The 115,343-nt window shown below is 34.9% G+C and carries 108 protein-coding genes; 75 read left to right on the top strand and 33 right to left on the bottom strand.

Annotated elements, in window-relative coordinates:
* The first annotated feature begins 87 nt into the window (after positions 1 to 87).
* Complete coding sequence (locus J2Y60_RS08555; protein WP_309923127.1) at positions 88 to 753, top strand: peptidoglycan DD-metalloendopeptidase family protein; 666 nt, start codon at positions 88 to 90, stop codon at positions 751 to 753.
* Between the two features lie 152 nt (positions 754 to 905).
* Positions 906 to 1,691: a diadenylate cyclase CdaA gene (gene cdaA / locus J2Y60_RS08560; protein ID WP_309923125.1), complete on the top strand. Its 786-nt coding sequence runs from the start codon at positions 906 to 908 to the stop codon at positions 1,689 to 1,691.
* Between the two features lie 405 nt (positions 1,692 to 2,096).
* Here cdaA and J2Y60_RS08565 read toward each other — a convergent pair whose 3' ends face one another.
* Positions 2,097 to 3,410 carry a deoxyribodipyrimidine photo-lyase gene (locus J2Y60_RS08565; protein WP_309923122.1) on the bottom strand — a complete coding sequence of 438 codons (1,314 nt, stop codon included), beginning with the start codon at positions 3,408 to 3,410 and terminating at the stop codon, positions 2,097 to 2,099.
* A 505-nt stretch (positions 3,411 to 3,915) separates the two neighbouring features.
* On the opposite strand from J2Y60_RS08565, the gene queA reads away from it, so the two are divergent.
* The 5 genes from queA to J2Y60_RS08590 all read left to right on the top strand — a co-directional run bounded on the left by queA (position 3,916) and on the right by J2Y60_RS08590 (position 10,555).
* Complete coding sequence (gene queA / locus J2Y60_RS08570; protein WP_309923315.1) at positions 3,916 to 4,968, top strand: tRNA preQ1(34) S-adenosylmethionine ribosyltransferase-isomerase QueA; 1,053 nt, start codon at positions 3,916 to 3,918, stop codon at positions 4,966 to 4,968.
* Positions 4,969 to 5,086: 118 nt separating this feature from the next.
* Complete coding sequence (locus tag J2Y60_RS08575) at positions 5,087 to 5,746, top strand: 2-C-methyl-D-erythritol 4-phosphate cytidylyltransferase (RefSeq protein ID WP_309923120.1); 660 nt, start codon at positions 5,087 to 5,089, stop codon at positions 5,744 to 5,746.
* A complete protein-coding gene (gene meaB / locus J2Y60_RS08580; protein ID WP_309923119.1) occupies positions 5,739 to 6,731 on the top strand; it encodes a methylmalonyl Co-A mutase-associated GTPase MeaB in 993 nt (330 codons plus the stop codon). The genes J2Y60_RS08575 and meaB overlap by 8 nt, the downstream gene beginning before the upstream one ends.
* Positions 6,728 to 9,091 carry an MMPL family transporter gene (locus tag J2Y60_RS08585; protein WP_309923116.1) on the top strand — a complete coding sequence of 788 codons (2,364 nt, stop codon included), beginning with the start codon at positions 6,728 to 6,730 and terminating at the stop codon, positions 9,089 to 9,091. The genes meaB and J2Y60_RS08585 overlap by 4 nt, the downstream gene beginning before the upstream one ends.
* Before the next feature lie 279 nt (positions 9,092 to 9,370).
* Complete coding sequence (locus tag J2Y60_RS08590) at positions 9,371 to 10,555, top strand: MFS transporter (protein WP_309923115.1); 1,185 nt, start codon at positions 9,371 to 9,373, stop codon at positions 10,553 to 10,555.
* Positions 10,556 to 10,700: 145 nt separating this feature from the next.
* On the opposite strand, the gene J2Y60_RS08595 is transcribed toward J2Y60_RS08590, so the two are convergent.
* Positions 10,701 to 10,865, bottom strand: coding sequence for a hypothetical protein (locus J2Y60_RS08595; protein ID WP_309994596.1), 165 nt, complete (start codon positions 10,863 to 10,865; stop codon positions 10,701 to 10,703).
* A 172-nt stretch (positions 10,866 to 11,037) separates the two neighbouring features.
* On the opposite strand from J2Y60_RS08595, the gene J2Y60_RS08600 reads away from it, so the two are divergent.
* Entirely contained in the window at positions 11,038 to 11,220 is a 183-nt protein-coding gene (locus tag J2Y60_RS08600) for a hypothetical protein (RefSeq protein WP_309923113.1), read from the top strand.
* A 189-nt stretch (positions 11,221 to 11,409) separates the two neighbouring features.
* Positions 11,410 to 13,035: an NADP-dependent glyceraldehyde-3-phosphate dehydrogenase gene (locus tag J2Y60_RS08605; RefSeq protein ID WP_309923111.1), complete on the top strand. Its 1,626-nt coding sequence runs from the start codon at positions 11,410 to 11,412 to the stop codon at positions 13,033 to 13,035.
* Positions 13,036 to 13,376: 341 nt separating this feature from the next.
* Here J2Y60_RS08605 and J2Y60_RS08610 read toward each other — a convergent pair whose 3' ends face one another.
* From J2Y60_RS08610 to J2Y60_RS08625, 4 genes are all read right to left on the bottom strand, one after another.
* Positions 13,377 to 14,864 (bottom strand): hypothetical protein, encoded by a 1,488-nt coding sequence (locus tag J2Y60_RS08610; protein ID WP_309923108.1) that lies wholly within the window; start codon positions 14,862 to 14,864, stop codon positions 13,377 to 13,379.
* Positions 14,865 to 14,871: 7 nt separating this feature from the next.
* Complete coding sequence (locus tag J2Y60_RS08615; protein WP_309923106.1) at positions 14,872 to 17,475, bottom strand: hypothetical protein; 2,604 nt, start codon at positions 17,473 to 17,475, stop codon at positions 14,872 to 14,874.
* Positions 17,476 to 17,656: 181 nt separating this feature from the next.
* Positions 17,657 to 18,451, bottom strand: coding sequence for a DUF3108 domain-containing protein (locus J2Y60_RS08620; RefSeq protein ID WP_309923104.1), 795 nt, complete (start codon positions 18,449 to 18,451; stop codon positions 17,657 to 17,659).
* Between the two features lie 11 nt (positions 18,452 to 18,462).
* Positions 18,463 to 19,515: an aminopeptidase gene (locus J2Y60_RS08625; RefSeq protein ID WP_309923101.1), complete on the bottom strand. Its 1,053-nt coding sequence runs from the start codon at positions 19,513 to 19,515 to the stop codon at positions 18,463 to 18,465.
* Between the two features lie 185 nt (positions 19,516 to 19,700).
* Here J2Y60_RS08625 and J2Y60_RS08630 point away from each other — a divergent pair, with 185 nt between their 5' ends.
* The 4 genes from J2Y60_RS08630 (at position 19,701) to gatC (ending at position 22,154) form a co-directional block, all read left to right on the top strand.
* A complete protein-coding gene (locus tag J2Y60_RS08630; RefSeq protein ID WP_309923099.1) occupies positions 19,701 to 20,069 on the top strand; it encodes a Rid family detoxifying hydrolase in 369 nt (122 codons plus the stop codon).
* Positions 20,070 to 20,079: 10 nt separating this feature from the next.
* Positions 20,080 to 21,576 (top strand): glutamate--tRNA ligase, encoded by a 1,497-nt coding sequence (gene gltX, locus J2Y60_RS08635; RefSeq protein WP_309923097.1) that lies wholly within the window; start codon positions 20,080 to 20,082, stop codon positions 21,574 to 21,576.
* A gap of 83 nt (positions 21,577 to 21,659) precedes the next feature.
* On the top strand, positions 21,660 to 21,842 hold the full coding sequence (locus J2Y60_RS08640) for a hypothetical protein (RefSeq protein ID WP_309923095.1): 183 nt from the start codon (positions 21,660 to 21,662) through the stop codon (positions 21,840 to 21,842).
* Between the two features lie 24 nt (positions 21,843 to 21,866).
* Positions 21,867 to 22,154: an Asp-tRNA(Asn)/Glu-tRNA(Gln) amidotransferase subunit GatC gene (gatC, locus tag J2Y60_RS08645; protein WP_309923093.1), complete on the top strand. Its 288-nt coding sequence runs from the start codon at positions 21,867 to 21,869 to the stop codon at positions 22,152 to 22,154.
* 93 nt (positions 22,155 to 22,247) lie between these two features.
* On the opposite strand, the gene J2Y60_RS08650 is transcribed toward gatC, so the two are convergent.
* From J2Y60_RS08650 to J2Y60_RS08665, 4 genes are all read right to left on the bottom strand, one after another.
* On the bottom strand, positions 22,248 to 22,811 hold the full coding sequence (locus J2Y60_RS08650; protein WP_309923091.1) for a DNA-3-methyladenine glycosylase: 564 nt from the start codon (positions 22,809 to 22,811) through the stop codon (positions 22,248 to 22,250).
* A gap of 133 nt (positions 22,812 to 22,944) precedes the next feature.
* Positions 22,945 to 24,123, bottom strand: a complete 1,179-nt coding sequence (locus J2Y60_RS08655; protein WP_309923089.1) for an MFS transporter — start codon at positions 24,121 to 24,123, stop codon at positions 22,945 to 22,947.
* Positions 24,124 to 24,134: 11 nt separating this feature from the next.
* Positions 24,135 to 24,800, bottom strand: a complete 666-nt coding sequence (locus J2Y60_RS08660; protein ID WP_309923087.1) for a cyclase family protein — start codon at positions 24,798 to 24,800, stop codon at positions 24,135 to 24,137.
* The gene (locus J2Y60_RS08665) at positions 24,797 to 25,039 is read right to left on the bottom strand and encodes a CBU_0592 family membrane protein (RefSeq protein WP_309923085.1); all 243 of its coding nucleotides are present in this window, start codon (positions 25,037 to 25,039) and stop codon (positions 24,797 to 24,799) included. The genes J2Y60_RS08660 and J2Y60_RS08665 overlap by 4 nt, the downstream gene beginning before the upstream one ends.
* Positions 25,040 to 25,290: 251 nt before the next feature.
* Between J2Y60_RS08665 and J2Y60_RS08670 the strand changes: the two genes are divergently transcribed.
* The 4 genes from J2Y60_RS08670 (at position 25,291) to J2Y60_RS08685 (ending at position 26,692) form a co-directional block, all read left to right on the top strand.
* Positions 25,291 to 25,722, top strand: coding sequence for a peptidylprolyl isomerase (locus tag J2Y60_RS08670; protein WP_309923083.1), 432 nt, complete (start codon positions 25,291 to 25,293; stop codon positions 25,720 to 25,722).
* Between the two features lie 210 nt (positions 25,723 to 25,932).
* Complete coding sequence (locus tag J2Y60_RS08675; RefSeq protein ID WP_309920705.1) at positions 25,933 to 26,298, top strand: hypothetical protein; 366 nt, start codon at positions 25,933 to 25,935, stop codon at positions 26,296 to 26,298.
* A complete protein-coding gene (locus tag J2Y60_RS08680) occupies positions 26,289 to 26,477 on the top strand; it encodes a GxxExxY protein (RefSeq protein WP_309920702.1) in 189 nt (62 codons plus the stop codon). The genes J2Y60_RS08675 and J2Y60_RS08680 overlap by 10 nt, the downstream gene beginning before the upstream one ends.
* 41 nt (positions 26,478 to 26,518) lie before the next feature.
* Positions 26,519 to 26,692 (top strand): GxxExxY protein, encoded by a 174-nt coding sequence (locus J2Y60_RS08685; RefSeq protein WP_309959078.1) that lies wholly within the window; start codon positions 26,519 to 26,521, stop codon positions 26,690 to 26,692.
* Positions 26,693 to 27,009: 317 nt separating this feature from the next.
* On the opposite strand, the gene J2Y60_RS08690 is transcribed toward J2Y60_RS08685, so the two are convergent.
* Together J2Y60_RS08690 and J2Y60_RS08695 are read right to left on the bottom strand one after the other, a co-directional pair.
* Entirely contained in the window at positions 27,010 to 29,511 is a 2,502-nt protein-coding gene (locus tag J2Y60_RS08690; RefSeq protein WP_309920694.1) for a DNA translocase FtsK, read from the bottom strand.
* A 217-nt stretch (positions 29,512 to 29,728) separates the two neighbouring features.
* The gene (locus J2Y60_RS08695; RefSeq protein ID WP_309920691.1) at positions 29,729 to 31,957 is read right to left on the bottom strand and encodes an FG-GAP-like repeat-containing protein; all 2,229 of its coding nucleotides are present in this window, start codon (positions 31,955 to 31,957) and stop codon (positions 29,729 to 29,731) included.
* 61 nt (positions 31,958 to 32,018) lie between these two features.
* Here J2Y60_RS08695 and murF point away from each other — a divergent pair, with 61 nt between their 5' ends.
* Together murF and J2Y60_RS08705 are read left to right on the top strand one after the other, a co-directional pair.
* Entirely contained in the window at positions 32,019 to 33,329 is a 1,311-nt protein-coding gene (murF, locus tag J2Y60_RS08700; protein ID WP_309920687.1) for a UDP-N-acetylmuramoyl-tripeptide--D-alanyl-D-alanine ligase, read from the top strand.
* Positions 33,330 to 33,468: 139 nt separating this feature from the next.
* Complete coding sequence (locus J2Y60_RS08705; RefSeq protein ID WP_309920684.1) at positions 33,469 to 34,428, top strand: hypothetical protein; 960 nt, start codon at positions 33,469 to 33,471, stop codon at positions 34,426 to 34,428.
* A gap of 39 nt (positions 34,429 to 34,467) precedes the next feature.
* Here J2Y60_RS08705 and J2Y60_RS08710 read toward each other — a convergent pair whose 3' ends face one another.
* A complete protein-coding gene (locus J2Y60_RS08710) occupies positions 34,468 to 35,307 on the bottom strand; it encodes a hypothetical protein (protein WP_309920681.1) in 840 nt (279 codons plus the stop codon).
* Positions 35,308 to 35,626: 319 nt separating this feature from the next.
* On the opposite strand from J2Y60_RS08710, the gene ahcY reads away from it, so the two are divergent.
* Positions 35,627 to 36,943, top strand: a complete 1,317-nt coding sequence (gene ahcY / locus J2Y60_RS08715; RefSeq protein WP_309920679.1) for an adenosylhomocysteinase — start codon at positions 35,627 to 35,629, stop codon at positions 36,941 to 36,943.
* 283 nt (positions 36,944 to 37,226) lie between these two features.
* Positions 37,227 to 37,988 (top strand): hypothetical protein, encoded by a 762-nt coding sequence (locus J2Y60_RS08720; protein WP_309920677.1) that lies wholly within the window; start codon positions 37,227 to 37,229, stop codon positions 37,986 to 37,988.
* A gap of 71 nt (positions 37,989 to 38,059) precedes the next feature.
* On the opposite strand, the gene J2Y60_RS08725 is transcribed toward J2Y60_RS08720, so the two are convergent.
* A complete protein-coding gene (locus J2Y60_RS08725; protein WP_309994599.1) occupies positions 38,060 to 38,194 on the bottom strand; it encodes a hypothetical protein in 135 nt (44 codons plus the stop codon).
* A 351-nt stretch (positions 38,195 to 38,545) separates the two neighbouring features.
* Between J2Y60_RS08725 and J2Y60_RS08730 the strand changes: the two genes are divergently transcribed.
* The 4 genes from J2Y60_RS08730 (at position 38,546) to J2Y60_RS08745 (ending at position 40,709) form a co-directional block, all read left to right on the top strand.
* A complete protein-coding gene (locus tag J2Y60_RS08730) occupies positions 38,546 to 39,412 on the top strand; it encodes a hypothetical protein (RefSeq protein WP_309920674.1) in 867 nt (288 codons plus the stop codon).
* 121 nt (positions 39,413 to 39,533) lie between these two features.
* Positions 39,534 to 39,701 (top strand): hypothetical protein, encoded by a 168-nt coding sequence (locus J2Y60_RS08735; RefSeq protein WP_309920672.1) that lies wholly within the window; start codon positions 39,534 to 39,536, stop codon positions 39,699 to 39,701.
* Positions 39,702 to 40,055 carry a hypothetical protein gene (locus J2Y60_RS08740; RefSeq protein WP_309920670.1) on the top strand — a complete coding sequence of 118 codons (354 nt, stop codon included), beginning with the start codon at positions 39,702 to 39,704 and terminating at the stop codon, positions 40,053 to 40,055.
* Between the two features lie 276 nt (positions 40,056 to 40,331).
* Entirely contained in the window at positions 40,332 to 40,709 is a 378-nt protein-coding gene (locus tag J2Y60_RS08745; RefSeq protein ID WP_309920667.1) for a VOC family protein, read from the top strand.
* A gap of 84 nt (positions 40,710 to 40,793) precedes the next feature.
* On the opposite strand, the gene J2Y60_RS08750 is transcribed toward J2Y60_RS08745, so the two are convergent.
* On the bottom strand, positions 40,794 to 42,071 hold the full coding sequence (locus tag J2Y60_RS08750) for a DUF6624 domain-containing protein (RefSeq protein ID WP_309920664.1): 1,278 nt from the start codon (positions 42,069 to 42,071) through the stop codon (positions 40,794 to 40,796).
* A gap of 301 nt (positions 42,072 to 42,372) precedes the next feature.
* Here J2Y60_RS08750 and pnuC point away from each other — a divergent pair, with 301 nt between their 5' ends.
* The 7 genes from pnuC (at position 42,373) to J2Y60_RS08785 (ending at position 47,365) form a co-directional block, all read left to right on the top strand.
* Complete coding sequence (pnuC, locus tag J2Y60_RS08755; RefSeq protein WP_309920661.1) at positions 42,373 to 43,002, top strand: nicotinamide riboside transporter PnuC; 630 nt, start codon at positions 42,373 to 42,375, stop codon at positions 43,000 to 43,002.
* Positions 42,995 to 44,017 carry an AAA family ATPase gene (locus J2Y60_RS08760; protein WP_309920658.1) on the top strand — a complete coding sequence of 341 codons (1,023 nt, stop codon included), beginning with the start codon at positions 42,995 to 42,997 and terminating at the stop codon, positions 44,015 to 44,017. Before pnuC ends, J2Y60_RS08760 begins: the two co-directional genes overlap by 8 nt.
* Before the next feature lie 151 nt (positions 44,018 to 44,168).
* Positions 44,169 to 45,323, top strand: a complete 1,155-nt coding sequence (locus J2Y60_RS08765; protein ID WP_309920656.1) for a T9SS type A sorting domain-containing protein — start codon at positions 44,169 to 44,171, stop codon at positions 45,321 to 45,323.
* Positions 45,324 to 45,409: 86 nt separating this feature from the next.
* On the top strand, positions 45,410 to 45,562 hold the full coding sequence (locus J2Y60_RS08770; RefSeq protein ID WP_309959069.1) for a hypothetical protein: 153 nt from the start codon (positions 45,410 to 45,412) through the stop codon (positions 45,560 to 45,562).
* A 43-nt stretch (positions 45,563 to 45,605) separates the two neighbouring features.
* Positions 45,606 to 46,127: a transposase gene (locus J2Y60_RS08775; protein ID WP_309920653.1), complete on the top strand. Its 522-nt coding sequence runs from the start codon at positions 45,606 to 45,608 to the stop codon at positions 46,125 to 46,127.
* An 85-nt stretch (positions 46,128 to 46,212) separates the two neighbouring features.
* Positions 46,213 to 46,416 (top strand): hypothetical protein, encoded by a 204-nt coding sequence (locus tag J2Y60_RS08780; protein WP_309920651.1) that lies wholly within the window; start codon positions 46,213 to 46,215, stop codon positions 46,414 to 46,416.
* On the top strand, positions 46,403 to 47,365 hold the full coding sequence (locus tag J2Y60_RS08785) for a polysaccharide deacetylase family protein (RefSeq protein ID WP_309920648.1): 963 nt from the start codon (positions 46,403 to 46,405) through the stop codon (positions 47,363 to 47,365). The genes J2Y60_RS08780 and J2Y60_RS08785 overlap by 14 nt, the downstream gene beginning before the upstream one ends.
* Before the next feature lie 93 nt (positions 47,366 to 47,458).
* Here the strand turns inward: J2Y60_RS08785 and J2Y60_RS08790 are convergent, their stop codons facing one another.
* Positions 47,459 to 48,286, bottom strand: coding sequence for an SHOCT domain-containing protein (locus J2Y60_RS08790; protein ID WP_309920645.1), 828 nt, complete (start codon positions 48,284 to 48,286; stop codon positions 47,459 to 47,461).
* Between the two features lie 415 nt (positions 48,287 to 48,701).
* Here J2Y60_RS08790 and J2Y60_RS08795 point away from each other — a divergent pair, with 415 nt between their 5' ends.
* Positions 48,702 to 50,288, top strand: a complete 1,587-nt coding sequence (locus J2Y60_RS08795) for an ABC-F family ATP-binding cassette domain-containing protein (protein ID WP_309920642.1) — start codon at positions 48,702 to 48,704, stop codon at positions 50,286 to 50,288.
* A 52-nt stretch (positions 50,289 to 50,340) separates the two neighbouring features.
* Here J2Y60_RS08795 and J2Y60_RS08800 read toward each other — a convergent pair whose 3' ends face one another.
* The 3 genes from J2Y60_RS08800 to J2Y60_RS08810 all read right to left on the bottom strand — a co-directional run bounded on the left by J2Y60_RS08800 (position 50,341) and on the right by J2Y60_RS08810 (position 53,553).
* On the bottom strand, positions 50,341 to 50,763 hold the full coding sequence (locus J2Y60_RS08800) for a hypothetical protein (protein ID WP_309920639.1): 423 nt from the start codon (positions 50,761 to 50,763) through the stop codon (positions 50,341 to 50,343).
* A gap of 56 nt (positions 50,764 to 50,819) precedes the next feature.
* Positions 50,820 to 51,242 (bottom strand): GNAT family N-acetyltransferase, encoded by a 423-nt coding sequence (locus tag J2Y60_RS08805; protein WP_309920637.1) that lies wholly within the window; start codon positions 51,240 to 51,242, stop codon positions 50,820 to 50,822.
* A gap of 67 nt (positions 51,243 to 51,309) precedes the next feature.
* A complete protein-coding gene (locus tag J2Y60_RS08810) occupies positions 51,310 to 53,553 on the bottom strand; it encodes a family 20 glycosylhydrolase (protein ID WP_309920634.1) in 2,244 nt (747 codons plus the stop codon).
* Positions 53,554 to 53,737: 184 nt separating this feature from the next.
* Here J2Y60_RS08810 and J2Y60_RS08815 point away from each other — a divergent pair, with 184 nt between their 5' ends.
* A complete protein-coding gene (locus J2Y60_RS08815) occupies positions 53,738 to 54,595 on the top strand; it encodes a DUF3822 family protein (RefSeq protein WP_309920630.1) in 858 nt (285 codons plus the stop codon).
* 104 nt (positions 54,596 to 54,699) lie between these two features.
* Positions 54,700 to 55,158 carry a pantetheine-phosphate adenylyltransferase gene (coaD, locus tag J2Y60_RS08820; protein WP_309920629.1) on the top strand — a complete coding sequence of 153 codons (459 nt, stop codon included), beginning with the start codon at positions 54,700 to 54,702 and terminating at the stop codon, positions 55,156 to 55,158.
* Here coaD and J2Y60_RS08825 read toward each other — a convergent pair.
* Entirely contained in the window at positions 55,148 to 55,681 is a 534-nt protein-coding gene (locus J2Y60_RS08825; RefSeq protein WP_309920627.1) for a MarR family transcriptional regulator, read from the bottom strand. The two genes, coaD and J2Y60_RS08825, sit on opposite strands and share 11 nt — an antisense overlap.
* 276 nt (positions 55,682 to 55,957) lie before the next feature.
* Here J2Y60_RS08825 and J2Y60_RS08830 point away from each other — a divergent pair, with 276 nt between their 5' ends.
* The 5 genes from J2Y60_RS08830 to J2Y60_RS08850 all read left to right on the top strand — a co-directional run bounded on the left by J2Y60_RS08830 (position 55,958) and on the right by J2Y60_RS08850 (position 63,643).
* Positions 55,958 to 56,995: an HlyD family secretion protein gene (locus tag J2Y60_RS08830; RefSeq protein WP_309920625.1), complete on the top strand. Its 1,038-nt coding sequence runs from the start codon at positions 55,958 to 55,960 to the stop codon at positions 56,993 to 56,995.
* 141 nt (positions 56,996 to 57,136) lie between these two features.
* A complete protein-coding gene (locus tag J2Y60_RS08835) occupies positions 57,137 to 58,720 on the top strand; it encodes a DHA2 family efflux MFS transporter permease subunit (protein WP_309920623.1) in 1,584 nt (527 codons plus the stop codon).
* Between the two features lie 48 nt (positions 58,721 to 58,768).
* The gene (locus tag J2Y60_RS08840) at positions 58,769 to 60,115 is read left to right on the top strand and encodes a TolC family protein (RefSeq protein ID WP_309920620.1); all 1,347 of its coding nucleotides are present in this window, start codon (positions 58,769 to 58,771) and stop codon (positions 60,113 to 60,115) included.
* Positions 60,116 to 60,158: 43 nt separating this feature from the next.
* Positions 60,159 to 61,289: a BamA/TamA family outer membrane protein gene (locus J2Y60_RS08845; RefSeq protein ID WP_309920617.1), complete on the top strand. Its 1,131-nt coding sequence runs from the start codon at positions 60,159 to 60,161 to the stop codon at positions 61,287 to 61,289.
* Between the two features lie 338 nt (positions 61,290 to 61,627).
* Complete coding sequence (locus J2Y60_RS08850; protein WP_309920614.1) at positions 61,628 to 63,643, top strand: carbohydrate-binding domain-containing protein; 2,016 nt, start codon at positions 61,628 to 61,630, stop codon at positions 63,641 to 63,643.
* Positions 63,644 to 63,872: 229 nt separating this feature from the next.
* Here the strand turns inward: J2Y60_RS08850 and ald are convergent, their stop codons facing one another.
* Complete coding sequence (gene ald / locus J2Y60_RS08855) at positions 63,873 to 64,985, bottom strand: alanine dehydrogenase (protein ID WP_309920612.1); 1,113 nt, start codon at positions 64,983 to 64,985, stop codon at positions 63,873 to 63,875.
* A 223-nt stretch (positions 64,986 to 65,208) separates the two neighbouring features.
* Here ald and J2Y60_RS08860 point away from each other — a divergent pair, with 223 nt between their 5' ends.
* Complete coding sequence (locus J2Y60_RS08860) at positions 65,209 to 65,667, top strand: Lrp/AsnC family transcriptional regulator (protein WP_309920610.1); 459 nt, start codon at positions 65,209 to 65,211, stop codon at positions 65,665 to 65,667.
* A gap of 77 nt (positions 65,668 to 65,744) precedes the next feature.
* Here the strand turns inward: J2Y60_RS08860 and J2Y60_RS08865 are convergent, their stop codons facing one another.
* Positions 65,745 to 66,668 carry an ROK family protein gene (locus J2Y60_RS08865; protein ID WP_309920607.1) on the bottom strand — a complete coding sequence of 308 codons (924 nt, stop codon included), beginning with the start codon at positions 66,666 to 66,668 and terminating at the stop codon, positions 65,745 to 65,747.
* Between the two features lie 269 nt (positions 66,669 to 66,937).
* On the opposite strand from J2Y60_RS08865, the gene J2Y60_RS08870 reads away from it, so the two are divergent.
* Positions 66,938 to 67,099, top strand: a complete 162-nt coding sequence (locus J2Y60_RS08870) for a DUF1328 domain-containing protein (protein ID WP_309920606.1) — start codon at positions 66,938 to 66,940, stop codon at positions 67,097 to 67,099.
* A gap of 85 nt (positions 67,100 to 67,184) precedes the next feature.
* Positions 67,185 to 67,985, top strand: coding sequence for a transglutaminase family protein (locus tag J2Y60_RS08875; RefSeq protein ID WP_309920603.1), 801 nt, complete (start codon positions 67,185 to 67,187; stop codon positions 67,983 to 67,985).
* A gap of 4 nt (positions 67,986 to 67,989) precedes the next feature.
* Here J2Y60_RS08875 and rsgA read toward each other — a convergent pair whose 3' ends face one another.
* Together rsgA and J2Y60_RS08885 are read right to left on the bottom strand one after the other, a co-directional pair.
* Positions 67,990 to 68,913: a ribosome small subunit-dependent GTPase A gene (gene rsgA, locus J2Y60_RS08880; protein WP_309920600.1), complete on the bottom strand. Its 924-nt coding sequence runs from the start codon at positions 68,911 to 68,913 to the stop codon at positions 67,990 to 67,992.
* Between the two features lie 7 nt (positions 68,914 to 68,920).
* Entirely contained in the window at positions 68,921 to 70,195 is a 1,275-nt protein-coding gene (locus tag J2Y60_RS08885) for a glycosyltransferase N-terminal domain-containing protein (protein ID WP_309920597.1), read from the bottom strand.
* Between the two features lie 111 nt (positions 70,196 to 70,306).
* On the opposite strand from J2Y60_RS08885, the gene ytxJ reads away from it, so the two are divergent.
* The gene (gene ytxJ / locus J2Y60_RS08890; protein ID WP_309920595.1) at positions 70,307 to 70,645 is read left to right on the top strand and encodes a bacillithiol system redox-active protein YtxJ; all 339 of its coding nucleotides are present in this window, start codon (positions 70,307 to 70,309) and stop codon (positions 70,643 to 70,645) included.
* 227 nt (positions 70,646 to 70,872) lie between these two features.
* On the opposite strand, the gene J2Y60_RS08895 is transcribed toward ytxJ, so the two are convergent.
* Positions 70,873 to 71,286: an OsmC family protein gene (locus tag J2Y60_RS08895; RefSeq protein WP_309920592.1), complete on the bottom strand. Its 414-nt coding sequence runs from the start codon at positions 71,284 to 71,286 to the stop codon at positions 70,873 to 70,875.
* Between the two features lie 205 nt (positions 71,287 to 71,491).
* On the opposite strand from J2Y60_RS08895, the gene J2Y60_RS08900 reads away from it, so the two are divergent.
* The 3 genes from J2Y60_RS08900 to J2Y60_RS08910 all read left to right on the top strand — a co-directional run bounded on the left by J2Y60_RS08900 (position 71,492) and on the right by J2Y60_RS08910 (position 74,861).
* Positions 71,492 to 72,304 (top strand): hypothetical protein, encoded by an 813-nt coding sequence (locus J2Y60_RS08900; protein WP_309920589.1) that lies wholly within the window; start codon positions 71,492 to 71,494, stop codon positions 72,302 to 72,304.
* A 180-nt stretch (positions 72,305 to 72,484) separates the two neighbouring features.
* Entirely contained in the window at positions 72,485 to 73,369 is an 885-nt protein-coding gene (gene lipA, locus J2Y60_RS08905; RefSeq protein WP_309920586.1) for a lipoyl synthase, read from the top strand.
* A 217-nt stretch (positions 73,370 to 73,586) separates the two neighbouring features.
* Positions 73,587 to 74,861 carry an ATP-binding protein gene (locus J2Y60_RS08910; RefSeq protein ID WP_309920583.1) on the top strand — a complete coding sequence of 425 codons (1,275 nt, stop codon included), beginning with the start codon at positions 73,587 to 73,589 and terminating at the stop codon, positions 74,859 to 74,861.
* Positions 74,862 to 74,998: 137 nt separating this feature from the next.
* Here J2Y60_RS08910 and J2Y60_RS08915 read toward each other — a convergent pair whose 3' ends face one another.
* Positions 74,999 to 75,916: an alpha/beta hydrolase gene (locus J2Y60_RS08915; RefSeq protein ID WP_309920580.1), complete on the bottom strand. Its 918-nt coding sequence runs from the start codon at positions 75,914 to 75,916 to the stop codon at positions 74,999 to 75,001.
* A 238-nt stretch (positions 75,917 to 76,154) separates the two neighbouring features.
* Here J2Y60_RS08915 and J2Y60_RS08920 point away from each other — a divergent pair, with 238 nt between their 5' ends.
* The 5 genes from J2Y60_RS08920 to J2Y60_RS08940 all read left to right on the top strand — a co-directional run bounded on the left by J2Y60_RS08920 (position 76,155) and on the right by J2Y60_RS08940 (position 80,818).
* Positions 76,155 to 77,036 (top strand): pirin family protein, encoded by an 882-nt coding sequence (locus J2Y60_RS08920; protein WP_309920576.1) that lies wholly within the window; start codon positions 76,155 to 76,157, stop codon positions 77,034 to 77,036.
* Positions 77,036 to 77,440 (top strand): OsmC family protein, encoded by a 405-nt coding sequence (locus J2Y60_RS08925; RefSeq protein WP_309920574.1) that lies wholly within the window; start codon positions 77,036 to 77,038, stop codon positions 77,438 to 77,440. Before J2Y60_RS08920 ends, J2Y60_RS08925 begins: the two co-directional genes overlap by 1 nt.
* Before the next feature lie 263 nt (positions 77,441 to 77,703).
* A complete protein-coding gene (locus J2Y60_RS08930; protein WP_309920571.1) occupies positions 77,704 to 78,987 on the top strand; it encodes an amidohydrolase family protein in 1,284 nt (427 codons plus the stop codon).
* An 83-nt stretch (positions 78,988 to 79,070) separates the two neighbouring features.
* Complete coding sequence (locus J2Y60_RS08935; RefSeq protein WP_309920568.1) at positions 79,071 to 79,796, top strand: DUF1080 domain-containing protein; 726 nt, start codon at positions 79,071 to 79,073, stop codon at positions 79,794 to 79,796.
* Between the two features lie 143 nt (positions 79,797 to 79,939).
* On the top strand, positions 79,940 to 80,818 hold the full coding sequence (locus tag J2Y60_RS08940) for a YicC/YloC family endoribonuclease (protein ID WP_309920567.1): 879 nt from the start codon (positions 79,940 to 79,942) through the stop codon (positions 80,816 to 80,818).
* 76 nt (positions 80,819 to 80,894) lie between these two features.
* Here the strand turns inward: J2Y60_RS08940 and J2Y60_RS08945 are convergent, their stop codons facing one another.
* Complete coding sequence (locus J2Y60_RS08945; protein WP_309920563.1) at positions 80,895 to 83,333, bottom strand: endonuclease MutS2; 2,439 nt, start codon at positions 83,331 to 83,333, stop codon at positions 80,895 to 80,897.
* A gap of 181 nt (positions 83,334 to 83,514) precedes the next feature.
* The gene (locus tag J2Y60_RS08950) at positions 83,515 to 83,853 is read right to left on the bottom strand and encodes a DUF952 domain-containing protein (protein ID WP_309920560.1); all 339 of its coding nucleotides are present in this window, start codon (positions 83,851 to 83,853) and stop codon (positions 83,515 to 83,517) included.
* A gap of 50 nt (positions 83,854 to 83,903) precedes the next feature.
* Between J2Y60_RS08950 and J2Y60_RS08955 the strand changes: the two genes are divergently transcribed.
* Positions 83,904 to 85,004 carry an NAD(P)/FAD-dependent oxidoreductase gene (locus J2Y60_RS08955; RefSeq protein ID WP_309920558.1) on the top strand — a complete coding sequence of 367 codons (1,101 nt, stop codon included), beginning with the start codon at positions 83,904 to 83,906 and terminating at the stop codon, positions 85,002 to 85,004.
* A 23-nt stretch (positions 85,005 to 85,027) separates the two neighbouring features.
* On the opposite strand, the gene J2Y60_RS08960 is transcribed toward J2Y60_RS08955, so the two are convergent.
* Positions 85,028 to 86,248, bottom strand: coding sequence for an FtsX-like permease family protein (locus J2Y60_RS08960; RefSeq protein WP_309920554.1), 1,221 nt, complete (start codon positions 86,246 to 86,248; stop codon positions 85,028 to 85,030).
* A gap of 341 nt (positions 86,249 to 86,589) precedes the next feature.
* Here J2Y60_RS08960 and J2Y60_RS08965 point away from each other — a divergent pair, with 341 nt between their 5' ends.
* From J2Y60_RS08965 to J2Y60_RS09015, 11 genes are all read left to right on the top strand, one after another.
* Positions 86,590 to 87,768: a DUF1343 domain-containing protein gene (locus tag J2Y60_RS08965; RefSeq protein WP_309920550.1), complete on the top strand. Its 1,179-nt coding sequence runs from the start codon at positions 86,590 to 86,592 to the stop codon at positions 87,766 to 87,768.
* 48 nt (positions 87,769 to 87,816) lie between these two features.
* Complete coding sequence (locus J2Y60_RS08970) at positions 87,817 to 88,845, top strand: hypothetical protein (RefSeq protein ID WP_309920547.1); 1,029 nt, start codon at positions 87,817 to 87,819, stop codon at positions 88,843 to 88,845.
* A 61-nt stretch (positions 88,846 to 88,906) separates the two neighbouring features.
* Entirely contained in the window at positions 88,907 to 90,382 is a 1,476-nt protein-coding gene (locus tag J2Y60_RS08975) for an MBOAT family O-acyltransferase (RefSeq protein WP_309920544.1), read from the top strand.
* Positions 90,383 to 90,526: 144 nt separating this feature from the next.
* Positions 90,527 to 92,053, top strand: a complete 1,527-nt coding sequence (gene guaA, locus J2Y60_RS08980) for a glutamine-hydrolyzing GMP synthase (RefSeq protein ID WP_309920541.1) — start codon at positions 90,527 to 90,529, stop codon at positions 92,051 to 92,053.
* 141 nt (positions 92,054 to 92,194) lie between these two features.
* Positions 92,195 to 92,764: a hypothetical protein gene (locus tag J2Y60_RS08985; protein ID WP_309920536.1), complete on the top strand. Its 570-nt coding sequence runs from the start codon at positions 92,195 to 92,197 to the stop codon at positions 92,762 to 92,764.
* 121 nt (positions 92,765 to 92,885) lie between these two features.
* A complete protein-coding gene (locus tag J2Y60_RS08990) occupies positions 92,886 to 94,760 on the top strand; it encodes a peptidase M61 (RefSeq protein WP_309920534.1) in 1,875 nt (624 codons plus the stop codon).
* Between the two features lie 186 nt (positions 94,761 to 94,946).
* Positions 94,947 to 96,575: a S8 family serine peptidase gene (locus tag J2Y60_RS08995; protein WP_309994602.1), complete on the top strand. Its 1,629-nt coding sequence runs from the start codon at positions 94,947 to 94,949 to the stop codon at positions 96,573 to 96,575.
* Positions 96,576 to 96,752: 177 nt separating this feature from the next.
* Complete coding sequence (locus J2Y60_RS09000; RefSeq protein ID WP_309920527.1) at positions 96,753 to 98,123, top strand: M1 family aminopeptidase; 1,371 nt, start codon at positions 96,753 to 96,755, stop codon at positions 98,121 to 98,123.
* A 155-nt stretch (positions 98,124 to 98,278) separates the two neighbouring features.
* The gene (locus J2Y60_RS09005) at positions 98,279 to 98,536 is read left to right on the top strand and encodes a hypothetical protein (RefSeq protein WP_309920524.1); all 258 of its coding nucleotides are present in this window, start codon (positions 98,279 to 98,281) and stop codon (positions 98,534 to 98,536) included.
* Between the two features lie 501 nt (positions 98,537 to 99,037).
* Positions 99,038 to 99,436 (top strand): VOC family protein, encoded by a 399-nt coding sequence (locus J2Y60_RS09010; RefSeq protein WP_309920522.1) that lies wholly within the window; start codon positions 99,038 to 99,040, stop codon positions 99,434 to 99,436.
* A gap of 458 nt (positions 99,437 to 99,894) precedes the next feature.
* Positions 99,895 to 100,986, top strand: coding sequence for a two-component regulator propeller domain-containing protein (locus tag J2Y60_RS09015; protein WP_309920520.1), 1,092 nt, complete (start codon positions 99,895 to 99,897; stop codon positions 100,984 to 100,986).
* A 322-nt stretch (positions 100,987 to 101,308) separates the two neighbouring features.
* Here J2Y60_RS09015 and J2Y60_RS09020 read toward each other — a convergent pair whose 3' ends face one another.
* Complete coding sequence (locus J2Y60_RS09020) at positions 101,309 to 101,500, bottom strand: hypothetical protein (RefSeq protein ID WP_309920517.1); 192 nt, start codon at positions 101,498 to 101,500, stop codon at positions 101,309 to 101,311.
* Positions 101,501 to 101,811: 311 nt separating this feature from the next.
* The gene (locus J2Y60_RS09025) at positions 101,812 to 102,399 is read right to left on the bottom strand and encodes a hypothetical protein (protein ID WP_309920515.1); all 588 of its coding nucleotides are present in this window, start codon (positions 102,397 to 102,399) and stop codon (positions 101,812 to 101,814) included.
* A 279-nt stretch (positions 102,400 to 102,678) separates the two neighbouring features.
* Here J2Y60_RS09025 and J2Y60_RS09030 point away from each other — a divergent pair, with 279 nt between their 5' ends.
* The 5 genes from J2Y60_RS09030 (at position 102,679) to J2Y60_RS09050 (ending at position 107,754) form a co-directional block, all read left to right on the top strand.
* Positions 102,679 to 102,876 (top strand): type II toxin-antitoxin system death-on-curing family toxin, encoded by a 198-nt coding sequence (locus J2Y60_RS09030; RefSeq protein WP_309959083.1) that lies wholly within the window; start codon positions 102,679 to 102,681, stop codon positions 102,874 to 102,876.
* A gap of 170 nt (positions 102,877 to 103,046) precedes the next feature.
* The gene (locus J2Y60_RS09035) at positions 103,047 to 103,190 is read left to right on the top strand and encodes a hypothetical protein (RefSeq protein ID WP_309920513.1); all 144 of its coding nucleotides are present in this window, start codon (positions 103,047 to 103,049) and stop codon (positions 103,188 to 103,190) included.
* A 368-nt stretch (positions 103,191 to 103,558) separates the two neighbouring features.
* Positions 103,559 to 104,509, top strand: a complete 951-nt coding sequence (locus J2Y60_RS09040) for a J domain-containing protein (protein WP_309920512.1) — start codon at positions 103,559 to 103,561, stop codon at positions 104,507 to 104,509.
* Between the two features lie 84 nt (positions 104,510 to 104,593).
* Positions 104,594 to 106,885 carry a Piwi domain-containing protein gene (locus J2Y60_RS09045; RefSeq protein ID WP_309920509.1) on the top strand — a complete coding sequence of 764 codons (2,292 nt, stop codon included), beginning with the start codon at positions 104,594 to 104,596 and terminating at the stop codon, positions 106,883 to 106,885.
* A complete protein-coding gene (locus J2Y60_RS09050) occupies positions 106,873 to 107,754 on the top strand; it encodes a hypothetical protein (protein ID WP_309920506.1) in 882 nt (293 codons plus the stop codon). Before J2Y60_RS09045 ends, J2Y60_RS09050 begins: the two co-directional genes overlap by 13 nt.
* A gap of 381 nt (positions 107,755 to 108,135) precedes the next feature.
* Here J2Y60_RS09050 and J2Y60_RS09055 read toward each other — a convergent pair whose 3' ends face one another.
* Positions 108,136 to 108,330 (bottom strand): hypothetical protein, encoded by a 195-nt coding sequence (locus J2Y60_RS09055; protein ID WP_309920503.1) that lies wholly within the window; start codon positions 108,328 to 108,330, stop codon positions 108,136 to 108,138.
* A 104-nt stretch (positions 108,331 to 108,434) separates the two neighbouring features.
* On the opposite strand from J2Y60_RS09055, the gene clpB reads away from it, so the two are divergent.
* The 4 genes from clpB (at position 108,435) to J2Y60_RS09075 (ending at position 112,980) form a co-directional block, all read left to right on the top strand.
* Positions 108,435 to 111,056: an ATP-dependent chaperone ClpB gene (clpB, locus tag J2Y60_RS09060; RefSeq protein WP_309920500.1), complete on the top strand. Its 2,622-nt coding sequence runs from the start codon at positions 108,435 to 108,437 to the stop codon at positions 111,054 to 111,056.
* Between the two features lie 108 nt (positions 111,057 to 111,164).
* The gene (locus tag J2Y60_RS09065; protein ID WP_309920498.1) at positions 111,165 to 111,749 is read left to right on the top strand and encodes a hypothetical protein; all 585 of its coding nucleotides are present in this window, start codon (positions 111,165 to 111,167) and stop codon (positions 111,747 to 111,749) included.
* Positions 111,750 to 111,774: 25 nt separating this feature from the next.
* Entirely contained in the window at positions 111,775 to 112,527 is a 753-nt protein-coding gene (locus J2Y60_RS09070) for a glycoside hydrolase family 75 protein (protein WP_309920494.1), read from the top strand.
* Between the two features lie 102 nt (positions 112,528 to 112,629).
* On the top strand, positions 112,630 to 112,980 hold the full coding sequence (locus tag J2Y60_RS09075; RefSeq protein ID WP_309920491.1) for a protein-tyrosine-phosphatase: 351 nt from the start codon (positions 112,630 to 112,632) through the stop codon (positions 112,978 to 112,980).
* 185 nt (positions 112,981 to 113,165) lie between these two features.
* On the opposite strand, the gene J2Y60_RS09080 is transcribed toward J2Y60_RS09075, so the two are convergent.
* The gene (locus J2Y60_RS09080; RefSeq protein ID WP_309920489.1) at positions 113,166 to 113,771 is read right to left on the bottom strand and encodes an NAD(P)H-dependent oxidoreductase; all 606 of its coding nucleotides are present in this window, start codon (positions 113,769 to 113,771) and stop codon (positions 113,166 to 113,168) included.
* 190 nt (positions 113,772 to 113,961) lie between these two features.
* On the opposite strand from J2Y60_RS09080, the gene J2Y60_RS09085 reads away from it, so the two are divergent.
* Together J2Y60_RS09085 and J2Y60_RS09090 are read left to right on the top strand one after the other, a co-directional pair.
* The gene (locus J2Y60_RS09085; RefSeq protein ID WP_309920487.1) at positions 113,962 to 114,297 is read left to right on the top strand and encodes a helix-turn-helix domain-containing protein; all 336 of its coding nucleotides are present in this window, start codon (positions 113,962 to 113,964) and stop codon (positions 114,295 to 114,297) included.
* A gap of 166 nt (positions 114,298 to 114,463) precedes the next feature.
* Positions 114,464 to 115,237, top strand: coding sequence for a hypothetical protein (locus J2Y60_RS09090; protein WP_309920484.1), 774 nt, complete (start codon positions 114,464 to 114,466; stop codon positions 115,235 to 115,237).
* Positions 115,238 to 115,343: the final 106 nt, after the last annotated feature.

Genomic DNA, 115,343 nt, shown 5'->3' on the forward strand with positions numbered 1-115,343 from the left:
TGAAAAAACCGACAGTTTTTGTGGAAGTGTTTTTATTTTATCTTGAAGTGAATCTCTAAACTCAGTATACAAATTATCTCTATCCTTATGTTAGCAACCATAAAAAAATATACATTTCATCCAGTAGTACCTTTTGATTTTCAGAGGGATACCATCTATGAAATTGATTTAACAAAAAATAATGCTGATTTAGAGGAATTAAATTTGTCTGATACGGCTTTATTTAATGAGTACGTTACTGAAAAAATTAAGGAAGCAAAGGCCGTATGCGCCGTTGGTGGTTACCTCGAAAATCGTTATATTTATCGTAGAAGCGAACATTTCCAGCAAAGCGGTGAAGGACGTTCTATTCATTTGGGTATTGACATTTGGGCTCCAGCAGGAACACCAGTATTTGCTCCACTAATCGGTAAAGTACATAGCTTTCAAAACAATAAAGGTTTTGGAGATTACGGCCCGACCATCATTCTTGAACATCAATTAGAAGGGAAAACTTTTTATACTTTGTACGGACATTTGAATGAAGAATGTCTTGAAGGTTTGTATGAAGGGAAAAATATTGAAGAGGGTGAACAAATAGCCCTTTTTGGAGATTTCCCGATTAATGGCGATTGGCCTCCTCATTTACACTTTCAAGTAATGACGGATATGCTGGGCTGTAAGGGCGATTTTCCAGGTGTTTGCGAGCCATCCAAAAAGGCTGAATATGCCGAAATTTGTATCGATGGTGCTCACATGTTGGGTATGAAATGATAATTATTTATTCGATAAAGATAACGTGTCATATTTATCTGTTTGATTATCAGTAATATAATGTTATATTATGCTAGTTTTAGTTTATTAAATATCGTCAGCACCAGACAGCATGACATTTACAACCTCTTTTTAAAACAAAAAATTATCTTATGCGCATAGGCTTTTTAACGATTGATTGGATTGATTTTTTAGATATTTTATTGGTAGCATACATGCTGTATCAGATTTATAAACTGATTCAGGGAAGTATTGCTAACAAAATTTTCTTTGGTTATATTCTTATTTATGGTGTTTACTTGGTGTCTAAAGCACTAGGAATGGAGTTCCTGTCTTCTATCTTAGGACAGTTTATGAATATGGGTGTGTTGGCACTATTGATTATTTTCCAACAAGAAATCCGACGCTTTTTGATGATGCTTGGTCGTTCTACCTCATTTCGCGAAAATCCTTTGCTAAAAAGATTTTATACACCGAAAGTATCTAAAGAGAATTTCACTACATTACAGTCGATACTCGATGCGGTAAAAGTAATGGCAACGAATTATACAGGAGCTTTGATTGTGATAGAAAAAGAAGACGATTTGAAAAAATTTATCGAATCGGGCGATGTATTGGATGCGGAAGTATCAAAACGATTATTATTGACTATTTTCCATAAAAACAGTCCTTTACACGATGGTGCCGTCATCATCAAAGGTGGCAGACTAGCTGCGGCTCGTTGTATGTTGCCCGTTTCTGAAAGTGGTACAATTTCTCCAGCCTTAGGATTTAGACACCGTGCTGCCTTTGGAATGAGTGAACAAACGGATGCAGCCATCATTGTAGTATCAGAAGAAAAAGCAGAAGTATCATTCGTGAATCACGGTGGTATCTTTAGAAATATGTCTATTCAGGATTTAGAAATAAAATTGAAGGATTATATTTTGAAGGAGTAGATTATAAGACGCTAGAAGCAAGACACAAGATAAGAGATAAGAATTTCTCAATTCGTGGTCTGTGGCACACAGAACACAAATTAAAATTTTATTCTTATCCCTAGCGAGGGACTTAAGTCCCTCGCTAGGGATATTTATTTTCTATAATCTTTTCTATAAGCCCGAAGGGATGAAAGGATTATAGAAAATATCTAGATTCTAACCCCGATGGGGTGACATAAATTTTTAATCTTATACATTTTCACCCGATTGTATCACCCTTTCAGGGTTCTGACAATATTACATTAATTGTTTGCTATAATCATTCCATCCCTTCGGGATTATGGTCTACAAGATATAAGACACTAGAAGTAAGACAAAAGATTTAGTTTTAATACCTTTCTTTAAGTCTTTAGTCTTGTGTCTTTAGTCTATAAAACCCTTCAAAGCCATTTGATAAACAGGCAACACCCGTTTACGTGCAAAATCATGATTGACGATAGGTGCAGGATAATCGAAAGTATTTAATTCTGGCACCCATTTTTTGATATATTCCAGTTGCTTATCAAACTTTTGTGTTTGTAAAGTCGGATTGAAAACCCTAAAGTAAGGTGCCGCATCGCAACCGCTCCCTGATGCCCATTGCCAACCACCATTGTTGGCTGCAAAATCAAAATCTAATAGCTTTTTAGCAAAATAAGCCTCGCCCCAACGCCAATCGATTAGTAAATGTTTGGTCAAAAAAGAAGCTACAATCATCCTAACACGGTTGTGCATGAAGCCTGTGGTATTCAATTCACGCATACCAGCATCTACGATAGGATAGCCCGTTTTGCCTTCACACCAAAGCTCAAACTCCTTTTCATTATTTCGCCAGATAATTTTGTCATACTCTTTCCTGAAAGCCTGTCCTTGCGAGATATGTGGGAAGTGATAAAGAATATTGAAATAAAAATCTCGCCAGATTAATTCATTCAGCCATGTTTCTGATAACGATTGAGCTTTGCGTGCTAATTCACGGATGCTAACTGTACCAAAGCGTAGATGAACAGATAACTTAGAAGTGCCTTCGATTGCGGGGAAATCTCGGTTGTCGGCATAGCTACGAATAATACCATCTCGCACTTGTTTACTAGGAAATTTTATCTTGACTGCTTGAAATCCCATCATGGCTAAGGTTGGTATTTCAAAAGGCTTTGTTTGAAGAAAATTATCAAAGTACTTTTCAGTAGGATATGATTTCAAATAAAATGCATTTACCTTCTCTTTCCATTTACGGCTATAGGGTGTAAAAACAGTATAAGGCGTTCCTGCACCCGAAAGGACTTCATTTTTCTCAAAAACGACTTGGTCTTTATAAGTACTAAAGCCAACGCCTTCGCTAGTCACAAATTCACGGACGCTCTCATCTCTTTCATGGGCATACTGTTCATAGTCATGATTGGTATAAATCGTATCTATGTCATATTCATCAAGCAATGCCGGAAAAACTTCTTCAGGCGTACCATATTTTACTAAAACAGTACTGCCCATAGCAGTTAAAAATGCTTGGATTTCGGTTAGCGCCTCGTGAATAAATGCTACTCTGCGGTCATGTTTATCGTCGAGTTTATCCAGAATATTTTTGTCAAAAATAAAGATTGGTAATACTGGCACACCTTTTTTAAGGGCATGGTATAATCCTGCATTATCGTGTAAGCGGAGGTCTCGACGAAACCAAAAAATCGAAATTTTAGACATTTTAATAGAGAATAAGGAAAATGAAAATTGGTTACTCTGAACTAACTATTTCAATCTGAATTTGTTCGATAGATTTATTGTATTCAAAACATAAATCAGTGTAAAGTTCTACAGGAAAGCCAGAAAATGGATTGAAAACCAAGTGGTTTTGGGATAATTCAGAAAAATATATTACTTATTAAAAAAAATATTGTCAAATATTATAGGCCAAAAAGAGCTATTGAAGAAGCATATACAGGTTTATTTGAAAAATTAACTAAAAGAATCAACTAAAAGTGTAATTTATTATCATATTGTATTGACAAGCCCTATCTGGAAATTGTATATTTGCAAGAATCGTATTGAAGTCATTTATCTATAGGGTGGGAGACTTTAGTATAAAACCAAGATTTTTGTTTTGATTTTATACGATAAAAGCCCTAGTAGCAATCATGTTATCAAACAAAACCGAAGATTAAAACCGTAAGAAATGACTCCAGGCGAAAAAACCGCAAACATTATTAGAATGAAATTATCTGAGTTCAGATTCGACCTCCCTAATAACCTCATTGCCTTGTACCCACCAGAGAACAGAGGTGAATCACGATTAATGGTGGTAAATAGAAAAACAAAAACTATTGAGCATCGTATGTTCACCGACATTTTGGATTATTTTGATGACGGTGATGTAATGGTTACAAACGACACTAAAGTTTTCCCTGCTCGTTTGTTCGGTCAGAAAGAAAAAACAGGTGCAAAAATTGAAGTATTTTTACTTCGTGAATTAAATAGAGAACACCGTCTTTGGGATGTATTAGTTGATCCTGCTCGTAAAATCAGAGTAGGTAATAAATTATATTTTGGTGATAGTGATTTAGTGGCAGAAGTAATTGATAATACTACTTCACGTGGACGTACTATTCGTTTCTTGTACGATGGTGACCACAAAGCTTTGATGAAAGCGATTCACCAATTAGGCGAAACGCCACTACCAGATGAAATCCGTTTTAAACGTAAAGTAGAAGCGGCTGACGAAGAGCGTTATCAAACAATTTATGCTGAACACGTGGGTGCTGTAGCGGCTCCAACAGCAGGTTTGCACTTCAACAAAATCATCATGAAACGCTTAGAGTTGAAAGGTATCAACTTTACGCCACTTACCTTGCATGTTGGTTTAGGAACTTTCCGTCAGGTAGATGTTGAAGACTTAACAAAGCACAAAACTGATTCTGAAAATTTTAACATCACAGAAAAAACTTGTGAGGTGGTGAATGAAGGAATTGATAACAAAAAGAAAATCTGTGCAATTGGAACAACTGTTTTGAAGGCGTTGGAATCTTCTGTATCTGCGGATGGTCACTTAAAACCTATCGAAGGCTGGACAGATAAATTTATTTTCCCTCCATACGATTTCAGAATCCCGAATGCATTATTAACTAATATGCACTTGCCAGAATCAATTTTATTGATGATGACTTCTGCTTTTGGTGGGTATGATTTGATTAAGGAAGCTTATCAAATTGCTATCAAAGAGAAATATAAATTCTTTAGTTATGGCGATGCCATGTTGATTATCTAAGATGTACTATATATAATCAGCACTTTTCAGGCGAAAGACATTAGGCAATATTCATAGCTTAGGTCTTTCGCCTGATTGTTTTATGGGTTTGTATCAATTTCATTTTTCGTAATTATTCATGAAAAAATATGCCATTATAGTAGCGGGCGGGAGTGGTAGCCGGATGAAAAGTAATTTACCCAAGCAGTTTATAGAAATAGGTGGATTACCCGTATTGATGCATACTTTAATCCGTTTTAGAGAAGCTTATTCAGATATCACCCTCATACTGGTATTGCCAGAAAGTCAGTTTGATTTTTGGCATGAACTATGTCTAAAACACCATTTTGAAGTAGCTCACCAATTAGTAAAAGGCGGACAATCTAGATTTCAATCAGGTAAAAATGGGTTGTCGATAATAGATACAGACGGTATCGTGGCAGTGCATGATGGTGTCCGACCATTTGTAAGTACAGACATCATCCGTGAAAGCTTTGAGGTTGCCCAAGCCAAAAGAACAGCCGTAGTCAGTGTAGCATCTAAAGATTCTGTTCGGGTAAATGGGCAAGCGATAGACCGACAGACTGTTCGATTGATACAGACACCACAAACGTTTCAAGTAGCTATTATCAAAAAGGCTTTTGAAACCGAAGAGTTGAGTACCTTTACTGACGATGCGAGTGTCGTAGAATTTGCAGGCTTTGATATTAATCTCATCGAAGGGTCGTACGAAAATATCAAAATCACCACCCCCGAAGATTTAGAGTGGGCAGAAATTATTTTGAAGCGAAATGCTTAAACGCTTATCCATAAAAGAATATACTGACGGCATTTTGGCTGGAAACAGAATGATTCTCAGCAGAGCAATCACGCTGACAGAAAGCAATTTGCCTACAGATAAAATATTGGCTCAAGAAGTACTAGAAGCTGTGTTACCCCATACGGGAAATTCAATCAGGATTGGTATTACAGGTGTACCTGGCGTGGGCAAAAGTACTTTTATAGAGGCCTTCGGACAGTATTTGACCAAGCTACCCAAAAAAGTAGCTGTATTAGCGATTGACCCAAGTTCGCCCATTAGCAAAGGAAGTATTCTGGGGGATAAAACCCGCATGGAAAAGCTCGTGAATGACCCACTAGCTTATATCCGTCCTACCCCTACCAGTGGAGGTTTGGGGGGCGTAGCCAACAAAACCCGTGAAGCAATGTTACTTTGTGAAGCCGCAGGCTTTGAAGTAATCATTATTGAAACAGTTGGAGTGGGGCAATCAGAAACCATAGTGCATAGTATGGTCGATTTTTTTCTATTACTCATGTTAGCTGGTGCTGGTGACGAACTCCAAGGAATCAAGAAAGGCATTATGGAAATGGCCGATTTGATAGCTATTACTAAAACAGATTCGGGCAATGAAACCCAAGCGGATTTAGCTAAAGTAGCTTATCAAAATGCCCTACATTTGTTCCCACCTAACCAAACAGGCTGGTACCCCGAAGTACTCACCTGTTCGGCTATTACTGAGAAAGGGATTAAGGAAATATGGGAGGCAATTGAAAAGCATCGTGAACTACTTATGGGAAATGGATATTTTCAACAGAAGCGTAGCCAACAGAATTTGGAATGGATGTATAATTTTATAAAGAAGTCGCTAGAAGAGAAATTTTACGAACATCCTAGCGTTGACCTTTATAGGAAAGATATTCAGCAGGAGGTAAGTGAAGGGAAGAAATTGCCCATTAATGCTGCCATGGAATTGCTGAATTTATTTTATCAAAATAAAAAATGAAAAACTTTTGGCATAATTTAGCCTTATCAATCCTCAAGTACAGACTTTACTACTTATCTGCCGTAATTGCCCTTGCAATTTTCATGACGGTGATGGCTTCTAAAACGCAAGTTTCTAGCGAATTGCCTAAGATTCTTCCTCAATCAGATGAACGCTTTCAGTTATACGAATCTTTCAAAAAAAGATTTGGGGAAGATGGTTCAGTGATGGTAATTGGTGTTGAAACCAACAAAATGTTTCAGTTGGCTTTTTTCCAACATTGGCAAGACTTGGCTAAAGCTATCAAAACCGTAAAGGGTATAAAAGATGTAGTATATGCCGGTAATATTCCAAGAGTCGAGAAAAATGATTCTCTGAAACGCTTTATTACCAAAAGTCTGATAGCACAGAGGGCTACTTCCCAAGTTGAGGTAGATTCTGTAAAAACCAAATTAGATAAACTACCTTTTTATAAAGGATTTATCATCAACGAAATGGGCAATGTGCATTTGATGATGATTACTTTTGACCAAAGTGCTATTAATGATAAGAGTAGGGTAGAGGCTGTACAAAAGATAAAGAAAATTGCTGGAGAATTTGAAACTAGCCAAAATACAGAGTTGCATCTCTCAGGAATGCCTTTTATTCGTACTGAAATGACGGCCCAAATTACTAACGAATTAGGTATTTTCTTGATTTTAGCAATAGTAGTTACTTCCTTGATTTTACTGGCGTTTTTCAGGAGCTTCAAAATAATGCTGGTAGCATTGGTAGTTGTTTTAATTGGAATCGTATCTGCCTTGGGGATTATTGTGATGTTTGGGTTTAAGATTTCTATCATTTCTGGATTGATTCCTCCTCTTGTAGTTGTGATTGGCGTACCCAATGCCATATTTATCGTAAACAAATATTACGAAGAATACGCTTTGCATGGTAACCAAGAGTTAGCCTTGAAAGTAACCATCGAAAAAATTGGACAAACACTTGTGTTGTCGAACCTCACTACTGCTATTGGGTTTGGTGTTTTTGCTTTTACGGGTAGCATCTTTTTAATAGAGTTTGGCATTGTGGCAGCTATCAATGTAATGTTAACTTATGCTGTTTCATTGATTTTGATTCCTGTAATATTTAGCTTTTTAGCACCGCCAGCGAACAAACATACTATCCGTTTAGAGTCTGGTAAAATATCCAAATTTTTACTTGGTATCGACCATTGGGTAAACCACCGAAGGTCGGTTATTTATTTAGTAATTATCCTAATTATTGGTGTATCGGTATATGGCACAACCAAAATAAAATCAATAGGGTATATCGTAGATGATTTAACGAAGGATAACCCTATCTATACCGATTTGAAATTTATTGAAAAGAATTTCAAAGGAATTATGCCTTTTGAGGTAGCCATAGACACTTATGAACCTGGCAGAGTAATGAATTCCCCAGAGCTTTTGACTAAAATAAAAAGGATGGAGAAGGAATTTGCCAAGTATCCAGAATTTACCAAACCTGTTTCTTTAGTGACGGCCGCTAAATTTATTTATCAGGGGTATCGTGGTGGTGACCCTAAATATTTTGTATTGCCAGGTATCAACGAACTAGCAAAGCTTAAAGAATACAATGCTAGCTTGTCGGGTAAACAAAATTTTGCCAAAGGCTTTATTGATTCTACAAAGCGTTATACACGTGTAAGTTTTCAGATTGCAGACTGCGGAACGGTGCGGACTAATCAAATAATTAGTGCGTTACAACCTAAAATAGATAGCATCTTTAATTATAATGCCGAAACCAACGAGTTTTATAAAAAAGGGGATAAGCAAGGCTATGATGCTGAAATAACTGGTAATAGTGTGATTTATGCTTGGCAAAATGATTATTTGCAAGGTAATTTGGTAGAGAGTACCCTTCAAGCAATTTTTCTGATTTGTATCATTATGGCATTGTTGTTTAGGTCTTGGAAAATGGTTTTTATTTCAACTTTACCAAGCTTGATTCCCCTTCTGATTACAGCGGGATTGATGGGCTATTTTGATATTCACTTGAAATATTCAACTATTTTGATATTTTCAATAGCCTTCGGTATTTCATCAGATGGAACTATTTATTTCTTGACACGCTATAAAGATGAATTGTTGAATAAAAACAGAACTGTAAAAGAAGCTGTCACAGCAACCATTTTGAATACGGGTGTTTCTATGTTTTATACAGCAATCGTATTGTTTACAGGTTTTTTTATTTTTACAGCTTCAACTTTCAAAGGAACACAGTCGTTAGGAATATTAATTTCAATTACGCTGTTGATGGCGATGATTTGCAATTTAATATTACTACCAGCATTCTTGATGACACTGAATAAGCGTGAAAGTAAAAAGCTATTTATGTAGTTATAAGGGGTTTTTTTCTGAATACAAGTATCTGATAATCTTATCCTTATCACTAGCGAGGGACTTAAGTCCCTCGCTAGTGATAAGGGTTGAAAGCTCGATTGCTTAGTCACTAAAGACACCAGCTAACAGTAAATGATTTTGAGGATTATCTTCCCACACGTTGCGAAGCACTACACTACGGCTTGTGTCATGGAATATTACATCACAAAACCCCTTTTAATAAAAAAAGCTTATGCCTTACAGCTTAATGCTAATAGCTACTAATTATCTTTGCGGATGGAAAAACAAACTTCAATATACACTACTCAGTTTTGGTTACTTTGCGTTAGTAATTTTCTTTTTTCTGCTAGTTTTCAAATGATGATTCCTGAACTACCCGATTATCTAGGTTCAATGGGTGGAAAAGAATACATCGGTTACATCATTGCATTATTTACGCTTACAGCAGGTTTTGCGCGTCCTTTTTCTGGTAAATTGACTGATACTATCGGTAGAGTACCCGTGATGGCCTTTGGGTCATTGGTATGTTTTGTTTGTGGCGGACTATATCCCTTTGTTCATACCATTGCTGGTTTTTTATTATTGCGCTTTTTACACGGTTTTTCTACGGGTACCAAGCCAACGGCTACGTCGGCCTATGTAGCAGATATTATTCCCGAAAATCGACGTGGTGAAGCACAGGGAATGCTAGGTATTTTTACGGCAACGGGGATGTCTATCGGCCCAAGTATCGGGAGTTATCTTACCAGTTGGATATCTATCAATGGAATGTTTTTTACTTCTTCGGCTTTTGCTTTACTCTCTATCTTAATATTGTTGAATATGCGAGAAACGCTTCCAACGATACAAAAAAAGGCTTTTTCTTTTAAATTATTTAAGATAGGGTGGCAAGATGTGTTTGAACCAAGGGTAATTCCAGCCTTCGTTGTGATGATTTTAGTATCATTCTCTTCGGGTGTATTGCTTACTTTGGTGCCAGACCAGACCAAATTATTGGGGATAAGCAATAAAGGGCTTTTTTTTACTGTTTATACCGTTGCTTCTTTAACAGTAAGGCTATTCTTTGCGAAATCATCGGATAAATATGGTCGAATTCCTATTTTGATGATTTCATCAACTATCTTGGTAATTTCCATGATATTGTGTGCTTTAACTAGCTCTTTTTGGATATTTATTTTATCCTCTATTTTATTTGGCTTTTCTTGGGGATTCAATACACCCACTTTAATGGCGTGGACAGTAGATTTATCTGACGAACTTTACAGAGGAAGAGCCGTTGCCACTACTTACATTGCCCTAGAGGCTGGTATTGGCTTAGGAGCATTATTTGCAGGACAAATTTATAAAGGCAAAGTAGAGAACATTGTCATCCCATATTTTCTTGCCGCTTTTTTTGCATTTGCTTCTTTGGTATATTTATACTTTAAACAAAAAGAAAGACCTGTTTTGATAGAATCTTAGCAGTTAAGCAGTGATTAATAAATAGTAATTGGTGATTAGCACACAAATTTTAGGTTATCATTTATTTACTACAAATGACAACATTGCTTTAATTGTATTGATTACTTAACTTAGAGTTTTTAATATTTTCTAGGGTTTAAAAATATTATTTTAGATTAAATAGGTGTAATTTTTTCTGAAATTCCGCTGTTTGAGCAAATCGAAATGGGTCGCCATTACGATTATAAATTTCTTTTAGCTCTTCCATTGCAGTTACTTTCCTTATATCGAGCTGGCACGCATAGTGTGGCACGCATAGTGTGGCACGCATAGTGTGGCACGCATAGCGAAGAAAAGATAATTAATAGTGAATGGAAATTTTCTTTTCAGATAAAAATCAAATAAAATTCTTAAAAATATTCTAATTTGTCTAGCGTTAGCAAAAAAATGCTACCGAGACATCAGATCATTTACCAATCACTATTTACTAATCACTACTTACCATGGTTTTTGAACAATATCTCGAGCAGAAAAATATAGATTCAGAAAAATTTCTTTGGGCAAATCCCGAGGATTTTCAAAGCCTGAAAGTGGTTTTTAACCAAGTAAATCCAGAGAGTTTTACAGCCCAAAAGAAGTTTTTAATTAACAAACTTCGTAGAAAATATCAGTTAAAAACCTTCTAAGTAAATACACTGACTTCGCTTAAATTAGTATCAATGAAATTTAACTGCAAATCAATAAATAGGAATATTTGTAGTATATTTATGATTATTAAAATAAAATAGTCTCACTTCATTTGCTGAAACTCCTTTCTTTTAAACTTTGCCAAGACAAAAATCTAAATCATTGTACTTTTTTAAGAATTAAAATTCATGTCTTCTGTAAAAAACTTAGAAACTTTTTTTCCAACCGAAGCTCAGATTCCAGCGGAATATAATCTCACAGAGCCGATTGAGCAACGTGAGTATTTAGTTAACGGCGAGATGCGTCAGTGGGCTGGGAAGACCCAAGATGTTTGGTCTCCTGTTTATGTTCAGACTGCCAACGGTTTAGAACAAAAAAGAATAGGTTCGTATCCTATCACCAATCCGGAAGATGCGATGGAAATCTTGGATGCTGCCGTAAAAGCTTTCGACCATGGTCGTGGCGAGTGGCCATCCATGTCTGTTGCTCACCGTATAGAATGTGTTGAGAAGTTTACGCAACAGATGATTACGAAACGTGATGAGGTTGTGAAATTATTGATGTGGGAAATCGGTAAATCTTTGGGTGACTCACAAAAAGAATTTGACCGTACCGTTCAATATATTTATGATACTATTGGTGCATTGAAAGACATCGACCGTAATTCTTCAAGATTTATGATTGAAGAGGGAATTATCGGACAGGTTCGTCGTTCTCCACTTGGTGTTGTTTTGTGTATGGGGCCATTCAACTATCCCTTGAATGAAACTTTCACTACGTTGATTCCTGCATTGATTATGGGAAATGTAGTGATGTTTAAGCCACCAAAACATGGTACTTTATTGCACTACCCGTTATTGGAGGCTTTCCGTACATCATTCCCTGCTGGGGTAATCAATACAATTTACGGTCGTGGAAATTCAGTAGTTCCTCAATTGATGGAATCAGGCAGAATTGATGCTTTAACCCTGATTGGTTCGTCGAAAGTAGCGGATAAATTGAAAAAAATGCACCCGAAAGTAAACCGTTTGAGAGCTATTTTAGGACTAGATGCTAAAAATGCTGCCATCGTTACTGAAAGTGCTGATTTAGAATTAGCCGTGAAAGAATGTATGTTAGGTTCATTATCGTTCAATGGTCAGCGTTGTACAGCTTTGAAAATAATGTGGGTACACGAATCATTGGTTGATGCTTTCAACAAACGCATGTCTGAAGAAATCGGTAAGTTGAAATTAGGTTTAATGTGGGAAAAAGGAGTAAACATTACGCCACTTCCTGAGCCTAACAAACCAGCTTACTTGAAAGAATTGATTGACGATGCCATTGCACACGGAGCAAAAGTTGTAAATGAAGGTGGTGGAGAATCTTTCAAATCTATTGTTTACCCTGCATTGGTATATCCTGTAAACAGAGAAATGAAAGTTTGGCATGAAGAACAATTTGGACCTCTTGTTCCAGTAGTAGCTTTCAGTGATATTCAAGAACCAATTAATTACTTAATTGAATCGTCGCACGGTCAGCAAGTATCTATTTTCAGTAAAGATGTTCATCAAATTTCTGAATTAATGGATGTGGCTGTACACCAAGTTTCGCGTGTAAATATTAACTCACAATGTCAGCGTGGACCAGACGGTTTCCCTTTCACTGGTCGTAAAGATTCAGCAGAAGGAACACTTTCCGTAACGGCTGCTTTGCGTTCGTTCTCTATTAGAACAGTAGTAGCAACGAAAGAGACTGCTGAGAACAAAGCTATCGTCAACCAAATTGTAGAAAACCAAGAATCAACATTCCTTTCTACTCGTTTTATTTGGTAGTTTTTTTAGCTTTGAGCTGTCAGCCTTGAGCTATGAGGTTTTGATATAATCATTTCAAAAAAGTAAACCTCTGCAAAAAATTACTTTGCAGAGGTTTCTTTTTGAAATAAATTTGATAAAATACCCGAGAGCTTCAAGGTCGCTTACTGATAGTTATCAATGTACAATCACTTGGAGTAGTGTTACGGCTTATGTCAGGCATTCTTTGAAGTAAAAGGAACTTTTTATCTCAAAATTAAATTCCTTGTAGGAAACTTTTTAGTATTTGTACTGGTACGATAACTACGACGAGAGGTGTCGCAAAAAAGTAGAGTAGTTTTATAGCTATCGTTGTTAGTAATTTATTTACTATAATCACTTGGTTTTTTGGTGTTCCCATCAATAATTACTACAGCAACTCCCGATTTGTATCCAATATCCTCACTCTGAAATCCATGTAGTTTAGGCGATACAAATGAGATATTATTGATAGGACTTGCAGGAGGGTTTAGTTTTTCAGTTAAATCAAGTATGCACAGTATAGAAAGTTGTTTACTATTACCTGATGAATAAGCAACAGGTTGATTCTGATATTTTTCAATCATTTTTTTTCTATCTGAAATATTATTTTCAACTTTTAATTCTGCAATAATACCGTTATATGAAATTTCAACTCTGCCACCAGATAAATGACCCTCTTTAGTTATATTTTCACCCAAATATTGTAACCCAATTAAGTGTTGGATTAATTTATCTCTAAACACGTCCTCTTTCATCGAATCAACATTTTTAAATATACCATGTTGAATTGAAAATCCTTGATAATTTAAAACCCCTTGTAATAGTTTTATAAAATTGCTTTTTTCTTCTTTATCAATATAAAGGTCCTCATTTATTTTTTCTAAAATTTCATGAGCAGCTTTATCCATCATCTTAAATCCAGTATTAATTTGGTGTGAATTGAAGTCAAAAACTTTTAAAATCAATTGATCATAGCCTATTAGAGTTGGATATTTTTTATTTGAATCATTTTCAAAATATGCAAATAATTTAATGCAAATATTATCGTCTATACTATTTTGAGGGTATTTAAATATTACATTTCCTTCAATTACATATTCAATTTCATTTTTCTTAAATTGAATAAATGGTACAGAGAACACATACCAATCGTTGTCAGTTGTACTTAGAGGTTTAATTATAAGTTTATCATAGTTTTCAGGCCAAAAATTAAGATTAACTTTTCCTGAAATTTTATAACTGACATTAGGTTTTAGGATTTTAGGATTTGGCCAAGGTTCATCATCGATAAATAAGTTGAAGGATAAAACATTAATTAATTCTTTGTTAGGAATCTGTGCCTCTTTGTATTCTTCTTCATACAAAAATGTTTTTTGTTTTGGAAAGTCTGAAATAAAAGGAATCTGAATTTTACTAAATATATTAATGATATTTTTTACATCATTAATATCCTCGACATTTAATATATTTAGTCTCAAATTAATAATATTCTCTTTAAATTCTTCAATGTAAGATATTGTCTCTAAATCAATTAAATTGATATTAGTTTTTGCAGCTTTTAGATGATTTGAAATTTCTCCATTCAATTCTTTTTGTGCAAATTTCAAGAGGTGAAAGATAGAAGCTAATAAATACCTATACGTTCGGAAGAAATGTTCTTCTGGATGGTTATTAGATTCATTTTGTAAACGCTCTATTTTTTCTAAAAATTCTTTCTCTTTTTCCAATACTGCTTTGATAGAAGAAAAATCGAAATTCGTTGCAAATGATAATAGCTGAAGTCTGATTTCTTTTTGGACAATTAAAAGGTCTTCTTTATACTCTCTCATTTATTAATCAATGTTTAATATTCAATTCTTGTTGAGCAATACTCTGAAAAATATTTATTTGTTTCAGTAAATAATTATTTGATTTCACAACAGGAATATTTTCCTTCAATAAATGGCAATTTCTATTCAAAACTTCATGTAAACTATAATATGCAAAAACACGTAATAATTTTAGAATTGTTCTATAGTCACTAACTTTTATTCGAGTTACTATAAAATCAGAGAATAATTTATCATTTTGGATTATCAAAGAGCTTGTTTGATAATAAAGTGTATTGAAAAATGGAGCAATTATGTCTTCATGACTATAAAAACTATCAACTTTTAATTTCCCAATAAACTTTAATGATTGAACTAACCAAAACTCTATCAAATTAGTATTAGTTTGAGCAATATTATTTAATTTTTTTATAAATTCTATGGCAATGTAATAATTAGAGTCACAATATTTTTCATAGTAAAGTTTTGTAACATTATCATGAAATTGTATATTCATTTCTTTACTATAAAATAGAATTATATTAACTAAATTTTTGCTATATTCTAAATTCTCATTTTTAAAATATGAAGATTCCCATGAGATTAAATTAATATACCACTGCTCTCTCTGTTTAGGTGTCAAGAATGTAAATATTCGATAAGATAGCTTGTTAGCTTCTTGATGTATTATTATGTAATTGTTGGTTTGACATTTACATATTGTCTCAATATCTTGATTAGTTACTTGTTCAGGGTAATGCTTTAATATAAAATAATACACTTCTAAAGCTTTTTTTCTTATAACAAGGTCTACATCATTCAAAAATACTTTGATTATATCTATAAACGATTGTGTGATAAGCTGGGGAAATTTGTCGAAAATTTTTATTAGAAAATTCATGCCTTCAAATCTAACATCTAATGAGTCGATATCTAGAATATAGCTATGAATTTGAGGTAAAAAATCTGCAATAAAAGAAGGGTCATTTGAAGCATCTTTCAATAATGAGATAAAAATACCTTTTAATTGCCCATCCTTTTTACTATCCAATTCTTTAATAATTGAAATAATATGTCTAAGACTATTCAATGACTTATCTTTTGAGATAAAAAACTCAATAATATCCTTAAGTTGACTGAAATTATTGTTGAAGGTGAATTTTAATGTTTCAATCTCATAAGGGTCTAAATTTTGCAAAGGGTTAAATGTAGAAACGATATTAGTAGAAATCTCTTCTTTATAATGATTATAAGATTTTATTCTCTCAAATAAGTGAATTAAAATTCCAGTAAGGCTATTAAAATCATTATCTATCAGTTCTAGGCGTTCTTCTGTTACTTCTTTAATGATATTAATTGAGGCTTTTACTACGTCTGTGTTTTCAGTTTTATTTGATATAAAGCCAATTACTATTAATAGTAGTTCCTGACTATCTTCTTTATTGCCTTTAATAATAATTTTTTCAAATAAGACTAAAAGCTCTATTATAGCTCCCTTACTTAATCGATTTAAACATTTAATTAAATTATTTTTAACAAACGTAGAATCTTTTTCATAGAGCAAAAATAAAGTTTTGCATGTAAAATTATCTGCGGATTCATTATAGCCATCATCGTCTAATTCGAGTGAAAAAAATAACTCTTCAATGAATTCTTTTACTATAGTAAAGTCTCTCTCAATAAGTTCTTGTAATAAACCATTTGTATTGATTCTCGTCAATTTATTATTAACAAATAATCTATTCTTAATATGTTTTTGTAGCGTTTCTTTGTTTAAAGAATAAATTTTAAAAATTAATTCAATAGAATGAGGGTATGAGTATTTTTTATCATAATAATCTCCCATTTGACGTTCATATTGAAGGTTATCAACGATAGATATAACAAAGTCTTTGTTTTCCTCAAGCCATTTATTACTGAGTATATTGAGTAGTATTGCTGAAACGTCATCATTTATTTTATTTTTGATACTATCAAGCAATCTTTCTATTGCAAAATTTGAAAAATTGACTCTAACTTTTGAAACATTATATATTGATTCAATTATATGTCTGTCAATATCATTTTCATCTAAAAATAAACATAAATAGTCAATAGAGATATTATTAAAGAATAAAGGAGAAAGTTTACTTGCTTCTAGTATTTCAAGAGATTTTTCAATTTTATTTGACTCTATTTCATCAATAATTTTAATAATAGATAGCTCAGTAATTGTTGTACTATCTTCATGCTTAATTGCTTTTACTTGTTCTTTAAAAAGTGTTTTTGTTCTTGCGATTTCCTCTTTTTCTCTTAATATTTCTTCATCCCATTTTTTTTTCAATTCTATAATTTCTCTTCCAAAATTTTTTTCATGAATTTCTTCGTGATATTTGCATTGAAGACAATTTTCTAGAATAAAATCTCTAGCAATTGACTCGAAATGAAAGGCAGTGAATCCTCTATGAGTATGGGGGCATGAAATAGAAAGATTGGTTGGTACATTATACATTTCAGTAATTAAACCAGCTGATCTATCTTCAATATGAATATGTTTGCACCAAGTTTTAACTCTTGGAATTAGGAGTTTATTTCTTTTTCCAAGTTCAACACTTTTTTGGATTTCCTTTTTATTCGAATTAACTTTTGTCATGACCAATTTAGGCTGTAATCTGAGATTTATATTGAACTTTGCTAAATAGAAGTAATTTACAGATAAACTTATAAAATATCAAAATCCCCTACTTTGCATAGTGTCAACACTATGCAAAGTAGGGGACTAGGGTATAAAAATCAAAGCTGATTACTCAATGCTTAAATCTGACAGCTATCAATCAATTAAACTTCAATTCATGCTTCAAGCCAGAATACTTCCTAAGGTCTAGTGCCAAAGCACCAATTTTTAAAGAAACCTCTGCTCTTACTGGAATTTTATTTTCATCATCCGTTACCCACATTTTTACAGATTCTTCGTCTTGAAAGAAATTGTTTTTAGGTAATTGAGGGGTGATTTTAAAAGTGCTAATTTTACCAAACTTTGTATTGATCGTTTCTTTGCCACGAAACTTCAATCGCATATTATACACTTCTCCTTCAAAAAAGAATGTAACAGGTACAGAATCACCCACATTCATTTTTGAAAAGTCAATCGTTCTGATAAAGTAATAACCACTTACCACATCCTGAATATACTTAGGCAGATTATACGTTTTCTTCTCTTGCGAATCATCCATTTCAAACAATTTTGCAGTATTGTTATTATGGTTAAAAATTACTCTTTGTTCTTTTTTATAATTTCCTTCATGCTTGTTCATATAGAACTGCTGAGGTAAAATCATAGATGCATCGATGTAGGATGTCCAAGTATCGCGTACTTTACTAATCCAATCGGTAACCCCCACAGTTCTAGCTACGATACCAACTTTATAACAAGGTTTACCATTAGCATTTTGTAGTTTGTTATCTACATCCACAATGGCCTCCGCAGCATTCACAAAACCATAATGCACACGATATTCTATATGTTCGCCAGTAGTAAAACTATCTTGTTCGATTACCCTTTCTTGAAATGATGACTTGAAACTCATCGCCGTAACCAAGAGAATTATTATCAAAAATACTTTTTTCATATATGCGCAGATTACTGATTATATTTTTTTTGCATGGACTTCAAAAAATGTTCGAAGTTCCCTTTATATTGTTTTTGAAAGATTGACTCAAACTCATTTTGTTTAGAATTATACGTTTTAAACCCTATAAAATAAGCATTGTTTGGCAAATCCTTCCTGTCAATTTTAGGTTTAGGTAAAGCCGTTGATTTTTTTAAGATAGTATCCTGACTTATTTCAATTTCCTCAATTAACGCATACTTTAATGAATCCTTGCGTATGTCAGAAATTTTTTTGCCTTCAAAAGTTTTATAAAGACTATCCAATTTCAAAGTCCCTCTGTTTAAGTGCTTTATATATTTGTCTCGCACCTCTTTAGATTGATTTTTCTTTTGGAACTGTGGAGACTCTTTGCCGTATTTATAAATTAAAAAACGTTTTGCACCATAATCGCCAATGAAGTTGGCAAGATTCTCACTCGTCTCATGATCATCTTTTACAAAAATCGTTCCATGTGTCATTTCGTGAATAATCAGGCTCGCCAATTTGCCATCAGAGTAGTAAAGCATACTGCTTAAGATAGGTTCGGGTAGCCAGCCCAAGGTAGAATATGCTGCCCCTTGTCCCATCTCTGTATCGTAGCCTTGTAGTTTCCAAACATTTTCTTCCTGATAAGCAGCCGTTGAATCAAAGAAACCTTTGTAAGTAAAGTTGCCAATAAATGGAAAATTAAACATCACTGCTTCCATTTTATACCGCTCTGCTACAGTCAACAAATATACCAAAGGCCTTCCTTGTTGGTCATACAAAGTTTGGTATACTTTTGGGTTATCCTGTAAGCCCAAAGAATCAATGGCAAAACGCTTTATCTCGCCAATCAATAAAATGCGTTTTTTTAATGAATCAGGAACATTTTTATCTTTCAGTACCTCTTCAAGCGGACGAGTATTGAAGGCAACATCCAACCCTCCTCTGGCTTGTTGGTATAGATAAACAACCCAAACTCGTTGCCAAAAAAGGACAATAACCAATAGTACGATAAACAATAACCAAAAATTATATTTACGACGAATCTTTAATACCATGAATTGTATGTTTTAATTTATTAGTGCAAACAAAGGCAAATTATTGAAAATATCTTGGAATATACAGATAGTCTACGAATTTGCCCCTTACAAAAGTATCATGATTTGAATAAATGCCTTAAAACAGCTAATCATTTTGTAACTTGCACAAAATTTCGGGAAACCAATAACGATACAAATCAACAATGAAACAAATCATCTTCACTGAAAAAGCACCCGCAGCCATCGGGCCATATTCGCAGGCAGTACTCTCTAACGGAACTTTGTATATTTCAGGGCAAATTGCTTTTGCTTTGGCAGAAGCTGGAGCAAGTATTCAGGATGAAACACGTCAAGTAATGGAAAACCTAAAAGCTATTTTAGCAGCAGCCGATATGACTTTCGCTAATGTGGTAAAGGCTTCTATTTTTGTAAAAGACATGAATAATTTTGCAGCCATCAATGCTGTATATGGTGAATATTTTTCAGAGAATCCTCCTGCACGTGAAACTGTAGAAGTGGCACGTTTGCCAAAAGATGTAAATGTAGAGATTTCTTGTATTGCTGTAATTTAATTTTCAAAAAATGTCAAATCAAGTAAGAGTACGTTTTGCACCAAGTCCAACAGGAGCTTTGCACGTAGGTGGTGTAAGAACAGCATTATATAATTATTTACTAGCCAGAAAACTGGGTGGTAAAATGTTACTACGTATTGAAGATACGGACCAAACTCGTTTTGTAGAAGGTGCGGAAGACTATATCATAGAAGCCCTCAAATGGGTAGGTATTACGATTGATGAAGGAATAAGCGTAGGTGGCCCACATGCCCCTTACAGACAGTCAGAACGTAAGCCTATTTATATGGATTATGCGATGCAACTCATCAATTCAGGAAAAGCTTATTATGCTTTTGATTCAAGCGAGGAATTGGATGCAATGCGTCAAACTTTTGAAAGCCAAGGTTCGGCTTTTCAGTACAATGCTGCAACGCGTAGTCGATTAAAAAACTCTTTGACGTTTTCAGAAGAAGAAACACTGGCTAAAATAGCAGCAGGCGAGCCTTATGTTATTCGTTTGAAAGTACCAGCCAAAGAAGAAATTCGTTTTAAAGATATCATCCGCGACTGGGTACATGTACATTCATCAACGATGGATGATAAAGTATTGATGAAGTCGGACGGAATGCCAACGTATCACCTTGCCAACGTAGTAGATGACCACCTGATGGAAATCTCACACGTGATTCGTGGAGAAGAATGGTTGCCTTCAGCACCTTTACACGTATTATTATACCGTGCTTTTGGTTGGGAAGATACCATGCCTTTGTTTGCCCATTTACCATTGTTGCTGAAACCAGAAGGTAATGGAAAACTTTCAAAACGTGATGCTGATTTAGGCGGTTTCCCAGTTTTCCCATTGGAATGGAAAAATCCTGATGGCACTGTTGCCAAAGGATTCAGAGAAGAAGGTTATTTGAGTGATGCTGTCGTAAACTTCTTGGCTTTCTTGGGCTGGAACCCGGGAACAGAACAAGAATTGTTTTCAATGGAAGAATTGATTGAAAGCTTTAGTTTAGAAAGAATCAATAAAGCAGGTGCTAAATTCGATATTAATAAAGCTAAATGGTTCAATCAGCAATATTTAAAATTACGTTCTGATGAAACGTTAGCCAAAGAATATTTACCTAACTTTGAATCGGACAAAGCTTTGAAAATTGTAAGCTTATTCAAAGAAAGAGTTACTTTTCCACAAGAAATCACAAAAGAGGCTGAGGCATTATTCATTGCACCCGTTACTTATGATGAAGCCGTTGTAGCTTCTAAATGGAATGATGATGCTAAAAAAGGAATTACTGCCTTTAAAGATGCTTTACCTGCATTGGATAATTTTGTAGCTAATGATATTAAGCACGTTTTGCATGCAGAATTAGAAAAACTAGGCATTAAAATGGGAAAAGTAATGCAGGCTTTGCGTGTGGCTATCACAGGGGTAGGAGCAGGCCCCGACTTGATGTTATCGATGGAAATCATCGGAAAAGAAGCTGTAATTGCACGTTTAGAGAAGGCTTTGAATACCTTGTAATAATGAGTTGTGAATGGTGAGTGATGAGTAATTAATCTATTGAATGCACTAATTTTGAACTTCCAAATTTTCAAATTCAGACAATGGCAAAGAAAAAAGAAACTCCTAAAAAAGAACTTCCAAAAGTTCATAATGAACTTGATGGATTCGATATTTCAATTAATTCTTTTGGTGAAATCAATAGAAGTATTGACATTGAAAAAATCAATGAGTTTTTGAACAAACACATGGACGATAAAAAATTGAGAGGGAGAGACGAAGTTTAAACTCTCTTTCAATACATGATAAAGATGAACATAGATAAAGAATTATTACAAAAGATTGCTCATTTAGCTCGTTTGGAAATGCCCGAATCTGCTGAAAAGGAAATAAAGGAGTCGTTGGAGTCTGTACTAAACTGGATGTCTGAGTTAGATGAAATAGATACATCAAACGTAAAGCCATTGACCCACATGAGTTTAGAAATCAATGCTTTGCGTGAAGATAAAGTAGTTCAAAGCATTAGCCGAGAAGAAGGATTAAAAAATGCTCCAAAACAAGACGGAGAATATTTTAGAGTGCCAAAAGTGATGGAATAGTGCCTTCACAGAACAACTACAAAATGTATTTGAGGTGGTTCTTCATGTTGATATATGATATCAACATGAAGAACCACCTCAAAGCGTTAAAACCTAAGGTTTACTAATAAAAGGACTACCCTTTAAATAAAATCGATAAGGCAATTCAGCTCCTTGTGTAATGCCGATTCTGGTAGTTGTAATAATGTCAGCATTGGAATAATCGTTGACTGGAGGAAGTAATTTTAACTCACCGTCCAAAACATGCCAATCGTTCATGCCTTTATGGATGCCCATTGCCTGCACCAACTTCCCTGGACCAGAGCATAAATTCTTCAAAATAGTAGTATTACGCCTCGTTTCCATCAGTGGAATACCTTCAATAGGCTCTAAAGCTCTTATCAATACGGCCTCGCCTATATCTTTCTTGTTAGTGGTAATATTCACACAAAAGTGCATGCCATATATTTGATATACATATACCGTACCCGGCACACCAAACATGGGGGCATTGCGAACACTCTTTTTTCGATAAGCATGACAAGCGGGGTCATCTTGTAGATATGCTTCGGTTTCTACAATAATTCCTGCGGTTACCCCTTCTTCACTTTCATGCACTAAGCGATACCCTAATAGACCTTTAGCGATTGTTAATGTATCTGATGTTAATAAAAGCATTGTTTGTCAATAATATACGAATGATTATTTGTAAGTGTTTGAAAATGAAAACTTTATCACTAGCGAGGGACTCAAGTCCCTCGCTAGTGATAAAGTTGACATCTCTTATATAGTAGTGCTTGAGGGCAACATTTTAAACCTTATACCTTACCTCAAAAGTGCTTTTAAAAGTACTTATTAATCCCACTATAGGGCCTATTGCCAAAATTAAGTAAACGTATTCCTCCGTAATATATTTGGTCGCAAATTGTAAAATTTGTAAACTAATAATGGTAATAGCGAAACCAATACAGTTTACAATGGTGATGGATGATGCTCGATATTCAGGATTGGTATTTTGTGAAATTAAGGCAGAAAATTGTGGAGAGTCGCCAGCTACGCTCATTCCCCAAACCAACATGATGGTAATGAAGACAAAAGGGCTGACTTGTGAAAAAGAAACAGAAAAAAGACAACATATTAACGAAAATGACAAGCAACCAAAAGCCAATTTGGCACTCCCGAATTTAGCAGAAAACTCACCTGTCAATACACATGCTATCAAGCCAGAAGCAATAATTAAGAATGACCACAATGAAATATTGAAAGAATAGCTACTATGTTGATTGTATTGTTGAATCATGATAGGTACATAAGCCCAAAAAGTATAGACCTCAAACATATGCCCGAAATAGCCAAATGAATAGGTTTTAAAGGAGGGGTTTTTAAAAGATGCTATAATGCTTCTTGGGTTAAATCGTCCTGCCTTTCTACGAAAAGGACCATCTTTAATGAATAAAAGCATTAATAAAGCCCCAGATGAAGCAATAATTGATGTGGCAATAATGACAGATTGCCAATGGATGCTAAGAGAGAAAAAAGCAATAAAATGTGGGAATGAAGTGCCTAACACTAAAGACCCTACTAAATATCCCAAGGCTCTTCCCAAACCTTTGTCATACCAGTCTGCCATGATTTTCATGCCGACGGGATAAATACCCGCTAAGAAAAAACCGACAGCAAAACGAATGATAAGCAATTCCTTGAAACTAACAGGTATCCAGACAATCAGCAAATTAAAAAAAGCTGCTAACAACGTAGAATACACAAATACCTTTACAGGCGAAAAGCGGTCGCTGATGGTTAAAATGGCGTAGATAGCCGTACCAATGACAAATCCCAATTGTACAGAGGAGGTCATGCTACTCAGAAAATTGGATGTGTCTGGATATAATTGCTGTAAATCTTTCAACACTGCATTCAGGGCAAACCATAATGATGTTCCCGAAAATTGTGCAAAAATGACTACTGGAAGTAAGTATTTTGGTCTCAATGTGAATAAATCTAAAGGGTTTCAATGACGGCATAGGCCCTGACAGGAAAAGTCCCCATCCCTTTTACTTTAGGAGGTGTTGCCGAAAATTTGAAAGAAGTATCTGTAGGAATTTCGCCTAAATTACACAAATGTTCTACAATCAAGATTTCGTTTTTGAGTAAAATGCTATGTACCGGGCGAGCTTTTCCTGATACGTCGTCGATATTATGTGAATCGATACCGACTAATTTTACTCGTTGACTCACCAGATATTCAGCGGCATCGGCCGTTAAAAAAGGATTGCCACTATAATATTCGTCAGTCTTCCATTTTTCATCCCAACGAGTATGCACTAAAACGGCTTTTCCTGTTAAATCTAATCCTTCAAAAAATGATTTATCAATGCTTAATTGTTTATAGTACGGAACACTTATCAGTACAGCGTCTAATAAAGCAGTTTGTTCAATCAGGATTTGAGATAAATCTTTTCCGTCTTCATATCGATGGAAGGGCGTATCTAGGTAAGTACCTGTATTGGCTACCATTTCAATTTTTCCTATCTGAAAAGATGTTCCTTCTTCGTACCAACTTTTAGATTCTTCACGCGTCCAGAAATCACAAATAACAGGTGCAGGCATACCTTTGTAAGTCACTACGCCTTCTTCAATAACATGGCTTAAATCGATAAATTTCATTTCTTTCTAGCTTTTATAATCGCAATAACTGCAATAATTACCCAGACTACATTTACAAAAACGGAAGGGTATGCTTTGTGTTCAAGGGTATTAATGATAAAACAGATAGCTCCAAAAAGATTAGCCAATTGATAATTTATGGAGGTAGACGAAATCTTATTCAAAGCGTTTAAAGCAAATGCTCCGACGATGAGAATTGACCCAATCCAACCAATAATTTCAACAAAGATTAAGTACATCAATTTTAGGTTTTTACAAAGATACATTGATTTATGAAAGCAAGTAAATGATAATATATCATAACTGCTTAATTATGCAAATACGTTATAGATACAAGCTGTTACGCTGATATTAAGGACTGTTTTTTATGCATAATGATGATATAATCTTAGGCTTTTTGTCTTGATTATTAGTAATAATTACCAGATGAAAACTAAGTTTTCCATAAAAATTACGACCTTTACCGAAATTTTAAAAAATAATTGATAAAATGGCACAAGCAAAGGCGGGCGATAAAGTAAACGTCCATTACACAGGAAGATTAACGGACGGAACTGTATTTGATAGTTCGGCGGGACGTGAAACTTTAGAGTTTGAATTAGGTACTGGCATGGTTATCCAAGGCTTTGATGAGGGCATCACTGGAATGACTATTGGCGAGAAAAAAACTGTTCATATTCCTGCTGAACAAGCTTATGGACCAGTGAATGCTGACTATTTAGCAGTATTCCCTAAAGCTGAACTTCCTGCTGATATTCCTTATGAAGTAGGGATGCAATTAAATATGCACCAAGATGGATCTGGACAAGTAATGCCAGTAACAGTAGTTGAAGTAACAGATATAAGTATTACTTTAGATGCTAACCATCCTTTAGCTGGGAAAGATTTGATTTTTGATATTGAATTAGTAGCAATTGGTTAATAATCATTGCTTAAATGTGAAAGAGGTCATCTGATAAAGGTGACCTCTTTTATTTTAATCAGCAAGTAGAATATTTTCCCGCAGATTATCGCAGAAAAGGTTCGCTGATTTATGGAGATTTTAATCAGCGAGAGTCAGCGTTTTTTAATCTGTGTAAATCAGCAGTAGAATATTTTCCCGCAGATTATCGCAGAAAAGGTTCGCTGATTTATGGAGATTTTAATCAGCGAGAGTCAGCGTTTTTTAATCTGTGTAAATCAGCAAGTAGAATATTTTTCCGCAGATTATTGCAGAAAAGATTCGCTGATTTATGGAGATTTTAATCAGCGAGAGTCAGCGTTTTTTAATCTGTGTAAATCAGCATTAGAATATTTTCCCGCAGATTATCGCAGAAAAGGTTCGCTGATTTATGGAGATTTTAATCAGCGAGAGTCAGCGTTTTTAATCTCTGTAAATCAGCGGGTAAAAATTCTCGTTAGTTGTGCAAAAACTGTCATTGATTTTATTATTTTTGAGTTGTTTGAAAAATCTATTTCAAATCTGCATCTATTAAATAATAAAACTATATGGAAATAAATGAAATCTCTTATAAAATTAGAGGATGTATTTTTAATGTTTATAATAATCTAGGTCCTGGTTTATTAGAGTCTGCTTATGAAGCTGCTTTGAAATTTGAACTTGAAAAAGCTGGATTAGAGGTGAAATCACAAGTAGCTTTGCCTATGATTTATGAAACTATTAAATATGATTTATGAAACTATTAAAGTAGATAGATGTTGGCTATCGATTAGATTTGTTGGTTGAGAATAAAGTAATTATAGAATTAAAATCAATTGAAAATTTATTGGATGTACATCATAAACAAGTAATTACTTACCTCAAATTATCTGGTTTGAAACTCGGACTTCTAATAAATTTTAATACAGATGATATTTCTAAAAGTATTTTCAGAAAGGTGAATAAGTTTTAAAATCTTTTCAAATATATTCCCGCAGATTATCGCAGAAAAGATTCGCAGATTTACGGAGATTCTAATCAGCAAGCATCAGCGTTTTATAAATCTCTGTAAATCAGCGGGTAAAAAATATTCTCACAGATTATTGCAGAAAAGATTCGCAGATTTACGGAGATTCTAATCAGCGAGCATCAGCGTTTTATAAATCTCTGTAAATCAGCGGGTAAAAAATATTCCCACAGATTATTGCAGAAAAGATTTGCTGATTTATGGATATTTTTAATCAGCGAGAATCTCCGTTTTTAATCTCTGTAAATCAGCGGGTAAAAAAATCATAAACTTTTCAAATGTCTTTCTAACGTTTCTGAGTCTTTTATCAATACTTCTCTCGCTTTAGAACCTTCAAATTGCCCTACAATGCCAGCTGCTTCTAATTGGTCAATTAAACGTCCAGCACGGTTGTATCCTAATTTTAACCTACGCTGAATCAACGATGTTGAGCCTTGTTGATGGGTAACAATTAAGCGGGCTGCTTCATCAAAAAATTGATCACGATTACTTGGGTCAAAATCACTTTTTTCGTTACCACCGCCATCACTATCACCTTCAAATTCTGGTAACATATAAGCAGAATCATAACCTTGCTGATTGCCAATAAATTCACAGACATCTTCTACTTCTGGGGTATCTACAAAAGCACATTGCAAACGAATAATATCGGAACCCATCGAAAGTAACATATCTCCTTGTCCTACTAATTGTTCGGCTCCACCCGTATCTAAAATCGTTCTAGAGTCAATTTTTGACGTAACTTTAAACGAAAGACGCGCAGGAAAGTTTGCCTTGATAGTACCTGTAATTACGTTTACTGATGGTCGTTGCGTAGCCACAACCAAGTGAATACCAATGGCACGGGCTAACTGGGCTAGACGAGCGATAGGTTGCTCTACATCTTTTCCAGCCGTCATCATTAAGTCGGCTAGCTCATCAATAATCAAGACGATATAAGGCATGAAATAATGCCCTTTATCTGGATTGAGCCTTCTGTTCACAAACTTTACGTTGTATTCTTTCAAATTTCTACAACCTGCATCTTTCAAAAGGTTGTAGCGATTGTCCATTTCTATACAAAGCGAATTGAGCGTATGAACCACCTTTTTGGTATCTGTAATGATGGCTTCGGCAGCGTTTGGCAACATTGCTAAGAAATGTCGTTCAATTTTATTGAAAAGTGTTAATTCAACTTTCTTGGGGTCAACCAACACGAATTTTAATTGAGATGGATGCTTTTTGTATAGTAACGAAGTCAGAATCATATTCAACCCAACAGACTTTCCTTGTCCTGTAGCACCAGCCATCAATAAGTGAGGCATTTTGGCTAAATCGGTAATGAAAATATCATTGCTAATCGTTTTCCCTAAAACAATAGGTAATTCTGCAGTTGATTTCTGGAATTTTTCAGAGCCAATCACCATTTTTACAGGCACCATCTCACGATTTTTATTAGGTACTTCAATACCAATCGTTCCTTTTCCCGGAATCGGTGCAATAATACGAATTCCTAGTGCTGCCAATGACAAGGCAATATCATCTTCAAGATTTTTGATTTTAGAAATCCTTACTCCAGCATCTGGAATAATCTCATACAACGTAACTGTTGGGCCAATCGTAGCTTTGATAGAAGCAATGCCAATCCCATAGTTAGCCAATGTCTCCACAATTTTGTCTGAATTGGCTTTCAATTCTTCTTGCGAAACATTAGGCTTACCCATGTCATACTCTTTCATTAAATCAAGTGTTGGGTACTTGTAATGAGGTAAGTCTAACATTGGGTCGTATAAACCAAATTTTTTCAATAATTCATCATTCACCGAATCATTCACTTCCAAGACTGGCGCGTCTTCATCAGTATCTTCTATGATTTCTGGAATGTCTTCAATATTCTCAATTGTCAAAGCCACTGGCCCTTTTACAGCATTTGCTTTGGGAGTAGGTGTCTCGATAATAGGAGGAAGGTATGGACGAATATTGGCCTCATCAAAGTTGTCTTCACGATTGATTGGTAAATCATCTTCGGGTTCTTCTTCAGCTACTATCGTTTCAAAGTTTTCTCTAACTCTTTTGATATTCTTGGCGTCTGCAATATTATCTTTATCATCTTCTACTTTCCTCACAACTGTGTCGTGTTCTTCATCAGTTGGTTTTGCTACCAAACTAGAGGTATCTACTTTGTAGTAATACACCACAAAAACAATTAGCACAAAAGTGATTACAAAAAAAGAAGCCCAACCAATGAACCCATACATGTATTCATTGACAAAATATCCGATACCTCCACAAAGGCTACTCCATTTTTCTTCTGCTTCTAACATAAAAACAAAAAAACCAAGGAAAGCACTTAGCCAAATCATGTAGAATAATGATTGCCAAGTTAATTTCTCTAGCGGAATAATTTCTTTTTTAAAGGCAAGTTTATAGCCAGCAGTCAATAAAATAGGGACAAGCAAAAAGGCAGACCAGCCGAAAAGTCTAAAAATCAACAAATAGGCAAGCTTTGCTCCATATAAGCCAAATGGATTTTTAGGTTGTTTTTTTAAAGGCTCAATCGACGATTGAAGTGGGTCTTCAACTTCACTTTGGTCAGCATCGCCTGTGAAAAGATGTGATGAAAACGAAAAAAACATAAATACTCCTAAGAGTATAAACAGGATACCCAAAACGAAATGTAGTTGTTCGCTTTGGATTATTTTTTTTATATTAAAGTCAAACGAAATTTGCGGGGAAGGATTTCGTTCTTTGGTTCTTTCTGTATTTTTTGGAATATTTCTTGCCATATTAAAATTGGTTCTCGGCGAGTTACAAATGGTTAAGTATTTGAGGATGGATAGTTTCGCTATTGAAGCTCAAATTTTCATAACCATTAGCCTTATGCCAAGTAACTGTATTATTCCAAAGTTCGCAATTTTGAGGTATTTTTTGCGAAAAAAATTAAAAATGTTATTTAAAATCCTGATTAACGCTTTTTATCCACGTAACTCTTGGCTGATTTTATTACTTATTAAGCAATACTTTTTCGGTAACCATGCCTTTTCCTTCTGCAATTATTCTGATAAAATAAGTACCATTACTATAATTACTTAAATCGAAAAATATATCTTCATTCAGACTAGTACTATTTTTTCGAGAGAGCGTTCTGCCTGTAAAGTCGATGAGCTGATACTCTGCTAAATAATTATTTTTGATATAAACAAAATGATTGGTTGGGTTGGGATAAATAACCGCTGTCTTGCTTTCTTCGTTGCCAGTAACCGTAAATTTAGTAGTGCCTTTCAAGAATTTTAAACCACCTGCATTGGTACCAACAATAAAGTCGGGAATAACGTCTCCGTCTAAATCACCCACTGTAATCGAAAGCATTCCTCCTAATTTTAAATGGGCATGCTTGCCTGTAAATTCATCTAAAACTCCTGAAGAATCCTCTTTGAAAAGGTCTTGGTTTTGTTCAATGATATTTTTGAAAACCTTGAATGTTCCGTCTCTGTTTCCTGTAATGAGTTCAACTTTGCCATCACCATTCAAATCTGCTACAGTCAGCGATACATTTCCAGAAAGATAATCTGAGGTAAGTCCGCCTAGTTCTTCTTTTGTCAAAGTATAAATTGGACTTGTACTGCTCCCAGTATTTTTATGAAACTCAATTCTACCACTACCTTTTCCGATTAATAAATCCTTTTTGCCATCGTTGTCTAAGTCAAAAAATAAGGGCGAATCGCCATTGGATAGATTATTGATTTTAGGCAACGAAACTATTTCAGACAGTTTTAATGAAAAAGCTTGATTTCTGGCTGCTCTGTTTGGGATATATTGAATCGTCATGCCATTAAAAGTATTGGCAGTAAAACCAAAATCATCCGTACCATCTCCATTCATATCAGTAACAAATGGTTTGATTTCAAATAACTGTTGAGATTTTGATAAATCCAGAAAATCCGTTGTTTTCAGTTCAAAAGTATTGTTTCCTTTGTTTTCATAAAGGGTAATATTGGCTCTGTAGCCATTATCTCCTCGATTCCCTGCATTGCCAACCAACAAATCTTTATCCCCGTCACCATCAATGTCAGCCAGCACTGGACTAGCATTTTCTCCTAAATCCACCATGGTATTTTGCAAGAAATTAGCTTGTTGGAAAGTAAGGTTTAGGTTATTGTTTTGCCCATTATTTTTATAAAACCATGCAGCATTTTGATAATCTACTGTTTGTAGCGCATTATCATAGCCATTTGGTGCGGCAATAATGTCTTTGATGCCATCAAAATCTACATCTTCATAGAATATCGCTGGAAAGATAGCAAAGTCAATCGGTTTTTGGTTAGGGAAGAAGTAATCTGCTTTCGTAAAGATAGTTTGATTGCTAGTACCATTATTACTCAAAGCAGCTACTCTGTTGGCTGAAATGTGTCCATAAAGGGCATCTTTTAAACCATCTCCATCTAAGTCCAATACCAATAATGCATTTCCCGAATGTTCAACCTTTTGACCATTCGCGCCATTGTTTGTACTACCACCCACAGGAACATTCGCTCCACAGTCTTGATTGAAGCGTGCATCATCAAAATGCTCTTTGAAGAAATTTCCCCAACAATCGCCTATTCTTTTGAACTCTAAATGATTATTATCTTTGTAGTTTTCCTGACTGAAATTTTTGTGAAAGAGGAAGAAATTCCCCGAAGAATCAAACGCTACGATGTCATAATCGCCATCATTATCAATATCAACAATTGCAGGAATATCAGTCGAAGCCGTATATAAATTTATTTTACCCGAATAACCAGTGCTATACAATGGGTCGGTGATGAGTTCCCACGCTATTTTGTCAGTAGAAACATTTCTATAAACTTTAATTCCTGCGGGTGTATAAGTAAAAATATCCTTTTTGCCGTCTGAATCATAATCTACCAATAATATCCAATGCTGAATAGCTGGGAATGCCGTTTCGTATTCAGGGGCATATTGCCAATAATATTTACCTGTGTTGTCTTTTTTAGCAAGAAAAGTGCTGAGTTTAGAGGACGTTCTGTCGAAAACAACTAAGTCTTCAACACCATCATTATCTAAATTACATTTTGAGAATTGCGGAGCATTTAATCCACCCGCAAAGGTATTAGGTAAACTTTGTCCATTTTGGACTACTTTAAAACTATTATTGTATTGAAAGGTAAAATTTTGAGCAAAGCTTTTACCAAGATTTGACAGGAATAAAAGTAAAATTAATTTTTTCATGTAATATTTGTCGAAAAATCATGAATCTCGAATTTGAGACACATACATAACGAATAAAATAATGATTTCGCTTACTGAATTATATCAAAAGTATAAAGAATGTTCTAGTGTATCTACAGATACTCGTAAAATTGGAGAAGGCTCAATGTTTTTTGCTTTGAAAGGCCCAAATTTCAATGCTAATGCTTTTGCAGAACAAGCATTGGCCAAAGGAGCAAAATATGCAGTAGTGGATGATGCCTTTTATGTAAAAAACGAGCAATATCTTTTAGTAGAAGATGGCCTAAAAGCATTACAACAATTGGCTAATTTTCATCGCAAACAGCTAGCTATTCCCTTTATTGGATTGACGGGCTCAAACGGGAAAACGACAACTAAAGAGTTAATAAATTGCGTTTTATCAAAAAAATATTGTACTTACGCCACATTAGGGAATTTGAATAATCACATTGGCGTTCCACTAACCATTTTGGCAATCGACGAAACGATTGAAATTGCCATTATTGAAATGGGTGCCAATAAACAAGGAGATATAAAGGAATTAGTAGAAATTGCAGAACCCACTCACGGATTTATTACAAACATCGGCAAAGCACATTTAGAGGGCTTTGGAGGGATGGAAGGCGTAAAGAAGGGCAAAGGTGAATTGTATGATTGGCTGAGTGCAAATAATGGAACGGTTTTCGTAAATGTGGCGTCTGAACCTACCTATGATATGATTCAGCGCTATAATTTTAAAGAAACAATCGTTTATACTTCTAATAAAAACCCAACTTTTGAAAATGTCGTAAATATTCTTGAAGAAAGTCCTTTTGTAGTTTTTGAAGATTTATCAGGAAATATCTATACGTCACACTTAACAGGCATTTATAATTTCCAAAATATTTGTGCAGCCATTAGAATCGGACAGTTTTTTAATATTGAAACTTCAATAGCGTGCCAAGCCGTTGCAGATTATGTTCCTAATAATAATCGCTCGCAATTTATTCAAAAAGGTACCAACATGGTTTTGATGGATGCTTACAATGCTAATCCTTCGTCAATGTCGGCTGCTATTACTTATTTTAATGACCTGAAAGTAGGGAAAAAGATGGTGATTTTGGGTGATATGTTCGAGCTTGGGGAAGAAGCAATTGCTGAACACGAAGCCATAGGCAAATTATTATTAGCTTGTAACTTCGATTATATCCTTTTGGCAGGGCACTTAATGGAAAATGCAGTAAGAGTATTACCGATTATGAAAGTACATTATTTCCCAGATAAATTTGGTTTACACAATTGGTTACAGGATTATCCCGTTAGTGATACTCATATCCTCGTAAAAGGTTCAAGAGGAATGGGCTTAGAAAGCGTTTTGCAATTTCTAGGATAATCATTGGTTTTTAAACAGAGTATTCGTCTTTATTAATCACCGATTATATTGGTAATGAAATATTTAGTGAAAATGTTGTATTATCTTTGACGGATTTTTGAAAACCAAAACATTCTTTTAAAAATTTATCCATTTCATCATGAATAACTTATCAAGCGAAGAATTAACCCCAAAGCCCAATACAAATAATATTTTAAGGGCTGTATTAGTATTGGTAGTTTTGATTGCGGGTTGCTTGGCATACATGCTTTTTGAGTCTAAGGAAACATCAGCCAATCAACAAGAGGTAATCAATACTAAAGTAATGGAACTGGCTGAAACTCGTGTAAAGCTAGATTCAATTACGACGCAATTGGAAGCTCAAATTGAAGAAGTTGAGAAACTAGGAGGGGATGTTTCTGAGTTACAGAAAGCCAAAGCCGCTTTAGAAAAAGATAAAAGTGAGTTAACGAAACGTTATGCAACTTTAGAGAACATCAAAGAAAATTATGCGGATAAGATAAAAAATTATGAGTCGATACTTATTGCTAAAGAAGCAGAACTAGTTCAGTTAAGAGACGAGAATTCGAGTCTGACTAACGAAAATTCTACCCTTAAAAACGAAAAAAATGGCTTGACGAAGAGCGTTGAGGAAGCGAGGGCTCAAAACAAAGAAGTATCTTCTATTAATAAGATTCTTACCGAAAAGGTTACTCGTGCAGCCGCACTTAGGGCAGAGTCTATAAAAATTATTGGTATAACTGAAAAAGGTAAGGAGTTTGAAGACGACCGATACAAGTCTAAAAAATTGGGCAAAATCAAAATTGCTGTTCAATTGAATAGAAATGACCTTACCGAAAAAGGTAAGAAAACTGTTTTAATCAGGATTCTTGACCCTGATGGATATACGCTTTTTGATACAGATTTAGGCTCGGGCAATTTTGAATACAACGGGCAAGACTTGGCTTTTACCATCAGAAGAGACATGACATTTGATAATGAAAACCTACATGCTGAATTTTATTTTGATCGTGGCGCTCCTTATCGTCCGGGCAAATATACTGTTGAAGTCTTTACAGAAGGCTTTAAAATCGGAACAGGAGGTTTTGAAGTAAAATAATAATAGAGAGGCTGGAAATTCTTCCAGCCTCTTTGTTCTTTAGAGGTCAACAGATAAGTTGTATGCTTTCTTTTTATCTTTCCAGTATAACGTCATCTGGTTATTTTTGAATGAAACTACTTTGAATAAATCATTTTTGATTCCCTTTGCTTTGCCAGTCACATATACAAATCCATTTTCCTGATAAAAATCTTCAACAGTAAAACTTTCAGGTAAAGATGGATTCCCTTCTACATCTGTACTATTTCTTCCTGCAAAGAAATTAGCGTTTACTACAAAGGTTTTCTTATTTTTTAGCGCTGTAGTTACATCTTCAACCTTCGGAATATTATTACTATAAACAATACCTGTAAGGGTAGTTTGGGTGGCTCTGCCAGCCTGATACTCGGTACCAAACTGGTTCCCTACAGTATTTTGGTCTAGCAGATAAATTACATTTCCCCCCAACAATGCTGCTTGAATTTTTAGCTTTCTAAAGGCTCTTTCTTTCACGGTTGTAATGTTTGATAGGGTAGTAGTTCCTACAGCCTTTGCATATACTTCGTCCAGTTTATAAAGCCCTTTAACTTCTGATTCTAGGTGTGTCAAACTAACCTTATCAAAATCGTGTGCATAATTTACTTCATTGAGTGCTAATGATTCTTTAAAAAGCTGTACTCTGCCTGAATTAAATCTGATTTTTTGGACATTGTTTTTGTAAATAGCATTCACTAAAGTTTCAGAAGGAAAGGAATATTTGATGTAATCAGGGGCGATTTCCTTCACTTCTGCAAGGATTAATCCTTCACTAGTGAAGATAGAATCCAACGGAATTTGTTGTGCTAATGATGCATTGCTAATACAAGCAATGGCTAAAAGGTTTAAGATTTTTTTAAACATAGCTTTATTTTAATGATTCATTTACAAGACAAACTAAAAACTTTTTCCCCTATTATTTATTGCATAAAAACTTTTTAATCAAGGATTTTACGTATTCTTATAAAATACGTAATCAACTATTCCTGTTGGATTATGTAGATAATATTTCTTCATATTTAATTTAAAAAGATATATTATCTAATTTTGTCGAATAAGTAGATAAATCAAAAAAGTTCTTCTGAATCATTTTTAGAATCAAGCATAAAGATGTTAATTTTGTGTTATTCTAAGAAAAAGACTCGTAAAGAGCAAAAAACGAAATTTAAAACATAAGAAATAAATGTCAACTGGAACACAACAGTACGTGCCATACAAAGTAAAAGACATTGCTTTGGCAGAATGGGGTCGTAAAGAAATACGTTTGGCCGAAGCAGAAATGCCAGGTTTGATGGCACTTCGTGCAGAATACGGTGAAGCTCAACCTTTGAAAGGTGCTAGAATTGCAGGCTGTCTTCACATGACCATCCAAACGGCTGTATTAATTGAAACACTTACTGCGTTGGGTGCTGATGTTACTTGGTCATCTTGTAATATTTTCTCTACACAAGACCACGCCGCTGCCGCTATTGCTGCTGCTGGAATCCCAGTTTATGCTTGGAAAGGCATGAACGAAGAGGAATTCAACTGGTGTATTGAGCAAACACTTTTCTTCGGAGAAGACCGTCAGCCATTGAACATGATTTTGGATGATGGTGGTGATTTAACAAACATGGTATTTGATGAATATCCTGAATTGATTGACGGTATCAAAGGTTTGTCAGAAGAAACTACTACAGGTGTACACCGTTTGTATGAGCGTTTGAAAAATGGTACTTTATATTTACCAGCTATCAACGTAAACGACTCTGTTACTAAATCTAAATTCGATAACAAATACGGTTGTAAAGAATCATTAGTAGATGCTATCCGTCGCGCTACCGACTTAATGTTGGCTGGTAAAGTAGCGGTTGTAGCAGGTTATGGTGATGTAGGAAAAGGTTCTGCTGAATCTTTACGTGGTGCAGGTTGTCGTGTATTAGTGACTGAAATCGACCCAATCTGTGCTTTACAAGCGGCAATGGACGGTTTTGAAGTTGTTCCAATGGATGAAGCTGCTACGCGTGCTAACATCTTCGTAACAGCTACTGGTAACTTACGCATTATCCGTGAACGTCACTTCAAAGCGATGAAAGATAAAGCTATCGTTTGTAACATCGGTCACTTCGATAACGAAATCGATATGGCTTGGTTGAACGCAGCTTATGGACATACTAAAGAGCAAATTAAACCTCAAGTAGATTTATATAATATCGACGGTAAAGACGTAATCGTTTTGGCTGAAGGTCGTTTAGTAAACTTAGGTTGTGCTATGGGACACCCATCATTTGTAATGTCGAACTCTTTCTGTAACCAAACATTGGCACAGTTAGAATTGTGGACAAACACAGATAAATACGAGAAGAAATTATACATCCTTCCTAAGCATTTGGATGAAAAAGTAGCTCGCCTACACTTATCACATATCGGTGTAAGACTAGAAACTTTGGAAGCTGAACAAGCAGAATATATCGGCGTAACTGTTGATGGACCATACAAAGCGGAACATTATCGTTATTAAGATTTTGGATTTGTTTTAATTTTAAAGCCTCCTCATCAGATTTTTTGGTGAGGAGGCTTTTTGTTTATTAATCACTTCTTTATTATTATAGCTTTACTTTAATAAAAAGCAATAAACTATTTGATGTCTACGAAGGATTGTATATTTTTAAGAATAAATCTGAACTAACTTGAAAGAGAACAAAGAGTGCAGAAATTGGGGATATTAACCACCATAAACTAAAATATAAAGAGGTGTATGGCAGTTATACGCTCGTTGGCTGAAATGATAAAATGCGACATAGATGAGCAACTGGAATACAATACATTTCTTTAACGATAAAATTTTCCATTCAGAAATCATCCCTGATTTAAGAGGAAATGGAGTTATTTTGAGTTTTTACTTTAACTCAAAACTTGGACAGTATATCTTAGGTGACAACACTAATAGTAAGCAGAGAATTGATAAAATAATTGCTTTTTGTAATGGTTTTAATGATCACTTTAATTTTCATGAGGCACGATATACTATTCAGACAAGACAAAAAAAAATCACAGAAGATTATTCTATCTTCGTAGATTCAAAGTTGAAAGATGATAGAGATTTCATTAGAAAATATGGGCAAGAAATAGAAGATTTAAGTGCAATTCTGACACTAATTATATTTTCAGAATGTGCCGTTTACAACCCGCACCTTATTTTACATTCTGGCTATTTCACAGCTAAAAACGGAAGCATTGCAGAAGAATGCTGTGAAAAAATCATAAGGAGTGAAACAAGTGGCGTTTTTGACTATTTTGGGAGTGGAATAATCAATTGGCTCACACATGAGAATCTTAGACTTTTAGAACTTGACAAGGAAAATTTACATTTAACTAATGAAGAAGATGATGACTATCCAAATGAATTTTTGAGTTTTTCTCAATTAGCCATTGACAATAGTTGTGGGCTACTTACAGTTTCAAATGTAAACGAGAGGGTAATAAAGATGATTGAAAAACCCAAACTAAGCATAGTTTTAGACAGAGACAATTTGAAGTATGAATATATAATTTGGAACGAATAATCACTGCCGCCAATAACTAAGCGTAAGCATTCGTGGGGGCTGAAAGCCAAACCATGAAGGCGATGTTGAACTTAACCTGTGCAGTTGGGTTCTTTTATGGAGTTATCGTTCGGCTTGAAGATATTTAGAAGAGCAGGTTTTGCCTGTCCTCGTTTGGCGTAGTGTTGTTTCACTACGTCTGTATGTAATGCAATGTTACATTGCATTACATACAGACGTAGTTTTTTTACATTGTCGGATAGTACTCGCCTCGCTTGGTGTATTGTGTTACACTATGTCATTCACTGGTTCAAGCCTTAGGCTTGGACTTTTCAAACATTTCAGTTTCAAACTGAAATGTTTAAATAGTATATTTGACGCTTCACTCAACACTTGTGCTAGCGGAGGCTAATCAAGAAAACAATTTTTAAATTCATCAACATATAATTTTCAGCAATACAAAAAATACGACAAGAAAAGTACAGTATAAAATTGGTAAAGTACTAAAAATGTAAAATTACGTCAGGGCTTACGCATATTAGCGAGTTAGCAGCAAGCAAATTGACAACCAACTAAAAATGAAACATTTCAAAACTCACAATAATCAATTGTCTCTTTCTAAGACAATAACTATCACCACAAAATATAGTGAACGATTTTGCTCGTATAGACAAACAAGTAGCGGAGGTAGTTACGTGGTGGACTTTTGTATAACTGTCCAACAAAATGAATCAGATGAAGTTATTGTTTACTTTGTCGAAGATGATGATACAAAAATTGCAATTGAGTTTATTTCAGAAGGTATTGACAAATATATTGACGATTTGAGACAACATGACGTATCGCTTCAAGGGGTAGATATTATTATTGAAAAAGCAATTGTAGATGACGTTGATTTTAAATCTTTCAGATATTCAATTGCAACTATAGTACTAATGAGAAGAATATTTTTTACACATGGAAAATATATTCTTTCAAAGACATTCGATTCAAATATTAAGGTTGTTGAATTTCCTGAAAAACATATATTCAGTCAATTTGAAGACCTTAAAGTAAGGAAGAGTTTTTTACTTCCGAATACCTTACAAAAAGTCCTCAAGTTTCCAGATAATTTTTTTTTAAACAAAGAACTTGTTCTTTACGATTCGATAATATCCATTGAATTGGCTACGGATTATTATTCTCAACGGCGTATAAATGAAGTTTATCTCTATGCTGATAATAACCCTGAATCGATTCAACTGTTTCTTTTAGCGACAGATGTTATAAAAAAATTGATAGCTGATGTTTATGAAAATCAATATAACTTGATGTCTTTTCATGTTGGAATTAGAGATAAGAAAACAGAATTCTCTGATTTGGTTAATTACGTGGATTTTCAATCTGACTTATATTGGTTTTTTAAAAACATAATATTGACACATAATCAAATTGGACAGATATAAAATTGCCTGCCGCTAATGAAAGGTTTTGTGTAATTGGGGATCCCGCCCTTGTTGGTGTTAGTTCACCAGCAAGCCTAGCGTAAGCAACAAACCAACTAATAGTACTACAAAACTTATTCTTATGAATCATCATTACACCCAGTTCTTTACAGCTACAATTCTATCGTGGAAGCCTTTGCTCAAACCAGATAAGTACAAACAAATTATCATTGATAGCCTTAAATTCTTGGTTGAAAACCATCGAGTGAAAGTATATGGATTTGTGATTATGCCGAACCATATCCACTAAGTGTGGAAAATAGATGAAAACTATTTACTGAAAGATGTTCAAAGAGATTTTTTGAAATACACTGCTCAGCAAATTAAGTTTGATTTAATGTATAATTACCCTGTTGTTTTACCCCATTTTGAAGTAAATTTAAAGGATAGACAATATCAATTTTGGGAAAGAAATCCTTTAAGTGTAGATTTATACTCCCGAAAAGTTGTAGAACAAAAGCTATCATATATTCATGCCAATCCGTTGAATGGGAAATGGTCGCTAGCAAATAGTCCTACGGAATATTGGTTTTCATCATATCGTTTTTATGAGATGAATATTGATGAGTTTGGCTTGCTAACTCATTATCTTGAGGATTGCTAATTGACGAGTTGCTGACGCAAGGCTTGTTGGTGAACAAACACCAACAAGGGCAAAAAATTTTAAAGCCTCCTCATCAGATTTTTTGGTGGGGAGGCTTTTTTTGTTTTAAGGCTTGTTGAAATGTTTTGCAGGTCATCTCGAAATATAACAAGAATATTAATCCTCTTTTTTCTCCTCAGATTGTAAATCCTTTTATCTTTACTTCGACTTGACATTCAGGGATGTCTGTCAGAATATCACAAAGAGTAATCTTTCAACAGGATAATTAAACAGAAAATGAAAAAAGTAACAGGCATTGGGGGCATTTTTTTCAAATGCAAAGACCCTAACCAAATGAGGGAGTGGTATAAAACTCACCTTGGTTTAAACACCAATGAGTATGGAGCAACCTTTGAGTGGAAAGAAGAATCAGACTCCACTAAAAATGGGTCTACACAATGGAGTCCTTTTGCTGAGAAAACAAAATATTTTGAGCCTTCTACCAAAGACTTTATGATTAATTATAGAGTCGCTGATTTGGAGGCATTGGTAGAAGAATTAAAAAAAGAAGGAGTAACAATTCTTGACAACATAGAAACGTATGATTACGGCAAGTTTGTTCATATTCTAGACATGGAAGGTAATAAGATAGAATTATGGGAGCCTATTGACTAGGACTGTAAATAAGATATAGCCTTAAGCATTTCAGTTATCGCTTTAATAACTTATGGTTTAAAGTAACGTTTGTATCAATTTTTCTCACTTGACATCCTCATACAAATCAATCCACCTATGTTCCTTAAAAAGTACTTTAAATTCAGGTTGTTTTTTTAATTGAGACTTACTTAGTGCTTGTCGTTGGTATAATAAATTCAAAAAATCAAGGGCAATATCTTTGTATTGCTGTTCATTATTTTGTGAGGCTATCTTTGCAAATATAATAGCGGCGTTATAGTTGTCTTTGTTAGACATACCACCCAAAACAGTTGAGGCAGTGTTGTAGTAATTGTAAGTTTTTTGAAAATCGCTTTTGGTATAAAAGTAATTAGCACTATCTATAAGCTGTTTGGTATAAGCTAAATCGGTAGAATCGTTTTTATATGCTTGTGCTGCCGTTAGGTTATTGTATTCAAAGCCATAGGTCAAACTATATATGCTAAGCGGTAATAAACCAATTTCTTTTCTTCTTTTATCAACAAGATTCTCTTGGGTGATAGGTCTAAAACTAGAGGCTTTACCATTATTTATCCAATTGACCTGCGTGCCATAAAGTTGCTTGAAATTAAGATTGCATAGAACCCTGTCGTACAGAAAAGCATAATGTTCTAAATTGATTTCATTAGAATTTTTAAGCTTTTTCATAGCATTAAGTGCATTTTGTTGGAAAATAACATCTCCGTCAGCGTGTTGAACCATGAGCCAAAAATTATTTTGTCCATCCTTACCTATTTCTGAAAGTTTTGGCCAACCATGTTTATTAATAATTGCTTTTGCTTGTACTAAATTGGTGGAGTCTGTTTTATGTATTGCTTGATTAACTAGTTTTCTTTCATTTTTATCTTTTGTTTGTATTCTTTTATACCTAAGCTTTTGGTCATTAATTGCTATTAAATTGATTTGTTTACGCAAAGCAGGTAATCTTAAAGTTTTTTCATATTCTTTCTCTTTCTGTAAAGCTTGCTGTTTTATTATTTCCCATTTATCGGGTGTGGTGTTTTTTAAATAATCAAAATAATAATCTTCTGCTAGCCAGTCAGCTTCTGTCCAACCAGTATTCAATGCTAATTCCAAATAAAAAAAAGCTTTATTCGCATTACTATCTAATGAATATACGCCTGCTAATTTGTATGCTGTCAAAGCATCGGGCTGTTCTAGTTTAAAGGCTTTTTCGTAAGTAAGAATAGCTTTTTTATAATCTTGTTGAAGATGCAATAGTCCAGCTTCAGCTAATAAAGTATGATATAAGGTATTATTTGATTGACCTTTTACACTGTTAATTAAAAATAATATAAAAAAGAGATTGAGCAGTTGTTTCATTTGTATCCAGATTAATATTTTTGGAATATACTTCTCTTTTGAATTAAAGATATTTTAGAAAGACGCCACAAGAAACATCAAAAATATAAATCTAAAGATTTTTCATATTTGTAAGTATAAAAAAGGAATTATTAATTATCTCTATAGCAATTGTTTAATTTTTGCTCTTGTTGGACTTAACAAAGAGTTGATTATTCTAACATAGAAGAATATTAGTAACTTGCCAAATATCAAGATGGTTTGTTGCTGACACTCCTTTCGTTGGAGATAATTCCAACGAAGGTACAAAATATAGTTTTTGATGAATTTCTTTGAGATTGAAAATATAGCTTTTGAAATTTTAGGTTATCCCATCAGCTATGTTGAGCTGATGGGAACATTGTTTGGCTTGGTTTCTGTTTATTTTGCATCAATAGCAAACATTCTTACTTGGGCAACAGGAATAGTAAATGAAATTTTTCTTTTCATTTTATTTTTTCAAGTCCAATTGTATGCTGATATGTTTCTTCAAGTTTATTTTTTTATCGTTACTCTTTATGGTTGGTATAAGTGGAATACGAAAGCAAATACAAACAAAATTTCAGCAATAAATTTTAGAAACCGAATAGCCATTGCTATAGCAATTATTATCGGGTCGGTATTTTTTGGGTTTGCTTTCAAAAATATTCATTTGTATTTGCCACAATATTTTAAAATTCAGGCAGCCTATCCTTTTACTGATTCCTTTATCATGGTTTCAAGTATTTTTGCAACGATACTACTTGCAAATAAGAAAATAGAAAATTGGTATTTGTGGATTGTAGTTGATGTTGTTTGCGTTGTCCTCTATTATAAAAAGGATATTTTTTTCCTCTCGCTTGAATATTTTATTTTTCTTGGTTTAGCATCATTCGGATTTTATCACTGGAACAAACAATTAAAGCATGGTTAAGGCATTTGTATTTGGAAAGTTTTTGCCTTTCCACAAAGGACATCAAGCAATGATAAATTTTGCTTTGAGTAAGTGCGACTTGCTTACAGTTTTAGTTTGTTGTAGCGATAAAGAAAACATTACGGGTACTGTTAGAAAATCATGGATTGAAAAAACTTATACGAGTCAAACAAATATTGAAGTAAAAATACTGGACTATTTAGAAAGCGAATTGCCAAATACCTCTGAAACCTCTGAAGAAGTATCAAGAATTTGGGCAGAGGTTTTTAAAAAACAATTACCCGATTATTCCCTTCTAATTACATCAGAAGGATATGGTAATTTCGTTGCCAAGTTTATGAATATTCAACATATTGCTTTTGATATAAATAGGAAGGAAATCCCTATTTCTGCTACTGCTGTGCGTAACAATATGGTTGATAATTGGAAATACTTGCCTGAAAGTGTAAAACTAAACTTAGTAACTAAGGTCGTAATTCTTGGAACAGAATCCACAGGTAAATCAACATTAACACAAAAACTTGCAAAATATTACAGGTGTGGTGCTGTATTGGAAATTGGAAGAGATTTAATTCCTAATTCCAATGACTTTACTTTTGATGATTTACATTTAGTAGCAAACGAACATGCAAGACAAATTGACACAGCTTCTGTTGGAAGTAGTCCTCTTTTAATAATTGATACAGATATTCATACAACAAAATCGTATTCAAAATTCACCTTTGGGAAAGAGCTTTTAATAAGTGACAAAATTTACAAATCCAATAAAGCACATCTCTACCTTTATCTTAATAACGATGTTGAATATTTTCAAGACGGAACAAGATTGTGTGAAACACAAAGGAATTTATTAGACCTGTCGCATAGACAGATTTTAATTGACCATGATATTGATATTGTAGAAATAAAAGGTGACTGGGACAAAAGATTTGAAAAGGCAGTTGAACAAATAAACAAATTGATGGCAAGTAATGCAATAAAACAAAGGTTTAGAACAGATTTTCTAATAGCCTAAGTGTTCGATATTTTTCATAGAATGCCTCGAAATTAATCCTTCCTTTTTATCAGATTGTAAATCCTCTTATCTTTGCTTCGACTTGGTATCCCTGAGATACCTTTCAGAACATCACAATGAGCAAGTTTTAAACCCTATCAATATCATAAACATGAAACAAACGTTCCACCTTATTATTTGTATTCTCTTTACTTTCCCAATATTTGCTTCTCACCTCAAAGGTGGAAATATTCAAGTCACTCAAGTAAATAATCAAGATTTAACGTATGAAATCACTGTAACAATCTATAGTGATTTTGAAACGGGCTTCAGAGCTTATATGGATCAGAAAGATGTTTCGGTTTGCTTTGGAGATGGTAGTACTGGAATTGCTCCGAGAGTCAATGGTAATGGAAATGGAGAGCAATTCGTTAATAATTTGGGTAAAAGTATTTATAAAATACAGCATAAATATGCTTCAAATCTTACTGCTTATCGTGTATATGTTACTCTTTTAAATAGAAGTCAATCTATCCTTAATATAAAAAATGCTATTAATGAGCCTTTTTATATTGAAACATTATTTAATACGAAAGTAATTAATTCAACGCCTACCCTTACAAATGATATAGGTGTTTTATATGCAAAAGTTAAGCAAGTATTTATTTATAATCCAAAGGCAATTGATTCGGAAGGTGATAGTTTAACTTATCGTTTAACAATGGCAAGAGCTTGTTCATACAATGATTGTAGGGTTTTTGGAGCACCCATTGAAAGTTTTAAACAACCCAATGAAGTAAACAAAGAGGGAACATTTAAAATCAACGAACTCACAGGTGATTTAACTTGGAATGCTCCCACACAAATAGGTGTTTATGTTTGTTGTTTTATAGTTGAAGAATGGAGAAAGGGGGTTAAAATAAGCATTACTGTAAGGGATATGGAAATTGTAGTAAAAGATGAAGTAGGAAATATAGCTACTATTCCTCCTTATGAAGCTGTTGGAAAACTGCCAAATATTAATGAAATAACTAATCGGTCTTTGGTTTTATCTACTGAAAATGAAGCGTTTCCAGCTATTGAACTCAAGGTTTATCCAAATCCAACCACAGAAGTATTTAGAGCCGAAGTCATTGATAATTTGCCTTCAAAAGTTGTTTTTCAACTTTTTGATAATACTGGTAAGCTTTTGCAAGAATTTAAACAAAATGAATTACAACAAAAACATAGTCAGGAGTTTAATATAGAGGGATTACCCGAACAAGTACTGATATTAAAAGTAAATAATGGTAAGCATTATATTACTAAAAAGGTTTTAAAAAAATAAATTATCTATACTTTCTCCATTTTTCGAAGGGCATCTAAAACAACATAAGTGACTTAAGAGTTAAATGAAAACTATAAAAAAAGAATATGACACAAGAAATTTTTTGGGAAATCATAGAGTCATCTTGGGCAGACTCTCCTAATCTTTACAAAAAAAGGGCAAATGTTTTAAAGAATAATGACGAAGAAATAATTAGAGAATTATGCATAGAACTTGAGAATACAATTCTTGAATATTAGCGTCAGCAACAAACCAATTAATAGTACTACAAAACTTATTCTTATGAATCATCATTACATCCAGTTCTTTACAGCTACAATTCTATCGTGGAAGCCTTTGCTCAAACCAGATAAGTACAAACAAATTATCATTGATAGCCTTAAATTCTTGGTTGAAAACCATCGAGTGAAAGTATATGGATTTGTGATTATGCCGAACCATATCCACCTAGTGAGGAAAATAGATGAAAACTATTTACTGAAAGATGTTCAAAGAGATTTTTTGAAATACACTGCTCAGCAAATTAAGTTTGATTTAATGTATAATTACCCTGTTGTTTTACCCCATTTTGAATTAAATCTAAAGGATAGACAATATCAATTTTTGGAAAGAAATCCTTTAAGTGTAGATTTATACTCCCGAAAAGTTGTGGAACAAAAGCTATCATATATTCATGCCAATCCGTTGAATGGGAAATGGTCGCTAACAAATAGTCCTACGGAATATTGGTTTTCATCATATCGTTTTTATGAGATGAATATTGATGAGTTTGGCTTGCTAACTCATTATCTTGAGGATTGCTAATTGACGAGTTGCTGACGCAAGGCTTGTTGGTGAACAAACACCAATAAGGGCAAAAATGATTTTAAATATTTGAAATATCAAATAAATGACAGAAGAACAGATACAAAAGCTACAAGAAGGGGTATTATGTAAAGTTATTGCAGGTACACATAAAGGGAAAACTGGAACAGTTCATGATATACATACCAGTAAAACAGGATATATTACCATCACTGTTCTCCAAAATAATGGAGATAGATTCAAAACACTTGGTAAAAGCGTAATTGTTGAAGAAAATGAAACACATTAAGATTAATGTCTATAGGCTTATGCCTTTGAATTTGCTCTGTATATTAGTAGGATTAATAATATTTCCTCAAAAGAATGCTTTTAGTCAAGTTAATTCAAAGCCAACAATCTCGTTTACTTTTGATGATGGGTCAATTGATGATATAGGAGCATATAAATTAGAGGTCTGGAATCAAATGCTCCTTGATAATTTGAAAAAACATGAGTTGAAAGCAATTCTATTTTCGGCAGGAGGGAATAAATCAACTGCTAAGGGTAAATATGTATTATCTTCTTGGAACAATGCTGGACATTTCATTGCAAATCATACCATTTCTCATCCCAATTTCAATAGTAAAAATGTTAGCCTCGAAAGTTTTAAGCTTGAGCTTACCCAAAATGATGCTGTCATTAATAAGTATTCAAACTACTTGCCTTACTTTAGGTTTCCCTACCTGAAAGAAGGCAATACGCCCGAAAAGGTTAATGGCTTTAGGAAATTCTTGATAGAAAAAGGTTATAAAAATGGGCATGTGACAATTGATGCTTCTGATTGGTATGTTGATAGCCGATTGGTTAAAAGACTTAAAGAAAATCCTAAGGCCGATATTACTGGCTTTAGAGCGTTTTATAAGGAACATCTCTTCAACAGAGCCGTATTTTATGATTCGTTATCTTATCAGATGACTAATAGGCACATTAATCATGTGATATTATTACACCACAATTTAGTAGGGGCATTATTTTTGGGCGACTTAATTCAACATTTTAAAGATAAGGGTTGGGACGTAATTGATGCAGACAAGGCCTATAAAGATACAATTTTTGAAGCTGATGTTGACAATATTCCAGCAGGAGAAAGCTTAATTTGGGCATTAGCCAAAAAATCAGGAAAATTCAACACTGTATTAAGATATCCTGCTGAGGATGGAGATTACGAAAAACCATTAATGGATAAATTAGGACTTTGATAAAACTAGCGAATTAGGTAGTTATCAAAACAAAAAGGGTTGTGAATATTATTTTCACAACCCTTTTTGTTTAAAGTTTAAATCTCTACTAAATTATAATCTAGCTAATAATTCAGCTTTTTTGGCTGAGAATTCTTCTTCTGTTAAAACGCCTTTTTTAAGGAGCTCTGCCAAACGATCAATCTTATTAAAGATGTCATGGTCTTCTGATGTGGCAATTGCAGGAGTTGATGTAGTTGAATGCTTTGTCTCACTCTTTTGTGGTGCTAACTTTTCTTGTGATTGTTCTGTTGCCGCAGAAGTTTTTTCTTTTTTAGCAATGTCTACTCCAGAAATCAATGGTAGATTCGATATATCAACCTTGCCTAACTGACTCGTGAATGCAACAGAGAAATCTTTGCCTTGTTGCTGAGATACACCAGATATTTGATGATTTAAGGTATCGTAAACCGATAGTTCACCGTTAATTTCAATCGCCAATCTACTAACAGGTGAAGGGAAAAACGCATATTTGATATTATTTTGCGAACCTGATGACGACGGAGAACCTAAGTCTGCAGGCCACCAATTACCTGAAGTAGAAAAACTATTATTTCCTGCTAGTGAATCATCAGTGGCTGTTTCTGAATCAAATACGGGAATATCTTTGTCTAAAATTAAGTTTGCTAAATCCTGACAAAGATTTTGTACAGTATTTTTTAATTTGTTGTTGAACATATCACCAACCATCGTCATACCGCCACGCATCCATTGTGCACTTCCCCCCAATTCGCTAATATTAAATTGAGCCATATTCCCACCACCATTTACAACGGCTTGCAACACGGATAATACAGTATCCCGACTAAGGTCATAACGTGATGCAATTGAATCAATATGTTGTTTGCCTTCTGGCGTAAGTTTTTTTATCGTGTTATTCATAATATTTGAGTTAATATACTCTTTAATCTGTGTGTTTATTCATTATATACAAGTTACCAAATAAATGTGCAAGTGTGTATTTTTGTTGAAATGAGTACCATAAACTACAATAATGAGTATTAAGCACTACAGAAAAAACGTTTTGCGATGTTTGTAGGATAATATACACTATTTTGATTAGAAATAGTGCTGATTTTTGTGGACTATTTGATAATCCGTTCATGCTACTTAGCCTTTTTTCTAAAAAATAACAACTTCTGTAATAAGCTTTTGATAAACAATTTATAGAAAATTTGTATATTTGCAGGCACAAATCAAAAAGGCAAATTAATGTAAGATATAATTTCTTTCGAGCGATAGAGGTAGCAAACCACCAAGTGGTGAGCTATAGTCATTCACTTTTTAAGAAGAAATTATGCTTATATTACAAAACATTTCATATATCCATCCCAACAAAGATTTACTCTTTGACAATATTAATCTTTCCGTAAACCGTCATGATAAGGTAGCTTTGATAGGCAACAATGGCACTGGTAAATCTACTTTGCTTAGTATTATTGCAGGTAAGTTGATGCCCTCTGCTGGGCAATTTAATGTGGCTACAGAGCCTTATTATGTTCCCCAGATTTTCGGACAGTATAATGATTTAACGATTGCACAAGCACTAAGAATTGATGCTAAACTTGAAGCACTGAAAGAAATTCTAGACGGAAATGTAACAGAAAATAACCTGAGCTTGTTGAACGACGACTGGACTATCGAAGAACGTTGCAGTGAGGCTTTAAGCTACTGGCAATTGACTGATTTGGAATTGACCCAGAAAATGGAAACATTAAGCGGAGGGCAAAAAACTAAAGTTTTCCTTGCGGGTGTGGCTATTCATCAACCTGAATTTATTTTGTTGGATGAACCCAGTAATCATTTGGATACAGCAGGCAGACAATTGTTGTATAATTTTATCCGTTCTACTTCAAGTACTTTGATGATTGTAAGTCATGATAGAGAGTTATTAAATCTTCTGGATGTAGTTTGCGAATTGAGTAAACGAGGAATTACCGTTTATGGAGGTAATTACGATTTTTATGCAATGCAAAAGCAAATAGAAAATAATGCCCTGAATCAGGACGTAAAAAGCAAAGAAAAGGCCTTTAGAAAAGCTAAAGAAAAGGAGCGTGAGACCTTAGAAAGGCAACAAAAGCTAGATGCTCGTGGCAAGAAAAAGCAAGAAAAAGCAGGGATTGCCACCATCATGATGAATACCCTAAGAAACAATGCTGAAAGAAGTACGGCTAAAATAAAAAATGTTCATGCCGAAAAAATTGGTGGTATTTCGCAAGAACTACATGAGTTACGTTCGGCATTGCCAGATATTGATAAAATGAAATTTGGGTTTGATAATTCCGCCTTGCATAAAGGCAAAGTATTATTCAGAGCAACCGACATTAATTTTCAGTATAATAGTCAATTGCTTTGGAAAGAGAACCTGAATATTCAAATTTCAAGTGGTGAACGAATATCGCTAAAAGGGTTAAATGGTTCGGGAAAGACAACGTTGATTAAAATAATCTTGGGCAAACTAGATCCGCAGGTAGGAGAGGTTTACAGGGCTGATAATAAATCAGTTTACATCGACCAAGATTATTCTCTCATTGATAATGCATTGAAGGTTTACGATCAAACCCAACAATTTAACCTCACTCGATTACAGGAACACGAAATAAAAATTAGGCTCAATAGATTCCTTTTTACGAAAGAATATTGGGATAAACCTTGTAGTGCCTTGAGTGGAGGTGAAAAAATGCGTTTAATGCTTTGTTGCCTAACAATTAGTAATCAGTCGCCAGACATCATTATTCTTGATGAGCCAACCAATAACCTAGATATTCAGAACATAGAGATTCTAAGGAATGCTATTAATGAATATCAGGGAACTTTGATTGTAGTATCTCATGATGATTATTTTTTGGAAGAAATAAACATAGAAGGTACCGTTAAATTGTAAATCAAAACGCCCTGAGAATCTTATCCTCAGGGCGTTTTAGCATATCAAAATCTCAAAAACTTCCTTTAAGCTCAGGCTTTACTAAAGTAGCCTTCATGGCATTAATTGGTTTGACTAGCAACGAAGGTGGATTATTATGGTCAAAATTAATAGACTCATAAGTTTTCTTAGTCGTCTGTATATTCAACTGAGCAATCATTGCACCATCGTAATAGGATTTTGTACTGGGTCTTTTCAACCTTGAAATACGGCTTAATTTAACTTTTTCTAGCGTTTTTAATATTTTTTTCCACTCACTAGCCTTGGTTTTATAACTATACCTTTCAGCATTAATGCTGACGATTGTACTATCGGCAGTGATAAATAAATGCTTTTGTACACCTCTTGTCTGATAGCTGAGTGCTAGCGAGCGAATTGCTTCTGGCTTAGAAGTATTTATTCCGAGTAGTAAAAATATAATAAGTAGTTTGTTCATGATAAGGAAAAGATGTTATAAGTTAACAAATATACTGTTAACTCATAATGTCTTTCTTAGGTAAGCTCAAATAAAATATAAGTACCATTTTCGGTTGCACCTTTCCCTTTTTCTTTAAAGCCTTTCTTTCTATAAAATTCAATGGCATTGACATTGTTTGATAAGCATTTTAATCTGATAGGTAAACCAAGTTCTTCAATTACAGCTTCCAGCAATTTACTTCCAATACCATTATTTTGATGTTTTTCGTCAATATATAAATGATGAATAAAGTTATCTTCTTTCCAAACCGAAATAAAGCCGATTACGGTGTTTTCTTCAAAAGCCACTAAGATGTATTCATCTTCGGTTTCTTCTTCAAAATCCGATAGCCTGAATGATGAAGTGTCAAGCCAAGTAAAAGTGTTTTGTCGTTCTTTTAAGAATAAATATCTTAATGCATCATTATCTATTTCCCTTCTTTCTATGATTGTTAGCATTGTTCAATATGTTTTTTGAAACTTCGCACTCGTGGATAATAAATGCGCCAAGGACGAAAGCTCTTTGCTACTCCACCACAATCTCATCTACAAACAACCAAGGTTTATCTCCTGCACCTGTTGAGTTGGCAGGAATTGTACCAAATGAACGGGCAATAACTTTGATATACCTCACTGTTTTTTGATTGAAAGATAATGTTACCTTCGTTACGCCTTCTTTAGCAGGAACGGCGATATTTTGTGATGAAATCTCCTCAAAATTTACGCCATCCGACGAGCCTAATATTTGTACTTGTGAAGGAATCCAAATCCAGCTAGATGGTTTATGAAAGAAACGGAAAGTAGCTTTTTGGATAGCGGTTTTTTCCCAAAAATCTAACGTTCCTCCAAAATCTAGCCCGTTCCAACCTAACCATTCTTCATCGCCAAACTGACTTTCTCCTCCAAACATTCCATTGGTTAATGCCTGAGCACCTCCACGAGTGTAGCGTTTATCAGCAGGTGTTGTTAGGTTAATCAACACGCCAGTAGCTTTGTTGTAGGTAATAGTTCGGGTTATTTCATCAACCAGTTTCCCCTTCATCACTGTCGAGGCCTTCATGGTGGTGCTATTAGTAATGTTAATTGGTTCTTTGTAAATATTGGATGATAATGTCGGGCTACTTCCATCTAACGTATAATAAATGGGAGCGTTGCCATTATCACAACTCAAAGCCAACTGAATACCATTGCCTTGCCCTTTTAGCATTTTTGTTTTTATTTCAAAGAAATGCTTGGCGTAATTTACCTGACGAATATCCATGCGATTGAGATAAGAACCCAATCGATTTAAAAAGTCATCATAATTTCTTGATGCCTTAGGCGACCAATCTACCTCTGCTAAAGCCACGGCTCTTGGAAATGTCATGTATTCAACATGAGACCCCACAGGAACTTGTTCCGTCCATAAGTTTGCTTGCCCTCCTAAAATGTAGCCTTCTTCTTCCTTCGTCAGACCTTCAGGAATAGGTTCAAAGCTGTAAATTTTAGGGAGATTAATAAAGCCACCAAAAGCCAAAGGCTCGTTAGGGTCTTCGGATTGATAATAATCTAAATAACAATGAGACGTAGGCGAAATAATCGCATGATGCTTTAATTTAGCAGCCGTTCCTCCACTTTCTATACTTCTCCACGCCATTACAGTGGCGTTGGGTGCCAATCCGCCATCCAATATTTCGTCCCAACCAATAATTTGTCTGCCTTTTTGATTAACGTGTTGTTCGATACTTTTGATAAAATCACTTTGTAATTCATCAATACTTTTTAGCCCTTTATCTTTCATTCTTTGCTGACAATTTGGGCATTTATGCCAAGCTGTTTTCGAAGCCTCATCGCCACCAATATGAATATATTTACTTGGGAAAATATCCATTACTTCATCCAAAATATCGTTTACAAAAGCAATAGAAGATTCTTTCGGACAAAACTCTCCTTGTAATAACAATTGTTTTCCTGTGCTATCCAAACAAGCAAACTGAGGATAAGCAACCAAGGCAGCGTTTGAATGGGCAGGCACATCTATTTCTGGAATAATTGTAATGAATCGTTCAGCAGCATATTTTACGATGTCTCGCATTTCAGCTTGCGAATAAAAACCTTCATTGGTTGGCCATTGGGGCGACTTAGCAGTATGTAACAATGGATATTTCTTGCTTTCAAAACGGAAAGCTTGTCCATCAGTAAGGTGCCAGTGAAAGCGATTGAGCTTTAATGCCGCTAATTCATCAAGGTATTTTTTGATAAAAGTTACAGGCATAAAATGTCGAGAAACATCTAGCATAATTCCTCTGTACGGAAATCGCGGTGCATCATTGATGGTTAAGGACGGCACTTTACAATTGATTGTTGGAACAAAAGCACTTTGTTCAATATCAGTAGGTAATAATTGCAAGATGCTTTGTACAGCATAAAATACGCCGGATGCATTAACGGCTTTGATATTTATTTGCGAAGGACTGATTGTTAATACATATCCCTCAGTATTTTGAAGGCTTTTGTCAAACTGAACAACAATGCTATTAGATTTGCTTATTTTTGATTGAAAACTTAACTGAATGCCTGCTGATTTTTGTAGTTTTTCGATGAGTGGTTTTAAGGCTAATCGAGTTTCAGTGTTTTTTGTAAGGTCAATAATCTTTGTTTCTTTATTGATTTGAAAGAAGCCTTGACCTTGGGTAATTTGCTGTGGAGCTGGAATAATGTTGATTGACTCTTGAGCCATTGTGTTACTAAAAACACAAAAGCACGTGAGTAATAAAATAATACGATTCATGTTTAATTGGATTGAAGTATTGTTGATTGAACAATTTGGATAATAACTGAATTGAGAAGTAGAAATTATAAAAAAATACTTAAAGAGTTTTTCTTTCAAGCTAAAATTGTTGGCTTCTGACGATTATCTTTAATTAATTAAGATAGAATTGTATTTTTGTAAACTTTATTTTAATTAATCTATATTGAAAACAGACACTTTACATATTTTACCGCAAGTGAAATTTATTTCGCCCCATTTTGATATTAAGAAAATCAATCAATATCAGCTTGGTTGCGAATTATCAGAAACACATTTTTATTTTTTTGTAAAAGATACACTTGATAAGTCATTAATTGCTTTAGAAAGTTATCACTTTCCCGTTGAGCCACATTGCCATTCATTGATTGCTAATTTAGAAATGATTTTCGGACAACACGATTTCTTAAAATCTTTGAAATGGAAATCGATTAGCATTACGATTGATAATCAGTCGTTTACATTGTTGCCAACCGCATTATACAAGAAGGAATATATTAATAAATATTTGCAATTAGCCAAAGGACAAGTGCTTGAGGCAGATGAAGAAGTAAGGACTAATATTCATTCAGATTTAGCGTTAATCAATATTTATAGTAGCAATCGCCAGTTATTTAACTGGTTTGAAGATGCTTACCCACTCTTGAATTTACAATATCAACACCTTTCAAGTCAGTTGATTGATTTTGCTCTCACGTCTAGTAGAGCACAAACAGCTTTCTTACATTTTGGCGAAACGGCTTTTACTATGGTGGTTTCTATCAATGGCGTTTTAAAGTTTTGCAATCGTTTTCATTATAAAACCTCTGAAGATTTAGTATATTTTGTACTTTTCGTGATGAATGAGCTAGAAATAGAACCCGATGAAATATTTATTAGGCTTTATGGCAACATTGATAAAGAATCAGAAGAGTTTCAGTTATTAAATCAATATTTACCTAAAGTAAAGGTAGGAGATTCATTAAATGAAAATATAGAGGAAGGGCTGATAGAGAAACATCGCTATCTTTGGCTTTTGGTATAATTTTTTCAGAGTGAATCTTATTAACAAATAAAACATTATTGGGTAACTATACAGCTGTGGAGGTATCCCAATCCCTAAACATAACTCACCAAACCAACAAGATTGTGCAAAAAAAAATCGCTTTCTTTCCTGGCTCATTTGATCCTTTTACAAAAGGACATGAAGATATCGTTGTAAGAGCACTCTCGTTATTTGATGAAGTGATTATTGGAATAGGACATAATAGTAACAAAGCGCGCTATTTCCCTATTGAAAAAATGATTAGCTGGATTGAGGAGACTTTTGAAGGAACCCCTGTAAGAGTAGTTTCCTATAATGGATTAACGGCCAATGTAGCTATTGAAATGGGTGCTAATTTCCTGTTGAGAGGATTGAGAAATACAACTGACTTTGAGTATGAAAACTCAATTGCTCAGGTAAATCGCTACCTTGTAGATGGACTAGAAACGGTATTCCTCATTACTTCTCCACATTTAGCACCCATTAGTTCAACCATTATTCGTGATTTACATCGCTATGGAACTAGCATCGACGCCTTTCTTCCTTATAATATTAATAAGTAGTTGGTTTTGTATCGGCTAGATTCATTTTCATCATATTTGTATCTGCCGTCGATAAAAGATTGTTCTCGTAATTGTTAACAATAACTGATAGAATATCTTTTAGTTGCTCTACTTTCTCGGTACCAATGATTTCTGAGAATTTGTTTTCAATATTAATAGTACATTCTTTCCAATGCAACATCGTATTGATGCCTCTATCGCTTAATTTTACAATAAGCGTTCTGGCATCACTAGGATGTTTTTCTATCGTTACAAAGCCTTCGTCTTGTAATTCTTTTACCAATTTACTCATTGCCTGTTTGGTTACACCTGCCAAATGAGCCAAATTGTTAATATTTGAACCTTCTAAATCAATATGGATTAAAGCTACCATGTGCCCAACCCTAAAATTTGTATATCCTTTTGCCTGTAAAAACTCACTGGCTAATGCTCGTACTATTCTTTGTGACTTTGAAATCAATCGCCCAAGATGACGATTTTTAGCTTCCTTGAACTCATTGAGTTCCAATAATTTATTATCCATGATTTCCCCTTCAACACGGATTTACCGTGTTTTTGCTTAATTTTTATAATTTTTTGTATTTTCTGTATGTGTGCTAGTAGAAATAAATCTACTAAATTTTATACAAAGATAATACAAAAAAAATAATTGTCAATAAACTTGACTAATTTAGTAAACTTAGTTTACCTTTGTGGCATCAAACGGCAAAATTGCTTGATTATCAGAAGTGTTTTTTCTCTAAAATCAAATTATTCAACGAATTAACATTAATTATTACCCTAAAATTTTTATAAAAGTATGGCAACTCAGAGCTCCATCAAAACTTATCTTCCCCGAATAATACTATTATGTGTTGTAGTACTAGGCTTATATTTCGGATATTCAAAATATAAATATGCACAGTCGCATGAAGATACAGACAATGCACAAGTAGAAACGTATTTTGTGCCAGTATTACCAAGAATGGCAGGTTATGTAAAATCTGTATCAGTAAAAGATTATGATGTTGTAAAGAAGGATGAATTAATCCTTGAGATTGATAGTGACGAAGCTAAATTAGCTTTAGACGAAATGGAAGCAGATTTATTACAAGCGCAGACAGATGTAGAAAATGCCAAGGCTAATATAACAAACTTGTCAATGAGTATTAAATCTAACGAAGCAAATTTGAAAGCTACTTATTTACGTAGAGATAAAGCGAAAAAAGATGCTGACCGTGATGCCGCTTTAGTAGCCGAAAATGCGATTACTCGTAAGCAAGGTGATGATAGCAAATCAGCGTATGAAGTGTTGGTAGCTCAATACGAAGCAGGTATCGCTGACATTTCGGCAACAAAATCAAGAATGCCAATTTTACAAGCAGCCTTGCACAAAGCGGAAGCTACTTTGGCTGTAAAAAGAGTGAAGATTGAGCAACAAAAATTAAAACTTACTTATTCAAAAGTATTCGCACCAACTTCTGGAAGAATTGGTAAGAAAAGTGTAGAGCCGGGTCAATTTATCCAAGCTGGACAACCATTGATGACAATCGTTCAAGATTCTACTTTCTGGGTAGTAGCTAACTTTAAAGAAACACAAGTAGGTCGTTTGAAAATTGGGAGTGAAGCCGAATTAAAATTAGATGCTTATCCAGACAGAGTTATCAAAGGAAAAGTTATTTCTATTTCAGAATCAACAGGTGCTAAAACATCATTGTTGCCTCCTGACAATGCTTCTGGAAACTTCGTAAAAGTTACACAACGTGTACCAGTGAAAATAGAAATACTTGATTTAGCGAAAAATAAAGATATTCTAAGAGCCGGACTTTCATTAGAGGTAAGTGTTCAAGTTAAGTAGTTGTGAATTAGTGAGTTAGTGATTGAGTGAATATTGATTATTCACAATTACAACTGTGATAATAGAGAATAATTATTTTATCCAAATAATTTTAATTCACTAACTCACTCATTCTATCACTCACAATTAAAAAAACTAAACATGGCTGCTAAAACAGGATTTGCAAAATATATAATCGTTATCACGACGGTTTCGGCAGCAATTATGGAATTGCTCGATACCACCATCGTGAACGTTGCACTCAATCAAATGGCGGGTTCTTTGGGCTCTACGATTGAGGACGTTGCTTGGGTAATTACTTCCTATGCCATTGCGAACGTAATTATCATTCCCATGACGGGATTTTTAGGAGAATATTTTGGCCGAAAAACATATTATTTAACCTCCATGGTACTGTTTGGAGTAGCCTCCTATTTTTGTGGGGCGTCTGAGGGGCTATGGGAATTGGTTTTCTGGCGTTTTATTCAAGGGATAGGCGGAGGAGCGTTGCTTTCAACCTCTCAAGCTATCTTATTTGATGCTTTCGAGCCAAAAGATAGAGGTATTGCCTCAGGGCTATTTGGGATGGGTATCGTACTTGGACCAACATTAGGACCAGCATTGGGTGGTTATATTTTAGAAACTTATAACTGGTCACAGATTTTCTATGTAAACATCCCGATTTGTGTGATTGCTACGGTACTGACATTAATTTATATTGATAGAAAGGAAGGAGAAGGTGAGCGGAAAAAAGAAATACAGATAGATTATATCGGTATTATGTTGTTGATTGTGGGTATTGGTGCGTTACAATTTGTGTTAGAAAAAGGAGAGTCTGAAGACTGGTTTGAATCAAGAATGATTGTTACGGTAAGCATAATGGCAGCCATTGGAATCATTGGGTTTGTCTGGCATGAACTCACTACCGAACATCCCGTAGTAAACCTCAGTATTTTTAAACACAGAATCTTTGCTTTTTCTACCATGTTCAATCTGGTCTCTGGTTTAGGTTTATTTACCTCTGCCTTTGTATATCCAGTATTGGTACAGCGAGTAAACGGATTTACTCCTTTTGAAGCAGGGGTTTCGCTAGTAGCTCCGACCTTAGCTGCTGTAGTGCTTTTCCCTATTATTGGTAAACGCATGGCTGGTGGAGCATCACCAATTCCTTTTATGGTGGCGGGTATTCTCTTTTTTATCTTTTTTGGTTTTTATAGTGGTACGGCTACACCCGATATGGGTAAATGGGATTTCTTTCCTATGCAAATTTGTAGAACCATCGGTATTTCATTATTGCAACTACCACTTATCAATCAGGCTGTAGCAGGGTTAAAACCTAAAGAATATCCAGCAGGTATTGCGTTGTCGAACATGATTCGTCAGTTAGGAGGAGCTTTTGGGATTGCCTTGGCCAATAACTTTGCTACCAATCGTGCTGCTCAGCACCGTTCAGACTTAATGGCGAATATGAGTACCGATAATCCGCTATTTAATGAAAGAGTAGCTAATGCTACCAGAAGTATGATAGCAAGCACGGGTGATAGTTTCAATGCTGCCGCAATGGCTTATAAACAGCTAGAAGCCGCTGTGTCACGGCAGGCTTATTATTTGGCTTATTTAGATACTTTTAGATTAATTTCTATCTTCTTTATCTGCTTACTTCCTTGCGTGTTTTTGTTAAGAACCAAAAAACTAACGCCAGAAGAAGCCGCAGCAATGGCTAAGGCCGCTGCTGAAAGCCATTAATTTTAAGCACAATTATTCAGTGTATAAACTTGATTAATTTTTGAAACAATGAAAATAAAATATAATTATATCATTTCGCTTTTATTACTTGCCGACCTCTTCGTTGGACAAGAAGTATTAGCCCAAGATAAAACCGATGAGTCGCTTAAACAGTTGGTACGTGCTGCCATTGAGTACGCTCCTAAAATAAAGGAACAGCAACAAATGATTACCATTGGTGATTATCGCACTAAAATACAAGAGTCAGCTTTGAAACCACAGATTCAGTCTGAAATTGGTGTAACCAGAATCGACCCTGTTGCTAAAGCTTCCTTTGCTTTTGGCTCAGCTACGACCAATTTGCAGTTTCAACCCAACATGAATTACAATGCCAACATTGGTGCTAACTATGTGTTGTACGATTGGGGTAAACAAAATATCAATATTGAAAAGTCAAAATTAGAAACAGAACTTTCTAGAACTGGCGTTGAAGGATTGAAAAATATATACGCTTATCAAGTAGCTAATTTGTATTATGGCATTGTATATACACAGAAAGCCATAGAAGTACAAAAAGAGCAATTGAAACTGGTAGATGATAACGGGAAAATTATCAGCGACCGCCTAAAGCAAGGTGATGCATTAGATTACGACCAAGTGTCGATTCAGGTAAGATATAAAAATGCTGAAACTAGATTATCAGACTTACAAAGCCAGTTAGAACGTCAATACATTTACCTTTCTTCTTTAATTGGTAAAGATGCACACGGGACTATTTCCCCAAATGCTGATTTTAATTTAGGACTTACTGCCTTGAGTGTAGAGGAGGCATTGAATCAAGCACAGACTAGTAATACAGATTTGAAAACCTTGAAGGATAGAGATTTGATTGCTGAGCGTGAAGTGAAAATTGCAAAAATGGGTTCTGCCCCTTATATTGCAGCGAATGCTTCGTTAGGGCTTAAAAATGGATACTTGCCTAGAATTAACGGCGAAGTTCCTCCCATTTCTGAAGATTTCAAGTTTGGTAGTACAGTAGGGTTAAAATTGACTATTCCTGTATATTCTGGTAATAAAACGGCTCATCAGACCGAAGTAGCTAGACTAAACCGCGAGATGTTGAAATATACTGCGGAAGTGACGAATCAAAACTTAAAGAGAGATTTAGAAGCCGCTCAGAATGATTATAACGCTGCTAAAAACAAACTAGATTTATCAGAACGTAATGTTTTCCAAGCACAATATGCCTTGAAATTAGCAAACGCACGTTTCAAGAATGGCGTAATTACTAATGTAGAAATAGAGGCTTCGCAAACAGCCTTAAGAGAAAGTCAGTTAACACAATTACAATATCAGTACCAAATGGCCATTGCCCAATTAGAACTTAATCGTTTGACGGGCATTAAGTTTTGGTAAAAAATATGAGGCTGACTACTACGAATAGTCAGCCTCAAACTCAATGAAAAAACAACTACTCTGTTACTTCTTCCTATTCTCTTTTTTTCAGAGCAAAGCTGCTGAAACAGATTCTACATCTGTTAATAAGCTTGCTAATCTCAAAATAGTAAAATTCTTTACTGGCCACAAATACCTTGTTTCTCCCTTTGTTTTTTATATGCCTGAAACCAGTTGGGTATTAGGCGGAGGAGTGAAACGCTTTTTTAATGGCGGAGGAGAGGGCGACTCGCTCACTAGGGTTTCTAATACTGCTGTTTTCTTGCAATACTCCTTAAATAGTCAGATAATGTTTGAACATAACTATCAGATTTTTACGAACAAGGAGAAATATTATATCGTTGGGTATTATGGTTTTAGTCGCTTTCCAGTGCTTTTTTATGGCGTAGGAGCAGAGGCAAAGCCAGAGAATGAAGAAGCTATTACTTTTGATTTAATCAGATTTGATAATCTGACCTATCGAAAAATTGCAAATCATACCTTTGCAGGGTTAGGTTGGCGATACTTCAAAATGTATAATGTACAAGGCAAAAGCAATGGAATATTAGAGAATGGAAATGATGTAGTCGGTCGCGAGGGTTCTACTGTTTCTGGTTTAAATGTCTCAGTACAGTTTGATAATCGAGATAACGTTTTGACTACATCACAAGGTTCTTTTTTACAAATAGAATATTCTGCCCATGAACATTGGACAGGCAGTACGCAGTCATTCCATCGTTGGCAACTAGATGCTAGAAAGTTTTTGAGACCGTTCGCCCAACGCAAAGATGTATTGGCTTTTCAAACTTTTGCTTTTTTAACGAATGGCAATGTGCCTTTTCATGAATTAGGTTTGTTAGGTGGAGATATGATTATGCGTGGATACTATGTTGGCTCACGCAGAGATAAAGATTTGCTAGCATTCCAGACAGAGTATCGTTGGCAAGCCTTAAAGCGTTGGGGATTAGTGGGTTTTGGCGGGTTGGGTTGGGTAAATAATAAAATCGGAGACATGAATATGACCAACATTCTGCCAAGTTATGGTGCTGGGCTACGCTTTAAAATAAACCGTAAAGAAAATGTAAATGTGAGAGTAGATTACGGTTTCGGAAATGGTCAGCAAAACTTGTATTTTTTTATTGCGGAGGCGTTTTAGGGAGTTTGGAATTGAGCGTTTGGAGTGTTGAGTTTTCAATTTTAACATGAAAATACCTACTTCTTTACCTTCCAAATGGAGAGGCATCGTTTAATTACTTGGTGCGTTGCTTTCGCACATGTTGTTGGTGAAAAACATCAACAACGGCAAAACGGCAAAGTTGTCCAATCTTTTTTAGTCTCCTTAAATTAATTACGATTTCTTAAAATATGTTAAATTACACCTAATATCTACTTACTTCAAAGCTTCCTGCAACGGTTCTTTTCTTTTGTCGGTCATAATGTTGAATGATTTTGGATGGTACGTCCATTAAAACACCAATATAACAATCATTAATTATGACCAAATACAAATTAATCTATCTACTATTAGTGCTTAGTACAATCGGATTTGTAACTAGCATCTTATCTTGTAAGACAGCTTCTGAGGAAGAAGTCATTATCACTCCAGTTGTAATTGATGGAGACTTTGATACCAAAACTAAGGATACTACTTTTGCCAATGCCGTGGTAATCAAGTATTCTGGCACTACTGCAACCGTTACAAATCCATTTGAAAGTTCAGGCGTAAAAGTAAGTGTGACGAATGGAAATGTAGTGGTAACATCTACCACCACTACTACCGAGGTAAACTATGTGCTTTCAGGCTCGACTACCGAAGGAAGCTTAAAACTTTACAGTGATTATAAATTTAATCTTATCATGAATGGCGTTAGTATTATTCATTCTAGCGGACCTGCTATTAATATTCAGTCGGGGAAGAAAGTATCTGTTAATTTACTAAGCGGAACCAATAACCGTGTGGTAGATGGTACTGCTTATGCTACTAGCACAGAAGACCAAAAAGGAGCGTTCTTTAGCGAAGGACAATTGAATTTTGCAGGTACTGGTGCTTTAACGGTAATTGCGAATTACAAACATGGAATTTGTAGTGACGATTATATTGCTATTAAAGAAGGGACAATCACTGTTACACAAGCCGTTTCAGATGGCATACATGCCAATGATTATTTCAAAATGGAAGGTGGAACATTATCAATAACCTCATCTGGAGATGGAATTGATTGTGAAGAAGGCTATGTCGCGCTATCAGGAGGAAATATTACTGTAACCAGTGTTGACGATGGAATTACAGCATCTTATGATGGAACAGATACAAGCATAACGCCTTATGTATCTATCACGGGCGGAACGATCAATGTAACAACTACAGGAGAGAAAGGCAATGCGATAAAAAGCGAAGGATATACGACAGTAAACAATAGCAGTACTATTACCCTCAAAGTATCAGGCAGAGTATCAAAGGGCTTTAAGACTACGGGAAATTTAACGCTTACCAATGTTAATACTAGTATCACTACCTCAGGAAATGCCTTTTATGATACCAGTGATTCAGATATAGCTTCGGCAGCAGGAATTAATTGTGATGGTAATTTTGTCATGCAACAAGGAACAGTTACAATCAATAGCACTGGAACGGCAGGAAAAGGAATCACCGTTGATGGCACTTCGACGATTAATGGTGGTACAATCAATATCACTACTACTGGGGCGGCTTTTACTAGTAATAACCAAGATAGTGAGGCAAAAGGCATTAAAAGTGATGGTGCTTTGGTCATCAATGACGGAACTATTACTATTTCGGCAGCGGATGATGGTATCAAGTCGGATGCTTCGATAACTTTTAACAAAGGAAACATTTCTATCACAAAATCAACGGAAGGAATTGAAGCACCTAAGATTACGGTAAACAATGGTACTATCAATGTATTATCATCCGACGATTGTATTAATTCAACCAATGGGAATGGCGGAGAATCTAATGATGGTAGCTTGATGACATTTACAGGAGGAGTAGTAACGGTAAGTTCAACAGGAGGGGACCCCTTGGATAGTAATGGAAGTATCAGCATGACAGGAGGAATCGTAGTGGCTCAAGGCCCACCATCGCAACCAGAAGTAGCGATAGACTATAATGGAACGTTTAACATCTCTGGCGGTTTACTGATTGCATCAGGGCCAAGTGCTAGTAGGATGGCTCAGGCTACCAGCACAACCTCAGCACAGAATACAGTATTTGTTAAGTTAAATAGTGTACAAGCTTCTGGTACTTTATTTACCGTTCAAGATGCTTCTGGCAATAATTTGGTGACTTACGCACCTGCTCGTGCAGCAGGATATTTTGTATTTTCATCGCCTAGTCTTGCTACTAATGCTACATATAAAGTACTGACGGGTGGTTCTTATGCCAATGGCACAAATACAGGAGGTTATTATTCGGGTGGTAGCTACACAGGCGGAACACAAAAAGGAACATTTACAGTTTCTAGCAAAGTAACGACGGTAACTTATTAGTGAATATGCCTTTAAAAGGAAAATGAAGCTGTCCGAAAAGTTTTCATAGCCAAATATTATTCTGTGAAAGACCTCACCCCAACCCCCTCTCCTTCAGAGATGGAGCTTTTTGAGCCCAAAAGTTCCCCTCTCTGAAGGAGAGGGGTTAGGGGTGAGGTTAAAATCCAAAGAATATTTGGTGATATTTTCCTTTTTAGACAGCCTCATTTCTTTTAAAAACATCTATAAATTATAAAACGCTTTCAAGAGGTGAAAGCTCTAAGCCCCAAGCATCTGATACGCCTTTATAAACGATTTTACCAGCTACTACATTCAAACCTTTTTTCAATTCTTCATTATCAGCACAAGCTTTCTTCCAACCTTTATTTGCTAATTGAATTGCATAAGGTAAAGTAGCATTGGTTAATGCCAACGTTGAAGTATAAGGTACTGCACCCGGCATATTAGCCACACAGTAATGTACTACGCCATCGATTTCAAAAGTAGGGTTTTCGTGTGTAGTAGGGTGACAAGTTTCAATACAACCACCTTGGTCAACGGCTACGTCTACTAACACTGTACCTTGACGCATTTCTTTCAACATTTCACGGGTAATCAAATGAGGTGCTTTAGCCCCTGGAATCAACACCGCACCAATAATCAAGTCAGATAATTTAATAGCTTCACGAATGTTATATTCATTAGACATCACAGTATCTACATTGGCAGGCATTACATCTTCTAAATAACGTAAACGAGGCAAGCTAATATCCATTATCGTAACGTTTGCACCCAAACCTGCTGCCATTTTTGCAGCCTGTGTTCCTACAATTCCACCACCTAACACCAATACATTAGCTGGTTTTACACCCGCAACGCCACCTAATAAGATACCTCTTCCACCCATAGGTTTTTCTAAGTATTTTGCACCTTCTTGAATCGCCATTCTACCCGCTACTTCCGACATCGGTACTAATAAAGGTAAAGAACGATCTGTTTTTTCTACTGTTTCATAAGCCAAACAAATTGCTTTACGCTCAATCATAGCATGAGTCAACGGTTCTGAAGAAGCAAAGTGGAAATAAGTGAATAACAATTGATTTTCTTTAATCAATGAATATTCAGAAGCGATTGGCTCTTTTACTTTACAAATCATCTCTGCAATAGCATATACTTCTTCAATAGTGCCCAAAATGCTAGCGCCAGCTTTTACATATTCTTCATCCGAAAAGCCACTGCCCGTACCAGCTTGGGTTTGTATATAAACAGTATGACCATTTTTCTTAAATTCTGCTACGCCCGCAGGAGTTAGTGCTACACGGTTTTCGTTATTCTTAATTTCTTTGGGTACACCGATAATCATGGCTTGTTGGGGTTTAATACCTGCTTTCCTGTTATTGAAAAACTTTATTCAATAACAGATCCACAGATAGGGTTTGTAAATGAAGATGTGCAAAGTTAGTGAAACAGGAAATAGTTTTATATTTTCGAAATAAATAAGGAAAAATTATGTATATTTATGCCATTATAGGGAAAAATTCCTGTATTATGCGAATATTATTATTCTGTAAAGTAAATTTTTCTTTATGACTTTAGATGCAACAGATTTGCGGATTCTTCAATTATTGCAGGAGAATGCCCAACTTACTATCAAAGAAATCTCTAAGCAGATTAATCTTTCCATGACTCCCACCCACGACCGTATCAAAAGATTGGAACAGGAAGAGATTATCGAGAAATATGTCACCATTCTGAATAAGAAAAAATTGGGTAATCCACTCGTGGTGTATTGTAGCATTACGTTAGATAAGCAACAGAAAAATCATTTCGAAGAATTTGAAGAAGCTATCAAAGAATTCCCTCAGGTGATAGAATGTAGTGTGGTATCGGGAAGCTATGATTATTTAGTGAAAATCATTGCGCGAGATATGGAGGCTTATAATGAATTTTACCAAAAGAAGTTGTCTGCCCTTCAAAGTGTAGCACATATCAGTAGCTCGTTTGTCATGTCGGAGGTTAAGAATACGACTGTTTTACCAATTTGATTGATGAAAAAGCAAAAAAGGTATTTTGAACACGAATAAAATGCTCAAAATACCTTTTGTTATCATTTATAACTATTTTACAAAAGTGCTGCACCAAAAACCCCAGCGCTATCACCCAATATTGGTTTTACGATGGGTGTTGATATTTTTTTATTATTAAAAATATACTTTTTGATTCTCTCATAGCCTTCCGTATAAAGCAAATCTATATTGCCTACGCCACCGCCAATAATGATTAAATCGGGGTCAAGTACATTGATTAAAGTAGAAATCCCTTTACCATAAAACTCTAGAAGCCTATCAATCGTAGCTGTCGCATGATCATCGCTATCAGCTAAATAACGTGCTAATATTTCCTTCAATCCTAGGGCTGTTCCACTAATTTTTTGATAATATTTTTCAAGGGCAGGTCCTGCAATTACTTTTTCTACACAGCCAGCTTTTCCGCAATAGCACGGCTCGCCACCTTCTTCAATAATGTTATGTCCCCACTCACCGCCAATCCCATGATGACCCGCAATTACTTTACCATGTACAACCAATCCTCCTCCGACACCCGTGCCCATGATTACACCAAAAACTAATTCGGCATTTGGATATTTTTTGCCAGCACCCATCAATGCTTCAGCCAAAGCAAAGCAGTTAGCATCATTTGCCAGTTTTACAGGTACTCCTAACGCTTTTTCTAAATCTTGATGCATAGGCTGCCCGTTCATGCAAACGGTATTGCTATTTTTCATCGTAAGCGTGGCGGGGTCTAATACGCCGGGTGTTGCAAAACCAATTTGGATGGGTTGTTCTCCTATTTCATCTATTACTAACGATACCAACTTAACAATCTGACTAATAATATGTTCATATCCTTTGTCGGCCTCAGTTGGGATACGCTTTCTAACTATTACAGCTAAGTCATTCTCCTTATCTAATACGGCACATTCAATTTTTGTACCCCCTAAATCAATACCCCAAAGGTGTGTAGGATTTGTAATTGATGGTTTCAAATTTTTGGATTTATTTAATTTACAGTTTACTAATTTTAACCACTGCAAATTAACTATTTATTCTTACTTTTGGAAGGAAATCATCTTTTACACTTATTTACCCTGAGAACTGAACAATCTTCCCCAAATGAGTATTTTTTTACTCATAATGTATGTTTTTTATTGATTTTTTGAGGAATTAAAATGAATTCCGAGTCATTATTCATGGTATAAATTTTTTTAAGTTGAAAACAAAGAAAATCTTATTTCAACATTAAACATTTATAACTATGATACGCTGGTCAATCACATTCCTCGTTGTTGCTTTAGTTGCTGCTATTTTTGGTTTTGGCGGTATTGCCTCTAGTGCAGCTTATTTTGCTAAAATATTATTTTTTGTAGCATTAATACTCGCCGTTTTCAGTTTTCTAAGAGGCGATAGAAACCTCTAATTTTTATAATTATTACATTTTCAACAATCAGACTATTTTAATCAACTATCTAAACTTAACTTAGATTAGAATAAAAGCTAAAATCATGAGACTTCAAATAAGTTGCCAACTTGATTACGAAGCTTACTCGACTACCCCATTAATCCTGATGCTCAGACCAAGAAGTGGTGCTGGGCAGTGGATTATTAAGGAAGAGTATATTCTTGAACCAAGTGTTCCTATTACTGAATACACCGACATGTATGGAAATTTATGTCAGCGTTTATTAACTCCAGTAGGAAAGTTTAATGTACTTACTTCTTCAATCGTTCAAACGGCTGATGAAATTGATGTAGCCCCTGGTGCTGATTTTGTATTAATTGAAGACTTACCTCCTGAAGAACTTATTTATTTATTGCCAAGTAGATACTGTGAGTCTGACCAATTAGGAAATCTAGCTTTTCAAATTGTTGGAAATGCCTATCCTGGTTATGACCAAGTAGAGGCAATCCGTAAGTGGATTCACCAAAATATATTTTACCAATATGGCTTTAGTAATGCTTCTACTTCTGCTAAGGATACTGCTGCCGCCAAAGTGGGCGTTTGTAGAGATTTCTCTCATTTAGGAATTGCCTTGTGTAGAAGTTTAAGTATTCCTGCCAGAATGGTAGTAGGTTATTTACATGAGCTAGATCCAATGGATTTACATGCATGGTTTGAGGCCTTTGTCGGTGGAAGATGGTATACTTTTGATGCTACCCAAGACTCACCAAAAGGTAATAGAGTAGTTCTGGCTTATGGTCGAGATGCCGCAGATGTAGCTTTGGCTACTCAATTCGGAAGTATTTACTTATCAGATATGCGTGTTTCGGTGTCGATAGCAGAAGAAGTATCCTCTATTTTATAGAAGATTATCTTCTGTTATCATCATCACTCATCATGCTTAAATAACTGTTGTATCGACTTTCAGCTATTGTTCCTTCAGCTACAGCTTCCAGCACAGCACATTTTGGCTCGTTGATATGCTTGCAATTATGATATTTGCATTGCCCCAACAATGCTCGCATCTCTGGAAAGAAATGCGATAGCTCTTGTTTGTCAATATCGATTAATCCCAATTCTTTGATGCCCGGTGTATCAATGATAAAAGTGTTTTCCTCTAGTTCAAACATTGTTGCAAAAGTAGTGGTGTGCACACCCTTATTAGCAAACGTTGAAATTTCTGTTGTTTTTAAATCTAAGGTAGGGGCAATCTGATTTACTAATGTAGATTTGCCAACACCTGAATGCCCCGATACTAATGAAATTTTGTCTTTAAGGATATCATTAAATGTTTTGATACCAATATTGGCGACTGCGGATGTAAATACGCAAGGGTAACCTATTTCTTCGTACATCGCCGCTAAATCGGCTAAATAATCTTTTTCTTCTTCTGAGAGTAAATCTATTTTATTAAAAACAATCGTCGTAGGAATTCTAAAGGATTCTGCCGAAACCAAAAAACGGTCGATAAATCCTAAGGATGTTCTAGGGTAGTTTAAGGTAACGATAATAACAGCCTGATCAAGGTTGGCGGCTAAAATATGCCCGTGGGCAGTTTTATGAACAGATTTACGAATGATATAATTTTCACGGGCATCTATCTTAAAGATGGTTGCCATGTTTTCTGTTTTATCTTCAATCTCAAATTCTACTCTATCTCCAACCGCAATCGGGTTAGAGGTTTTTAACCCTTGAATCTTAAACTTGCCCTTTAAACGACACTGCCATACGTGCTTGTTTTCGTCGAGCACCTCATACCATGAGCCTGTTGATCGTAATACTAATCCTTTCATTCGTGTATCAGAATATTGATAATTCCTTGGTAAATGTTATTATTTTGTCCGTGCACCCCAAATTCTCTTTCACATACTCTTCAATAATTGTTGATTTTTCTTTTCTTAAATCAACATCAAAATATAATGGCTCAAATTTGTTTTTAAATTGAGCGGTATCGGCAATCACAAAAGCACCACCAATACGGATTAAATCCATGGCTTCCTGAAATTTCTGATAATTATTATTGCCAAAAAAGATAGGTAAGCCAAAAGTGGCAGCCTCTAATGTATTATGCAATCCTTTGCGATAGGCGCCTCCAACCCAAGCAAAATCTGCATATTGATACAAGGAAGAAAGCATCCCTATATTATCAATAAAAAGCGTATTTGTTGTTGCTATCTCAGTATCCGTCAAGTGTTGAATCTCTGAAAATTTGATAGAGTTTTTTTTCAACACTTTCTGCCAAGCGGTGATTTCCTCTTCATGAATTTCGTGAGGAGCAATGATTACTTTTAAATCATGTTCAAACTCATTCAACATAGGTGCTATTACTTCAAAATCTTGTTGCCAGCACGAACCTACAATTAGCAACGGTTTTTTGTCTTTGAACTTTTCGACTACTTCAATTTCTTTTTTGGCATCCGCAATTTGTTTTACCCTGTCGAAACGAGTATCTCCACCAATGCTAATTTGTTGAATATTAATGCTTTTTAATAATTCAAACGAGTTTTTGTTCTGTACAAATATATGAGTAAAATAAGCAAGAATGTTTCTATAAAAGCCTCCGTAGCTTTTAAAAAATACTTGGTTTGCTCTGAAAATAGTAGAAAATGACATCACAGGAATTTGTTTTTCTGAAAGTATTCTCAGATAATTATACCAAAATTCGTATTTCACAAAAAAGGCAACTGAAGGCTGAAACATCTCGATAAACTCGCGTGCATTCTTTGAGGTATCGATAGGTAAATAACAAATAAAGTCTACTCCACTATAATTTTTACGAATCTCGTAACCAGAAGGCGAAAAAAAAGTAAGTAGGATGAGATGTGACGGAAAGTTTTCTTTATACTTTTCTATTACTGGTCTGGCTTGTTCAAATTCACCTAACGAAGCACTGTGAAACCATGCAAGAGGTGCTGATGAAGTACTTCTTTTTATCCAAAATGGACTTGAGTAAACTTGATTTTTAAAGTCTTTTCTGCCTTGAATCCAAAGTTTGGCTTTCGTGTTAAAAGGACTCACTAACCAGACAAAAAACTGGTAAGTATAAATTGAAATATGATAAAGTAGCTTTGACAAATGAAATTTGAATTAATTTTGAATCAAAATTACAGCTAATTAGTTTCATATTAAAACAACGTACTACCATTTACATCATCAGAATAAGCGAAAAGACGCTAAATAATTAAAATGAACTGGAATCAATTAACAGATTTATCTCAATTAGAGGTTATAAAAGAGGAATCGAAACAACAACCAATCTTGATTTTGAAACATAGTACAACGTGTTCAATTTCATCAACTGCTTTAAATCGCTTAGAAAGAAATTGGAAACAAGAGAGCGTGGGAGAGTTAAAGCCTTATTACTTAGATTTATTAAAGTATCGCCCGATTTCTAGTGCTATTGCTTCAACTTTCGGAGTTGAGCATCAATCTCCGCAGGTATTAATCATTCAAAATGGTGAATGTATCTATAATGCCTCACACTTTGAAATTTCATTTGCTGAATTAGCAGAAACGGTAGGGTAGTTGTGATTGAGTGAGTTAGTGAATTGTGATTGAGTGATTTTTCTATGTCATATAAAGTATATTCACTAACCCACTCAATCACAATTAAAATAACTCATGGCATCTAAATTAGGTACTAATTTTTTAGTTGTGAGTTGGGGAATTGTGAGTTAGTGATTGTATTTTTTTAGTTATTTAGTATAATATATAAAAATCACTCAATCACAATTCACTAACTCACAATTAATTTACTTCCATTCAAAACTTACAACTTGTTCTAAGTCTGGATGGAGACTTAGAGAAACTGGGCATTTATGTGCCGTGTTTTCTAGTTTTTGAATTTGTTCTGCTGTCAGGACAATATTTGTCTTCATTTTTAAGTTAATTTCCAAACGAGCTACTTTTCTTGGAGGTGTCTGAGACATGATTTTTGTAACCTCTACGCTTGAGCCTGACAATTCAATTTCATCACGTTGAGCAACAATTGCCATTGTCGTAAGCATGCAAGTACCAGTAGCCGTAGCCAATAAATCTGTAGGAGAAAAGGCCTCTCCTTTACCCATATTGTCTGTAGGTGCATCTGTAAGTAATTGTGTACCAGATTGCAAATGCGTTGATTCTGTGCGGAGTTCGCCTAAATAAGTAGTTTTTACAGTTGGCATTATGTTGTTGTTATGTGTTAAAAATTTGATGATTTTTGTCCTAAATTTAAACAAATAGCACCATATTACGTATTTTTATTGTAATTATATACTTTAAACCGAAAGTGATTCCTAATTGGCAAACACTCAATCGGAATTGTTGCGTCAATATCAATATTCATTGTATGGTTAATTACATTCATATAAAATTTTTGATTAAAGCATTGTGAAAAAACTACTAAATACATTCTTATTCTTCATTTTTGCTTTGTTATCGTTTTATTCGATAGAAGCTCAGCGTAGAAATTCATCACCGACTACTACTACTACTAAGCCTGCCGCTAGTAGGACTATACAACAACCCCGTGAGGTAGTAGACGAAGAAAATTATCATTCTATTTTGTCATTTGGATTAACTACTAATACCAATTCTGGTTTACTAGGAGGGCTGATGGCTCGTAAAGAAGTTTTGATTGAGAACAACTCTTTGCATCGTCAATTTCATTATTTTAACCTTGAAATCGTGAATGTAAATCATCCTAGAGAGAACACCCTTAGCTTATTAGGAAATGGAGGAAGTTATGTAGAAGAAAAGCAAAACTATCTTTTTGCGATTCGTCCACAGTATGGTCGTGAAATAAATTTATTTCATAAATCATCAGACGGAGGCGTAAATGTAAATGGTATTATCGCGGGTGGACCAACTATTGGGGTAGTAAAACCTTATTATGTCCAGGTTTTTTATGGCAGAGGAGTTATCAGAGACGAAGCCTATGACCCGAACAAACATACTATCAATAATATTTATGGAAGCGGAGGTTTTTTTGAAGGCATCGGGCAGTCGACGATAGTACCTGGAGTGAATTTAAAAGCGGCCTTAAATTTTGAATTAGATGCTTTTCGCCAGTCGAACATTAGCTTAGAGATAGGCTTTTTAGCAGAGGCATATACTAAAAAAGTAAATATTTTGGCAAAAGGAGATAATAAAAGTGTGTTTACTTCGGGCTATTTAACCATCTTTTTTGGAGGAAAAAAATAGTTAATGCAATGATTTTAGAAAAGATAAGCGTTTCATAAAGGCTTATTATTGATAAATAATACCCGTTATTAAAAAATAGCGTCAGGAAAATGTAAACCAATTTCATTTTCCTGACGTTTTTATTTTATTAGCATTTAACTTTGTAGTGTAATAGCGTTTTGTACAAGGAATAGACAGAAAATGATAGAACTTCCAGTAATAGCTCCGAAAGCGGAGACTGCCTCAAAGCATTCTAAAAAACCAAGTTGGTTAAGAGTAAAACTGCCGATTGGTCAGGAATATGCAAGGGTACGTAATATTGTAGATGAATATAAATTACATACCATTTGTCAGTCAGGAAATTGCCCAAATATGGGTGAATGTTGGGGTGCAGGTACGGCAACCTTTATGATTTTAGGAAATGTGTGTACTCGTTCTTGTACATTTTGTGCAGTAGCGACGGGTCGCCCGAATGAATATGATGCAGATGAGCCACGCAGAGTAGCTGAAGCCATTAAATTAATGGGCGTAAAGCATGCTGTAATTACTTCGGTAAACCGCGATGAACTAAAAGACCGTGGAGCTGAGGTGTGGTATCAGACAGTAGTACAAGTAAAGGAGGCATCACCAACAACTACGATAGAAACCTTGATACCTGATACTAAAGGTAACTGGGATGCGCTTTACAGAATGATTGAAGGTGGGCAAGAGGTAGTGTCGCATAATATGGAGACGATAGAACGTCTTTACAGAAATGTGCGTCCACAAGCTAAATATGCTCGTTCTTTAGAACAAACCAAACGTACCAAAGAATTTGGAAAAAGAACCAAGTCGGGTATTATGTTGGGCTTAGGCGAGACGCAAGAAGAAGTATTTAAAGCAATGGACGATTTAGTAGAAAATGGTTTGGATGTATTGACATTAGGACAATACCTTCAACCTACTAAAATGCACCATGAAGTAATAGAATGGGTACATCCAGATACTTTTGCGATGTATAAAGAAGAAGGATTGAGACGTGGATTGAAATATGTAGAATCAGGAGCGTTAGTTCGTTCTAGTTATCATGCTGAGAAGCATATTTAAGGATAAAATCTTTTTAAAGTTTACCAAAGCCTCAGTTTTGCTGGGGCTTTGGTGTTTTATAGGCTGGAAGCCTAATGATAGTCGTCACTCGTTGGAAACGAGCGACTGCTTTAAAGGATAGGACAAATTAGAGGGTTTAGGATAAGTCTCTCAAAATATTTTGTAAATTCGTTCTCGTTCAATTAAATATTATAAAAAATTAACATAAGCATCTATCATGTCAAAGAATGTAAATATCACTCCTAGTGGAATAAAAAAAGTACTTAAAAACTATGATTCAAAACTTGCCATTGCTGAATTTATCTGGAATGGTTTTGATGCAAAAGCAGATACGGTTCACTTGAATTTTAAAGTTAACGAACTTGGTACAGTTGAAACAATTGAAGTAGCCGATAATGGCTACGGTATTAATTTTGAACAATTAAGCACCAAATTTGATTTGTTTTACTCTTCTGAAAAAGCCATAGAGGTTAATTCAAGAGACGAGAAACATATTTCTACAATCCACGGGAAAAATGGCATAGGTAGATTGACCTTTTTTACTTTTGCTCAAATCGCTCAGTGGAAGACAACCTTCCAGAAAAATAGGTTATTATTAGACGGAGAGATTACAGTCAATACAGAGAACATTAATAATTATAATGCTTCAGAGGTAACGAAAAGCCAAAAGGATAAAACAGGTACAAGTGTTAATTTTTACAATATTACTATCAGCAAAGAAGAATTAGAAGGAGAAATTATTCCCTTTTTAAAAAGTGAATTTTGTTGGTTTTTAGAATTAAATAAACCTAAAGGCTTTTCAATTATCATTAATGGTACTCCTCTGGACTATCAGTCGTTTATAGAGGATTCGGAGAGCTTTACGCTTACTTATGAAGAAAGCAATACAAGTTTTTATTGTAAATACTATCAATGGAATAATAAACCACATAAGGAACTATCAAAATTTTATTATCTCAATGCAAAGCACGAAGAAGTGTATAAAGATTATACTACGCTAAATAATAAAGGTGATGAGTTTTATCATAGTGTGTATATTACAAGTAGCTTTTTCAATGATTTTGATTTTCAATCTCAACAGGATAGCCAGCAAATAAACCTTTTTAGTAAAGCTAAATATTTGTCTGAATATAAATTTCTTCATAATAGTTTAAATGAATTCCTTCGTAAAAAAAGAAAGGATATTCTTCATAAAACATCAACTAAGCTAATTGAGAAATACGAACAAGACGGTATTTTTCCTGCATACAAAAGAGATTTTGATAAGGCTTTGCTTGAAGAAACATTAATAAATCTTTATGAAGTACAACCAAGGTTATTTATTTCGCTTAATGTTGAGCAAAAGAAATTTTTTGTACGGCTTTTAAATTTATTACTAGCCTCAGATGAGCGTGAACATATCTTAGAAACATTAGAAGGAATTATTGAAATGAATGCAGAAGAAAAAGAAAGTCTTTATCAGTTACTCCAAAAATCAAGCTATACCCAGTAGCGGCAATCCTTTGCAGTTGCCGTTTTCATCCATAAAGCGGTAACCTCAAGGATTGCCGCTACTTTTTTTAGGTTTTATTTTTATAGGCTGGAAGCCTAATGATAGTCGTCACTCGTTGGAAACGAGCGACTACGCTTTTACTTTAAATGTTTATTTAAAAAGTCAATAATTTCCTTTCTAAGATATTCAGCATCAAACATTTCACCATAATGTGGTGCGTCTTTTACGATAAATACCTGATTCTCTATACCTGAAAGCTTTAACCACGAGCTTAGTAAAACAGATTGTGAATAAGGCACAGACTGATCTTTTTCGCCATGAATGATAAGGAAAGGAGGGTCATTTTTATCGACATAGGTTACTGGACTAGCCCATTTGGCTAAATCTGGTCTTTGCAATGGGGTATCTCCTAATAAAATACTTTCTGATGTTTTAACTGCCCCTGCTGGTTCAAGGTTTTTGGGAATAGCCAGAAAGTCTGAAGGACCATAAAAATCAATAACTCCCTTTATTTTAAAAGACACCTTATTGTCTTTCGCATAAAAATCCTTCACCTTGTTATTATGTGATAATGCCAACAGTGAAGCCAAATGTCCACCCGCCGAAAACCCGACTAACACAATACGATTTTTATCTAATGAATACTTTTCAGCATTTTGATATAAAAACTCAATCGCCTGATTACAATCTTGTATTTGTGCAGGAAAGATTGCCTGAGTGCTATAGCGATAATCGATAGATGCCAAAGCATAACCATTTTCTACAATGTTACGAATGGTATTTTTCATATAGCTCATATCGGCATACTTATCATTCAGCATCCATGCACCACCATGTACCCAAATGACCAATGGCGTATTGGGCTTGGCATTAGCAGGCAGATAAATGTCTAAAAGATGATGTTTGGAAGTATCCTTAGCATAAGGCACATTTCCATAAAGTGTAGTATTGGCTGGAAAATACCCTAGCACTCTGTTGGTAGTTTGTCCGATAGCTTGGTTTGTAAGGGATAATAATACAAAGAAGAGGACTGATGGATAATATTTATTTTTCATGTTATAAGGGAGGATAATATTAGCGTATAATCTCCAAAGATTTTGGATAATTAGCAAGTAAAATATTACCTTAAAAGTAAGGTAATTGGAAGGGGTACTTATCCTTTTTAGCCTGCTTTACATTGATTGAAAGTGTATTGTTTAAAATTAACCCATAAAAAAGGCAAGTAATTGAGGAAAACGTGCATCTTTGACATTATAAAAACACCCTGCGCAAAAAACCTAAAACAGCAAAGAAATGTCTAATATCAAATTAATCATCGAAGAACGACCAAGTAATATTGGGAATTTTATGGTGGGTCGATTATTACCTTTCAGAGAAAAAAGAATGGTGGGTCCATTTTGTTTTATAGACCACATGGGGCCTGCACAATTAAGCGACCATGAAAATTTAGATGTTGGGCCACACCCACATATTGGACTTTCTACGTTAACCTACCTTTTTGAAGGAAGCGTAATGCATAAAGATAGTCTGGGAACAGAGATGGAGATAAAGCCTAATCAGGTAAACTGGATGACTGCTGGCAATGGCATTGTGCATTCGGAAAGAACGCCCGAATACCTACTTCATTCAGATAAAACGTTGCATGGATTACAAATTTGGGTAGCATTACCGAAAGGGTTGGAACAAATGCAACCTAGTTTTGCACACGTAACAGAGGAGGAAATTCCTACATGGGAAACGGATGGCATCGCCTTTAAATTGATAGCTGGCGAGGCATTTGGCAAAAAATCTGCCGTACCAGTATACAGTCCTCTGTATTTTATTGAAATCAAAAACACTAGTCCTCAGACTGTAAATATTGGGAATGATTTATTTGGCGAAAGTGCCTTGTATATTTTAGAAGGAAGCATTAGTAGCGAAGGACATACCTATGAGCCTAAACATATTCTGATAGCTAATGATAGCAAGCTGTGTAGCTTTGAAATGGCAGAAAATACAACAGTGTATATTTTTGGAGGAGAGCCTTTTCCAGAAGAAAGATTCATTTATTGGAATTTTGTAGCCTCAACGAAAGAACTAATCGAAGATGCCAAGACTAGATGGATAGAGCAGTCTTTCCCGAAAGTACCAGGTGAAACAACATTTGTACCCCTTCCACAACCTTATAGAAAATAATGGAAATCGTAAACGCACACATAGGCAAAGAACTGTATAAAACTACTATTCAGACAGCCACTAATACCATCATCTCGGATGAACCTGAAGAGGTAGGTGGAAAAAATTTAGGCTTTAATCCTAAAGAACTTTTAGCTGCTGCACTATCAGCCTGTACTTCGGCCACTTTAAGAATGTATGCAGACAGAAAAGGTTGGGATTTAGCAGAGGTGAAGGTAGAAGTACAGCTTGAAAGAGATATGAAAGAAAATAAATCTTTTATCACCAGAAAAGTTGAACTCTTGGGGAATTTAGATGAGGAGCAGCGAGCAAAATTGTTGGTGATAGCCAACAGTTGCCCCATACATAAAATATTAACAAATCCCATAGAAATTACTACGTCGTTGGTTGAAGATGGTTTATAAAAATTTTAGTATGTATTTATCAAATAAGTAAAATAACCAATTTTTATCTTGGAATATTAACTCAAATTTTACTATTAGCTGGCGACTTCAGTCGCCAGCTAATAGTAAAATTTGAGTTATCGTTTTTATACAATAACCTTTAGCACGTTTACTTAAAATAGTTTTGCAAACAGCTATTTTAAACAGATTATTCATATATTTATATGGATTTGATTATTTAAATAAAACTAAAAACCATCACTACCTTTAATTAATATCAACAAATGAAAAAACAATTACTAACACTTGCAGGATTATGCCTGTTAAGTACTGCCTCTTTTGCTCAAAAAACACTTATCCATTGTGGAACACTTATCGATGGTGTTCAGAATGAAGCTCAAAGCCAAGTAACAATTGTTGTAGAAGGCAAAAAAATAACCGCTATTCAGAAAGGCTTTACATCACCATCTGGAACAGATAAAGTAATTAATCTGAAAACTCAAACTGTAATGCCGGGGCTTACTGATATGCACGTGCATTTGGAAAATGAAACTAGCAAAGGCGGAGAACTGAAAAGGTATCAACAAAACCAAGCTGATGTAGCCTTTGATGCTGCCAAATATGCCAAGACTACCTTGATGGCTGGCTTTACTACCGTTAGAGACTTAGGTGGTTCTGGCGTAAATATTGCGCTACGCAATGCTATTAATAAAGGTACAACCATTGGCCCAAGAGTATTTACTTCTGGCAAAACTATTGCTACTACTGGTGGACACGGTGACCCTTCAAATGCTTTGGCAGATAAATTAAGCCTTGACCCCCAGTATTTAAGTGGAGTGGTCAATGGTGCAGACGAATGTCGTCAGGCTGTTCGTCAACGTTATAAAGAAGGTTCAGATTGTATCAAAATTACCGCAACAGGGGGAGTATTGAGTTTAGCAAAAAGTGGTAAAGCTCCACAGTTTACAGAGGAAGAAATTAAAGCTATTGTAGAGACCGCAAAAGACTATGGTTTCCATGTAGCTGCCCATGCTCATGGTGCCGAAGGGATTAAAAGAGCCATCAGAGGAGGCGTAACCACTATTGAACATGGTACATATATGGACGATGAAGCCATAGAATTGATGAAAAAATATGGTACTTATTTTGTACCTACTATTATTGCAGGTAAAACAGTGGCCGATTCAGCAAAAATCCCTGGCTATTATCATCCCTTGGTAGTACCAAAAGCTTTAGAAATTGGGCCACTGATTCAAGCTACTTTTGCTAAAGCTTATAAAGCAGGCGTGAAAATCGCTTTTGGTACCGACTCTGGTGTTTCTATTCACGGCTACAATGCTTATGAATTTCAATATATGGTAGAGGCTGGTATGCCAGCGATGGAAGCTATCAAGGCTGCTACGATGACTCCTGCTATCATTATGGGAACGCAGAAAGAAGCAGGTTCTATTGAAACAGGTAAGATTGCCGACATCATTGCTACTGATGGGAACCCACTACAGGATATTAAAGTAATGAGAAAAGTATCGTTTGTGATGAAGGATGGCGTAGTATATAAAACGCTGTAAGCATAAACAAGGATTGAATAATTGACTAAAATGATTAATTTACGAGCCAATATAAAACAATACTATTATTTCAATTCATAAACATGAAAAACCTTTTTGTAATCATTACGTTGGTATGCGCTTCGGTATCAACGATTGCACAGAAGCCTAATACCTTGACTTCTCAAGAAAAAAAACAAGGATGGAAACTTCTTTTTGATGGTAAAACCTTGAATGGCTGGAGAAATTTTAACAAGAAAGACCTTGGTCCTGCTTGGAAAATTTCGGATAATGCCATTATGTTGGACAATAGCGAAATGGACGGTTGGAATACTAAAGGTGGAGGAGAGTTGACTACTGATGGTATTTATGAGAATTTTATCTTGGCTTGTGACTGGAAAATCTCCCAAGGAGGAAACTCTGGAATTATTTTCAATGCTCAAGAAGACGATGCTACTAAACACCCTTATTCTTGGTATACTGGCCCTGAATTTCAGGTATTGGATAACGACGGACATGCTGATGGTAAAATCGACAAACACAGAGCAGGTAATTTATATGATTTGATCAAATATGAGCCTGAAAATGTGAAGCCAGTAGGAGAGTGGAACAAAGTAATGATTGAACAAAAGAACGGTCATGTAAAATTGTATATGAATGGCAGAATGGTGATTGAATATACTATTGGTAGCGAAGAATATAAAAAATTAGTTGCCGCGAGTAAATTCAAGGGAATGGAAAACTGGGGAACTTATACGAAAGGTCATATTGTATTCCAAGACCATGGTAATAAAGTTTGGTTCAGAAATATCAAAATAAAAGAATTATAGTTTAATACTATTGATAGTATCAAGCAAAAACTGTAAGTACATGAAAGCATGTCACTTACAGTTTTTTGCTTTATAACACTTTTATTTTCTGTATATTGCACCCTTATATATTAATGATATCACGTTTTCTAAACAATTATATAATGTTAAAATCAATGACTGGTTTTGGCAAATCGGTGATAGAAGCTCCGCATCTGACCGTCACTGCCGAAATAAAAACCTTGAACTCTAAGTTTACAGATATTTATTGTAGAATTCCTAAAAGTCTATCTTTCAGAGAAATAGAAATCAGAAACCTGCTGACACAGAATTTAGAAAGAGGTAAAATTGAACTAAACCTAAGTACAAACTATACAAATGTTGCTAGTTCAGGAACAAGTATCAACCGTCCTTTAGTGGAGGCTTATATGAAGGATTTGCAGGATACTGGTAGTGGGTATGGTATAGATGATACAACTGAGTTGTTCAAAATAGCCCTTTCTTTGCCTAATGCTTATAATACTGAAACTGTTTCGGAAGAACAAGCAGAAGAGGAATGGAAAATAATTTTGTCGGCTGTAAATCAGGCAATTAGCGAATGTACTAAATTCCGTTTGCGTGAAGGTGATATCGTTACGAATAAATTTATTGAATACATTGATAAAATAGGAGAGTTACTAAAGGAGGTAGAAGCACAAGATAAACTTCGTATTCCCGCAGTTCGTGAAAGATTGAGAAGGTCAGTAACTGATTTATTAGAAGCGGATGATTTTGATAAAAATCGCTTTGAGCAAGAGCTAATTTATTACATAGAGAAATATGATATTTCAGAAGAAAAGGTACGTTTAGGTACACACTTAGTATATTTCAAAGAAGTATTGAAAGAAGGAAACGGAAAAAAATTAAATTTCCTTTGCCAAGAAATTGGTCGTGAAATCAATACCATCGGTTCAAAAGCAAACGATGTCGTGATTCAAAGAATGGTCATCAATATGAAAGATGAATTAGAGAAAATCAAAGAACAGACTTCTAATGTTCTTTAGCAGTTTTATCTATTTCCTATCCATAGCGAGGCACTTAAGTACCTCGCTATGGATAAGATAAGGAATAACCCCAAAATTATTTCATACTCACCAAAGTAACGCCTGCGCCTCCTCTATCAGCATGTTCATCTTGCGTATTGGCAACTTGTTTATAACCTCTGAGATGTTGACGAATTAAATTTCTTAGAATACCATCTCCCTTGCCATGCACAATCCTTAGTTCATTATAACCTACCATGATGGCATCGTTCATAAACTTATCAACTTCTACCAATGCTTCTTCGCCACGTTTCCCTCGTAAATCAAGGTTGAATGAGAAATTCATCAACTTGTCATTCATATCCACGCCCACAATTTTGGTAACTGATGTTGTTCTTTGTTTGAATTCTTTACGAGAAATTTTTTCTAAACGATTTATCTTCACAGTAGTTTTCAAATCACCAATCGCAATTTCAGCATCTTTCCCACGTAAACTCAATACTTCGCCCAAGGCTTCCTGTCCTTTAATTCTCACCAAAGAACCTACCGAAATTTCGCCTAAAATTACTTCAATCTCTTCACGTTCTTCTTTCTCTTTTTCTTCTTTTGGACTTGGCTTTTTAGCCGCTACTTTTTCAAGGACTAAGCTTTCTTGAAAATCAACTAAATCTTGCCTGATTTCTTTCGTAGCTAGTTTTTCAGCACCTTGTTCACGAATTTCTTTGATAGTCGCTTCAATTTTCTGATTGGTATTCTTGATTAACTCCTTCGCTTGAACCTTCGCCGTATTCAGAATCGTTTTCTTTTCTGTGTCCAGATACGTTTTCAAAGAGTTATACTGTTCTAGCAATTGGTCGAGCTTGCGTTGTTTCTGAGCATTCTCTACATTTTTATCTGCAAAAACTTTCTTTTCAATTTCTAGTTCTTTAATCAACTTCTCGAAACTAACCTGTTGATTACCAATTTTTTGCTTCGATTTATCAATAATCGCTTTTGGTAAACCAATTTTATAGGCAATCTCAATGGCAAAAGAACTACCGGGCTTTCCTATTTCTAACTCATACAAAGGCTCTAGGTGTTCGGCGTCATAACGCATAGCACCATTTACCAGACCTTTGGTACGGTCAGCAAATGTTTTTAGATTAGTATAGTGCGTATTGATAGCACCATAAGCGCCTGAACGATTTAAATCTTCTAGGATACTCTCGGCAATCGCTCCACCCAAAGTTGGCTCTGTCCCTGTCCCAAATTCGTCAATTAAAAACAACGTTTTTCTATCTGAATTAATCAGGAAATACTTCATGTTGGTGAGGTGTGACGAATAAGTACTCAAATCATTTTCAAGACTTTGCTCATCGCCAATATCAATAAAAACACTTCTGAAAATGCCGATAGTTGAATGTTCTGCCATTGGCACTAACAAGCCACATTGATACATGTATTGCACCAACCCAAGGGTTTTCAAGGTAACTGATTTACCACCTGCGTTAGGACCTGATATTAATAAAATCCTTTGGTCGGAATCTAATGTAATGCTAAGCGGCTGTACTTTTTTTCCTTGTTTTTTGAAAGAAAGAAAGAGTAGAGGATGCACCGCATTTTTCCAATCGACAATTTGACTGTTCAAGCTCAATGGAGCTATTCCATTAATTTCGATGGCTAATCGTGCTTTGGCACGGATAAAGTCAATAATCCCTAAAAATGTATAAGCTTTGCGTAATACTGGCACATGCGGACGTACTCGTGTCGTTAATTCCATCAAAATTCTGATGATTTCACGTCTTTCGGCCGATTCTAATTCCCTGATTTCATTGTTGGCTTCCAATACTTCGGTTGGTTCCATGAATACTGTTTTACCAGTATCAGATTCGTCATGAACAAAGCCTTTTATCTTACGTTTGTGTTCGGCAGCGATTGGAATGACCATTCTACCTCCACGTAAAGTCAAAGAAAAGTCATCCGAAATCCAGCCATTTGAACGTGCCATCTTCAAGATACTTTCTAGCTTTTTACGTAACTCTATTTCTTGACTTTGGATTCTACGACGAATAGCCTGTAATTCTGGACTGGCATTGTCTTTCAATTTACCACGGTCGTCGATTACCTTATCTAATGAATCCAGAATTTGACGAAGGTTTAAGTCAGCCGAGAATGCCGTGCCAACTAATTCTCTTAATTGTGGATAAGCCTCAGGTTCTTTGTTATCAAAAAAACGAAGGCATTCTTGTATCGTTCTTAATGAAAGTTTTAAGTCAAAAAACTCTTCTTCAGTCAGGAATGCTCCTTCAATGGCAGCTTTAGAAAGTTGATGATTGACATCAAGATAATTTTGAGCAGGGAAAGCCTGTGGCTCAAACTGCAAAATATCTTTCATTTCGGCTACTTGCCGAATCATCTTTTGAATTAAATCGTAATTATCGGCAAAACGGATTTTATTGACGAAGGCTCTTCCCAGAGAACTCACACACAATTCATTGAGGTGTTCTCGGATGCGGTCAAAGCCTAATTTTTGCTCTATATTTTGTGGGTATAACATGTCATATTGATTGCGGAATTTAGAGTACGAATTGTAGCGTTAACAAATGGTCGTCACATTGTTATTCGATTGATACTGTAGATTCAGCAGGATTACTAAATTATTTAAATAAATATATACTCATTTATAAAACCCTTGAACACAACACAAAGTTCTAAGGTTTAAATACATTGATAACTGACTATTTAGCCGTGAAAGTAAAGGTGCCGTCTGGATTGGGCAATAATTCTTCAACTTTTAAAATAGCATCTTTGTTCAGTCTTCCGTATAAATGTGGAAACGTATCAGCATTACGAACAGTTTCAAAACGAAGTTCAGCGCTCAATTTGTCCATGTCAAGATGAAGTAACAATAGCTGGGCTTTACCTACAAAATAATTGTTTAGGGTACCTTGTACTTGTCCTGAAGTAGAAAGATGAATAAATTTTTCTACTGAAAGTGTTTCTGATTCATAATAATCTAAATCCGAAAACTCAGCCCACCATTCTGGACTCACGATGTGATAAAGTGTTGGTTTCATTGTTTAAATTTACTACATTGTTGTGAGCTAATTGGTAAAAAAATAAAATTATGTATGATATCATCGTCGTTGGCGGAGGGTTGGCTGGTTTGGTCAGCAGTATTTTGCTCTCCAAAGCTGGCAAAAAAGTACTATTGATTGAGAAGAAACACTACCCTTTCCACCGCGTATGTGGTGAATATATTTCTAATGAAACACGTCCGTTTTTACAACAATTAGGTCTTGATTTTAATCAATTAGATACTAAAGACATTACTAGATTTCAATTTACCTCACCTTCAGGAAAAGTTTTAGAAACAACGCTCGATTTAGGAGGCTTTGGCATTAGTCGCTATACTTTTGACGAAGCTTTATATCACTTAGCTCAACAAAATAATGTTCATTGTTTATTAAATAAAAATGTCGAAAATATTGATTTTCATCATGACCAATTTACGGTAAGCACCTCTAATCAAACTTTTGAAGCCCGCTATGTGATTGGGTCATTCGGAAAAAGAACAAAATTAGATGCCACTTTAAACCGTAGTTTTTTTAGCAAAAGAAGCCCGTATATTGGAGTGAAATATCATATCAAAACTGATTTTCCACAAGATTTAATAGCGCTCCATAATTTTAAAGATGGTTATTGTGGTATCTCTGCCATCGAAAACGATAAGTACTGTCTGTGTTATCTTACTACTAGAGAAAATCTCAAAAAGTATGGTGCTATTCCTGAAATGGAGAAAAATATTCTTTGGAAAAATCCTCATCTGAGAAAGATATTTACAACATCTGTTTTCTTATACGACAAGCCAGAAGTAATCAACGAAATTTCTTTTACGCCGAAAACAACCATCGAAAACCATATTTTAATGGTAGGTGATTCGGCAGGACTGATTACACCTTTATGCGGAAACGGAATGGCTATGGCTATCCATGGTGCTAAAATTTTATCCGAAAACATCCTACAACATTTCGACGACAGGACATTGCTAGAACAAAATTACCAAAAAGCATGGAAAAAAACTTTTGCCCAGAGACTTTGGGTAGGCCGAACAGTCCAACAACTATTTGGTAACGAAGTGCTTTCTGAAATAGCCTTATTGAGTTTGAAAAACTTCAAATTTGCCTTAAAAGCCATTATTAAATCAACTCATGGGGATGAGTTTTAATTCAAGAAAGATATGTGAAACCCCTATTTCCTAAACACAATAGATTTAACAGGTTCGATACGCGTAATGACAAAAGTTGGAATAATTAATACGAACAGTACCAAAGAAATAGTAGCTAAATTAAGTAAAAGAATTACGGGCCAATTCATCATTATCGGAACGGTATTCATGTAATAATTCACAGGGTCGAGCGGAAAAATTTTATAATGTTTTTGCAATAAACAAATGCCGATGCCCAACAAATTACCATAAACAAGTCCCCTAAATATCATAGAAAAGCCACTCCACAAAAATATTTTCCTGATTTGCCAATTACTTCCTCCCAATGCTTTTAATACACCAATCATTGGTGTACGTTCCAACATCAATACCAACAGAATTGAAATCATATTGAAGGAAGCAACAAACAAAATTAAGCTCAGGAAAATAACCATGTTTCTATCCAACATACCCAGCCAATCGAACAAACCCATATAAGTAGTTGTTACTTTTTCTAATTTCATATCAGGTTGGATTTTACGCTGAATTTTTTTTGAAACAGCATCTATTTGGGTAAAGTCGCTGATATAAATTTCATAACTACCCACTGAATCCACGCCCCAATTATTCATTTTTTGAATAAGCCTGATATCGCCAATAATTAAATTCTTGTCAAACTCCTCCATTTGGGTTTCATAAATACCTTTCACCACTAATTTTCTAGGGCGGTCCGGAGCATTCAAAAAATACATGATTACATCATTGCCAACCCCTAAATTCAATTTATCTGCAATTACTTTACTAACAAGTATTTCTTTTGAATAGCCACTTGTATCAAAGCTAATCTGTTTGCCTTGAATGATATTTGGTTCAAATCTTTTGAAATCAAAATCACGATTGATACCTTTTAAAACCACACCTAAAATATCCTGACGAGTCTTTAGAATGCCAGCCTTTAAAGCAGAAGTCTGAAAATGACTAATTTCCTTGATACTTTTATGGTTTCTGAAGAGATCACTTTGCTGTGTGATAGGATTCTCTTCATACGATTCATTGGCAGAAAACTTAGAAATTTTAATGTGTGGCGTAAGACTAAATAATTTTTGATGGATGGCATCTTTGAAGCCAAACAACACTGCAAAAGCAATAATCATTACAGACAAACCAATTGCTATACTTCCCACACCGATTTTAGTAACCGTACCCGAAAAAGAGGTAGTTTTAGTATTTTGAATGCGCTGAGAAATGAAATAAGGGAAATTCATGCAGTATTTTGTAATTTTGTTTCTTGACTACAAATTAAGTAGTTTTTACTGGTAAATTGATTAATGAGTCGATTTTCGTGCGATGGAATTTAGTTAAGAACTTGCTTTTATGTCGAAGCTGTTTAAATTTTCCCTTTTGGGTTAAACTAAGTCTTTTAGAATAGCTTGTTCCAAAATTCACTCAACGTAGCGATGCTATGCTTCGTAAATTTTGAAAAAATCAATTCAAAAATACAATACTTTCTCCTCAGAAACGGAAAGTTTAAACAGCTTCATCTTTTAAAATGAAATAACGGGTGCAAAAAAACAAAACTCATTACTCAAAACTCATAACTTGCTTTATGCTTCATTCAACAAAAATCGTTTTTATCTTAACAGGCTTATTGCTTATTTCTTGTGTAAGCAGTAAAAAAAACACAATCGCTACCCTGCAAACAGGAGCAGAGCAGACACAAATATACCTGCCCCTTTTGAAAGGTAAAACGGTAGCTTTGGTGGTAAATCATACTTCAGTAATAGGCAAAACACATTTGGCTGATTCCTTAATTAGCTTGGGAGTAAAGATAAAAACAATTTTTGCCCCAGAACATGGCTTTAGAGGAACAGCTGATGCAGGCGAACATATTGCGAATGGCATTGATAAAAAGACGGGCTTACCGATAGTATCCTTGTACGGTGCCAATAAAAAACCTAGCCCTACACAATTAGAAGGCATAGATGTTGTGATTTTTGATATTCAGGATGTAGGAGCAAGGTTTTATACCTATACTTCTACGATGCATTATGTGATGGAAGCTTGTGCCGAAACAGGGAAAGCGGTCTTAGTGTTAGATAGACCAAACCCTAATGGACATTATGTAGATGGCCCTGTGTTAGATAAGAAATTTGCATCATTTGTAGGTTTAAACCCCATTCCGGTAGTGCATGGCTGTACAGTAGGCGAATTAGCCCAAATGATTAATCAAGAAGGGTGGTTGAAAGATGGAGTGAAGGCTAACTTAACTGTAGTAAAATGTTTGAATTATCAGCATTCAATGGTTTATGCACCTCCCATTGCCCCTTCCCCTAATTTACCTAATTTACAGTCAATCCTTTTATACCCTTCTATCTGTTTCTTTGAAGGAACAGACGTAAGCGTTGGTAGAGGAACCGACAAACAGTTTCAGGTGATAGGTTCGCCTAATCAAGCTAACAGAACATTTACTTTCACACCTGAAGATAAGCCAGGGGCTAAAAACCCGCCTCAAAAAGGTAAATTGTGTTATGGGTTAGATTTAAGCCAAATTGATGCTAGCAAACAAGGCTTTACCTTAAAATATGTATTAGACTTTTATCAGCAATCAGTCGATAAAAATAAGTTTTTTAGTAATAACGCTTTCTTTAATCTATTGGCAGGGTCAGATGTTTTAAAAAAGCAAATTATAGAAGGGAAAACAGAAGCAGAAATTCGAGCGTCTTGGAAAAAAGACCTAGACCAATATAAAGCCATCAGAAAGAAATACTTATTGTATGCAGAATAGTATTTTGAAGATTAACTCTAACGTAATAACATTATAAAATCACATATTTTGAAATTCTTAAAGTTTATACTAAAACTATTTTTGATTGGTTTTTTACCATTGTTAGCCATTGATAGTGCTAGAAAATTAGATTTAATTTTCGACCCACGCTCAAAAAATGCTTATATAGCTACAATTATCGATAAAACAAAAATGCTAGCAACTGTGCCAAGTCCGAGATTAGTTTTGATGAGTGGTTCAAGCATGGCATTTGGGATAAATAGCGATATGCTCGAGAATGAAATCGGTTTGCCAGTAGTGAATGCTGCTTTGCATTTTAATTTCGGAAGTAAGTATATGATGGAAGAATTGAAAACCTATTTGAAAAAAGGAGATGTGGTATTGATAACGTTAGAATATATGGTTAGGTCTGAAGGAAAATATGAAGAGCAATTGATTGCCGCAGATTTTTATCCTCCTTCCCAAAAATGGATACACTTTCCATCTATTACTGAAAAAATAAGCAGTTATACTACTCATCGATTGACTGATTGTAGATTGATGATTGGTGAAGCTCTAAACCATTCGAGAAGCAAACCGATAAGCATAGCTGATACAACTTCTATTTTCTATCGAAATTGTTTTTCACCCAAAGGAGATTTGCTTTGCCATTTGAATAATCCTCCCACTAAAATTGTCTATCCAACAATACCATCTGACCAAGATTTCAGCCAACAAATAAAGGATTTAAACGATTTTTATGCTTTTGCCCAACAGAAAGGAGCTAAAGTGTTTTTTACCTTTCCTTGTTTAGCACAAAAAAGTTTTGAAGAAAATGCTAACATTATTAAAAAAATCAGTGCGCAGATAAAGAGGCATCTCAAAATACCAATATTAGGTACACCCCAATATGCTTTGATGGACGATACTTTGTTTTATGATAATGCTTATCATCCAAATGATAAAGGAAGGGAAATATTTACAAAAAGAATACTGACATTATTTGAAAATAGTGATAAGTTTCAGAAAAGTATCCAATCAATCAGGACGAAAAAGCAAGAGCCTTTAGCGAGCAATATTAATAGTAAAAACAAATAAAATAAATCTTGTCTGTTTCAACGCTTCCATAAGTAATAGAACAAGACTGATTTTTATCACTATGTTATTTAATTCTATAGAATTTCTAATCTTTTTTCCCATCGTTACGATACTCTATTTTTTAATGCCTTATCGTTTTCGTTGGTTATTATTATTGGTAGCGAGTTGCTATTTCTATATGGCTTTCGTGCCGATTTATATGCTTATTTTGGGATTTACGATTGTAATAGACTACTATGCAGGTATTTATATAGAACAGTCGGAAGGAAAAAAAAGGAAATTGTTCTTGACGATGAGCCTTATTGCTAACATTGGCGTTCTGGCAATTTTCAAATACTATAATTTCTTGAACGAAAATATAGGCTTTCTATTAAAAGGTTTTGCCCTTGAAAACCCTATTCCTTACCTCAAAATTTTACTACCAATAGGGCTGTCTTTTCACACTTTTCAGGCGATGTCTTATACGATAGAAGTATATAGAGGTAATCAGAAAGCTGAACGACATTTTGGAATTTACTCGTTATACGTAATGTTCTATCCACAATTGGTAGCTGGTCCTATCGAAAGACCACAGAATGTATTGCATCAATTCTATGAAAAATTTGATTTTGATTATCAGCGCGTAACGGATGGCTTGAAACTAATGGCTTGGGGGATGTTTAAAAAAGTAGTCATCGCCGACCGTCTTGCAGTGATGGTAAATCAAGTGTATAACCACCCCTTTGAACAAAAAGGAATTCCTTTGATAGTCGCTACTACTTTATTTTCAATTCAAATTTTCTGTGATTTCTCTGGGTATTCTGATATTGCCTTAGGTTCGGCACAGGTAATGGGTTTTGATTTGATGAAAAATTTTGACCGCCCTTATTTTTCAAAAACTATTTCTGAATTTTGGCGTCGTTGGCATATTTCACTTTCCACTTGGTTCAGAGATTATCTGTATATTTCTTTAGGAGGAAACAGGGTGTCTAAATGGCGAAGAGAATACAATCTTTTTATCGTTTTTCTGGTTTCGGGTATTTGGCATGGTGCTAGTTGGAACTTTGTTATTTGGGGAGCTATGCACGGTTTTTACTTGATTTTTGCGAACCTTACCGTTGATTTTAGAAACAAGGTAATAGGTATAATAGGTTTGAAAAAATTGCCGTTCCTTTATAAAATTATCCAGATTCTTACCGTTTTCTGTTTGACTAGCTTCGCTTGGATTTTCTTTCGTGCAGTTGATTTCAAATCAGCATATCATATAGCTACGCATTTGTTTTCTGGTATTGGAGAACAACTTTCGCAACTTACTAACAGAAGCTTTATTGATAAAAATATCTTCTTAGGACAAGGCTTTGCCAATTTTGTCATGGTTGTTTTCTCTTTGTTAGTCATGGAAACGGTACATTTTTATCAAAGAGGGCAGCGTTTAAGAACAGTTATTAGCCAAAAACCAATATTGTTTCGTTGGGCACTTTATTACGGAATAGTATTAGCGATACTCTTTTTAGGAATGTTCGACGCACCAGCACAGTTTATTTATTTTCAGTTTTAAAAAACACTGAAGAGATATTTTATAAAAAAGTAAAATTTATTACTTCAAAACCGCAAATTTTCCCGAAATTTGCGGTTTATTTTTTAGCATAGTTTTCGGAAGGCTCAATTTTGCAATCCGAATTCAGCAATCCGAAATCGAAAAATGTCCGAAAAAATTCTTATCCTCGACTTTGGTTCACAAGTCACTCAATTAATTGCCCGCAGAGTTCGTGAACTTAATATTTATTGCGAAATCCATCCTTACAATAAAATACCATCAATTGGTGAAGATGTAAAAGGCATAATTTTGTCTGGTAGCCCATGTTCAGTACGTGATGAAGACTCGCCAAGAGTTGACATGAGTCTTTTCAGAGGTAAACTGCCTGTATTAGGTATTTGCTATGGCGCACAACTATTGGCACATACGGGTGGCGGAGAAGTATATAATGCTGGACATCGTGAATACGGAAGAGCTAAATTGCAAAAAGTAGCTGAAAATCCGTTATTGAATGATGTTTCTGAAAACAACCAAGTATGGATGTCGCACGGAGATACGATTATGTCGATTCCTGAAGATTTTGAAATCATTGGTTCAACAGAATCTGTAAAGATTGCTGCTTTTCATATCAAAGGAGAACAAACTTACGGGATACAGTTTCACCCAGAAGTGACACACTCATTAGAAGGCAAAACGATGTTAAAAAACTTCGTTGTTGGCGTTTGTGGATGTTCACAAGATTGGACGGCTGACTCATTTGTAGATACTACTGTGGCTGAATTGAAAGCCCAGTTAGGGGATGATAAAGTAGTTTTAGGACTTTCGGGTGGTGTAGATAGCTCAGTAGCAGCGGTATTAATTCATAAAGCAATTGGCAAAAACCTTTATTGTATTTTTGTTGATAATGGTTTATTGAGAAAGAATGAGTTTGAAGACGTACTTGAGTCATATAAAAACCTTGGCTTAAATGTAAAAGGAGTAGATGCTAAAGAACAGTTTTATACAGCATTAGCGGGCTTGACTGACCCAGAAGCAAAACGCAAGGCCATAGGTAAAGTATTTATTGATGTGTTTGACCAAGAGTCACATTTGATAGAAGACGTTAAGTGGTTGGGACAAGGTACCATCTATCCAGATATTATTGAATCTGTTTCGATTAAAGGTCCATCAGCTACGATTAAATCTCACCATAATGTAGGCGGTTTGCCAGATTATATGAAATTGAAAATCGTTGAGCCACTTAAAACACTTTTCAAAGATGAAGTACGTTTAGTAGGTAGAACACTAGAAATTCCTCAGTTTATACTAGGCCGTCACCCATTCCCAGGACCAGGTTTAGGAATTAGAATTTTAGGAGATATTACTGCTGAAAAAGTACAGATTTTACAAGAAGTAGATGCCATCTTTATTAATGGCTTAAAAAATAAAGGTTTATACGATAACGTTTGGCAAGCAGGAGCGATGCTTTTACCGATACAGTCAGTAGGGGTAATGGGCGACGAACGTACCTATGAAAGAGTAGTAGCATTAAGAGCGGTTTCGTCTGTAGACGGAATGACGGCCGATTGGTGTCATTTACCTTATGAGTTTTTAGCAGAAATTTCAAACGAAATTATTAATAAAGTAAAAGGAGTGAACAGAGTTGTTTATGATATTTCTTCGAAACCACCAGCAACGATTGAGTGGGAATAAGCATACAAAACAAGTATAAATAGAAAGCTCGATTAGTACTCGGGCTTTCTATCTTTAATTTAGTACCGTTTAATAAGTTTTGAGTTTTATTATTTGACATATTTCTTAAATTTAGGTCTTGAACGCTAAAAAATTATCCTAATGAAAAAAATCACCTTATTCATCATCATACTAGCTACTATTGTTTCTTTTACTGCCTGCGAACAAAAATTTGGTTCAGACGTTACTCCTCAAGCACCCGTGAGCATTGTAGGTAAATGGTCAATTTCAGGTTTTGGAACCATTACAAATATTAAAACTTATGAGGCAACACTGCAAGAAATTAAAAGTACTCCCAAAATTGATACTACAATGGTTAGTGCACTTGCAACTGGTGTTTCATTTGATTTTAAGCAAGATGGTACTTATGCTGCTGGTAAAACTGTAGGTACTTGGAAAACAAAAGATAGTAACAAAACAATCGACTTAATTACTAAAGATAATACTGGAAAAGAATCAGTTCAGACGTTTTCAGTGTTGGAATTAACTGCAAATAGTTTAAAATTAGGTTCAAAAAAATTTACTAAAAATGCTAGTGGTAACATTGAAGCTGGAGACTTTAGTGATTTGCCTTTTATGTTATTGGGCTCTTTGGCTATTGGAGTAAAAGGTTCTCAAAAAGAATTTGATGATGCTACTTTTCTTCAAGGTACATTGATTTTTAAACGATAATTTCAAAAAAGAAAGGATTTTACCATTTCTCCTTTTTGATAAATATACTTTCTTGCTAAGAAATCGTTATATTTCTCTAAGAAATGCAGTTATACTATTTTAACAACTCTAATAAAGCCCAATGAAGATTAAATTCCTGATGTTTTTGGCATTAACAATATGCCTTCCAACTTTCGCACAGAAAGTTACTCAAAATGCCAATTACCAGTTTTTTATTGATTTAACAAAAGTTCAAAACGATAAATTAGAAGTAACACTGACTACTCCTAAAATACTGAAAGATGAAATAGTGTATAATTTCCCTAAAATTGTTCCTGGCACTTATGCCAACTATGATTTCGGACGTTATATCTCTGCATTAAAAGCTTTTGATGATAAAGGAAAAGAATTGACTGTCAATAAGATTGATGCTAACAGCTATACAATAAAAGGAGCAAAGAAACTTAGTAAAATCACGTATTTAGTAGATGATACTTGGGATTCACCAGAAATTAAGGGTGAATATGTTTTTGAACCTGCCGGTACTGATATTGAAGAAAACAAACTTTTTGCCATTAATACGCATGGCTTTTTTGGATACTTTGATGATTTAAAACGCAGTACTTACGAAGTGACCTTTACAAAACCTACTGGTTTTTATGGAGCATCTTCATTAACAGCCATTAAATCAGATGATACAAAGGATGTTTTCAGTGTTTCAAATTACAATGATTTGGTAGATGCACCTATCATGTATTGCAAACCTGATACAACTATTTTGAAAGTTGGAGGTGCAGATATTTTAATTTCGCTTTATTCGCCTAATAAAAAAGCTACTTCTGCTGAAATTGCTGAGAATGTAAAAACATTATTAGAAGCTCAGAAAGAATATTTAGGAGGTACTTTGCCTATTAAGAAATACGCTTTTGTCATTGTGCTTTCAGATAATTTAAAAAATGGAAGCTATGGCGCTTTAGAACACTCATACTCTTCTTTCTATTATTTGCCTGAATCATCGTCAGACGAATTGGCTCAAACGGTGAAAGATGTTTGTTCGCATGAGTTTTTCCATATCGTTACGCCACTTAGTATTCACTCAAAAGAAATAGGTGAGTTTGATTTTAATCATCCAAAAATGTCTAAACACCTTTGGATGTATGAAGGAGTTACAGAATATGCAGCGGGACACATGCAAGCAAAATATGGTTTGATTGAGTTGCCAATGTATATGAATATGCTTCGTTCTAAAATTGGCAATATGTATGACCATTACAAAGATGATATTCCTTTTACAGTAATGTCGGCTGATGTATTGGAAAAATACAAAGACCAATACCAAAACGTATATGAAAAAGGAGCGTTGATAGGGCTTTGTTTAGATATTAAGCTTCGTCAATTATCAGGAGGGAAATATGGAACACAGAATTTGATGAAAGACTTATCTAAATATTATGGAAAAGATAAATCATTCAACGATGATGAGCTTTTCGATAAGATTACTGAAATAACTAAATTCCCAGAGATTCGTCAGTTTTTTGCTAATTATGTGGAAGGCAAACAACCTTTGCCTTTAATAGAAACCTTGAATAGTGTAGGTATCAACTTCCAAAAAACTAACAAGAAACTAGAAAAAACATTAGGCTTTTCGGTCTATAATTTAGGAATCAATCCTGAAACAAAAGGCATCTTTATCATTGATGATGAAGGCATTGATGCTTTCGGTGCAAAAATTGGGTTTAAAGCGGGTGATGAGCTAGTTTCCTTAAATGGAAAACCATTAGACCTGAATACGTTTAGAAATACGCGTTCTGATTTTATCAACAACACTAAAGAAGGTGATAACGTTGAATTTGTTGTTCTTAGAAAAGATGGAGATAAGAAAGTAGAAACCAGACTTTCATCTAAAATCTTTATTCCAGAAGTAATTGAGAAAAATCTTCTTTCTCCAGCAGAGAATCCGACAGAAGCACAGATTGCTCTTCGCAAAGCTTGGTTAGTACCATCAGACGAAAAATAAATCACAAATAAAATTTAAAAGCCAGTCAGGAATTATTCTTGACTGGCTTTTAAATAATGTTATCATGCAACTGAAAAACACCTAAATTTGTCTAATTATTAGCTAACTATATCTGGCTAATAAGATTGAATAAGAACAAGTTTTATCATTAAGATTATGGGAAAGATGAATACTAATCACATTACTTTGAAACTTATAATATTGAGTGTGTTCTTCGCTTTGAGTTTCCTCGTTCATCAATCCGTAAATGCTCAAACTTTATCAGCAAAGTATCTTTTGGTATTTAAAGATAAAAGCAATTCACCTTATTCAGTTTCTCAGCCTTTAGCCTACCTGTCCCAACGTTCAGTCAATCGTCGTCAGAAACAAAATATCGCTTTGACAACGAAAGACTTGCCCGTAAATCCATCTTATATAGAAGAAGTGAAAAAAAAAGGAGCAAAAGTAATCTATACTTCTCGTTGGATGAATGCTGCCCTGATTGAATGTACCCCAACAGTTTTGACAAGTGTTTTACAATTATCATTTGTAAAAGGGCTAGAAATTAATACTTCAATTGATAATCCAAGTACTAGAACAGCCAGAAAAACAGCTAAGTTTGAAAGTTTAGGTACCGAAGCATTGAGCTATGGTTTATCTAAAACCCAGATAGAAATGATTGGTGCAGACAAAATGCATGAACAAGGGTTTCATGGCGAAGGAATGATGATAGGCGTATTGGATGCAGGGTTCAATAATGCTAATAATATTGCCGCATTAAAACCACTTTTTGATGAAAATAGAATTGTGGGTACTTACGACTTTGTGAAAAATGAAAAGAGTGTTTATGAAGACGACGCACATGGAACGGCTGTTTTATCCTGTATGGGAGCTTATCTAGACGGACAGGTAATAGGAACTGCTTATAAATCTTCTTTCTTATTATTACGTTCAGAAGATGCAGCCTCGGAATACCTTATAGAAGAAGCCAATTGGCTATTTGCCGCTGAATACGCTGATAGCGTAGGGGTAGATTTAATCAATTCATCTTTAGGTTATTCGGAATTTGATGATGCTAGCACCAGTCATAAATACACAGATATGAATGGCAAGACCACCATAGCTGCTAGGGCTGCCAGTTGGGCAGCTTCCGTAGGAATTGTTTGTGTAATTAGTGCAGGCAATGAAGGAAATGCTGCATGGCGTTATATTGCTACCCCTGCTGATGCTGATTCTGTTATCACTGTTGGAGCAGTTGATGCGCTAAAATCGTATGTAAGTTTTAGTTCTATTGGTCCTTCGGCTGATGGTAGAGTAAAACCTGATTTAGCCGTAATGGGTAGGAGTGCAGCCGTGGTTACGCCTAATGGTAATGTATCAACCAGTGATGGTACTTCTTTTTCATCTCCTATTTTGTGCGGTATGGTAGCAGGTTTTTGGCAAGGCAACCCCACGCTAACAGCCATGACAGTGATTGATAGAATGCGGAAATCGGGTAGTCAGTATCAAAACCCAGATACACGATTAGGCTATGGAATTCCTGATTTTACCAGAGCCAATACCCCAACCGTATTATCAACTGAAAACGAAAATAATCAACTATTTGAGGTATATCCGAATCCAACAACTTCAGAAATTACTATTCAGCTTAACGAGGCAAAGGTCAATAATTACTTTACCAGTTTAATGGACATTTCGGGCAAAACACTACTTTATCAGCCTATCAATAGCCTATCTTTCAAATTATCATTGACAAACTTAAACGCAGGAACTTACTTTCTACGGGTTGGAAATGAGCATAAAAGTGCGATGGTGAAGGTTTTGAAAATAGAGTAAGATTAGGTCTTGGAGACCCCGAAAAATACAAAAACATCATCTCTAACGAGGGAATTAATTCCATCGTTAGAGATGATGTTTTTGTTGAAATTACCTGCAATAAGACGAGTATTTGATGATTTTTGTATTTAACTCATTATCTTAGGTTCTTAAATCTTCAACACAAACACATCATTGATGAAAAACTTTTTAGCCTGTATTTTATTAGGTTTGATAACCAACATACAAACAACAGCCTATGCCAGTATCGATTTGGATTATCATTTTGACATAAAGCCAAAAGTGATGCACGTAACGTTGAATTATCGCCCTGTTCTTCGAGATAGCACTGTTTTTCAATACGGAAACGAATATTATGGCGGTATGAAAGACTTGCTAAAAGGCTTAATCAATATTCAGGCTTCTGTAACATTCAAGGTTGATTCAGCAAAAAGTCAGCTTACTTTTTATCATCCCCAAAATATCCCGATTCAGATACAATACGATATTATTGATACCCATACACCCCAACAAAAGGTTCGTGGTGAAATGTTTCGACCTATTATTACCGACAATTACTTCTTTTCGCTTTCACACTCACTCTTTTTGAATCCGCAAGTAGATGAAAAACTTCAGGCAAGTATGATGATGTCGGTAACCTTAGAGAAAAACCCGACTTTCCCAATGTACTTTAGCTTTGCCCCAACACTAACAGCAGGCAAAACAGTAACGATAAAATTCTCAGAAGGAATGAATGCCTTGGTAACGGGTGCATCTGACCTCCACATTGTTAAACGAAAATTGGCAGGCATCCAAAACTATGTAGTGCTACGCATAAATCAGAAGAATCCGTATAACCTCCAACGTTTTATGGACTATTTTGATAAATTTCTACCTGCCATGACCGACTTTTGGGGCAATCTCAACGGGACTTATTATTCATTAATTGCCTCGCCTTTTCTTGATATTAAATATCATAATATCTCAGGCACGGCCTTCAACTCAGGCTTTCATGTAAAATATTCTGGCGATACTATATTAGCGAATGAAGAAGTAGTCACCACGATTTCGCATGAAATCATGCACCGCTATATTGGTGCGGGCTATGTATCAATGGGAGAAAATAATCAATGGTTTGATGAAGGTTTTACCGATTACACCACTTGGTACTTGCTGGCAAAAGCAGGAATTTTCTCAGAACATAAATTAGCAAAAATGGTAAAAGATACCTACCAACAATTGTCCGCCAATCCCGTAAAAAATACAGCCAATGAAGACATCCTAAAGCATTTCTGGGAAAATCATAATTACGAAAAAATACCCTATCACCGAGGAGCATTGTTTGCTGCCTACCTCAACAAAAGGATTACCGAAGAAAGCAAGGGGACTAAAAGCTACCAAGATTTTCTAAGAAGTCTAAAAGCTTTAGCCGAACAAAAAAAGCAATTGCTAACGATAGAAGACTTTATCAAAGTAGCCTCCAACTATATACCAAAAGCCGAGATAGAAGCCTCTATTCAACAGTATATTATGAAGGGAGAAATGATAGAGGAGGAGAGGGTTTGGTGAAAACTCAATAAAATAGTAAGTTCTTTTGGGCAACTAAATATAATATAAGCTTGATTTTTGGAGATTAGGAATAAATCATTACTTTAGACAATCAGGAAATTAAATACAGAAAGAATAATAATGCTTTCGGATATTGTTGAGTAAAAGCTAATTTTATGAATGATACACTCAATGACTTTAAAGTAACTGACAGACAAACTTTCATTAAGTTTCTTGACTTGTTAAAAAAGGATTTTTTGGAAAATCCAGAAAGTTGGGAAAACAAAACGTTGCCTGACTTTATTGAGGCCTTGAGTGCTTATACAGAAGATATACAAGGTTATTACGACAATACTAATCAAAATATAAATGCTGACAAAGCAGACTGGAAGACATTTGCAGATATTTTTAAAGGGGCTAAAATATACGAATAAATTGACTATATTTTAAATGGTTTCTCCCCAGATCTAAATGTTTTGTCACTTAGACCCAAAAATAAATACAGTCTTTGGCAACTCTAAAATATGAAGAAAAATTCAACTGTTAAGCAATAGCATATTATGAAATCGCTACTTAAATTTATTATTATTGATATGGTAGTATTGTTTTTTCTTATGGTAGTCTGGTATTTTTCTTGTTTTTTGTTAGGATACGCAAGTAATAGTCAGAACTATCAGGATGAGATTTGGATACTTTATTGTGCAACTGTGTTGTTACATTTTATTTTATCGATAATAATTATAAGAAGATTCAAGGGCTTAAAGGTTTTTTATCTTTTGTTTAATTTACTATTATATATAATTGCAACAGCATATATCTATAACTACACTTAATAGATTTTAGGTGGTGTAAAGCCCTCTTCCAAAACAAGCGAAGAACTAAAAACAACATTGAAAATAACCTAAACATATATTTTGATTAAAAACCCCAAAACTATGACAACGAATGCTGGTAATACTTTTTTTGCCCCAGAGCTTTATATCAATAATGGGGTAATGGACATATCATTCTATAAAAATGCTTTTGGAGCAACAGAGAATCTATGTTTTAGAAACGAAGATGGTACTATCCATGTAGCAGAACTTTGTATAGATGGTGCTATTTTTCATGTTCATGAAATAACCTCTAAGCTTTTTTTCCCTCCTGATAAACACAATGGCTGTACTTGTTGCATAGGATTATTTGTACCAGATGTAGATGTCGTAATGAACCAAGCAATCATTGCGGGTGCCATCGAAATAAGTCCTGCCCAAGATTATGATTATGGCTACCGACAAGGAACAATAAAAGACCCGTTCGGGCATTACTGGCAAATACAAAAAAAGATAGCATAAGGCTGCTTCGTTCCACTAGTTCAAACCGCAGGCTTGAATTAGTAAAAGAGTTCCTATTTTGGATTAAAGTCTATTTTATCCACCCTTCTTCCTGCTTAAAGTCCTAGTTCTTGTTATCGGCTGGAAGCCTAACAATAGTCGTCACTAGTTAAAAAGCGAGCGACTGCGTTCGGGTGTTCCTAATGTCTAAAATCTTAAAGTCCTAAGTCCCCCAATCCTAAAGTCCTAAAATCCCCCAAAAACAATCATTTACACTTTTTTACACTCTTTTTACAGTTTTTTTGCCTGTACAGAGGGTATTAAAGATAGCTTTGTTGAGGCTGTCCGAAAAGTATTGTTGCTGTTGTTGGTATTTTTTTACTGGGTCGCATAGACCAACAACCTGTGCGACAGCAACGCGCCAATAGAGAAAATCTTGCTGGTGCAAAAAACTAGCAAAAATAATTTGACAAATGACGATGCTTAAACTTAAATATCCAATCTTCTCTTTACTGTTAGTGTACATATTTTTTACTTCTTGTATCGGACAGACAAAAAGTAAACGAACCAATGAAACGGTTGTTGAACAACAATCATTTACCAGTAGAAATACAAAGCTTACCAAAACGCAAGGTACAACTGTACATCAAAACGTACATTGTAGTCTGCAAGACAAAGACGGGAATCTTTGGTTTGGAACAACAGGCGAAGGTGTTTATCGATATGATGGAAAAGAATTTACGCAGTTTACCAAAAAAGATGGTTTAAGTAATAATAAAGTTTGGTCTATTCTGGAAGATAAAGCGGGTAATATTTGGTTTGGTACGGACGATGGGGTTAGTAGATACGATGGAAAAACAATGTCAAAAATTCCGTTTATGCTGACCAGTCTGATAGGTTTTGGTGTAGCAACACCACAATTAGGTGAAAATGCAGTTTGGAGTATGATGCAGGATAAAAAGGGGATAATTTGGTTTGGTACTTCGCTAGATTTGTATTGCTATAACGGAAAAACATTTAGTCGTTTTTTAGATAATAATGGTATTGCAAACAATCAACAACTTAAACTCCAATGGATACAGTGCCTTTTAGAAGATAGTAATGGAACAATTTGGATGGGTTCTGGACCAATTACACAAGAAGGCGTTATCCGTTATGACGGAAAATCTATAAAGAGTGCTAAACCTAATAGAGATGGATGGATTAGGTATATGCTAGAAGATAAAAACGGACATATTTGGTTTAGTGGAAGGCAAAACGGCGTATTCCGTTACGATGGTAAAACATTTACAATGTTTACTGAAAAAATAAATATAGGTTCAGCTATTTTTAAAGACAAAATTGGAAACATTTGGTTTGATGGTGGTGAAAAACAGAGCACCATAGAAAGTATAGGTGGATTATGGCGTTATGATGGAAAGACTTTTGAAAATTTTACTACCAAAGACGGAATGGGTAAATATTCAGTTTGGAGTATGCTTGAAGATAGAAAAGGAAACATTTGGATTGGAACACGAAACTGTGGACTGTATCGTTACAATGGACAAACATTTGCAACTTTTTCTGAATAGACAACCACTAATGATACCTTCGCTAGTTCATTGTTAAGCAAACCGTCACTTGGAGTAGGATAAATTCATTTCAGTTTCAAACTGAAATGAATAATAAATCCAAGCTACAGGCTTGACCTAGTAAAAATCGTTGATTCCCTCGTTGGTCTAAGTGTGCGGGGTCTTAACGTCTATAATCTAAAGTCCCACACATAATCCTAAAGTCTTACTTCAAGTTATCGGCTTGAAACCTAACAATGGTCGTCACTCGTTAAAAAACGAGCGACTGTTGGCGTCTCAAAGTCTAACGTCTAAAGTCCACAAATCCTAAAGTCCCGAAATCTTATGATTGGTCATTTGTTGAACGTATCAAGCTGATTCCTGAAGAAAAGAAAATAAAGCCAATAATTCCATAAGTAATAAGGGCCTTCGTATTGTGTCCACCTGATTTATTGACAAATAACGTGGCAGCATAAATAAGTCCAATAATACCTAATAGGGTGAGCAAAGCTCCAAAAATTCGTTTGATGTTCATAAAATTATGTTGTTATATTGATAAAAATTATCTTGTAATATGTTTATTGGGTATTAAATAACATGATGCAATAAAGAATTTTATGTATCATCAAAGGTAAAATACTACTTTACCTAATGTGTTAAATAATTGTGCCAATGACTTATACTGTTTAAGCTGTTCGATCTATTTCGAAAGGCAAATCGAACTATATATAACAACAAAATTTTCTGAAAGTACAAATGTTTAGATTAAAACCCTATTTATCAAGGCTTTCACTTGTCTTTCAATACAAGTGGAAAAGAAAATGGTATGTTTCTTCTTTGTCAATCTTATTGTATAGCCAGTAACTTAAACCTGTACTTCCCCGATATGGTAGCAGTAGTTGTTCCTGGTAGCTGTTGACCCTTACAGCTATATTCACCTTCTACCCAATATATTCGTCTGCCACTTTCAACATCACCTTTAGTGATAGATTTTATAGTATGCTTATGAGTGGCTTCAGACGGGGCCAAGCTATAGAAATAATCGTTACTACCAGTTGTTTGAGGCACTTTTAAACTTAAGTGCATGGGAATAGCTGATGATACTGGCATAAAGCTAGAATATGCCAATAAAGGATGACTACCAGTTTTTACTGTATCTAAGGCTGTTGCTGCACCATAAAAAGCAAAAGTGAATGTTGAGTTTGTAGAAGAAGAAGTAGCAACAACGAGTGTAACTGTGTTACCCCCACTTGCAGCTAAGAACTTAATAGCACTACAGTCAACATGCACAGCGGAGTTATTGTTAATCTTATATTCAAAATACGGTTCCTCTGGTGTGGTTGGAGTAACCGGGTTAGAAGGGTCATCTTTTTTAGTACAACTAACGAAACCCAGCACAAATAGTGCTAATAGTAAAGCAGAGAGGTTTTTCATAATAGAGCAAAATAGATAAAGTTGATACACAATATTACAAAAAAATCCCTATAACCCATAAGAATAAGAGGCTTTCCACATCATGTTTTTTAAAGTATTTTGCCCTTTTGTGTGCATTGCTAAAATAAGTAAAGTGTTGATTTCAAGGCTTTAAGGTTGTTCCGTCTGTTGTCGGTTGTTTTTCGTCACAAATCGAATAGAGTGAATAAAAGAACTAAGTATCGGCTTGAAGCCTTATAATAGTCGTCACTCGTTTGAAACGAGCGACTGCGGGAAAGCATTGTTAAAAATCATCCTTTCGTTGATGGAAATAAGCGAACAGGGTATGTATTAATGCGTTTAATTTTAATGCAGTTTGGAAAAGATATAAAAGCTACCCAAGACGACAAATACGATTTCGTGATTAGTGTAGCACAGGGACAAATTAATTATGAGGAAATTGTTGCTTGGATAATCAAACAACAAGTGGATAAATAATATCGCTGTTCTGTTTGTTCCTAAGGGCAAACAAACCACTACCAGCATTAAATTATTCTGCCTCCTTCATCCCTAACAGGGAATTAATTCCCTCCTTAGGGATGAGTCTTTGTTGAATTCTCGGCTTGAAGCCTAGTAATAGTATTCACTCTTTATAAAGACTGCTGGAGATGAATGCTTCTGATAAGGCTTATAGATTACTCAAGGAAGTCTCTAAAGAAGATGGTTCGATGAAAGATTTGGTAAACAGAATTGCACAACGATACAAACGTAAGCCCCCTAAAAAAGGGGGCAAAGGGGATGCTCCTGTATAAATTTTAAGCAAAAGCGTAGCCTTTCGTTTGATGGGCTACGCTTTTTTTTGATGAGTATTAAAATGATACTAACGAGCATTAAAACGATGCTTGTTAGTATCCAAATGATATTCATGAGTATCAAAAACGATACTTGTGAGTATTGAAATGATACTCGTTTGGATTAAAATGATGCTTGATGGTATTCAATTGATATTCGTGAGTATTCAAACGATAGTCGTGAAGCGATTGTTCACTCAACTTTGACAATACTCTTTATTAGAATAAAAAACGTGAAAATGCGTATATTTAGGAGTTTTCTACGCAATGTGTAGAAAAAAGTTAAATACATGTATTAATACAATCAATTGACGTTATTATAAGACAACATGGCACGTAGAAAACTATTTATTCCTGAGGAAGTTAAGGAAGATATTAGAAAACACCTTTCTGAGAGATACCCTATTGCCCTAGATGGATATAACTCTGCAAATGAAGAAGAGGATACATTAACTGGTGATTTAGGTGCTACTTTAAGAATTAAAAATCAAAAAGTATTTGTTGAGAAAGGTCAAAAAGAACTTCCTGGGTATTGGAAATGGAGTATTGACTACCATAAATTTAGAGGACGTGGACCTGGGGCAACTGAAAATAAGCTTGGTGCAGATGGAATTTTTGAATTAAAGTTAATAGTAGGCACACAAGTTGAAAAGAAATCTTTAATGTTTCAATCGAAAATTAATTTGACTAATAATGACCCTAAGTTGATAAATGAAACAATTAAACTAACTACTTGGCGAGAAGCATCATTTATTTTGAACTTCACATCAACAGAATTTGAAGCAATAGATTTAGACAGTATAATTGCTACGAGAGGTAGAAGAACTAACAATATGAATGTTATTCCTTTGGACAAATTCATAGGTCATAACTTTTTAGATTGTATTGTTGGAGATGTAGACCTAAAATATGATGCAATATCTCGTAAATTAACTTGGCGTACTACAAGCGGACAATTTGTAGCTACGAAATTTTCTATCCCACAAAGAATATCAATTAATATTACTGCACCTAACAATCCATTTGACCACGACTTAAGATTTGAAAAAGAGATACTGCATGACGAGATTCATAATTACAGAATGGATGCATCGGAAGAGGAAATACTATCTTTAAACGACAATTATACAGAAAATGAAATTAAAGAAGCAAGAACTTCAAAAGCTTTAATTTATCATTCAGACAGATTTTCATTAGGTGACAGCTTTTTAGACTCAATCATGAATCGAAGAATGCAAGAAATTAATTCTGCCTATGAATCATTAAAACGAAAAAAATAACAGAGCCAAATATTGTATTCTGCTTTTGTTGTAGAGCCTATGAATAATTGGGTAAAACGCTTAATATATTAAAACTAAAAAAGTATGCAACTAAACTACTTCCCTATAAATATAGAGTTTGATAAATTTCAAATTCTTTCTGAACCATTCAGCCTTGAACGCCTTGCTGAATTACGAAATTTGTATAACGCAACACACTCATTTTTTAGAAATGGTGATACTATTTTTATTTCAAACAAAGATGCTGACGAAAATGTCACTATCGGAAAAATTGCAGAACAAAGCACTTATGGTAATTCAAACATCACGGCTTCGTTAATCAAACATTTATTTTTTCGCACTTTTAAAGACCGTTTCCCAAACCACACACCTGTTGATTTTTATCCTTTTCGCTTTTTCTCAGGTCAGCAAAAAGACGATATAATTTACGATACTTTGCCCGATACGTTAAAAAATCGTATTGCCTACAAAAAGTTAATTGAAGTTCAATTAAGACTAACCGAAATAAATGGCAAAAAACAATTTGGTTTTTTAATCAACATAAAACGCAACTGGATTTTTGATAAAACTTGTGCAGAGTTACATGAAGAGAATTACAACTTAATTGGTGTAGAAGTGTTGTTTGCAGAAACCTTACCAGGACTTAATAATATACTTGCACCCAATGAAGAATTTGTGGGCGAGATTAAAACAATTACAGGGACAAAAGCCAAAGTAAAAACCAACGAAGGCGAAAAAGAATATGATTTAAACGAATTGTTTATTCGCAAAACAAAATTCAATATTGGTAATTATCTAACCTTTGCAACCACACAACAAAAAAGCGATGAAGTATTGCATATAATCGAAAGCAAACGTTCAGATATTTACAATCCTAAAAAATTATACAACGAAATTTCTAATACAGCAAAAGCATTATTTACCAATAAGGGAACACCAATCTTGTTTCAAAACAAAGATGGTTTTTGTTTTACTGTGAATGTAACACCATTAACAGTTTCCAACACTATAGAATTAAAAACACCTACTTTCATTTTTGACCCTGCAGCTACCAAAACAATCAATACTTATCCCGACATGGGTTTGAATAATTATGGACCTTACGACAGCAGTATTTTTGATATAAAATCGCCCAATATACTTTGTATTTGCAATAAAGCAATCAGAGGAAATTTTACACGGTTTCTTTCTAATTTAAAAGACGGTTTACCACAATCAAAGTATTTTCAGAAAGGCTTGCAAAAAAAATACGACTTACACAATGTAATATTTGATGTAAAAGAAGTTCAAACCAATACATTAGGCGAATATCTAAACGTAATTCGTGAACATGACGGCAATAAACCACATTTAGCGATTATTGAAATTCCCGAAAGTTTTAAATTACAAAGCGTCCAAAACAATTTGTATTATCAAATAAAAGCAAAACTGCTGTCACTTGAAATACCTGTTCAATTCGTTACTACAAGAATTGTAAACAATCACAGTGAGTACATTTTAAATTCAATTGCTTTGCAGATTTACGCCAAATTAGGTGGTACACCTTGGGTTTTGCCAACTCAACGTTCGGTTGACAGAGAGTTTGTAATTGGTATTGGGCATAGCTGGCTTAGAAAAAATCAATACACAGGTGCTGAAAGCAATCGTGTTGTTGGGATTACAACATTTCTTTCGAGTGACGGACAATACTTACTTGGAGATAAGGTAAAAGATGTATCATTTGAAAATTACTTTGAAGAACTTTTAAAAAGTCTCAAACAATCTATTCAACGCCTATCTTCCGAACAAGGATGGAGTGATGGCGATACTGTGCGTTTGATTTTTCATATTTTCAAACCAATCAAAAATGTGGAGTTTGATGTAATCAGCCAGTTGATTAAAGATATTCCTCAATATAAAATCAAATTTGCCTTTGTTACTATTAGTAACGTGCATCCTACTATGTTGTTTGACATCAACCAACAAGGTGTAACGTCCTACGGAAGTGATATTCCAAAAGGCGAATACATTCCCAACAGAGCTAGCAATGTTTTTCTCGATGTGGAAACTTGCATTGTACAAATGTTAGGAGCAAACGAATTAAAAACATCAAAACACGGAATGAGTAAGCCTATTCAAATAAAAATTCGAACCCCACAAGGTAACTACCATAACAGCGATTTGAATGATATGTTGTTTTATGATTTAAATTACATTACCCAGCAAATTTTTTCGTTCACTTACTTATCATGGCGTAGTTTCTTACCGAGCGAAGAACCTGCAACAATGAAATATTCAAACCTTATTTCAAAATTGCTTGGAAAAATGCGGAATGTACAAGGATGGGACGCAGATAACTTAAATTATGGTTTAAAACGAAAAAAATGGTTTCTATAGAAAATAGAATTTCATATATGGAAAGAGTAAACGAAAGCCCAAAAATAAAGGCATTTCATGATTTTATATTAGGTAAGGACGTTAGCACTTTGTCTAATAACGTTAGTGATGTTGATGAACAATTTTTTAAAATTCTTTCTGCAATTCAAACAAACAACAAATCTGAGTTTGAAGAAATTTATATTAAAAAGAGTAAAAGTAATCCGAGTAAAGATTCACCTGCACCTTTTGTAAATGATGATTATTTAATATTCTGTTTCATTATTGCCATTACCAAATTTGATATTGATAAGACTTGGATAAAAAACATTCTTTCTATTAGAAATAGAAATATTACAACCATTACGCTAGAAAATATTTTGAATGAAAACTATTCCAGTACAAGTAACCAATCTGAAGTTGTTTTAATGTTTTTGCACATATGCAATCAGTCAAAAATCAACAACGATTTACTTAACATAGCATTCAAAAACATAACAGAAAATACCACACTGCTTGATAATCGAAACGATTTTCACATTTTGTGTGCATTTAGAGCATACGATTTAATCATTGTACAAAAAGAAGCAAGCGAAGGAAACGAAATAACTTCGCTAAAAACCTTTAATCAAAAATTCAAAAAACGCATCAAGATTTTATCTTGGATTTTACAAACAGGTGTTTTGCTAGGTTTGATTTACAGTTTATCTAAACTACCAATTTACTCACCTGAAACAATTAAGTTTATTGATGAATACGATTTCATATTTACGATTATTGGTGCTTCTGGTTTTACGTTTATTGGAAATCAAATTCCTTTTATTAAAAACAAATCACAAGAATTACTATTGAGATTATTTGGTTATCCAAAAGAATTAATCAAAACATAAAATTATTGAATTGTCTTTCCCCCGCTGGTCTAAGTGTTTTTTCACTTAGACTCACAAATAAATGCTTCTTAAACTGCACGCAACCCCGTCTTGGCGACCCTTTAAAATACCAAAGATGACAAAAAATTTAAACCAAAAGCGTAGCCTTTCGTAAGTTGGCTACGCTTTTTTTGATGAGTATTCAAATGATGCTCTTGAATATTAAAATGGTACTTGTGAGCATTAAAATGATACTCACGAGCATTCAAACGATACTCACAAGAATTAAAATGATACTTGTGAAAATTAAAACCTTACTTATTAGTATTAAAATGGTTCTCGTGAGTATTAAAACGATACTCGTGAGGCTTGAAATGGTACTCGTGAGTATTAAAACGATGCTTAAATAGGAGTCTGTTCATCAAACTGTGTCAGTTTAAATTTAAGTGTTTTTTTATTGATTCCATTCTCATCATTGGCTTGTTGCTGTCGCCCGTCTCGTTGGTAAAAAATACCAACGAAGGCTAAAAAGTCCTCCAGTCCTAAAGTCACAGACAAAGTCCGCAAAATCCCGCCATTTTGGCTTAAAAAAATCATTTATCCGTTAAAAAAACCGCCATTGTTTCCGAAAAAACAGGTTGGCTTGTATTTTGATAACAATGGTGTATCAACGATTGAACAATAGAAAAATCATTTATACAATGAATTTCAATAAATATACAACCAAGACTCAGGAGGTAATCCAACATGCCGCTTCGATTGCTTCTGCCAATGGACAACAAGCCATTGAAACGGGACATTTGTTAAAAGCCATCATTGACGAGGAGCCCAATACTTCAGAGTTTTTGATGAAAAAACTAAATGTTAATCAAGCAATTTTTTCATCGAAACTGGAAAATATAGTAAATGGCTATCCTAAAGTTTCTGGTGGAGGTCAGCCCTATTTAGCAAACGATGCTGCTGCGGCTTTTACCAAAGCAGAGAATTTATTGAAAGAGTTTTCAGATGAATTTGTATCCATAGAGTTATTAATATTGGGAATCCTGTTAGGGAAAGATTCTGTGGCAAGTTTGATGAAAGAGAGTGGATATAAGGAAAAAGAATTAAAAAGTGCCATAAAAGAACTAAGAGGAAACACAACCGTGAAAGACCAAAATGCAGAAGCAACCTATCGTTCATTAGAACGGTATGCTCGAAACCTAAATGAATTAGCCAAAGCTGGGAAAATTGACCCTGTGATTGGTAGAGATGAAGAAATACGCAGGGTATTACAAATATTATCACGACGCACCAAGAATAATCCTATGTTGGTAGGTGAGCCAGGGGTTGGTAAAACCGCAATTGTAGAAGGATTAGCACAAAGAATAGTAATGGGTGATGTACCCGAAAACCTGAAATCTAAGCAAATTTATACGTTAGATATGGGGTTATTGATTGCTGGAGCGAAATACAAAGGTGAGTTTGAAGAAAGACTAAAAGCAGTTATCAAAGAAGTAACAGATGCAGAGGGAGAAATCATCATGTTTATTGATGAGATTCATACCTTGATTGGTGCAGGTGGTGGCGGAGATTCGGCGATGGATGCAGCTAACTTATTGAAACCAGCCTTGGCACGTGGAGAATTGCATGCTATTGGTGCAACTACTTTGAAAGAGTACCAGAAATATATCGAGAAAGATAAAGCCTTGGAACGTCGTTTCCAGATGGTAGTAGTCGATGAACCAGATATTACTGATGCTGTTTCTATCCTAAGGGGGATTAAAGATAAATATGAACTACACCACGGTGTAAGGATTCAAGATGATGCTGTAATTGCAGCTGTTGAATTATCGAGCCGTTATATTTCAGATCGTTTTTTACCCGATAAAGCCATTGACTTGATGGACGAGGCTGCCGCAAAAATGCGGATGGAAATAGATTCTGTCCCTGAAGAGATAGATGCTTTGAAACGTAGAATCATGCAATTGGAGATTGAACGTGAGGCGATTAGACGTGAAAATAATAAAGAACGCGAAAATATTATCAGCCGAGAATTAGCAGAACTTACCGATAAGAAAAGTGGTTTGATGGCGAAATGGGAAGGTGAGAAGTCTGTTTTGGATGAAGTTCGTAAAGAAAAAGAAAATATTGATCGCTTGAAATTGGAAGCTGAACAAGCTGAGAGAGCTGGCGATTACGGTAAAGTAGCAGAGATACGTTATGGTAAATTAGTGGAGGCTGAAAATAGGCTGAAACAATTGCAAAACGGAAAAACTGCTGATAAAAATGGCGAAACGCCGATGTTGCAAGAAGAAGTAACCCCTGAGAACATTGCAGAAGTAGTAGCTAAATGGACGGGCGTACCTGTATCAAAAATGATGCGTGCTGAACAAGAAAAATTACTACATCTGGAAGTTGAATTAGGTAAAAGAGTAGCTGGACAAGAAGAGGCTATTGAGGCTATTTCCGATGCTGTTCGTCGTTCTCGTGCAGGAATGCAAGACCCTAAACGTCCGATTGGTTCGTTTATTTTCTTGGGAACTACTGGCGTAGGTAAAACTGAATTGGCAAAGGCCTTAGCAGATTACCTATTTAATGACGAGAATGCGATGGTGAGAATTGATATGTCGGAATACCAAGAACGCCATGCGGTAAGCCGTTTGGTGGGAGCACCTCCGGGATATGTTGGGTATGATGAAGGGGGACAATTGACTGAAGCTGTTCGTAGAAAACCATATTCTGTCATTCTTTTAGACGAAATTGAAAAAGCTCATCCAGATGTTTGGAACATTTTGTTGCAGGTGCTTGATGATGGTCGTTTAACGGATAACAAAGGTAGAATTGCTAATTTCAAGAATACTATTATCATCATGACGTCTAACATTGGTAGCCATATCATCCAAGAAAAAATGGGAGAAATGGAAGGTTGGAACAACCATATCGTAATGGAGAAAGCCAAAGAAGAGGTAATGGTTTTATTGAAACAAGTAGTAAGACCAGAATTCTTGAACCGTGTAGATGAAATTGTGATGTTTGAGCCATTGTCTAAAGATAACCTTAGCCAAATTGTTAGAATTCAGTTCAGACACATTCAAGAACGTTTACGAGAACAAGGCATCACTTTGGAAAGTACAGATGAAGCCCTTGTGAAACTTGCAGAAGAAGGTTATGAACCAACGATGGGTGCTAGACCACTAAAACGAGTAATGCAAAGAAGAATCTTGAACGAATTGTCTAAACAAATCTTAGGTAATTATATTAATAAAGATTCGGTAGTGATGATGGAAGTAGATGAAGATGGCTCTATTAAGTTTGAGAATGTAGGGAAATTGGAGGTAGAATAAGCCTTAATGCACCGAATAATAAATATAAGATAAATTATTGTAAGCCAGCCTTTTAAAGGGCTGGCTTTTTTATTAGGTTTGAATAACCAATTTAACTTATAAATAACCATGAACTTCATTTGTAATGCTTTGGCACTGTTGATAGTCTTCAGTGCAATTTCCCTTTCGGTCAAAACAAAAATCCTAAAAGACATCTGTGTGATTGATTCTGATACTGGTCCTGTAGAAACCTATAGTTTTGCCCGTACACAAGGATTATGGTGGACAACCATAATAGGTGCCTGTTTTGTGATTGGCTTTGGTATCAGAGGCGAAGTAATACCACTCAATTCAACCTGTTTGGTTTTACTAGGTATAGGCGTTGGTACTACTGCTGTAGCGAATATCATCGATAGCAGTACTACTCCTCCAACAGTAGTTGTAGATAATCCTAAGGCTGAAAGTGAAATGCCTCCTAAACTTAGAAAACCAATTAATTTTTTCACTCAAATACTTTCAGACTCAACAGGGGTTACTGTATATCGCTATCAAGCCCTAATTTTCAACCTTATCTTTAGTGTTGTTTTTTTAGTAGTTTTTTTCAAGAAAATGGCACATGGAGACAGAGATTTCCCAGAATTTAGTCCTGAAACCCTAGGCTTGATGGGTATTAGCGCTACTACTTATTTAGGCATGAAAGCTACTGAAAAATAAAAAAATTACCTTAAACTTTACTACGATGAAAAGAATCTTAACTTTAGTTTTAGTCCTCTTCTTTAGTGAAGATAGTATTGTTGGTCAAACTACTTGTGAAAAAGTTGATTTAAAACTTTCTTATCCTAAAAACCCAACTGCGAAAGTTTGGAAGATTAATAATGCAGTTATTGGCTATGTATCAGAGATGACAATTGATGTTGATGGGTCGCCTCGGGCTTATCATCCTCAGAATATAGGCTTGGACAATCTTTCTAGTGCTGGAGGAGTTGGTAATGTAAGTCCGAGTGTCATTGTATTTGAGGGTAACAAGCCATATATACAAAAATCTTCTGACCCATTCCCTGGATATTACCTTTCCCAAACTTCTTTGGTAGATGCTACTAAAAAAGCAACAGACTATAGAAGATATGTAAATTCCGAAGAAATCCCTTATATCGCTATTCCTCCTAATTTGATAGCGAAAGGTGTCAAAAAAGGTGATTTGGCTTATGTATTTAATCAAAAAACAAACAAAGGAAGTTTTGCAATTGTTGCAGATACGGGTAATAACAAACACATAGGAGAAGGCTCTGTAAAACTATCTGAGAATTTAGGTATTAAATTGATTTATAAGAAGAATTTGAAGCAAATTATTGCTTCAGATTCTGACAAAGGAATTGTTTATTTAATCTTCCCCAATTCTGGCAACAATAAACCATTGACCTTGGCAGAGATTGAGGCTAAATCGCAACAATTTGATAAAGCTGAGATTAAGAAAATGATTGCGTGTTTGTAATAATGGTAGGGACGAATTACATTCGTCCTTGTGTACAAACCAATAGGACGAATGCAATTCGTCCCTACTTACTGTTTTTAGTATAAGTAATGAAAATATTGAATGATAACAACTGAAAGACCAAACATATTGGTAGTTTGTGGAAAAAACAAAAAGCGTAGCAGAACAGCAGAGCATATTTTTAAAAATGATCATCGCTTTAATATTCGGTCAGTAGGATTGAGCCCCAAGAGTGTAAGGAAAATTTCTGAAAACGATTTGAACTGGGCTGATTTTGTTTTTGTGATGGAGACAGACCAAAAAGCGAAAATCAAGGAGGTTTATAGTTTTCTGGAATTACCTACTATTGAAAATCTCGATATTCCAGACGATTATGAGTTTATGGATGATGAACTTGTAGAGATACTGACTGATAAAATCAATGATACCTTAATGGATGTTTATGAATTATAAGTCTTTCGCTGTCATTTATTTTTAATAACGTAGAGGTAATCCCTTGTGGTTGCATTTGTAGGTACAAAACGGTAACCCTTGCGGTTACCGCTACTTTTTAATGGCTTATGTTATATGATTGATTTTACGGCTGGAAGCCTTTTGAGAGTAGTCACTCACTTGGAAGTGAGCGACTGCTGGACATATTAATTAATTTTTATACTCTCAATAGCTTTTGCCATGGCGTATTCCTTCACATTTGGCACTTTTAATCCTTCGGCTCGGAAAACGGTTAAATCTGTCATACCTAAAAAGCCAAGAAAAGCCTTTAAATAGGGGGCAACGAAATCGTTGGCTTTGCCTGCACCTTCTGAATAAATACCACCAGAAGACATGGCAACATAAACTTTTTTTTCTGTTATCATCCCAATAGGTCGGCCGTCCTCACCATATCCGAAAGTTATTGCAGGTCTAGTCACATGGTCAATCCAAGCCTTTAGCGATGTGTGAATAGTAAAATTAATAAGTGGTGCACCTATTACAATGATGTCTGCCCCGAATAACTGTTTAACCAATCTATCAGATAAGCTAATTGCTTCTTGTTCTTCTTCATTCAGTTGATCATTAGGAATAAAAAATGTACGCAGGGTAGTAGGAGTAAGATGCGGCATTTCGATATCGACCAAGTTTAATTCTTCAAGTTCATTGTCTGGATACTTTTCCTGAATTTTTTCAACTATGGCATTGCCTAGCTTAATGCTACAAGACTCTTTGCCTAGTAGGCTAGATTTTAAATGAAGGATACGTTTCATAAATGTTTTATTGATTAATTTAAAATTCCGAGATTGTCAGTCCTTTTAAAAGGTTTTTTCTCTCGAATTGTCAAGGACAAAGGTATTGCCTTGAAGTATACAAAAGTTAGTAGTTACCCAAAGGAAAGCGGTTACTTTTAGGAAAGTTTGTATCTTTGTAGGGATGAAAACAATTGAAAATGAAATACTTATGAGCAAGACAGAATGTGCTGGGTCGCTCAAAAACGTCATCGATGCGATGTATGTTCTTAATGGAAAGTGGAAACTTCCTGTAATACTTTGCTTAGTCCAATCGCCAAAACGTTTTAGCGAGATTCAGCATGAAATCACGGGCATATCGCCCAAGGTATTATCCAATGAATTGAAAGATTTAGAATTAAATTACCTTATCACACGTAAAGTGTATCCTACTACTCCAGTGACTATTATTTATGAAGCAACTGAATATAGCCATACTTTAAAAAGTTTATTAAATGAATTGAGTATTTGGGGAGAACAGCACAGAAAAAAGATTAAAGAACAGTAGGGACGAATTGCATTCGTCCTATTGTTTGGGAATAAGGTCGTATTCAATACCAACCCTACGTTTTATTTTACTATTCACAACTATTATTTAATATACCTATTGAATAAAAATAATGAGTATTTTTAGAGGTCAATTAACAATCAATCAAAAACAATATCTCAATAAAATGAAAACAATATTATCTCTTTTTTTTATTGTTAGCTCATTTTCAATTTTTTCCCAAACAAATTGTCATAACGATATTTTAAGTGGAGAGAAGATGTATGAAGAAAACAAAAAAAATGTATTTCTTGCATCTGACTTTTCAGATTTGTGGAACAAGACAGATAATTATAACGTATTGGGTGTGCTAGGAGATGATTTTCAACGTATTAAGGTAAGGGTTATTACTGTTGTTAAAAATACCAATAATCCAGAAGAGTATTTTGTTTATGGTAAATCAAACGTAAAAGGGAATGTCTGCGATTTTATTGGTAAAATAATCGTGGAGAAAATTCATGAGACAAAGCGAGAGCAATTTGGTGTGGATAATCAAGCCAAGGATACAGGCATTAAAACTCAAGGGCTATTAATCGCTAAATATGAATTTTTTGAAAATAGAAATCAATCCCATACAGGTGTTTTTACAGGACAATTACGCACGAAATGGTATATTAATAAAGATAACCAAGTGAAGTATGATGATATCAACTTGCTTTCAGATGGATATTTTAATAATGCTTTTGAAGGTACTTGGACAATGTATAATACTAAAAAATCTAAAATTTGTAAATGGGCAGATTATCGCGTACCTAATATTGCCTGTGACTTTGATTTAGGGGCAGGAGAGTTTAGTCCCAACGAAAAATATTTTGATAAAGGATGGTTGAGTTATGCAAAGGCTTTTCTATCAAACGATGAGCAATATAAAAATGAGGAGTTTGCCGAATGGTGGAAATAAATGCTAAGCTAAGGTGTTCAAATAATATAAATGGATAGTAAATTGTATTAACCTATTAAAACTTTAGTCATTACTCAGATGAGTACGTCTCTACTGCAACTCGATA

The organism is Arcicella sp. BE140, assembly GCF_031456255.1.
GTDB lineage: Bacteria > Bacteroidota > Bacteroidia > Cytophagales > Spirosomataceae > Arcicella > Arcicella aquatica.

Coding starts and splice junctions, on each gene's coding strand:
- J2Y60_RS08555 (WP_309923127.1), top strand. CDS start 88: ATGTTAGCAACCATAAAAAAATATACATTTCATCCAGTAGTACCTTTT.
- cdaA (WP_309923125.1), top strand. CDS start 906: ATGCGCATAGGCTTTTTAACGATTGATTGGATTGATTTTTTAGATATT.
- J2Y60_RS08565 (WP_309923122.1), bottom strand. CDS start 3,410: ATGTCTAAAATTTCGATTTTTTGGTTTCGTCGAGACCTCCGCTTACAC.
- queA (WP_309923315.1), top strand. CDS start 3,916: ATGAAATTATCTGAGTTCAGATTCGACCTCCCTAATAACCTCATTGCC.
- J2Y60_RS08575 (WP_309923120.1), top strand. CDS start 5,087: ATGAAAAAATATGCCATTATAGTAGCGGGCGGGAGTGGTAGCCGGATG.
- meaB (WP_309923119.1), top strand. CDS start 5,739: ATGCTTAAACGCTTATCCATAAAAGAATATACTGACGGCATTTTGGCT.
- J2Y60_RS08585 (WP_309923116.1), top strand. CDS start 6,728: ATGAAAAACTTTTGGCATAATTTAGCCTTATCAATCCTCAAGTACAGA.
- J2Y60_RS08590 (WP_309923115.1), top strand. CDS start 9,371: ATGGAAAAACAAACTTCAATATACACTACTCAGTTTTGGTTACTTTGC.
- J2Y60_RS08595 (WP_309994596.1), bottom strand. CDS start 10,865: ATGCGTGCCACACTATGCGTGCCACACTATGCGTGCCAGCTCGATATA.
- J2Y60_RS08600 (WP_309923113.1), top strand. CDS start 11,038: ATGGTTTTTGAACAATATCTCGAGCAGAAAAATATAGATTCAGAAAAA.
- J2Y60_RS08605 (WP_309923111.1), top strand. CDS start 11,410: ATGTCTTCTGTAAAAAACTTAGAAACTTTTTTTCCAACCGAAGCTCAG.
- J2Y60_RS08610 (WP_309923108.1), bottom strand. CDS start 14,864: ATGAGAGAGTATAAAGAAGACCTTTTAATTGTCCAAAAAGAAATCAGA.
- J2Y60_RS08615 (WP_309923106.1), bottom strand. CDS start 17,475: ATGACAAAAGTTAATTCGAATAAAAAGGAAATCCAAAAAAGTGTTGAA.
- J2Y60_RS08620 (WP_309923104.1), bottom strand. CDS start 18,451: ATGAAAAAAGTATTTTTGATAATAATTCTCTTGGTTACGGCGATGAGT.
- J2Y60_RS08625 (WP_309923101.1), bottom strand. CDS start 19,515: ATGGTATTAAAGATTCGTCGTAAATATAATTTTTGGTTATTGTTTATC.
- J2Y60_RS08630 (WP_309923099.1), top strand. CDS start 19,701: ATGAAACAAATCATCTTCACTGAAAAAGCACCCGCAGCCATCGGGCCA.
- gltX (WP_309923097.1), top strand. CDS start 20,080: ATGTCAAATCAAGTAAGAGTACGTTTTGCACCAAGTCCAACAGGAGCT.
- J2Y60_RS08640 (WP_309923095.1), top strand. CDS start 21,660: ATGGCAAAGAAAAAAGAAACTCCTAAAAAAGAACTTCCAAAAGTTCAT.
- gatC (WP_309923093.1), top strand. CDS start 21,867: ATGAACATAGATAAAGAATTATTACAAAAGATTGCTCATTTAGCTCGT.
- J2Y60_RS08650 (WP_309923091.1), bottom strand. CDS start 22,811: ATGCTTTTATTAACATCAGATACATTAACAATCGCTAAAGGTCTATTA.
- J2Y60_RS08660 (WP_309923087.1), bottom strand. CDS start 24,800: ATGAAATTTATCGATTTAAGCCATGTTATTGAAGAAGGCGTAGTGACT.
- J2Y60_RS08665 (WP_309923085.1), bottom strand. CDS start 25,039: ATGTACTTAATCTTTGTTGAAATTATTGGTTGGATTGGGTCAATTCTC.
- J2Y60_RS08670 (WP_309923083.1), top strand. CDS start 25,291: ATGGCACAAGCAAAGGCGGGCGATAAAGTAAACGTCCATTACACAGGA.
- J2Y60_RS08675 (WP_309920705.1), top strand. CDS start 25,933: ATGGAGATTTTAATCAGCGAGAGTCAGCGTTTTTTAATCTGTGTAAAT.
- J2Y60_RS08680 (WP_309920702.1), top strand. CDS start 26,289: ATGGAAATAAATGAAATCTCTTATAAAATTAGAGGATGTATTTTTAAT.
- J2Y60_RS08690 (WP_309920694.1), bottom strand. CDS start 29,511: ATGGCAAGAAATATTCCAAAAAATACAGAAAGAACCAAAGAACGAAAT.
- J2Y60_RS08695 (WP_309920691.1), bottom strand. CDS start 31,957: ATGAAAAAATTAATTTTACTTTTATTCCTGTCAAATCTTGGTAAAAGC.
- murF (WP_309920687.1), top strand. CDS start 32,019: ATGATTTCGCTTACTGAATTATATCAAAAGTATAAAGAATGTTCTAGT.
- J2Y60_RS08705 (WP_309920684.1), top strand. CDS start 33,469: ATGAATAACTTATCAAGCGAAGAATTAACCCCAAAGCCCAATACAAAT.
- J2Y60_RS08710 (WP_309920681.1), bottom strand. CDS start 35,307: ATGTTTAAAAAAATCTTAAACCTTTTAGCCATTGCTTGTATTAGCAAT.
- ahcY (WP_309920679.1), top strand. CDS start 35,627: ATGTCAACTGGAACACAACAGTACGTGCCATACAAAGTAAAAGACATT.
- J2Y60_RS08720 (WP_309920677.1), top strand. CDS start 37,227: ATGAGCAACTGGAATACAATACATTTCTTTAACGATAAAATTTTCCAT.
- J2Y60_RS08725 (WP_309994599.1), bottom strand. CDS start 38,194: ATGCAATGTAACATTGCATTACATACAGACGTAGTGAAACAACACTAC.
- J2Y60_RS08730 (WP_309920674.1), top strand. CDS start 38,546: ATGAAACATTTCAAAACTCACAATAATCAATTGTCTCTTTCTAAGACA.
- J2Y60_RS08735 (WP_309920672.1), top strand. CDS start 39,534: ATGAATCATCATTACACCCAGTTCTTTACAGCTACAATTCTATCGTGG.
- J2Y60_RS08745 (WP_309920667.1), top strand. CDS start 40,332: ATGAAAAAAGTAACAGGCATTGGGGGCATTTTTTTCAAATGCAAAGAC.
- J2Y60_RS08750 (WP_309920664.1), bottom strand. CDS start 42,071: ATGAAACAACTGCTCAATCTCTTTTTTATATTATTTTTAATTAACAGT.
- pnuC (WP_309920661.1), top strand. CDS start 42,373: ATGAATTTCTTTGAGATTGAAAATATAGCTTTTGAAATTTTAGGTTAT.
- J2Y60_RS08760 (WP_309920658.1), top strand. CDS start 42,995: ATGGTTAAGGCATTTGTATTTGGAAAGTTTTTGCCTTTCCACAAAGGA.
- J2Y60_RS08765 (WP_309920656.1), top strand. CDS start 44,169: ATGAAACAAACGTTCCACCTTATTATTTGTATTCTCTTTACTTTCCCA.
- J2Y60_RS08770 (WP_309959069.1), top strand. CDS start 45,410: ATGACACAAGAAATTTTTTGGGAAATCATAGAGTCATCTTGGGCAGAC.
- J2Y60_RS08775 (WP_309920653.1), top strand. CDS start 45,606: ATGAATCATCATTACATCCAGTTCTTTACAGCTACAATTCTATCGTGG.
- J2Y60_RS08780 (WP_309920651.1), top strand. CDS start 46,213: ATGACAGAAGAACAGATACAAAAGCTACAAGAAGGGGTATTATGTAAA.
- J2Y60_RS08785 (WP_309920648.1), top strand. CDS start 46,403: ATGAAACACATTAAGATTAATGTCTATAGGCTTATGCCTTTGAATTTG.
- J2Y60_RS08790 (WP_309920645.1), bottom strand. CDS start 48,286: ATGAATAACACGATAAAAAAACTTACGCCAGAAGGCAAACAACATATT.
- J2Y60_RS08795 (WP_309920642.1), top strand. CDS start 48,702: ATGCTTATATTACAAAACATTTCATATATCCATCCCAACAAAGATTTA.
- J2Y60_RS08800 (WP_309920639.1), bottom strand. CDS start 50,763: ATGAACAAACTACTTATTATATTTTTACTACTCGGAATAAATACTTCT.
- J2Y60_RS08805 (WP_309920637.1), bottom strand. CDS start 51,242: ATGCTAACAATCATAGAAAGAAGGGAAATAGATAATGATGCATTAAGA.
- J2Y60_RS08810 (WP_309920634.1), bottom strand. CDS start 53,553: ATGAATCGTATTATTTTATTACTCACGTGCTTTTGTGTTTTTAGTAAC.
- J2Y60_RS08825 (WP_309920627.1), bottom strand. CDS start 55,681: ATGGATAATAAATTATTGGAACTCAATGAGTTCAAGGAAGCTAAAAAT.
- J2Y60_RS08830 (WP_309920625.1), top strand. CDS start 55,958: ATGGCAACTCAGAGCTCCATCAAAACTTATCTTCCCCGAATAATACTA.
- J2Y60_RS08835 (WP_309920623.1), top strand. CDS start 57,137: ATGGCTGCTAAAACAGGATTTGCAAAATATATAATCGTTATCACGACG.
- J2Y60_RS08840 (WP_309920620.1), top strand. CDS start 58,769: ATGAAAATAAAATATAATTATATCATTTCGCTTTTATTACTTGCCGAC.
- J2Y60_RS08845 (WP_309920617.1), top strand. CDS start 60,159: ATGAAAAAACAACTACTCTGTTACTTCTTCCTATTCTCTTTTTTTCAG.
- J2Y60_RS08850 (WP_309920614.1), top strand. CDS start 61,628: ATGACCAAATACAAATTAATCTATCTACTATTAGTGCTTAGTACAATC.
- ald (WP_309920612.1), bottom strand. CDS start 64,985: ATGATTATCGGTGTACCCAAAGAAATTAAGAATAACGAAAACCGTGTA.
- J2Y60_RS08860 (WP_309920610.1), top strand. CDS start 65,209: ATGACTTTAGATGCAACAGATTTGCGGATTCTTCAATTATTGCAGGAG.
- J2Y60_RS08870 (WP_309920606.1), top strand. CDS start 66,938: ATGATACGCTGGTCAATCACATTCCTCGTTGTTGCTTTAGTTGCTGCT.
- J2Y60_RS08875 (WP_309920603.1), top strand. CDS start 67,185: ATGAGACTTCAAATAAGTTGCCAACTTGATTACGAAGCTTACTCGACT.
- rsgA (WP_309920600.1), bottom strand. CDS start 68,913: ATGAAAGGATTAGTATTACGATCAACAGGCTCATGGTATGAGGTGCTC.
- ytxJ (WP_309920595.1), top strand. CDS start 70,307: ATGAACTGGAATCAATTAACAGATTTATCTCAATTAGAGGTTATAAAA.
- J2Y60_RS08895 (WP_309920592.1), bottom strand. CDS start 71,286: ATGCCAACTGTAAAAACTACTTATTTAGGCGAACTCCGCACAGAATCA.
- lipA (WP_309920586.1), top strand. CDS start 72,485: ATGATAGAACTTCCAGTAATAGCTCCGAAAGCGGAGACTGCCTCAAAG.
- J2Y60_RS08910 (WP_309920583.1), top strand. CDS start 73,587: ATGTCAAAGAATGTAAATATCACTCCTAGTGGAATAAAAAAAGTACTT.
- J2Y60_RS08915 (WP_309920580.1), bottom strand. CDS start 75,916: ATGAAAAATAAATATTATCCATCAGTCCTCTTCTTTGTATTATTATCC.
- J2Y60_RS08920 (WP_309920576.1), top strand. CDS start 76,155: ATGTCTAATATCAAATTAATCATCGAAGAACGACCAAGTAATATTGGG.
- J2Y60_RS08925 (WP_309920574.1), top strand. CDS start 77,036: ATGGAAATCGTAAACGCACACATAGGCAAAGAACTGTATAAAACTACT.
- J2Y60_RS08930 (WP_309920571.1), top strand. CDS start 77,704: ATGAAAAAACAATTACTAACACTTGCAGGATTATGCCTGTTAAGTACT.
- J2Y60_RS08935 (WP_309920568.1), top strand. CDS start 79,071: ATGAAAAACCTTTTTGTAATCATTACGTTGGTATGCGCTTCGGTATCA.
- J2Y60_RS08940 (WP_309920567.1), top strand. CDS start 79,940: ATGTTAAAATCAATGACTGGTTTTGGCAAATCGGTGATAGAAGCTCCG.
- J2Y60_RS08945 (WP_309920563.1), bottom strand. CDS start 83,333: ATGTTATACCCACAAAATATAGAGCAAAAATTAGGCTTTGACCGCATC.
- J2Y60_RS08950 (WP_309920560.1), bottom strand. CDS start 83,853: ATGAAACCAACACTTTATCACATCGTGAGTCCAGAATGGTGGGCTGAG.
- J2Y60_RS08955 (WP_309920558.1), top strand. CDS start 83,904: ATGTATGATATCATCGTCGTTGGCGGAGGGTTGGCTGGTTTGGTCAGC.
- J2Y60_RS08960 (WP_309920554.1), bottom strand. CDS start 86,248: ATGAATTTCCCTTATTTCATTTCTCAGCGCATTCAAAATACTAAAACT.
- J2Y60_RS08965 (WP_309920550.1), top strand. CDS start 86,590: ATGCTTCATTCAACAAAAATCGTTTTTATCTTAACAGGCTTATTGCTT.
- J2Y60_RS08975 (WP_309920544.1), top strand. CDS start 88,907: ATGTTATTTAATTCTATAGAATTTCTAATCTTTTTTCCCATCGTTACG.
- guaA (WP_309920541.1), top strand. CDS start 90,527: ATGTCCGAAAAAATTCTTATCCTCGACTTTGGTTCACAAGTCACTCAA.
- J2Y60_RS08985 (WP_309920536.1), top strand. CDS start 92,195: ATGAAAAAAATCACCTTATTCATCATCATACTAGCTACTATTGTTTCT.
- J2Y60_RS08990 (WP_309920534.1), top strand. CDS start 92,886: ATGAAGATTAAATTCCTGATGTTTTTGGCATTAACAATATGCCTTCCA.
- J2Y60_RS09000 (WP_309920527.1), top strand. CDS start 96,753: ATGAAAAACTTTTTAGCCTGTATTTTATTAGGTTTGATAACCAACATA.
- J2Y60_RS09005 (WP_309920524.1), top strand. CDS start 98,279: ATGAATGATACACTCAATGACTTTAAAGTAACTGACAGACAAACTTTC.
- J2Y60_RS09010 (WP_309920522.1), top strand. CDS start 99,038: ATGACAACGAATGCTGGTAATACTTTTTTTGCCCCAGAGCTTTATATC.
- J2Y60_RS09015 (WP_309920520.1), top strand. CDS start 99,895: ATGCTTAAACTTAAATATCCAATCTTCTCTTTACTGTTAGTGTACATA.
- J2Y60_RS09020 (WP_309920517.1), bottom strand. CDS start 101,500: ATGAACATCAAACGAATTTTTGGAGCTTTGCTCACCCTATTAGGTATT.
- J2Y60_RS09025 (WP_309920515.1), bottom strand. CDS start 102,399: ATGAAAAACCTCTCTGCTTTACTATTAGCACTATTTGTGCTGGGTTTC.
- J2Y60_RS09035 (WP_309920513.1), top strand. CDS start 103,047: ATGAATGCTTCTGATAAGGCTTATAGATTACTCAAGGAAGTCTCTAAA.
- J2Y60_RS09040 (WP_309920512.1), top strand. CDS start 103,559: ATGGCACGTAGAAAACTATTTATTCCTGAGGAAGTTAAGGAAGATATT.
- J2Y60_RS09045 (WP_309920509.1), top strand. CDS start 104,594: ATGCAACTAAACTACTTCCCTATAAATATAGAGTTTGATAAATTTCAA.
- J2Y60_RS09050 (WP_309920506.1), top strand. CDS start 106,873: ATGGTTTCTATAGAAAATAGAATTTCATATATGGAAAGAGTAAACGAA.
- J2Y60_RS09055 (WP_309920503.1), bottom strand. CDS start 108,330: ATGATTTTTTTAAGCCAAAATGGCGGGATTTTGCGGACTTTGTCTGTG.
- clpB (WP_309920500.1), top strand. CDS start 108,435: ATGAATTTCAATAAATATACAACCAAGACTCAGGAGGTAATCCAACAT.
- J2Y60_RS09065 (WP_309920498.1), top strand. CDS start 111,165: ATGAACTTCATTTGTAATGCTTTGGCACTGTTGATAGTCTTCAGTGCA.
- J2Y60_RS09070 (WP_309920494.1), top strand. CDS start 111,775: ATGAAAAGAATCTTAACTTTAGTTTTAGTCCTCTTCTTTAGTGAAGAT.
- J2Y60_RS09075 (WP_309920491.1), top strand. CDS start 112,630: ATGATAACAACTGAAAGACCAAACATATTGGTAGTTTGTGGAAAAAAC.
- J2Y60_RS09080 (WP_309920489.1), bottom strand. CDS start 113,771: ATGAAACGTATCCTTCATTTAAAATCTAGCCTACTAGGCAAAGAGTCT.
- J2Y60_RS09085 (WP_309920487.1), top strand. CDS start 113,962: ATGAGCAAGACAGAATGTGCTGGGTCGCTCAAAAACGTCATCGATGCG.
- J2Y60_RS09090 (WP_309920484.1), top strand. CDS start 114,464: ATGAAAACAATATTATCTCTTTTTTTTATTGTTAGCTCATTTTCAATT.